90 protein-coding genes, 1 tRNA gene and 1 pseudogene are annotated in these 93,568 nt (G+C 64.1%); 33 read left to right on the top strand and 59 right to left on the bottom strand.

The features are described 5' to 3' along the window. Window positions 1-250: 250 nt before the first annotated feature. The gene (locus NKJ64_RS25370; protein ID WP_352463532.1) at window positions 251-1,483 is read right to left on the bottom strand and encodes an ABC transporter substrate-binding protein; all 1,233 of its coding nucleotides are present in this window, start codon (window positions 1,481-1,483) and stop codon (window positions 251-253) included. A 178-nt stretch (window positions 1,484-1,661) separates the two neighbouring features. On the opposite strand from NKJ64_RS25370, the gene NKJ64_RS25365 reads away from it, so the two are divergent. From NKJ64_RS25365 to NKJ64_RS25355, 3 genes are read left to right on the top strand one after another with little or no spacing between them, the layout of a single operon-like run. After that, window positions 1,662-2,432 (top strand): SDR family NAD(P)-dependent oxidoreductase, encoded by a 771-nt coding sequence (locus tag NKJ64_RS25365; RefSeq protein WP_352463531.1) that lies wholly within the window; start codon window positions 1,662-1,664, stop codon window positions 2,430-2,432. 2 nt (window positions 2,433-2,434) lie between these two features. Continuing rightward, window positions 2,435-3,502 (top strand): ABC transporter ATP-binding protein, encoded by a 1,068-nt coding sequence (locus tag NKJ64_RS25360; RefSeq protein WP_023753217.1) that lies wholly within the window; start codon window positions 2,435-2,437, stop codon window positions 3,500-3,502. Window positions 3,503-3,552: 50 nt separating this feature from the next. Beyond that, window positions 3,553-4,434: a MurR/RpiR family transcriptional regulator gene (locus tag NKJ64_RS25355; RefSeq protein WP_023681445.1), complete on the top strand. Its 882-nt coding sequence runs from the start codon at window positions 3,553-3,555 to the stop codon at window positions 4,432-4,434. A gap of 117 nt (window positions 4,435-4,551) precedes the next feature. Here NKJ64_RS25355 and NKJ64_RS25350 read toward each other — a convergent pair whose 3' ends face one another. Then, complete coding sequence (locus NKJ64_RS25350) at window positions 4,552-4,863, bottom strand: DUF167 family protein (protein ID WP_023830143.1); 312 nt, start codon at window positions 4,861-4,863, stop codon at window positions 4,552-4,554. Window positions 4,864-4,877: 14 nt separating this feature from the next. Continuing rightward, on the bottom strand, window positions 4,878-5,168 hold the full coding sequence (locus tag NKJ64_RS25345; RefSeq protein ID WP_023668602.1) for a YggT family protein: 291 nt from the start codon (window positions 5,166-5,168) through the stop codon (window positions 4,878-4,880). A 148-nt stretch (window positions 5,169-5,316) separates the two neighbouring features. On the opposite strand from NKJ64_RS25345, the gene NKJ64_RS25340 reads away from it, so the two are divergent. Next, window positions 5,317-5,392: transfer RNA gene (locus NKJ64_RS25340), tRNA-Ala, on the top strand. 47 nt (window positions 5,393-5,439) lie between these two features. Here the strand turns inward: NKJ64_RS25340 and NKJ64_RS25335 are convergent. Together NKJ64_RS25335 and NKJ64_RS25330 are read right to left on the bottom strand one after the other, a co-directional pair. Further along, window positions 5,440-7,401, bottom strand: a complete 1,962-nt coding sequence (locus NKJ64_RS25335; protein WP_081726890.1) for an acyltransferase family protein — start codon at window positions 7,399-7,401, stop codon at window positions 5,440-5,442. Window positions 7,402-7,503: 102 nt separating this feature from the next. Beyond that, entirely contained in the window at window positions 7,504-8,112 is a 609-nt protein-coding gene (locus NKJ64_RS25330) for a TetR/AcrR family transcriptional regulator (protein WP_023755959.1), read from the bottom strand. Window positions 8,113-8,219: 107 nt separating this feature from the next. On the opposite strand from NKJ64_RS25330, the gene NKJ64_RS25325 reads away from it, so the two are divergent. The 3 genes from NKJ64_RS25325 (at window position 8,220) to NKJ64_RS25315 (ending at window position 12,805) form a co-directional block, all read left to right on the top strand. Further along, on the top strand, window positions 8,220-8,906 hold the full coding sequence (locus NKJ64_RS25325; RefSeq protein WP_352463530.1) for a PspA/IM30 family protein: 687 nt from the start codon (window positions 8,220-8,222) through the stop codon (window positions 8,904-8,906). A 127-nt stretch (window positions 8,907-9,033) separates the two neighbouring features. Next, window positions 9,034-9,288: a YiaA/YiaB family inner membrane protein gene (locus tag NKJ64_RS25320; RefSeq protein ID WP_352463533.1), complete on the top strand. Its 255-nt coding sequence runs from the start codon at window positions 9,034-9,036 to the stop codon at window positions 9,286-9,288. Window positions 9,289-9,418: 130 nt separating this feature from the next. Continuing rightward, window positions 9,419-12,805, top strand: a complete 3,387-nt coding sequence (locus tag NKJ64_RS25315; protein WP_352463529.1) for an acyl-[ACP]--phospholipid O-acyltransferase — start codon at window positions 9,419-9,421, stop codon at window positions 12,803-12,805. Between the two features lie 48 nt (window positions 12,806-12,853). Here the strand turns inward: NKJ64_RS25315 and NKJ64_RS25310 are convergent, their stop codons facing one another. From NKJ64_RS25310 to exbB, 12 genes are all read right to left on the bottom strand, one after another. Next, a complete protein-coding gene (locus NKJ64_RS25310) occupies window positions 12,854-14,065 on the bottom strand; it encodes a hypothetical protein (RefSeq protein ID WP_023755962.1) in 1,212 nt (403 codons plus the stop codon). Between the two features lie 49 nt (window positions 14,066-14,114). Then, window positions 14,115-15,065, bottom strand: a complete 951-nt coding sequence (locus NKJ64_RS25305; protein ID WP_031202896.1) for a hypothetical protein — start codon at window positions 15,063-15,065, stop codon at window positions 14,115-14,117. A 128-nt stretch (window positions 15,066-15,193) separates the two neighbouring features. Further along, window positions 15,194-16,975 (bottom strand): ABC transporter ATP-binding protein, encoded by a 1,782-nt coding sequence (locus NKJ64_RS25300; protein WP_023698727.1) that lies wholly within the window; start codon window positions 16,973-16,975, stop codon window positions 15,194-15,196. Window positions 16,976-17,162: 187 nt separating this feature from the next. Beyond that, window positions 17,163-18,107: an acetamidase/formamidase family protein gene (locus NKJ64_RS25295; protein ID WP_023747348.1), complete on the bottom strand. Its 945-nt coding sequence runs from the start codon at window positions 18,105-18,107 to the stop codon at window positions 17,163-17,165. Continuing rightward, on the bottom strand, window positions 18,097-19,692 hold the full coding sequence (locus NKJ64_RS25290; protein WP_444849001.1) for an ABC transporter substrate-binding protein: 1,596 nt from the start codon (window positions 19,690-19,692) through the stop codon (window positions 18,097-18,099). The genes NKJ64_RS25295 and NKJ64_RS25290 overlap by 11 nt, the downstream gene beginning before the upstream one ends. Window positions 19,693-19,768: 76 nt before the next feature. After that, complete coding sequence (locus NKJ64_RS25285) at window positions 19,769-20,689, bottom strand: ABC transporter permease (RefSeq protein ID WP_023698726.1); 921 nt, start codon at window positions 20,687-20,689, stop codon at window positions 19,769-19,771. A 13-nt stretch (window positions 20,690-20,702) separates the two neighbouring features. After that, the gene (locus NKJ64_RS25280; protein WP_023755965.1) at window positions 20,703-21,605 is read right to left on the bottom strand and encodes an ABC transporter permease; all 903 of its coding nucleotides are present in this window, start codon (window positions 21,603-21,605) and stop codon (window positions 20,703-20,705) included. Then, window positions 21,583-22,197: an ANTAR domain-containing response regulator gene (locus tag NKJ64_RS25275; RefSeq protein WP_023755966.1), complete on the bottom strand. Its 615-nt coding sequence runs from the start codon at window positions 22,195-22,197 to the stop codon at window positions 21,583-21,585. The genes NKJ64_RS25280 and NKJ64_RS25275 overlap by 23 nt, the downstream gene beginning before the upstream one ends. Next, a complete protein-coding gene (locus tag NKJ64_RS25270; RefSeq protein WP_023700174.1) occupies window positions 22,194-23,288 on the bottom strand; it encodes a transporter substrate-binding protein in 1,095 nt (364 codons plus the stop codon). The genes NKJ64_RS25275 and NKJ64_RS25270 overlap by 4 nt, the downstream gene beginning before the upstream one ends. A 171-nt stretch (window positions 23,289-23,459) precedes the next feature. Continuing rightward, a complete protein-coding gene (locus NKJ64_RS25265; protein ID WP_352463528.1) occupies window positions 23,460-24,416 on the bottom strand; it encodes an energy transducer TonB in 957 nt (318 codons plus the stop codon). Further along, complete coding sequence (exbD, locus tag NKJ64_RS25260; protein WP_023752670.1) at window positions 24,413-24,871, bottom strand: TonB system transport protein ExbD; 459 nt, start codon at window positions 24,869-24,871, stop codon at window positions 24,413-24,415. Before exbD ends, NKJ64_RS25265 begins: the two co-directional genes overlap by 4 nt. A gap of 6 nt (window positions 24,872-24,877) precedes the next feature. Then, window positions 24,878-25,855: a tonB-system energizer ExbB gene (gene exbB, locus NKJ64_RS25255; protein WP_023726081.1), complete on the bottom strand. Its 978-nt coding sequence runs from the start codon at window positions 25,853-25,855 to the stop codon at window positions 24,878-24,880. A 343-nt stretch (window positions 25,856-26,198) separates the two neighbouring features. On the opposite strand from exbB, the gene NKJ64_RS25250 reads away from it, so the two are divergent. After that, window positions 26,199-26,804, top strand: coding sequence for a cysteine hydrolase family protein (locus NKJ64_RS25250; protein ID WP_352463527.1), 606 nt, complete (start codon window positions 26,199-26,201; stop codon window positions 26,802-26,804). A 92-nt stretch (window positions 26,805-26,896) separates the two neighbouring features. Here the strand turns inward: NKJ64_RS25250 and NKJ64_RS25245 are convergent, their stop codons facing one another. Then, window positions 26,897-27,853 carry an LLM class flavin-dependent oxidoreductase gene (locus NKJ64_RS25245; protein WP_023726079.1) on the bottom strand — a complete coding sequence of 319 codons (957 nt, stop codon included), beginning with the start codon at window positions 27,851-27,853 and terminating at the stop codon, window positions 26,897-26,899. Between the two features lie 156 nt (window positions 27,854-28,009). Next, window positions 28,010-28,165, bottom strand: coding sequence for a hypothetical protein (locus NKJ64_RS25240; protein WP_023670454.1), 156 nt, complete (start codon window positions 28,163-28,165; stop codon window positions 28,010-28,012). A gap of 233 nt (window positions 28,166-28,398) precedes the next feature. Between NKJ64_RS25240 and NKJ64_RS25235 the strand changes: the two genes are divergently transcribed. After that, window positions 28,399-29,166: an SDR family NAD(P)-dependent oxidoreductase gene (locus tag NKJ64_RS25235; RefSeq protein WP_023686096.1), complete on the top strand. Its 768-nt coding sequence runs from the start codon at window positions 28,399-28,401 to the stop codon at window positions 29,164-29,166. 210 nt (window positions 29,167-29,376) lie between these two features. Here the strand turns inward: NKJ64_RS25235 and NKJ64_RS25230 are convergent, their stop codons facing one another. From NKJ64_RS25230 to NKJ64_RS25195, 8 genes are all read right to left on the bottom strand, one after another. After that, window positions 29,377-30,321 carry an ABC transporter permease gene (locus NKJ64_RS25230; RefSeq protein ID WP_023826910.1) on the bottom strand — a complete coding sequence of 315 codons (945 nt, stop codon included), beginning with the start codon at window positions 30,319-30,321 and terminating at the stop codon, window positions 29,377-29,379. Next, window positions 30,318-31,373: an ABC transporter permease gene (locus NKJ64_RS25225; protein ID WP_023683937.1), complete on the bottom strand. Its 1,056-nt coding sequence runs from the start codon at window positions 31,371-31,373 to the stop codon at window positions 30,318-30,320. The genes NKJ64_RS25230 and NKJ64_RS25225 overlap by 4 nt, the downstream gene beginning before the upstream one ends. 281 nt (window positions 31,374-31,654) lie before the next feature. Then, complete coding sequence (locus NKJ64_RS25220; RefSeq protein ID WP_023710191.1) at window positions 31,655-33,166, bottom strand: ABC transporter ATP-binding protein; 1,512 nt, start codon at window positions 33,164-33,166, stop codon at window positions 31,655-31,657. Window positions 33,167-33,341: 175 nt separating this feature from the next. After that, window positions 33,342-34,367, bottom strand: a complete 1,026-nt coding sequence (locus NKJ64_RS25215) for a BMP family protein (protein ID WP_023670460.1) — start codon at window positions 34,365-34,367, stop codon at window positions 33,342-33,344. Between the two features lie 126 nt (window positions 34,368-34,493). After that, window positions 34,494-35,441, bottom strand: a complete 948-nt coding sequence (locus NKJ64_RS25210; RefSeq protein ID WP_023698400.1) for an ABC transporter permease — start codon at window positions 35,439-35,441, stop codon at window positions 34,494-34,496. A gap of 2 nt (window positions 35,442-35,443) precedes the next feature. Continuing rightward, window positions 35,444-36,415 (bottom strand): ABC transporter permease, encoded by a 972-nt coding sequence (locus NKJ64_RS25205; RefSeq protein WP_023826908.1) that lies wholly within the window; start codon window positions 36,413-36,415, stop codon window positions 35,444-35,446. Between the two features lies 1 nt (window position 36,416). Continuing rightward, entirely contained in the window at window positions 36,417-37,883 is a 1,467-nt protein-coding gene (locus tag NKJ64_RS25200; protein WP_352463526.1) for a sugar ABC transporter ATP-binding protein, read from the bottom strand. A 48-nt stretch (window positions 37,884-37,931) separates the two neighbouring features. After that, the gene (locus NKJ64_RS25195) at window positions 37,932-38,945 is read right to left on the bottom strand and encodes an ABC transporter substrate-binding protein (RefSeq protein WP_352463525.1); all 1,014 of its coding nucleotides are present in this window, start codon (window positions 38,943-38,945) and stop codon (window positions 37,932-37,934) included. Between the two features lie 204 nt (window positions 38,946-39,149). Between NKJ64_RS25195 and NKJ64_RS25190 the strand changes: the two genes are divergently transcribed. The 9 genes from NKJ64_RS25190 to NKJ64_RS25150 all read left to right on the top strand — a co-directional run bounded on the left by NKJ64_RS25190 (window position 39,150) and on the right by NKJ64_RS25150 (window position 52,821). Further along, window positions 39,150-41,570 carry a glucan 1,4-alpha-glucosidase gene (locus NKJ64_RS25190; RefSeq protein WP_352463524.1) on the top strand — a complete coding sequence of 807 codons (2,421 nt, stop codon included), beginning with the start codon at window positions 39,150-39,152 and terminating at the stop codon, window positions 41,568-41,570. A 41-nt stretch (window positions 41,571-41,611) separates the two neighbouring features. Beyond that, a complete protein-coding gene (gene gnd / locus NKJ64_RS25185; protein ID WP_023737959.1) occupies window positions 41,612-42,625 on the top strand; it encodes a phosphogluconate dehydrogenase (NAD(+)-dependent, decarboxylating) in 1,014 nt (337 codons plus the stop codon). Between the two features lie 23 nt (window positions 42,626-42,648). Continuing rightward, on the top strand, window positions 42,649-44,022 hold the full coding sequence (gene zwf / locus NKJ64_RS25180; protein WP_023710194.1) for a glucose-6-phosphate dehydrogenase: 1,374 nt from the start codon (window positions 42,649-42,651) through the stop codon (window positions 44,020-44,022). A 119-nt stretch (window positions 44,023-44,141) separates the two neighbouring features. Next, window positions 44,142-44,846, top strand: a complete 705-nt coding sequence (locus tag NKJ64_RS25175) for an ROK family protein (protein WP_352463523.1) — start codon at window positions 44,142-44,144, stop codon at window positions 44,844-44,846. A gap of 215 nt (window positions 44,847-45,061) precedes the next feature. Then, window positions 45,062-45,526 carry a Ros/MucR family transcriptional regulator gene (locus NKJ64_RS25170; RefSeq protein WP_023687743.1) on the top strand — a complete coding sequence of 155 codons (465 nt, stop codon included), beginning with the start codon at window positions 45,062-45,064 and terminating at the stop codon, window positions 45,524-45,526. 133 nt (window positions 45,527-45,659) lie between these two features. After that, entirely contained in the window at window positions 45,660-46,760 is a 1,101-nt protein-coding gene (locus NKJ64_RS25165; RefSeq protein ID WP_023755618.1) for an aminotransferase class I/II-fold pyridoxal phosphate-dependent enzyme, read from the top strand. Window positions 46,761-46,918: 158 nt separating this feature from the next. Then, on the top strand, window positions 46,919-48,160 hold the full coding sequence (locus NKJ64_RS25160) for an MFS transporter (RefSeq protein ID WP_023730214.1): 1,242 nt from the start codon (window positions 46,919-46,921) through the stop codon (window positions 48,158-48,160). A 354-nt stretch (window positions 48,161-48,514) separates the two neighbouring features. After that, on the top strand, window positions 48,515-49,621 hold the full coding sequence (locus NKJ64_RS25155) for an efflux RND transporter periplasmic adaptor subunit (protein WP_023687741.1): 1,107 nt from the start codon (window positions 48,515-48,517) through the stop codon (window positions 49,619-49,621). Beyond that, window positions 49,618-52,821: an efflux RND transporter permease subunit gene (locus NKJ64_RS25150; RefSeq protein WP_023752682.1), complete on the top strand. Its 3,204-nt coding sequence runs from the start codon at window positions 49,618-49,620 to the stop codon at window positions 52,819-52,821. The genes NKJ64_RS25155 and NKJ64_RS25150 overlap by 4 nt, the downstream gene beginning before the upstream one ends. A gap of 30 nt (window positions 52,822-52,851) precedes the next feature. Here the strand turns inward: NKJ64_RS25150 and NKJ64_RS25145 are convergent, their stop codons facing one another. The 8 genes from NKJ64_RS25145 to hemC all read right to left on the bottom strand — a co-directional run bounded on the left by NKJ64_RS25145 (window position 52,852) and on the right by hemC (window position 60,135). Then, window positions 52,852-53,487 (bottom strand): LolA family protein, encoded by a 636-nt coding sequence (locus NKJ64_RS25145; protein WP_023687739.1) that lies wholly within the window; start codon window positions 53,485-53,487, stop codon window positions 52,852-52,854. A gap of 56 nt (window positions 53,488-53,543) precedes the next feature. Beyond that, window positions 53,544-53,807 carry a YMGG-like glycine zipper-containing protein gene (locus NKJ64_RS25140; protein ID WP_023670477.1) on the bottom strand — a complete coding sequence of 88 codons (264 nt, stop codon included), beginning with the start codon at window positions 53,805-53,807 and terminating at the stop codon, window positions 53,544-53,546. 188 nt (window positions 53,808-53,995) lie between these two features. After that, window positions 53,996-54,712 carry a glutamine amidotransferase gene (locus tag NKJ64_RS25135; RefSeq protein ID WP_023752685.1) on the bottom strand — a complete coding sequence of 239 codons (717 nt, stop codon included), beginning with the start codon at window positions 54,710-54,712 and terminating at the stop codon, window positions 53,996-53,998. Between the two features lie 14 nt (window positions 54,713-54,726). Next, window positions 54,727-55,206: a tellurite resistance TerB family protein gene (locus NKJ64_RS25130; protein WP_023687738.1), complete on the bottom strand. Its 480-nt coding sequence runs from the start codon at window positions 55,204-55,206 to the stop codon at window positions 54,727-54,729. Window positions 55,207-55,282: 76 nt separating this feature from the next. After that, a complete protein-coding gene (locus NKJ64_RS25125) occupies window positions 55,283-56,884 on the bottom strand; it encodes a heme biosynthesis protein HemY (RefSeq protein ID WP_023726070.1) in 1,602 nt (533 codons plus the stop codon). Between the two features lie 10 nt (window positions 56,885-56,894). Then, complete coding sequence (locus tag NKJ64_RS25120) at window positions 56,895-58,385, bottom strand: COG4223 family protein (RefSeq protein ID WP_023755621.1); 1,491 nt, start codon at window positions 58,383-58,385, stop codon at window positions 56,895-56,897. A gap of 111 nt (window positions 58,386-58,496) precedes the next feature. Further along, complete coding sequence (locus NKJ64_RS25115) at window positions 58,497-59,210, bottom strand: uroporphyrinogen-III synthase (RefSeq protein ID WP_023755622.1); 714 nt, start codon at window positions 59,208-59,210, stop codon at window positions 58,497-58,499. A gap of 1 nt (window position 59,211) precedes the next feature. After that, window positions 59,212-60,135, bottom strand: coding sequence for a hydroxymethylbilane synthase (hemC, locus tag NKJ64_RS25110; RefSeq protein ID WP_023756506.1), 924 nt, complete (start codon window positions 60,133-60,135; stop codon window positions 59,212-59,214). A 120-nt stretch (window positions 60,136-60,255) separates the two neighbouring features. Here hemC and tsaD point away from each other — a divergent pair, with 120 nt between their 5' ends. From tsaD to NKJ64_RS25080, 6 genes are all read left to right on the top strand, one after another. Further along, a complete protein-coding gene (tsaD, locus tag NKJ64_RS25105; RefSeq protein WP_196813717.1) occupies window positions 60,256-61,341 on the top strand; it encodes a tRNA (adenosine(37)-N6)-threonylcarbamoyltransferase complex transferase subunit TsaD in 1,086 nt (361 codons plus the stop codon). After that, a complete protein-coding gene (locus NKJ64_RS25100) occupies window positions 61,338-62,354 on the top strand; it encodes an NAD(P)H-dependent glycerol-3-phosphate dehydrogenase (protein ID WP_023755624.1) in 1,017 nt (338 codons plus the stop codon). The genes tsaD and NKJ64_RS25100 overlap by 4 nt, the downstream gene beginning before the upstream one ends. Window positions 62,355-62,377: 23 nt before the next feature. Continuing rightward, window positions 62,378-62,674 carry a YciI-like protein gene (locus tag NKJ64_RS25095; protein WP_023670486.1) on the top strand — a complete coding sequence of 99 codons (297 nt, stop codon included), beginning with the start codon at window positions 62,378-62,380 and terminating at the stop codon, window positions 62,672-62,674. 88 nt (window positions 62,675-62,762) lie between these two features. Beyond that, complete coding sequence (locus NKJ64_RS25090; protein WP_023683904.1) at window positions 62,763-63,188, top strand: EVE domain-containing protein; 426 nt, start codon at window positions 62,763-62,765, stop codon at window positions 63,186-63,188. Further along, entirely contained in the window at window positions 63,143-63,841 is a 699-nt protein-coding gene (locus NKJ64_RS25085; protein WP_352463522.1) for a class I SAM-dependent methyltransferase, read from the top strand. Before NKJ64_RS25090 ends, NKJ64_RS25085 begins: the two co-directional genes overlap by 46 nt. Window positions 63,842-63,946: 105 nt before the next feature. Next, window positions 63,947-64,366 carry a DUF1761 domain-containing protein gene (locus tag NKJ64_RS25080; RefSeq protein WP_023698384.1) on the top strand — a complete coding sequence of 140 codons (420 nt, stop codon included), beginning with the start codon at window positions 63,947-63,949 and terminating at the stop codon, window positions 64,364-64,366. A gap of 15 nt (window positions 64,367-64,381) precedes the next feature. Here NKJ64_RS25080 and gcvA read toward each other — a convergent pair whose 3' ends face one another. Further along, entirely contained in the window at window positions 64,382-65,302 is a 921-nt protein-coding gene (gene gcvA / locus NKJ64_RS25075; protein WP_023818302.1) for a transcriptional regulator GcvA, read from the bottom strand. A gap of 134 nt (window positions 65,303-65,436) precedes the next feature. On the opposite strand from gcvA, the gene NKJ64_RS25070 reads away from it, so the two are divergent. After that, window positions 65,437-65,676 carry a hypothetical protein gene (locus NKJ64_RS25070; RefSeq protein WP_023818303.1) on the top strand — a complete coding sequence of 80 codons (240 nt, stop codon included), beginning with the start codon at window positions 65,437-65,439 and terminating at the stop codon, window positions 65,674-65,676. Between the two features lie 141 nt (window positions 65,677-65,817). Here the strand turns inward: NKJ64_RS25070 and NKJ64_RS25065 are convergent, their stop codons facing one another. After that, window positions 65,818-66,354, bottom strand: a complete 537-nt coding sequence (locus tag NKJ64_RS25065) for a L,D-transpeptidase family protein (RefSeq protein WP_196813718.1) — start codon at window positions 66,352-66,354, stop codon at window positions 65,818-65,820. A 145-nt stretch (window positions 66,355-66,499) separates the two neighbouring features. Between NKJ64_RS25065 and NKJ64_RS25060 the strand changes: the two genes are divergently transcribed. Together NKJ64_RS25060 and NKJ64_RS25055 are read left to right on the top strand one after the other, a co-directional pair. Beyond that, complete coding sequence (locus tag NKJ64_RS25060) at window positions 66,500-67,183, top strand: response regulator transcription factor (RefSeq protein WP_023818305.1); 684 nt, start codon at window positions 66,500-66,502, stop codon at window positions 67,181-67,183. A gap of 177 nt (window positions 67,184-67,360) precedes the next feature. Next, window positions 67,361-67,816 carry a cyclic nucleotide-binding domain-containing protein gene (locus tag NKJ64_RS25055; RefSeq protein ID WP_023818306.1) on the top strand — a complete coding sequence of 152 codons (456 nt, stop codon included), beginning with the start codon at window positions 67,361-67,363 and terminating at the stop codon, window positions 67,814-67,816. A gap of 164 nt (window positions 67,817-67,980) precedes the next feature. Here NKJ64_RS25055 and xth read toward each other — a convergent pair whose 3' ends face one another. From xth to tesB, 6 genes are all read right to left on the bottom strand, one after another. Continuing rightward, on the bottom strand, window positions 67,981-68,787 hold the full coding sequence (xth, locus tag NKJ64_RS25050; RefSeq protein WP_352463521.1) for an exodeoxyribonuclease III: 807 nt from the start codon (window positions 68,785-68,787) through the stop codon (window positions 67,981-67,983). Between the two features lie 196 nt (window positions 68,788-68,983). Then, window positions 68,984-69,664 (bottom strand): outer-membrane lipoprotein carrier protein LolA, encoded by a 681-nt coding sequence (locus NKJ64_RS25045; RefSeq protein WP_023670496.1) that lies wholly within the window; start codon window positions 69,662-69,664, stop codon window positions 68,984-68,986. A 138-nt stretch (window positions 69,665-69,802) separates the two neighbouring features. Continuing rightward, window positions 69,803-72,472: a DNA translocase FtsK gene (locus tag NKJ64_RS25040; RefSeq protein ID WP_023698379.1), complete on the bottom strand. Its 2,670-nt coding sequence runs from the start codon at window positions 72,470-72,472 to the stop codon at window positions 69,803-69,805. Window positions 72,473-72,819: 347 nt separating this feature from the next. After that, complete coding sequence (locus tag NKJ64_RS25035; protein WP_502902138.1) at window positions 72,820-74,268, bottom strand: ammonium transporter; 1,449 nt, start codon at window positions 74,266-74,268, stop codon at window positions 72,820-72,822. Window positions 74,269-74,281: 13 nt separating this feature from the next. Continuing rightward, the gene (locus NKJ64_RS25030) at window positions 74,282-74,620 is read right to left on the bottom strand and encodes a P-II family nitrogen regulator (protein ID WP_023670499.1); all 339 of its coding nucleotides are present in this window, start codon (window positions 74,618-74,620) and stop codon (window positions 74,282-74,284) included. Between the two features lie 218 nt (window positions 74,621-74,838). Then, the gene (gene tesB, locus NKJ64_RS25025) at window positions 74,839-75,714 is read right to left on the bottom strand and encodes an acyl-CoA thioesterase II (RefSeq protein ID WP_023683895.1); all 876 of its coding nucleotides are present in this window, start codon (window positions 75,712-75,714) and stop codon (window positions 74,839-74,841) included. Between the two features lie 112 nt (window positions 75,715-75,826). Here tesB and NKJ64_RS25020 point away from each other — a divergent pair, with 112 nt between their 5' ends. Beyond that, window positions 75,827-77,083 carry a ubiquinone biosynthesis hydroxylase gene (locus NKJ64_RS25020; RefSeq protein ID WP_023747368.1) on the top strand — a complete coding sequence of 419 codons (1,257 nt, stop codon included), beginning with the start codon at window positions 75,827-75,829 and terminating at the stop codon, window positions 77,081-77,083. Window positions 77,084-77,105: 22 nt separating this feature from the next. Here the strand turns inward: NKJ64_RS25020 and plsY are convergent, their stop codons facing one another. Continuing rightward, the gene (plsY, locus tag NKJ64_RS25015; protein ID WP_023670502.1) at window positions 77,106-77,744 is read right to left on the bottom strand and encodes a glycerol-3-phosphate 1-O-acyltransferase PlsY; all 639 of its coding nucleotides are present in this window, start codon (window positions 77,742-77,744) and stop codon (window positions 77,106-77,108) included. Window positions 77,745-77,760: 16 nt separating this feature from the next. Next, on the bottom strand, window positions 77,761-78,291 hold the full coding sequence (locus NKJ64_RS25010) for a hypothetical protein (protein WP_352463520.1): 531 nt from the start codon (window positions 78,289-78,291) through the stop codon (window positions 77,761-77,763). 197 nt (window positions 78,292-78,488) lie between these two features. On the opposite strand from NKJ64_RS25010, the pseudogene NKJ64_RS25005 reads away from it, so the two are divergent. Then, a pseudogene (locus NKJ64_RS25005) lies at window positions 78,489-79,079 on the top strand (FGGY-family carbohydrate kinase); the annotation flags it as partial. Next, a complete protein-coding gene (locus NKJ64_RS25000; protein WP_023742127.1) occupies window positions 79,076-80,683 on the top strand; it encodes a GMC family oxidoreductase in 1,608 nt (535 codons plus the stop codon). The pseudogene NKJ64_RS25005 and the gene NKJ64_RS25000, both read left to right, overlap by 4 nt. 12 nt (window positions 80,684-80,695) lie before the next feature. Here the strand turns inward: NKJ64_RS25000 and NKJ64_RS24995 are convergent, their stop codons facing one another. Together NKJ64_RS24995 and NKJ64_RS24990 are read right to left on the bottom strand one after the other, a co-directional pair. Then, window positions 80,696-81,052 (bottom strand): YciI family protein, encoded by a 357-nt coding sequence (locus tag NKJ64_RS24995; protein WP_023698373.1) that lies wholly within the window; start codon window positions 81,050-81,052, stop codon window positions 80,696-80,698. Continuing rightward, a complete protein-coding gene (locus NKJ64_RS24990; RefSeq protein WP_352463519.1) occupies window positions 81,049-81,264 on the bottom strand; it encodes a hypothetical protein in 216 nt (71 codons plus the stop codon). The genes NKJ64_RS24995 and NKJ64_RS24990 overlap by 4 nt, the downstream gene beginning before the upstream one ends. 219 nt (window positions 81,265-81,483) lie before the next feature. Between NKJ64_RS24990 and NKJ64_RS24985 the strand changes: the two genes are divergently transcribed. After that, on the top strand, window positions 81,484-81,909 hold the full coding sequence (locus NKJ64_RS24985) for an OsmC family protein (protein ID WP_023745404.1): 426 nt from the start codon (window positions 81,484-81,486) through the stop codon (window positions 81,907-81,909). A gap of 205 nt (window positions 81,910-82,114) precedes the next feature. Here NKJ64_RS24985 and NKJ64_RS24980 read toward each other — a convergent pair whose 3' ends face one another. The 7 genes from NKJ64_RS24980 to NKJ64_RS24950 all read right to left on the bottom strand — a co-directional run bounded on the left by NKJ64_RS24980 (window position 82,115) and on the right by NKJ64_RS24950 (window position 87,737). Then, window positions 82,115-82,747 (bottom strand): YceH family protein, encoded by a 633-nt coding sequence (locus NKJ64_RS24980; protein WP_023708761.1) that lies wholly within the window; start codon window positions 82,745-82,747, stop codon window positions 82,115-82,117. 6 nt (window positions 82,748-82,753) lie between these two features. Further along, window positions 82,754-83,491, bottom strand: a complete 738-nt coding sequence (locus NKJ64_RS24975) for a nucleotidyltransferase domain-containing protein (protein WP_023706720.1) — start codon at window positions 83,489-83,491, stop codon at window positions 82,754-82,756. A gap of 65 nt (window positions 83,492-83,556) precedes the next feature. Beyond that, a complete protein-coding gene (locus tag NKJ64_RS24970) occupies window positions 83,557-84,336 on the bottom strand; it encodes a succinate dehydrogenase iron-sulfur subunit (protein WP_023670510.1) in 780 nt (259 codons plus the stop codon). A 40-nt stretch (window positions 84,337-84,376) separates the two neighbouring features. Further along, entirely contained in the window at window positions 84,377-86,206 is a 1,830-nt protein-coding gene (gene sdhA / locus NKJ64_RS24965) for a succinate dehydrogenase flavoprotein subunit (RefSeq protein WP_023745406.1), read from the bottom strand. A gap of 1 nt (window position 86,207) precedes the next feature. Continuing rightward, the gene (gene sdhD, locus NKJ64_RS24960) at window positions 86,208-86,606 is read right to left on the bottom strand and encodes a succinate dehydrogenase, hydrophobic membrane anchor protein (protein WP_352463518.1); all 399 of its coding nucleotides are present in this window, start codon (window positions 86,604-86,606) and stop codon (window positions 86,208-86,210) included. Then, window positions 86,606-87,025 carry a succinate dehydrogenase, cytochrome b556 subunit gene (gene sdhC, locus NKJ64_RS24955; protein WP_352463517.1) on the bottom strand — a complete coding sequence of 140 codons (420 nt, stop codon included), beginning with the start codon at window positions 87,023-87,025 and terminating at the stop codon, window positions 86,606-86,608. Before sdhC ends, sdhD begins: the two co-directional genes overlap by 1 nt. Before the next feature lie 241 nt (window positions 87,026-87,266). After that, window positions 87,267-87,737, bottom strand: a complete 471-nt coding sequence (locus tag NKJ64_RS24950; RefSeq protein ID WP_352463516.1) for a hypothetical protein — start codon at window positions 87,735-87,737, stop codon at window positions 87,267-87,269. Between the two features lie 253 nt (window positions 87,738-87,990). On the opposite strand from NKJ64_RS24950, the gene NKJ64_RS24945 reads away from it, so the two are divergent. Next, on the top strand, window positions 87,991-88,362 hold the full coding sequence (locus NKJ64_RS24945) for a hypothetical protein (protein ID WP_023834684.1): 372 nt from the start codon (window positions 87,991-87,993) through the stop codon (window positions 88,360-88,362). Between the two features lie 37 nt (window positions 88,363-88,399). On the opposite strand, the gene NKJ64_RS24940 is transcribed toward NKJ64_RS24945, so the two are convergent. Further along, window positions 88,400-89,596, bottom strand: a complete 1,197-nt coding sequence (locus tag NKJ64_RS24940) for a GGDEF domain-containing protein (protein WP_023834685.1) — start codon at window positions 89,594-89,596, stop codon at window positions 88,400-88,402. 163 nt (window positions 89,597-89,759) lie between these two features. Here NKJ64_RS24940 and NKJ64_RS24935 point away from each other — a divergent pair, with 163 nt between their 5' ends. Further along, window positions 89,760-90,071, top strand: coding sequence for a hypothetical protein (locus NKJ64_RS24935; RefSeq protein ID WP_023706723.1), 312 nt, complete (start codon window positions 89,760-89,762; stop codon window positions 90,069-90,071). A gap of 108 nt (window positions 90,072-90,179) precedes the next feature. On the opposite strand, the gene leuC is transcribed toward NKJ64_RS24935, so the two are convergent. The 4 genes from leuC to NKJ64_RS24915 form a co-directional block, all read right to left on the bottom strand. Then, a complete protein-coding gene (gene leuC / locus NKJ64_RS24930; protein WP_023670518.1) occupies window positions 90,180-91,589 on the bottom strand; it encodes a 3-isopropylmalate dehydratase large subunit in 1,410 nt (469 codons plus the stop codon). A 71-nt stretch (window positions 91,590-91,660) separates the two neighbouring features. Beyond that, window positions 91,661-91,870 carry a hypothetical protein gene (locus NKJ64_RS24925; RefSeq protein WP_196813720.1) on the bottom strand — a complete coding sequence of 70 codons (210 nt, stop codon included), beginning with the start codon at window positions 91,868-91,870 and terminating at the stop codon, window positions 91,661-91,663. Next, window positions 91,867-92,502: a class I SAM-dependent DNA methyltransferase gene (locus NKJ64_RS24920; RefSeq protein ID WP_023815323.1), complete on the bottom strand. Its 636-nt coding sequence runs from the start codon at window positions 92,500-92,502 to the stop codon at window positions 91,867-91,869. The genes NKJ64_RS24925 and NKJ64_RS24920 overlap by 4 nt, the downstream gene beginning before the upstream one ends. A 58-nt stretch (window positions 92,503-92,560) precedes the next feature. Beyond that, window positions 92,561-93,376, bottom strand: a complete 816-nt coding sequence (locus NKJ64_RS24915; RefSeq protein ID WP_023698366.1) for an amino acid ABC transporter permease — start codon at window positions 93,374-93,376, stop codon at window positions 92,561-92,563. Between the last annotated feature and the right edge of the window lie 192 nt (window positions 93,377-93,568).

Genomic DNA, 93,568 nt, shown 5'->3' with positions numbered 1-93,568 from the left:
CGGTGGGGGGTGCGTGGCCCGTCTGCCCTCGCCGGGCGGCGGGGCGGTCGACGGAGTGGATGTCGACCCTTGGGGCGCAAGGCGAGGTGATGTTTGCCCCTATTGCCCTTCCTATGTCCATCGCGGCGGTTGCCAGGTGGTTCCCCCACTCCGTCTCGGCTTCGCCGAGCCACCTCTCCCCCCTCCGGAGGGAGAGGAATGTGTGGCGCCCCCCTATCTCGGGGGCGCGCCGGGCGCAGGGAGATACGCCCTATTTCTTGATCACGGCGTTGGCCTTGGCAGCCGCTTCCTTCAAGCCTGCCTCGGGGTCGCCGCCGAGATAGATCTTCTGCATGGCATCCGAGGTGATCTGGGCGACTTCTTCCCAGCCGGGGATGACCGGTGCAAAGCGAGCGTCGGGCAGCAGTGCTGTGAACGCGGCGAGGTCGGCATTGTTGACGTAATAGTCCATCTTGGCCTCTTCCTTGTTCACCGGCAGGAAGCCTTCCCCTTGCGTGAACTTGGCGCGCTGTTCGGTGGTGAACAGGAAGTCGAGCAGCTTCCAGGCCTCATCCTTGTTCTTGGAATTTTTGAACATGATGATGGAATCGGTGACGCCGTACGTGCCGCGCGCGCCGGTCGGTCCGGCGGGGATAGCGGCCACGCCGTATTTCAGGTTCGGCGCCTCGTCCTTGATCTGGTTGGACAGGAAGGGCGCGGTGATCATCATGCCGACCTTGCCCTGCTTGAACAGGTTCTGGACGTCCTCGCGGTTGTTGGAGGTGACGCCGGGTTCCGTCAGGCCTTCGTCGATCATCGACTTGTAGAGCTTGGCGGCTTCGAGCGCGCCCGGCGTGCCGAGGCCCGACGTGCCATCCTTGTTGAGAATCTCGGTGCCTTGCGACCACATCGCATAATAATAATAGACGTCGGTCTCGATCTCCTTGCCCTGCAGGCCGAAGCCGAACGTGCCGGTGCCCAGCGCCTTGATCTTGCGCGCATCCTCCTGCAACTCGGTCCAGGTTGCCGGCGGGTTGGCGATTCCGGCCTTCTCGAACAATTCCTTGTTGTAGTACATGGCGCGCGCCGAGGCCGCGATCGGCAGGCCGTAGGTCTTGCCCTCCATGATCGACGGCGACAGGAAGGTGTCGATGAAGCGGTCCTTGAAGTCTGGCTTGATGTAGCCGTCGAGCGGCTCGGCGACATCCTGCTGGACGAAATCGATCAGCCAGCGGGTGCCGATGATCGACAGGTCGGCATTGGTGCCGGCGGTGATGTCGGTGGTCAGCTTCTGCAGCAGCACGTCCCATGGTACCACTTCGAACTTGACAGTGATGCCTGGGTTGGCTGTCTCGAATTCCTTCTTCACCGCTTCGAAATACGGCCCGGTCTTGGCGCTGTATTCGGCGACGGTTACGCGCACCTCGCCGGCATCTGCCTGCGCGGCCAGGGCGAGCAGGCTCATTCCGGCCATCAGGCCGACAGTCCATTTTGCAAGCTTCATTCGATCTCTCCCATTTGATTGCGCCTGCGCTCTTGCGGCTTCCAGGCGATCAAGGCTTAATGTGACTTTCCTACATTATCCATCATTTGACCTTGTGCAAGCGGATTATCCTGTTGCTTAATTACATTTCTTAAAATAGCGTTTTCCGATTATCGTAGATCCCAGGGAGGCGCGCAGCGTGGTTTCAAAGGCCGAATTCGCAGGCAAGACCGTGCTGGTGACCGGCGCCGGCGGCGGGCTCGGCTCGGCTATTGTGGCGCTGCTGGCCGAACGAGGCGCGCGGGTCGTCGGCTGCGACCAGTCGCAAGATGCGTTGCGCAGCCCACACCTGGCGTCGCGTCACGCCTTCGACCTCCTCGACCGGGCTTCCATCGAGGCGGCGATACCAGCGATCCTTGAGAAAGATGGCGTTCCCGACATGCTGATCAACAATGCCGGCTGGACGCGCGCAGAGACGCTTGCCGCATTGACACCCGATAAGATTGAGCACGAGCTCGACCTCAATCTGACCGGGGTGATGCTGTTCGCCGATCCACTGATCAAGGCGATGGCCGCGCGCGGTTCGGGCAGCGTCGTCTTCATCTCTTCCGTCAACGCCATCGCCCACTTCGGCAACCCGGCCTATGCCGCAGCCAAAGCCGGCATCAATGCCTATGCCAAAGCGATCGCTGTGGAACTCGGCCGCAACGGGCTGCGCGCCAATGTCGTCTGCCCCGGCTCGATCCGCACCGCCGCATGGGACCATCGGCTGGCCAAGAACCCGGATGTTCTCGGCAAGCTCAAGCGGCTCTATCCGCTCGGCCGCATCGTCGACGCCACGGAAGTGGCCGAAGCGGTGGCCTTCCTTGTTTCGGATCGCGCATCGGGGATAACCGGCGCGGTGGTGCCGGTCGACGCCGGACTGACCGCCGGCTTCCTGCCCTTCATCGACGACATATTGGGAGCCTGACCATGACCGATGTCGAGTTCCGCGACCTGTCGAAATCCTTCGGACGCCACAAGATCCTCGAAAACATCAGCCTCGACATCAAGAGCGGCGAGTTCGTCGTGCTGGTCGGCCCTTCCGGCTGCGGCAAGTCGACCTTGCTGCGCATGCTGGCCGGGCTGGAGCCGATCACCGCAGGCGACCTCTTGATCGGCGGCGTGCGCGCCAACGATTTGCCGCCACAGCAGCGTAACATCGCGATGGTCTTCCAGTCCTATGCGCTGTTTCCGCACCTGAAAGCGGCCGACAATATCGGCTTTGGCCCAAAGATCCGCGGCGAAAGCCGCACGGCAATCGACGCCAAGGTGAAAAAGGCCTCTGGCGTCCTCAACCTGTTCTCCTATCTCGACCGCTATCCCCGGGAACTGTCGGGCGGCCAGCGCCAGCGCGTCGCAATGGGCCGCGCCATCGTGCGCGAACCCTCGGTGTTCCTGTTCGACGAGCCGCTCAGCAATCTCGACGCGCAATTGCGCGTGCAGATGCGCACCGAGATCAAGGCGCTGCACCAGCGGCTGAAATCGACCATCGTCTATGTCACCCACGACCAGATCGAGGCCATGACCATGGCCGACCGCATCGTGGTGATGGACCGCGGCAAGATCCAGCAGGTCGGCGCACCGCTGGAGCTCTACGACCGTCCCGCCAACAAATTCGTCGCCTCCTTCATCGGCTCGCCGTCGATGAGTTTTGTCTCCGGCGCCCTGAAGACGACGCCCGAGAAAAGCTGGTTCGAATCGGCCGGCGGAGGGCGACTGGCGCTCGGCAGCAAGACGGTGCCGGCTGGCAGCACGGTCGAGGCCGGCATACGGCCCGAACACTTCGTCATCGGCGAGGCTGTCGACGCGATGGCGATCAAGGTCGATGTCGTCGAGCCGACCGGCTCGGAAACCCATGTCTATGGCGCCATCGGTGCTGACACGGTGCGCGCCGTGTTCCGCGATCGGATACAGGTCAAGCCGGGTGAAATGCTGCCGGTCTCGGTCGCGCCTGCAAACATCCATCTGTTCGACACGGCGACAGGCCTGCCGCTATGAGAGCGCCGGCATGAAAACGAAAACACCACGATGAAGACGACAACCCAGAAATGAAAACGCCGGCCGACATCATCACGCGCCTGCAGCTGATGTCGCAGGACGGCACCAAATCGGACCGCCGCCTGGCCGGCCTCGTGCTGACCGATCTCGACTTCGCCTCCAAGGCGGCAATCTCGGAAATTGCCGCGCGCGTCGGCGTCAGCGAGCCGACGGTCACCCGTTTCTGCCGCAATCTCGGCTGCGAGGGTCTGCGCGATTTCAAATTCTACCTGGCGCAGGCGATTGCCATTGGCGGCCAGTATCTGTCGCCCGAACCGCTGAACCGCGACGCGCGCGAGCAGCGCATTGCGTCGGCCATCACCGAAGCGGCAATCGCCGCCATCCAGCGCGCCAGCGAAAACCTCGACATGAAGACGCTGGTGGGCGTGGCCGCGCGCATCGTCAGTTCGGGCAATGTGCTGTGCATCGGCTCCGGCGGCATTTCCTCGATGATGGCGACCGAGATGCAGAACCGGCTGTTTAGGCTGGGCGTGCCGGTGCTGGCGCAGATCGACGGGCAGTTGCAGCGCATGTATGCCGCGGTCGCTACGTCGGAGACGACGTTGATCGCGTTCTCGGTGTCCGGCTATGCGCGATCGGTCATCGACGCCGTGCAGGTGGCCCAGCAATATGGCGCCACCACCATCGCCGTAACTCCGCCGGAATCAGCGCTCGCCAAGGCCGCCGATACCGTCATCCAGTTCCAGTCGCTGGAGGACGGCAACATCTACAAGCCGACCTCGTCGCGCTATGCGCTGCTGTCGATCGTCGACATGATCGTCACCTCCGTGGCCGAGACGCGCGGACCCAGGGTTCTCGAAAACCTGCGCCGCATCAAGCAGAGCGTGAACACGCTGAAGGTCGACGATCCGAAGCTGCCGCTGGGGGACTGAGAGTGGGGCGGAAGCTGCCAATCTCCCCCCTCGTGGGGGAGATGTCCGGCAGGACAGAGGGGGGCGCTGTTCCGCCGACAGATCAAGGGGCTGCATGCCGCAACGCTGGATCTTCGATCAGCCGCTGAGCGCCCCGATACGCTGCGCCAGCACCGCCGGATCACCCCCGACACGCACCGTCTTCAGCCGCGCCGTGCCGCCTGCAACGACCGACACGACCGATGCCGGAACGCCCAGCGCCTTGGCCACCAGCGGTTCCAGCGCCGCATTGGCCGCGCCATTCTCCGGCACGGCGCGCACGCGCGCCTTCCAATGGCTGCGCCCGTCGGCCGATACCTCGGCGCCTTCGAGCCTGTCCACCGAAGACTTCGGCGTCAGCCGGATAAACAGGTCGATGCCGTCAGCGCGCAAGCGGAATGGCGCGCTCATGCCTATCGTCAGGTTCACAGGACCAGCGGCGCTATCGTGGTGAGAATGAGCTGCCTGAGAAAGAACAGGAGCAGAAGCAGGATGATCGGCGAAATATCGACGCCGCCGAGGTCGGGCATGAACCGACGGATCGGCCGCAGCGCCGGCTCGGTCAGCCGGTAGAGCATGTTGCCGATGCTGCCGACAAACTGATTGCGCGAGTTGACGACGTTGAACGCATAGAGCCAGGAAAAGATCGCCGAGGCGATGATGACCCACCAGTACAGGTCCAGCGCCATGACGATTGTTTGAATGAGGGCGAGCATGCCGGTCTCCGATTGTTGCCGACATGTAGCCATTGCGCGCGAAACCGGCAAGGGCCGGTCGCCTGCAAGCACCGGGCACAAGGGAATTCGGCAAAACCCCGCCTTGACAGGAAACCGCAGCCTTCGATAAATGCGCCATCCGCTGGACGGGGCTGTAGCTCAGCTGGGAGAGCGCGTCGTTCGCAATGACGAGGTCAGGAGTTCGATCCTCCTCAGCTCCACCAGCGGAATTTTCCTGCCTGTCGACACATCTAACTTCCGAGACGTCTCGTCAAAGCCCCGCCTTCGCTGCGAGATAGGGCGCCAGGGCAAGCGAGTAGCTGGCGGTCAGATGATGACTGTCCCGCCAGACGATGATGTTGCCGACAACTGCCGGGCATAGTTGCGGCCCGCAAATGGCATCGAGCATATCGATGGCGCGCACATTTTTCTGTCCTTCCGCGGCCAGCGCCAACACGTTGCTCCGCTCAATATCGCTCAGTTTGGTGACGCATTTCGTTGGGGTCGAACTCAGGCATTCGCCCGGGTCGAATTTCATATAGGGCGTGTTGCGGATGGCAACGATTTGCGAGCCGGCGTCCGTCAGCCCGCCCCAGAGACTTCGCAGCCCCTCGATCATCACGTCTTGCTGAACCGCTCCGTAATTGGACTGGCTGGTGAAGATCAGATCCGGTTTCAGCTTTAGGATCTCGGCCAGCACCTTTTCGTGCCACTGCGCGCATAAGACGTTGGGTTTGCCATCCGCCGTGATGGCCACGCGGGTGAATGGGCAGGCGGATTTTGTAAAGGTAACCAGTTTGAAGTTGCGGTCCTTTGCGATCTTGTCCAGTGCCGGCACCCACTGGGCTGCATGAGAATCTCCCACCAGAACCATTGTTTTCGCACCCGTGGGATCGCCTAGAGAGCATCGTTTGGGCTCCGAGCTTTCCTCCTGGTGGCACTTCCTTGCATACACGACCGGCACGTCCCGCCTCAGCCGGGCCAGCGGCGGCAGAAGGTTCACACCGTCCGGGACCACGGCGCCGGAGACGAGAGCGGCGGGCCCAGGGTAGGAAGGCGTGCCGATCAGCGCGGTGTCGATGCGTTCGGTCTTCAGAAAGAGCAGCAGGCTGCCGGATGCGGCCACGCATGTGAGAACCGCCGCGGTGCCGTATCCCAGCGGCTTCCACCAGGCGCCGCCCCGAGCTTGCCGGTAGCGCTGCTCAACATATCGATAGGACAGATCCGATAGAAGCAGGGTCGCCGCAATCAGGCCGAAACCGCCGGCAAGGGTCAGCGAATGACCCTGCGCCTGGGAGATGGTGATCAGCGGCCAATGCCATAGATAGACCGAGTAGGAGCGATCGCCGATGAAACGAAGTGGCAACGAATCGAGCCCACGAAACCGGCCGACTTCAACCTCGCCAGCCAGGATGACCAGCACTGTGGCCAAGGTCGGCAACAACGCACTGACGCCGGGAAATGGAGTTGCAGCGGAAAACAGCAAGGCGGACGCAACGATGCCCAGGATGCCGGCGATCGCCAGCCACTGTCTAGTGAGTGCCGCCAGTCGAAACTGGTGTTCGGTCAGCACCAGCAGACCACCCAGCGCCAATTCCCACAGGCGGGTATGGCTGACGAAATAGGCCTGGGCCGGATCCGTCGCCGTCAAAACGACAGAGGCAACAAGTGATGCCGCGAAAATGAGCGACAACGCCCCGATCAAGCAGGCCCTCAGCGGAAGGTCACGGCGGCGCGCCAGCCAGATCACGCCGATCATCACCAACGGCCAGGCGATGTAGAACTGCTCTTCGATGGAAAGCGACCAGTAGTGTTGCACCGGGCTCGGCAAGGTGTCGGCCTCGAGATAGCTGACCGCAATCGAGGCCAGCCGCCAGTTCTCGACATAAAGAGCGCTCGCCACGATCTGGTTGCCCATTTCCTCCCAGCGCGCCTTTGAGATGAAAAGCAGCGTGCCCAGCAATGCCACCAGCAGCACCAGGGTTGCTGCCGGCAACAACCGTCGCACCCGTCGCGAGTAGAATTCGATCAGTGAAATCCGGCCGCCGCGCAGCGCCATCTGCGCCAGCAGGCCCGTGATCAGATAGCCAGAGATGACGAAAAAGACGTCGACGCCGACATATCCGCCAGGCAGCACATCCGGCCATATGTGATAGACCACGACAAGCGCGACCGCCAAGCCGCGCAGCCCCTGTATTTCGGGTCGAAACCGACGGTTCTGATCGATTGTCACCGGATATCCCCAACAGTCTCAGCCGGCCTGGATCAACCGGCAGTCCGCGCCACGATCTTCATAAGGGCAGAGTGCCGTGAGGCAAGAGCCGATCGCAGCAGTTCATTCCCTTTCCGTCTCCAGTCCGCTCACCAGCGTGTCGACGAAACCCAGCAGCTCACTTTCGAGGTCGGTGGACGCCAGGCCAATGAAACGGTCTTCGAGCGAGATGGCGACGATCCCATGCACGGCGGAGAACAGCGTGCGCGCGCAGGCCAAAAGCTCCGGCGTTGCCGCCGCCGGGAGCAGCTGGGCCAGCGGCTCAACCAGATGCTGGACCAGCACCGCATGTTCGGCCAGATGCCATTCGGGCACCGCCACGCCTGGCGCCATACGGTGCTCGAACAGCGCCTTCCACGCCATGCGGTTGTCGCGGGCGAAGCCGAGATAGGCCTTGGCCAGCGCCTTCAGCCTTGCCCTAGGCTCGGCGACGCCGGTCGCCTCTTGCTGCAGGGCCGCCCCCAGCCTGGCCAGTGTGATCGAATTGACGTGCAGGATGAGCTCGTCCAGGTCGGCGAAGGCGGTGTAGAGCGCGCCCAGCGCGCAGCCGGCATCGGCCGTGATGTCGCGCGCACGCAGACCGGCGAGCCCCGAGGACTGGATGCGCGCTTGCGCGGCCTCGATCAGCCTGCCTTTGAGGTCCTCGCGTTTGGCGTCCCGTTTTGCGGTCATTAACCTTCTCTTATGCGCAATCATGAACACCGTTCATTTTCTCCTTGAACGCCGTTCACACTGTGCTACTTTGCCTCATGAACAACGTTCATAGAGGAGAAACGGAAATGTTGAAACAGTTTTTTGCTCTCGTTCGCGGCCGAAGCTACGAAGCCGCCGAGGCGGTCGTCGACCGCAACGCGCTGATAATCCTGCGCCAGCAGATCCGCGATTGCGCCGACGGTATCGCGGCCGCCCGCCGGGCGGTTGCAATCGCCATCGCCCAGAACGAACAGGAAGTCGCGCAGTACAAGAAGCTTGTCCTCCGCATCGACGACTTGGAGAATCGCACGATCGCCGCGATCGAGCAGGGACAGAATGAACTGTCCCGCGAAGCCGCCGAAACCATCGCCATGCTGGAAGCCGAACGCGACGCCTCCGCCGAGGCGCAGAAAAGCTTCGGCACCGAGATTGAGCGTCTCAAGCGGATTATCCGCGTCTCCGAAATGCGCCTGCGCGAATTGCAGCGCGGCCAGCGCATCGTTGCCGCGGTCGACTCGACCCAGCGCCTGCGAGAAAGCGCGCCCGGCTCCAGCCTGTCGGCGCTCAGGGACGCCGAGGAGACGCTGCTGCGCCTGCGCACCAGGCAAAAGCAGATCGACGACACCGCGGCCGCCATGGCCGAGATGGAACAGTCGGGCGATCCTGCCGCGGTCTCAGAGAAGCTTGCGGCCGCCGGCTGCGGTGCGCCGCTGAGAAGCAGCGCCGACGCCGTGCTCGAACGGCTCACGAAGACCATGACCAAGCCGGCCTGATCGTACCCGGCCTGATTGTTATCCAGTCTGATTGTATCCAGCCTGATTGTATCCAGCCTGAAACAGACCCACGCCCAACCAACCTAACCTTGAAACGAAAGGACCATATCGATGACCCCGAACACCTATTCCCTGGAAGACCTTCACCATGGCCAGTTTCGCCGTTGCCGCCACAATGATGGCCGGCGGCATCTACTTCATGGAGGCGAGCTTCGCCGCCAAGGGGTTTTATGCCATGGCCGCCATCATGCTCGTGCACACCTCGATCACCATCACCAAGACACTGCGCGACTCGGAAGAGGCAAGCCGCTTCATCAACCGGCTGGAAGACGCCAAGACCGAGAAGTTGCTGATGGAAGTCAGCCGCAGTAACGAAGTGTAACCGGGTTCCCGCTAAACAAGGCTCAACGCGCAAGACCGCTGATCAATCCAGTCAGGATTTTCACCGGTCTTGCCCAATGGAAGTCGCCGCTATGGAAATCGCCCCGATCAATCGTCCCACAGCTCATCTGATGACATCCAGGCGCTTTGCGCCCTTGTTCTGGACGCAGTTCCTGTCCGCCTTCAACGATAATTTCCTCAAGAACACGCTGGTGTTCCTTATTCTGTTCACGCTGGCGGCGGACCAGGCGGCATCACTGGTCACCTTGGCGGGCGCCGTCTTCATGGCTCCCTTCCTGCTCTTGTCGGCGCTCGGCGGCGAGCTCGCCGACCGCTTCGACAAGGCTCTCATAGCCAAACGTCTGAAATTCGCCGAGATCGCCGCGGCGGGTGTCTCCGTCGTCGGCATCGCCCTGTCGTCCATTCCCGTGCTGATGACGGCGCTGTTGATGTTCGGCATCATCTCGGCGCTGTTCGGACCGATCAAATACGGAATCCTGCCCGATCACCTCGAACGCAAGGAACTGCCCAAGGCCAACGCCTGGATCGAGTCAGCCACGTTTGCCGCGATTCTCGGCGGCACCATAGCTGGCGGCGTCGTTTCCGCCGATGGTATCGGCGTCGCGGTGTTCGGACCGATCATGATGGCGCTCGCCGTCGGTTGCTGGCTCGTCAGCCGCTATATCCCGTCCACCGGTTCGGCGGCGCCCGACCTTGTCATCGACAAGAACATCTTCCGCTCGACCTGGCGCCAGGTCGCCGAATTGCGCACCGACACGCGCATCTGGCGCGCCGGCCTGATGACGTCGTGGTTCTGGCTGATCGGCGCCATCGTGCTCTCGCTCCTGCCGGTCCTGATCAAGGATTCGCTCGGCGGCAACGAAATGGCCGTCACCGTCTACCTCGCCGTGTTCGCCGTCTCGATCGCCATCGGTTCGGCCATCGCCGCCTGGATGTCGCAGGGCCGCATCGTGCTGTTGCCGGCACCGGTCGGCACGGCGCTGCTCGCCCTGTTCGGCCTGCATCTCGCCTGGACCATCTCCGGCATGACGCCGTCGCCCCAGGCGGAAACCCTTGGCGCATTCTTCGCCGGCCCAAACACGATCCGCGTCGCCATCGACCTCGCCGGCATGGCCATTTCAGCCGCTTTCCTGGTGGTGCCGACCTTCGCCGCCGTGCAGGCCTGGTCGCCCGAAGCGCGGCGCGCCCGGGTCGTCGCCGCCGTCAGTATCGTCAATGCCGGTTTCATGACTGGCGGCGGCATCATCATGGCCCTGATCCAGACGAAGGTCTCGACCGGCGGCATCCTGTTCGGCCTCGTCGCGGCCAATGCGATTGCCGCCTGGCTGATGCTGAAATATTTGCCGACGAACCCCTTCCGTGACTTCGTCTCCATCCTGTTCCGCGCTTTCCTGCGCCTCGAAGTCGAGGGCATGGAAAACCTCAAGGCGGCCGGCAAGGCGCCGATCCTGGCGCTCAACCATGTCAGCTTCCTCGACGGTCCGCTCGCCTTGACGCTGACCGATGAGGAACCGGTCTTCGCCATCGACTACACCATTGCCCAGGCTTGGTGGATGAAGCCGTTCATGAAACTTGCCCGCGCCTTGCCGCTCAACCCGGCCAAGCCGATGTCGACCCGCACGCTGATCAAGATCGTGCAGGGCGGCGACCCGCTGGTGATCTTCCCGGAGGGACGCATCACCGTGACCGGCGGCCTGATGAAAGTCTATGACGGCGCCGCCATGGTTGCCGACAAGACCGGCTCGATGGTTGTGCCGGTGCGCATCGACGGGCTGGAGAAGACCTACTTCTCGCGGCTGAGCTCGCAGCATGTGCGCCGCCGCCTGTTCCCGAAGGTCAAGGTGACTATTCTGGAACCGGTCAAGCTCGAGGTGCCGCAGGAGCTGAAGGGCCGCAAGCGCCGCGCCGCGGCGGGTTCCGCGCTCTACCAGGTGATGTCGGATCTCGTTTTCCGCACCCAGGACATCGACAAGACCGTACTGGAAAAGATCATCGAGACGGCGAACGAACGCGGCATGAAACAGCTCGCAGTTCAGGATCCGGTCACCGGTTCTCTCAGCTACAGCAAGCTGCTCACGGCTGCCGCCTTGCTTGGTGAGAAGTTCCAGACCCTTTATGCCGACCAGCAGACGCTGGGCATCATGCTGCCCAACGCCAACGGCTCTTGCGCGACGCTGCTCGGCGTCATGTCCGCCGGCAAGGTTCCGGCGATGATGAACTTCACCGCAGGTGCTGCCAATATTCTGTCCGCCTGCAAGGCCGCCGAAGTCCGCACCGTGCTGACGTCCCGCGCGTTCGTCGAACAGGCAAAGCTCGGCGCTGTAGTCGAGGAACTCGGTCGCTCGGTCGACATCGTGTGGCTCGACGATCTCAGAAAGACCATCAGTCTCAAGGATAAGCTGCTCGGCTTGCTGCGCAAGTCGACGCCACGCGCGAAACGCAAGCCCGGCGATGCGGCGGTGATCCTGTTCACCTCGGGTTCGGAAGGCACGCCGAAGGGCGTCGTTCTGACCCACCGCAACATCCTGGCCAACGCCGCCCAGGCGGCGTCGCGTATCGACTTCCATTCGGGCGACAAGGTGTTCAACGTGCTGCCGATCTTCCACTCCTTCGGCATGACCGCGGGCACGGTGCTGCCGTTGATCTCCGGCGTGCCGGTCTATTTCTACCCCTCGCCGCTGCACTACCGCCTCGTGCCGGAACTGATCTACGGCTCGAACGCGACGATCATCTTCGGCACCGACACCTTCCTCTCCGGCTATGCCCGCACCGCGCACCCCTACGACTTCCGCTCGATACGCTATTGTTTTGCCGGCGCAGAGCCGGTCAAGACAGCGACGCGCATGACCTATATGGAGAAGTTCGGCCTACGCATCCTCGAGGGCTACGGCGTCACCGAGACGGCGCCGGTGATCTCCATCAACACGCCGATGTACAATCGCTCCGGAACCGTCGGCAAGATCATGCCCGGCATGGAATACCGCCTCGATCCGGTCCCCGGCGTCGACGAAGGCGGCCGGCTGTTCGTGCGCGGCCCCAATGTCATGGCCGGTTATCTCCGGGCCGAGAAGCCCGGCGTGCTCGAACCGCTGGAGGACGGCTGGCATGATACGGGCGACGTCGTCGCTATCGACGAAGGCGGCTTCATCACCATTCGCGGCCGCGCCAAGCGCTTCGCCAAGATCGGCGGCGAGATGATCTCGCTCGCCGCTGTCGAAGCGCTGGCCGGCGAATTGTGGAAGGGCTCGCTGTCGGCGGTCGCCACGGTGCCCGACGCGCGCAAGGGCGAAAAGCTGATCCTCATCACTGAGGCATCCGGCGCCACACGAGCGGAATTCCTCGCCTACGCCAAGGCCAACGGCGCCATGGACCTGATGGTCCCGGCCGAAGTGCGGGTGGTCTCAAAGGTACCGGTCCTTGGCTCCGGCAAGCTCGACTTCGCCGCCGTGACAAAAATGGTGCGCGACGAAGAGGCCTTGAAGACCAAGGCCGCCTGACCCGGCTACGGCAACGGGCCGACGCAAGAGCCGGCCCGTTCAGTATGATCAACCCTTCGCCTGCCGCTGCGAAATCAGCATCGCCATGCGCTGGACTGCCCGCAGCTCCATTTCCACGCCCGGCGATGAGGCAAGCGTCGGCATGTTGAGCGCCACCACGGTCAGCGGATCGAGCGTCGCCAGCAGTACATGGGTCGCCTCATATTTCTCGAACAGCCATGCCAACTGCTCGCGTATGTTCTCGTCCACGGGTGAATCCGGCTGGACATCGGCGAGCGAGCGCACGGGCTCCTGCTCCAGTGTCCGGGCCAGCACCTTGAGGTCGAAATCACCGAGGTCGGCTGCCGGCAGGATAAGCGCACCGTCGACTAGGATATGGCTCTGCAGGCCGCGCAGGAAGCGCGCCGAATCGGTGAGATCACCCTCGGCCATATGCTTCAGCAACGAGTCGCGGCGCTTCTCGGCGGTGAGGCTGACGCTGTCATTGTAGATGACTGCCAGCAGCGTTGCGGAAAGTACGATAACCACGCCCTGCACACTGCCGCGCCAGCCGAGATCGTCGATGCCGCCCAGCGCCAGCCCGGCAAACACCGAGCTCAGCGCAATGACGGCAAAGGCGCCGATCGTGTCGCGATGGCCGAGGCTTGCCCGTCCAAGGCCGATCGTCAGCCAGCACAGGAACAGGATGGCGATGCCGCCAAGCCGAACCGGCACTTCGAACAGGCCGGGCCGGTAGTCGGTGACCATGAACGGAATGATCAACAGCAGCGACAGCGCCATGCGCTCGACCGTGCGGTTTTCGGCCGCCGACAGGCTGTCGCGATCGCGCGTCATCACCAGCCAGCCGATGGCGAGAAAACCTCCGAACTGGAAGGCAAGTAGTACCGCCATCCGCCATGGCTCGGCAAAGCGTTCCGAGATCGGCGCCAGCAGTAGCAACAGCAGGGCGCCGCCGGCGGCAAAGAACTTTAGCGCAAACGGCGCATGCCGGCGCAACAGCCCCTCGGTCAGCAGCAGTGCGGCCAGCGGCAGCAGGCCCGCCGCCGCGATGGTGACGAAGCGGAAGAGTGCGAGGCCGGTAGTCCAGTCGAGGATTCGGCAGGCGAGCAGCACCGCCAGCACCCGCAAACCGAACAGAAAACGCCGCGACAGCGGATCGCCGGTGTCGCGCCCGCCGACGACCGATATCACGATCAGCAGCCCGAACAGCGCCGCCAGCGAGGTGATGGTGTCGGCCACGAGCGTGCCGTCGAGGTTCATCGGTCAGCGCCCATCAGCTCACACCCAGGCATCATCACGGATGAAGCCATCAGCGTGTCCATGGTCTCAGCACATTCCATTGGCGGCTGCTATCCGCCCAGTGTACCACCGGCAAAACCAGCCGCTGCAGCGTGGCCGCCGCACCTGCTACCGCAAGGGCGGCAAGCGAGCCGCGCGGAACCGCGTCGGCGAGATAGGTGCGCGCCGACTGAAAGCTCATCTGTCCGATCTGCAGCACATCATCGCCGCGCGTGTAGTCGAGCTCTTTGTGGCAGAACTCGTTAAAGGTCTCGACGCGGTGCTTGGCCGCCTCGTCGAAGGTCTTCTTCAGATCGTCCGAGCCGCCCGTATAGGCGTTGGTGATGACGAAGCGCTCTTCGTCGAAACCAGCTTCGGGGCCGACACCGAAGACATGGCGATGGCGCGCCATGATCTGCCGCGCCAGAAGCACATGGGTAAGCGAGCGGCGCGCGCCGGCATGCGGTCCTGGGAACACATTGCTGAACGCCTCCGCGACCATGCCGACGACAGCGGGTACCTGGGTGACATTGGAAATCCAGATCGGCCGCAGTTGATTGCGCAAAAACATCAGGAAGCAGGTCAGGCCGTAGAGGATCCAGCTCAGCCCGCGGCTGCGCTCGTCGGGATCGATCATGACCAGACCGAGGTGCAAGACTTCATAGGGCTTGCCGGCGAGCGATATCTCCATCAGCGCCAGCGAGTTGAAGGCGATCGGCTGCCGGTCGCTGCGCCGGTAGACAATGGTGATGATGGAATGTTCCAGCCGGCTGCGGTCGCCGGAAAACACGCCATAGGTCAGGCTGCCGAACTTCAGTGTCTTGGACGCTACCAGCCGCAGATCGCTGCTCAGCTGCTCCAGTTCGGCAGCCTTCATCCAGCGCCCGGGCCGCTCCACGACGCGCGTCTCGTAGTCGGCGGATACGCGCATGCGCACATCCATGAACCGACCCGGCAGCAGCTGCAGAACCGCCTTGAGCACTATTTTTCCCCTTGGCAAGAACTCCGACCGTATAGTGGCCGCCGTCCACCTAAGACGCGGTAAACCCGAGACGGCAGTTCTTGGTTGTACTCAACAAAGTAAAAGAACAGCTGCCAGCCAGTGCGGGCTCAGCTTTCCGCAGCAACCAGATGGCCGCCGCCGACATCGTTCAGCGCCAGCTTCAGCGGCGCCTCCCCGATCCTGCGGGTGGCGCTCGGGATTTCCTGGTCGAGGCGCGCGAAGCGCGTTCTGCGCTGCGCCGGATCGGGCACCGGCACGGCGTCGATCAGCCGCCTGGTGTAGGGATGGCGCGGGTTGGAAAACACCTGGTCGCGCGTGCCCATCTCGACGATCTGGCCGAGATACATGACGGCAACGCGGTCGGAAATGTTCTCGACCACCGCCATGTCGTGCGAGATGAAGAGATAGGCGACGCCGAATTCGCGCTGCAATTCCTTCAGCAAATCGAGCACACGCGCCTGCACCGAGACGTCGAGCGCGGAGACGCTTTCGTCAGCGATGATCAGTTTTGGTCGTAGCGCCAGCGCTCGGGCGATGCAGACGCGCTGGCGCTGGCCACCGGAGAATTCGTGCGGGTAAAGCTCCATCTGGTCGGCCGACAGGCCGACGCGCTCGAACAGCGCCCCCACCCGTTCGCGGCGCTCGTCCTTGGAGGCGATGCCATGGATCACCAGCGGCTCGGCGACGAGCTCGCCGACGCGCATGCGCGGATCGAGCGAAGCGAAGGGATCCTGGAAAATCATCTGGACGTCACGGCGCACCGCCTTGCGCTCGTCGCGGCCAAGACCGGAGAGATTGCGCCCGCCAATGACGATGTCGCCGCTATACGGCGCCAGTCCGGCCAGCGCCTTGGCGGTCGTCGACTTGCCGCAGCCGGATTCGCCGACCAGAGCAAGCGTTTCGTTGGGCGCGATCGAGAAGCTGACGCCCTCGACGGCGTGGACGCGGCGGGTGACCCGGCCAAAGATGCCGCCACGCAGATCGAAGCGGACATGCAGGTCGTTGACCTCGGCGACATTGGCCGGTTTCAAGACGTCAATCGCATCCCTGGATTTCTGTCGACCGACACCACTGCCGATGCGCGGCACGGCAGCCAGCAGTTCGCGCGTATAGTCGGCCTGCGGGCGGGCAAAAATATCCGATGTCGTGCCTTCTTCGACCATGCGGCCGTCGCGCATGACGATGACCCGGTCGGCCATTTCGGCAACCACGCCCATATCGTGGGTGATCAGGATGACGCTGGTGCCATGCTGGCGCTGCAGGTCGCGCAACAGCTCCAGCACTTCGCCTTGCACGGTGACGTCGAGCGCCGTCGTCGGCTCATCGGCGATCAGCACGTCGGGCTCGAGCGCCAGCGCCATGGCGATCATCACCCGCTGGCGCATGCCGCCGGAGAGTTCGTGCGGAAACTGCTTTAGCCGGCTTTCCGCCTCCGAAATGCGCACCGCCTTCAACGCCTCGATCGCGCGCTGGCGGGCTTGCGCCGACGACAGGCTGGTATGCGCTTCGATGGATTCGGTCAGTTGCCGGCCGATCGACAGCACCGGATTGAGCGAGGTCATCGGCTCCTGGAAGATCATGGCGATGCGGTCGCCGCGAATGCGCCGCATCTGGCGTTCGTCGAGGGTTGCTAGGTCGGTGTCGCCCCGATTCCCATCCCGAAGACGGATCATGCCTGACGATATGCGCGCCGCCGGCTGCGGCAAAAGCTGCATGATCGCCAGCGCGGTCATCGACTTGCCGGAGCCGGATTCGCCGGCAATGCAAAGCGTCTCACCGCGCGCCAGCGTCAGCGACAGGTTGGAGACTACATTGCGCTCGCCGTCCTCGCCGCGCACGCTGACGGAGAGGTTGGCGATGGAGAGGACGGGGGTGTCGGCGAGGGTCATTGTGGGTGGAGCCCTGCGACGGATTGGTTCCGTCGCACCATTCGCACAAACCTTGGCGCTGCCCCCCACCCGGACCTCCGGTCCGACCTCCCCACAAGGGGGAGGTAGGGTGGCAGCGCTTTACCCTCCCCCTTGTGGGGAGGGTCGCTGCGAAGCAGCGGGGTGGGGGTGCGGCGCCGACGTACCGTCATTCAAACACGCAACGCGGAAAATAGAACGACACCACCCAGTTCGGCATGTCGACGATCTCGCTGATGCGCAGGTCCCCGCACACCGAGGCCAGCATATAGGCCTCGACCGGATCGATCTGGTAACGCCCAGCGAGCAGATCGACCATCTGCGCCACCGCCTCCTTCGCGCCCGCCATCAGATCCGGCCCAATCCCCGTCGTCACCTCGTAACCCTTGGCGTCGAGATGGCGCGTCACCGGGCCCGGCGTGGTGAAGCGCGGCGTCTTCAGCCTGGCGTCCTTGACAAGGTCGAGCTTGAGCACGACGTCCATCGGGCTCTCGATCGCCGTGCCGCAGACCTCGCCATCGCCTTGTGCGGCGTGCGTATCGCCGACCGAGAACAGCGCGCCGGCCACCTCAACCGGCAGATAGAGCGTCGTGCCGGCAGCGAGATCGCGGATGTCGAGATTGCCGCCGACCCGCCGTGGCGGCACCACCGAGTGAAGCCCCATCTCAGCCGGCGCATTGCCGATGGTGCCGGCGAACGGCTTCAGTGGCACGCGCGCGTTTTTCCCGAACAGCGCCGGTTCGAGCGCGGCTGCATCGTATTTCCAGATGTTCAGCGCCGGTTCCGTGAAGTCGTCGGCGAGCAGGCCGAAACCGGGAATGTTCGCCGTCCAACCGAAGCCGGACGGTTTGAACATCTCGATCGTCACCTTGAGCGCGTCACCCGGCTCGGCGCCCTCGACGAAGATCGGCCCGGTCACCGGGTTGACCCCGGCGAAGTCGAGCTTGACGATTTCGGCGACCGTGCTGTCGGCGTTCAGCTGGCCGCCGGCGGCATCGAGGCACTGGAACTCGATGGTCGCGCCGGGCGCCACCCGCTCGGCCGGGATAAAGGAATTGTCCCAGCCGAAATGGTGATGGCGCCCATGGATGGTGTAGTCGCAGCTATTGCACATCTTTTACGTACACATTGTCATAGTTGATCGGGATATGGACCGGGTCGACATAGAGGTTGTCGGCGCCGCCCATTCGGGCGGATTTCATGGTGAAGCGCTGTTCGTTGAAGACCGGCGCCCAGGGCGCGTCTTCCATCACCTTGTCGTAGATGGCGCTCCACATCTTGTCGCGTTCGCCGGCCTTTGCCGGGTCGACCACAGAATCCGCCTCGGCCGCCTTGGCGTCGAGGTCCTTATTGCAGTACCACGACCAGTTCCAGCCGCCCGGCACCGCGCCGGCGCAGCCGAGGATCGGGCCGTAGAAATTCGACGGATCGGGGAAGTCGGCGATCCAGGCCATGCCGCCCGACCAGATCATCGGCGCGCCGGCCTTGTCACCGCCGGCGGCGATGACATTGGCCTGCGCCAGCGACTGGATGCTGGCCTTGATGCCGATGGCCGCCAGGTCCTGCTGGATCGCCTGGGCAATGCGCGGGTTGGGATCGGTGTTCATGGCGAACAGCTGCGTGTCGAAACCATCGGGATGACCGGCCTCGGCCAGCAGCGCCTTGGCCTTGGCTACGTCATAGGGATAACCTTTGTATTCCTTGTCGTAGCCCGGCATCGACGGCGGCAGCGGCTGGTTGGCCGGCACGGCGCGGCCGTTGATGATCTGGATGATGCGCGCCTTGTTGAGCGCCATGTTGACGGCCTGACGCACCTTCACATTGTCGAACGGCGCCATGGTAGTGTTCATGGTGACGTAGCCGGTGTGCAGCTGACCGCCTTCGACGACGCGCGCCTTCTGCTCGGGATCGGCCATCACCTCCTGGAATTTTGCCGGCGGAATGCCGTCGCCGGGCACATCGATCTCGCCCTTCTGCAAGCGCAGCAGCGCCACGATCGGTTCCTGGCCGATCTCGAAGGTGATCTTGTCGAGATGCGGCAGGCCCTTGTGCCAGTAATCCGCATTGCGCTCGAAGACGATGCGTTGGCCGAGTGTCCACTCGGCGAGCTTGAAGGCGCCGGTGCCCACCGGATGCTTGCCGAAATCGGCGCCATATTTCTCGACCTCTTCCTTCGGCACGACATGGGCGAAATTGATGGCCATGACATGCAGGAAGGTGGCGTCGGGCCGGGTCAGCTCGAACTTCACCGTGTAGGGATCGACGACGGTGACGCCGGAAAGGCCTTCGGCCTTGCCGGCGGCGACATCGTCATAGCCCTTGATCGAGCCGAAGAAGCCAGCGCCGGGGCTCTGCGTCTTCGGATTGGTGACGCGGTCAAGCGAATATTTCACGTCGTCGGCCGTCATCTCGCGGCCATTGTGGAATTTCACGCCATGGCGCAGCTTGAAGGTGAAGGTCTGGCCGTCGGGCGAAATCTCGTAGCTTTCGGCGAGGTCGGGCTTCAAATTGGTGGTGCCCGGCTCGTAATCCATCAGCCCATCGAACAGGCTCTTGATCATCGACCAGTTCTGCCAGTCATAGCCGATCGCCGGATCGAGGGTCGCAACATCGTCCTTGTAGGTGATGGTGATGGCGCCGCCTTGCTTGGCGTTGGGATCGACCGTGTCTTCGGCGCGGACGCTTGTCATGCCGAGCATGAGGGCCAAGGCGGATGCCGCGACTGTGGATGCGAGAAACTTTTTCATTGTTGTGTTCCCTTTCTCTGTTTCATTTTCATCTGAGCTTGATGCGGGGATCGATGAACGGCGCGATGATGTCGGCGAGCAGATTGCCGAGCACGATGGCGAAGGCCGACACCAGCGTGACGCCCATGATGATCGGAATGTCGACGCGCTGGATCGCCTGCCACGCCAGCTGACCGATGCCGGGCCAGCCGAACACGCTTTCGACGACGACGATGCCGCCCATGAAGATGCCGATGTCGATGCCGATCATGGCGATGACCGGCAGGATGGCATTCGGCAGTGCGTGGCGGAATATGATGGCGCTGCGCGCCAGGCCCTTGGCCCGCGCCGTGCGGACATAATCCTGGCGCAGGACGTCTATCATCGACGAGCGCATCATGCGCGCATACCAGCCGGCGCCGAGTACGCCCATGGTCAACGACGGCAGCACCAGATGGCGCCATGTGCCGTAGCCGCCGATCGGAAACCAGCTTAGCCGCACGGCAAAGACGTAGAGCAGCAACAGGCCAACCACGAATTGCGGCGCCGAGACGCCGACGAAGGAGGCGACCATCAGCGTCTGGTCGGTGGCGGTGCCGCGCTTGACGGCCGCGATCAGGCCCATCGAGAGCCCGATCAGCAATTCGCAAAGGATGGCGCCGACCATCAAAAGCAGGCTGGCCGGCAGCCGCGAGACGATGAGTTCGGTGACCTCCGAGCGCTGGATGTAGGAGCGGCCGAGATCGCCGCTGAGTAGCTTCGTCAGATAGTGCCAGTACTGGACCACGAAAGGCTGGTCGAGGCCGAGTTGCTGGCGGATGTTTTCCACCGTCTGCGGCGTGGCACTGCGGCCGGCGATCTGCCGCACCGGGTCGGCCGGCAAGAGGTAGAGCAGCGCAAAAGTGATCAGCGAGACGCCAAGCAGGATGAGCAGCGACTGGATCAGCCGGCGGCCGAGATAGGCGATCATGACCGGCCCCCCATTATTCCCGGCCCCTTTGCGTCGGATCGAGGATGTCGCGCAACGCGTCGCCGATCAGATTGAAGGCCAGCGCCAACGCGAGGATTGCGGCGCCGGGGAAGAACACCAGCCAGGGCGCGGCCTGGAAATAGGTCTGGTTCTCGAAAATGATGTTGCCCCACGACGCGGTCGGCGGCTGCACGCCGATGCCGAGGAAGGAAAGCGTCGCCTCCAGCAGCACCGTGGTGGAAATGCCGAGCGTGCCCCAGACGATGATGGTGGGCAGGAGATGCGGCAGGATGTGGCGAAACAGGATGCGCGGCGCGCCGGCGCCGATGCTGCGCTCGGCATCGATGAACTCGCGTTCGGCCAGCGACGATGTCTCGGTGTAGATGACACGCGCCGTCTGCACCCAGTTGACCAGCGCGATGACCATGGCGACGATCCACAGGCTGGGCTGAAACACTGCCGCCAGGCAGATGGCGAGCAGCAGCGCCGGGAACGCCATCATCAGATCGGTGAAGCGCATCAGCGCGCTGCCGATCCAGCCGCGGAAATAGCCTGCGGTGACGCCCACCAAAGTGCCGATCAAAAGCGCCACGCCATTGGCGACGATGCCGATGATGAGCGAGGTGCGGGCGCCGTAGAGGATGCGGGTCAAGAGGTCACGTCCGAGCAGGTCGGTGCCGAGCCAGTACTGGGCGCTGGGCGGCAGCGGCGAGCCCTCGATGGTCAGGCCGTCGAACATCTGCTCGTTGGGGTCATAGCCGGTCAGCCGGGGCGCCAGCACAGCGCCGGCAAGGACAATGGCGACGATGACCAGGCCGAGCAGCGCGAGGCGGCGTTTCACCAGCCGGCGCCAGACACCGGCGCGCGGTTTTGCCGGCATGCGCACCGGTAGATCAGGCGCGATGGGACTGGTCATCGCCGCCTTCTTCCCCCGTCGCTTCCTCGCTTGTCATTGCCACGATCCGACGCGCGGCATCCTCGACGCTGATCTGCCAGCTCATCGCCAGCGAACGCAGCTGCGCATAGGCGCGCTCGTCGTCGCTGCCTTTCGACAAGGCCGTCACCGCGCGCACGATGGTCTGGCGCTCGGCGACGCGCTGGCGCAGCGACGCTATCTCGCCGGCTAAATGTTTTCGGGCCTCGAAACTCTGTCTCGCGATCAACAGAGCGCTGTAGACGCCGGCATTGCCGACCGGCTTCAGCAGCTGCGCATCGGCCTTGTGCGACAGCGCCCATTCGATACGCCCCGGCGCCTCGGAACCGATCAGCGCCACCAGCGGCATCGGCGCCTCGCTCGGCTTCCACGGGAATTGCTCGTCGAAACCGAGATCGGCATCGAAGAAGACGAAATCGGCGGCGAGAGCTTCCGGCGGCAATTCCGGCCAGCAGTCGATCGTAGCCAGGCCGATGGCCGACAATTGCCTGGTGATGGCCTGCACCGTCGGATGCGGGCGATGCAGGATGAAAGCCCGCGCGCCGCCGAGATTGGGGATGCGCGTCCGGGTCATGACACCACTCTCAGACGCGGACGGCCGAATGTCTTGGCGGGGTCGTAGCGCGACAGATATGGATCCGGCGCGACCTCATCCTCCTGGCTGACGACCTCGAAGAAGCCATCGGCGATCCGGCCGATGATCACCGGCAGCGTCGCGTGCTGGGAGTGGGCGTCGATGGCGATCGGCCCGAGCCGGGTGGAGAAGCGCCGCTCGGCGAAGGCTTTGGAAAATTCCGCCGGGCCGGCATCAGTGTCGCGCGACAGCACGTCGGCCATCACCTGCACCGAGGCATAGGCGGAGGCCTCGAAGGACGAAGCGAAGGCAGCCGGCCGGGGCGCGAAATAGGGCCCGACCGACAGATGCCCTTTCCCTGTATCGCCGATCGCCGGCAACTCGCCTTCGGTGAGGTTGCAGGAGATGACGGGGCAGTTTTCCGGCCTGAATGCCGCATCCTCATCGCCCAGCTCGCGGTAAGCCGCCAGGAAGGCGTAGGATGAGGTGCCGATCAGATTGTTGAGGATGAAGCTCGGCCTCGTCGCCCGGATTTCCGCGATCAGCCGCGACACGTCGGTCTCGCCGATGCGCAGATAGCGCTCGCCCAGCACTTTGCCGCCGGCATCCGCGATCAGGTCGCGCGCCACGCGGTTCATCTCCCAGCCCCAAATGTAGTTCGAGCCGAGCAGGAAGCCGTTGGCGCCGAAACGCGGCACGACATGCGCCATCAGCGGAACCAGATGCTGGTTGGGGCAGGCGTGCATGTAGACGACATGCTCGTTGGCCTCGAACCCTTCATAGGGACAGGCATACCAGAGCATGCCGCCGGCCTTCTCCAGCACCGGGATGGTTTCCTTGCGGCTCCAGGAGGTGACGCAACCGACGACATGGCGCGCGCTGCTGGTCCTGAAAATATCTTCGCACAAAGTCGCGTAGCGATCGGCATTACTTTGCGGATCGCGCTCGACCGGAACCAGTTCGATGCCATAGCTCCGATCGGCATTGATGTCGGCGATGGCGCGCATGGCGCCCATCCGGCACGCATCGGAGACCAGCTGATAGCTGCCCGAGCGGGAGTACAGGATGCCGATCTCGATACGCCGTTTCAAACCGATCCTCAGAAATGACAATGCCCCGCAGCCAGCGCCGGAGGGCGAGGCATGCGAGGCATATTTGCCGCCCGGCGACCAAGGCCGGTATTTTACGCTAGCGTATTCGGTCCGGCGGGTCAGTCAAGCGGGAAAGTACGTGGTCATGGGATCGGCCTTGTCCGGCTGCTTCTAGTTCCGCAGCGTGAACATCAAAGGCGCCACGACAGCCGTCCCGGCCTTCTCAGGCGGTGGCGCGGGCACCGTCGCACCCTGCAGAATGCCGAGCGCGGCGCGATCGAGATCGGCGTCCCCCGAAGATCGTGTCAGCCGGACGGAGGTCACCTTGCCCGAAGCGCTGACGACGAAGGTCACATTTGCGGTACCCACGGCGCGCCGCGACCTTGCCGCGCTCGGGTAGCGCTTGTGCCGATTGATCCATCCGATCAGCTGGGAGTTCCATTTGCTTGCACTGACTGATGATCCTCTCGATTGCGAAGCCTTCGGCGCCGACGCCTTCGCCGCTGCCTTTTGATCGACACTGGCGGTCACGACCGCTTTCGCCGGCGCGGCCTTTTCCTTCTTCTCTTTCGGTTTCGGCTTGGGTTTTTCGGCAGCCTTCTTCGCCTTCTCGATCGGCTTGGCCTCCACCGGCTTGGTCTCCGCCGGCTTGGTCTGGGGCAGCGGAATGACCACATCCGGCGCTATGGTCGGGACGATGTCGGGCACCACCTCATCCAGCGGCGGCGATTGATCGGACTGCTCGGCCGCTGCCGTCTCGATCGGAGCGGCGAGTTGAGCCGCTTCCCTCTTCTCGGTGACCGGCTCCGGCTTACCGGGCTCAGGCTCTACGACGGGCTTCAGTTCGGCAACCGCCTCCTCGATCTGGTTCGGCGGCTCGGGCGTCACCACGTCGGCCGCTGAGTCCACCCGCACCGCCGGCGCCACCATCATCGGCGACAGCTCGATAGCCACAGCCGGCGGCGGGCCGCCATCGGCCATGTTGGCCAGGCTGAAGCTCTGGACGGCATAGACGATCGCGACATGCGCGCCGACAATGACAATGGCCGCAGCCGCCCACAAGCCAATTTCGCGCACGCCGGCGCGCGGCGGGTCGGCCGCGGGGGCGGCGGCGGCCAGTTGCGTCACGGGGCGGCGCCCGGGTGCGCCGCGGATGCGTCCGCCGGCACCGTCTCCAGCCCCACCAGCGCGATCTTCAGATAACCGGCGCCGCGCAGCAGGTTCATCACCTCCATCAGCTCGCCATAACCGACCGCCTTGTCGGCACGCAGGAAGATGCGGGTCTGCTTGTCGCCCTTGGTTCTGCCGTCGAGCACCGCGGCGAAAGCCTGGCGCGACACGCTGTCATTGCCGATCGCCAGCGTCAGATCGTCCTTCAGCGTCAGGAACAGCGGCGTTTCCGGCCGGGGTGCTGGCGTCGCCGTCGAACCCGGCAGATCGACATTGACGTCGACTGTCGCCAAGGGGGCAGCGACCATGAAGATGATCAGCAGCACCAGGATGACGTCGATGAACGGGGTGACATTGATCTCGTGGTTTTCTTCGAGATCGCCATCGATAGCCTCGCGAATTCTAGCCGCCATGGCCCATCACTCCGCCGCCAGCGCGGGCGCCTGCGGCACCGTGCGGAAATCGAGATCGCGGCTGACCAGCCGTTCGACCCCGGCCGAGGCATCGGCAAGAAGCTGCCGGTAGCCGGCTATCGACCGCGCAAAGACGTTGTAGATGACCACCGCGGGAATGGCCGCGACCAGGCCCATCGCCGTGGCGAGCAGCGCCTCGGCGATGCCGGGCGCGACGACCGCGAGGTTGGTGGTCTGCGCCTGCGAGATGCCGATGAAGGCGTTCATGATGCCCCAGACGGTGCCGAACAAGCCCACGAAGGGCGCCGTCGAGCCGATCGTCGCCAGCACGCCGGTGCCGCGCGACACGCGCCGCGCCGCCGCCGCCTCGATGCGCGACAGGCGCGACGTCACTCTTTCCTTCAGCCCGTCGCCGGTAACATGGCCGAGCGCACCGGCCGAAAGGGCAGTCTCTTCCTCGGCTGCCCGCACCAAAAGCGCACCGGGGCCGCCACTGTTGCCAAGCGAGCGCCCGGCCTGGCGCAGTGTGGCGGCATTGCCGATGGCGCGCGCAGCGCGCCGGGCGCCGAGCTTGCCGAAGAGAATCTCCAGCGATTTGGCCAGCCAGACCGTCCAGGTGACGAGCGAGGCGAAGGCCAACCCGATCATCACCGCCTTGACGATGATGTCGGCGGCCATGAACATGCCCCAGGGCGACAGATCGTGCGGCAGCGTCAGCGATATTGCCGAAGCCTCGGCCTGCGCGGATGCACCGGGCTGGGTTGCCGGCTGTGGCGCGGTCGGCGCCGCCTGCCCGGCAGTTGGCGGAGCCGGCGGGACAGGCGCAGCCGGTGCGGGCTGTTCGACTACAGTTGGCGCCGACTGGGGAGCTGCAGCGGGCACCGTCGTCACCCTGGGCTGCGTGTTTGGCCGCTCTTGCGCAGCAGCGCTGCCGGCCGACAGCATGACCGCGGCCAGCGCCGCCAACAAACCATTTCTGGACACGCTTCGTCCTCGCTTCGTCATTGCAAACCGATCGGCTGGCCGGTGACGGGATGCGGGAACCCCCCGATCTCGACCCCGAAAACTCCAGCCACGGATTCTGGCTTCTCTCAAACACGGGACGGCCGCTGGAAAATAATTCAGGCCGCCGAGTGCCCCTGCTTGACTATAAAACATGAATTTACTAGTCAACAAACAAGATGACTTTTTTGGCCAACGATTATGGGCGCGATGTCTCAACGGCACATCGTCTTGGCGTCGGTTCGCCTGGCGTCGTTGCACTGAGGGATGGACGGCCGCAGGGTTGCTGGGCCACGATGCCGGGCAGCAATTGAGGCAGGCTGCGATGATCAAGGCGACACCGTTCGACTTCCCCTATGACGGCCGGCTGGTGCCGGTAAACACCGCGCTGCTGGTCATAGACCTGCAAGAGGATTTCCTGTCGCCGACCGGCTATTTCGCCAGGAAGGGTTATGACCCCGCGCCGCTGCGCGCCATCCTGCCGACAGTCAACCGACTGATATCAGCGGCACGCGCGGCCGGCCTCACCATCATTTACACCAGGCAGGGATATCGCGGCGACATGGCCGACATGACGCCGTACGAGAGATGGCGCCGCAAGCGGGCGGGTCTCGAAGGCACCGACGTGCTGCTGCGCTCCGGCCCTGGCTTCCAGATCGTCGCCGACATCGACGTCGCGCCGCACGACATCATCGTCGACAAGACCTGCAACAGCGCCTTCACCTATACGGATCTGGAGCTTGTGCTGCGCGCACGCGGCGTCACCCATCTGATCTTTTCCGGCTGCACGACCGATGTCTGCGTGCACACGACGCTGCGCGAGGCCTGCGACCTCAATTTCCAGTGCCTGACCATCGCCGACGCCTGCGCCAGCGGCGACCAATACGCGCATGACGCGGCGCTGCATATGGCTGGCAGTGCTGAGTGGTGATTAGACGCTGGCGGGACAGCACCCCTCTGCCCTGCCGGGCAGAGGGGTGTGTGACGGAACGCTACGAAATAGCTTTCATTCCACCCGCAAATTCACCCTGCGTGAATATCCGACCCGCCCCGCGAGGCAAACGCGCCGGGCTGCGGCACCTCCGCCTCCCGGCGTGCCAGCGAGTTGCGCAAGAGCGCGATCGTCTCGCGGCCGACGCTGGCGATCTCGCGCGGCCGGTCGACACCGACGATCATGAACTCGCTGATGCCCAGCGCCGCATAGGGCAGCAGCGACAGGGCGATCTGCGCCGGTGGTCCGGAAAGTTCGACCGCCTTGTGGCCGACGGTAGAGGCGCCACCCTCCGAGCGGACCCGGACCGGAAGCGCAAAACGCAGCTTGCCGGCGCGGCCATGCTCGGCGGCGGCGCTGCGCGCCCGTTCCATCAGCTGGCGGATCTCGTCGAGCGAACCAGCCGTGAGTTCAAACACGTCGGCATGGCGGCCGGCGACCTTGAGCGCGGTGCCGGACTGGCCACCCATGCGGATGATCACGTCGACGCCATGCGGCCCCTTGCGCGGCACATAGCCACCCTTGATGCTGTAGAATGCACCTTCATGGTCGAAGGGCCGGTCGTTCGACCACAGCCGCTTCAGCAGCACCAGATATTCGTCGATGCGCTGCCAGACCACGGTGTGGCCGACCGGACGCGTCTCGGCATCGTCGTCATCCAGCGGCTCGCTCAGCATCCTCAGCGCCAGCCGGCCGCCGCTCCTGGCGTCGAGCGCCGCCAGTTGCCGCGCCGCAACGGCTGGCGCGATCACGCCGGCCCAGTGCGTCAGCACCACTTCCAGCGACGAGGTGCGGTCCAGCGCCTGGGCGGCGATGTCCATATTGGTCAACAGCCCGGCCGGGTCGTCGACGACGATGTTCTGGAAGCCGGAATCCTCGATCAGCGACAGCTTGGTCGCCGTCTCGACGAAATCATAGAAGAACGGTACGGCCGAACCGGCATCGGCGGCGTGCGTTTTACCGGGAACATGCGTGAACTCGATCGGCATTGCCATCTCCTCCATCACGTTGGATGTATGTCGCCCCCGGTTGAGACGACGACATGCGTAAAAACAAGCATCAGCGCCAAAGCGCGTCCGCGTTCGGTTCATCAACTCCGGTCACTCACTGAAAGCGCTAGGTCGCCACCCTTTCGGCCTGATCGGTCAGGGAATCAAGCCGAGCACGACTGCCCCGGTGAACACGAACGCAAGGGCAAAGACGAGATAGGCGAAAGCGCCGGCATAGGCCGGGCGGAAAGCCTGGCTATTGGCCAGCCTCTGGCTGGTGCGGTCCGTCTCGGCGTTCTGGATATAGGACATATCGACCTCCGTCTTGCGGATTAATCTATAAAATCAGTAGACTTTGTCGAGTGCTATTTTTTGGAGATATGTAGAATGATTTTCTCAGTAGTCCTTGTTATTTGGTTTGGCATTGCTGGGAGACCCCTGTTGGAGACAAGCGAGCGACAAGCTTGGCCGACGTCTGCATAGGCGATAGCATCGCCATTCCGGCGTAAATGCGGATTATTTCGATCGGGAACGGGGAACAGAACATGGGTACAAGACTAGCCGGCAAGATTGCAATCATCTCGGGCGGCGCGACCGGAATGGGCGGAGCGGCCTCGGAATTGTTCGCCGCCGAAGGCGCCAAGGTGGCGATCATTGACCGCAATGGCGAGGCGGCGGCAGCCACTGCGGCGGCGATACGCGCGCGGGGACATATCGCCGAACACTGGGTGGCCGACGTCTCGGACGAGGCGCAGGTCGAGGCCGCAGTGAAGGCGGCGACTGCCAGGCTCGGCCCGGCCACGGTGTTGTTCAACCATGCCGGCACCATCGTGATAAAGCCGTTCCTGGAGACGACAGTGCAGGAATGGGACTGGCTGCATGCGGTCAATGTCCGCTCGATGTTCCTGATGACGCGCGCCGTGTTGCCGGGCATGATCGCTGCCGGTGGCGGTTCGATCGTCTGCACCTCGTCGATCTCGGCTGTGGCGGCCACACCCATGGAGGTGCTCTACGACACCACCAAGGGCGCCTGCCACATGTTCGCGCGCGCCATCGCAGTCGAATTCCGCGACCGCAACATACGCTGCAACGCCGTCTGTCCCGGCTTCATCCGCACGCCGCACGGCCTGCGCGAGGTCGCCGATCTCGGCAAGCTCGGCGTCGACGTGTCGGACGCCGCATTGGCCGCACAGCAGGGCCGCATCGGTGAGCCGGAGGAAGTGGCCAAGGCAGCGCTGTACCTCGCCAGCGATGAGTCCAGCTTCGTCAATGGCACGCATCTGTTTGTCGATAATGGTTTTACGGCGATGTGAGTATCCCAGGCTTGGCGCCCTTCCTCTCCCCCGTCGATCGGGGGAGAGGTGTAGAGCGCAGCGGGCCCGGCTGGGGGGCGACCCTTGGCGCAAGGAAGATTCATGCGCACCCGTTGGCAACAGTGGCGAGGTGGTTCCCCGCTCCGTCGCTGCTTCGCAGCGCCACCTCTTCCCCCGGAGGGAGAGGAAGGGCGCCAAGTCCTACTCGCCTTACCGCTCTTCTCGTCGAAACGGCTTCAGCAGCGCCGACGGCGCAACCGCGTTGCGTGACATCACGGCCATCGCGACGATGGTGAAAATAAAGGGCAGCATCAAGAACGCCTCATAGGGAATATGCCCGAGGCCGCTCGCCTGCATGCGCAATTGTAGCGCATCGACGAAGGCGAACAGCAGCGCCGCGCCCGCAGAGCGCCACGGGTCCCAGCGGCCGAACACGACCAGCGCGATCGCCACCCAGCCACGGCCCGACACGACACCAAAGGTGAAGGCGTTGAACTGTGCCATGGTGAGGAAGGTGCCCGCAAGCCCCATCAGCGCACCGCCGAGGATGACCGCCTGGAAGCGCGTGGCGATGACGCTGACCCCAGCGGAATCAGCGGCGCGCGGGTTCTCGCCGACCATCCGCACCGACAGCCCCCAAGGCGTGCGGTAGAGCACGAAAGCAGCGAGCGGGATGGCAATGATTGCCAAGTAGACCAGCGCAAACTGGTTGAAAACCGCTGACCCCAGAACCGGAATATCCGACAGCAGCGGGATCGGCACCGTCTGAAAACCCTTGATGCTGGGCGGCACCGATTGCTGGCCGAAGGTCAGACGGTAGAGGAAATAGGCAAGGCCGGACGAGAACAAAGTAACGCCGATGCCGCAGACATGCTGGCTGAGGCCGAACGCCACGGTGAACAGCGCATGCAGCGCACTCATCGCCATGCCGGTCAACACCGCGGCCAGCACGCCGAGCCAAAGGCTGCCGCTGAGGCTGGCGGCGGTGAAGCCGGTCATCGCGCAGAGCAGCATGATGCCTTCGATACCGAGATTGAGCACGCCGGCCCGCTCGGAGAACATCTCGCCCAGCGTGGCAAATGCCAGCGGCGTGGCGATGCGGATAATGGCGGCGAGGAAGCCGACCTGAAAGATCTGTTCGAACACCGCGCTCATAAGGCGGCACCGACGCGGCGGATGCGATAGGCCGTGAACAGCAGCGCCACCAGCATGGCGAGCAGCGCCGTGCCCTGGATGACATCGCTGAGGAACGCCGGCACGCCGGTGGCGCGCGACATCGCTTCGGCGCCGGTCATCACGGCGGCCAGGAAGATCGCCGCCGGTACGACGCCGAGCGGATTGAGCCTGGCCAGCATGGCAACGACGATGCCGGAATAGCCATAGCCCGGCGAAATGTCGCTCATCACCTGGAAATGCACGCCGCCGACCTCGCCGACGCCGGCAAGCCCGGCCAGCGCGCCCGACAGCAGCGCCGTCGAGATCAGCACCCGCTCGACATGTATGCCGCCATAGCGGGCGGCTTCCGGGCTTTCGCCGGTGACCCTGATCCGGAAGCCGAGCGTGGTGCGCACGATCAGGAACCAGATCAACGGGGCCGCGATCAACGCGGCGATGACACCCAGATGCAGCCTTGTGCCTTCGAGCAGCACCGGGAAATTCGCCGAATCCTCGATCGGCGGCGAGATCGGATAGCCGCTGAACGAGTCCTTCCACGGCCCCTCGATCAGCGCCATCAGCGCATAGTAGATGACCGAATTGAGCAGCAGCGAACTGACGACGTCGTCCACCTTGAATTTGACCCTGAGCGTCGCGGGCACCAGCGCTACCGCGGCACCGGCAGCAGCGCCCGCCAGCGCCATCGACAAGATCGCCAGCGCGCCCGGCATCGGGATGGCGCCGACGAAGCAGCTGGCCACGGCGCCGGCCAGCAATTGGCCCTCGGCGCCGATGTTCCAGAATTTGGCCCGGAAGGCGACGGCCACAGCCAGCCCGGTGAAGATCATCGGGGCGGCGCGCACCAGCGTTTCGGTGATGGCATAGCTGTCGCCGAACGAGGCCGACAGCATCACGCCATAGGCCTCAAGCACGCCGGCGCCGGCCAGCGCGATGAGGCCGCTGCACAGGACCAGCGCTGCGCCGATGGCCAGCAGCGGCAAAGCGAGATTGAACCAGGCGGGGGTGGAACTGCGGGCTTCGAGGCGGAACATCAGCTATGCCCCTCCGCCGCCCAGACGGTCGCGCCGCCCTTCATCCGCCTGCCGGCACCTTCTCCCCGTATAGACACGGGGAGAAGGGATCTGGGCCCTATGCAACTCCCCTCTTGCAGCTGTGGTGATTGGCGAAACCATGGGTGAGAGCCCCTCTCCCCGTCTCTATACGGGGAGAGGATGCCGGCAGGCAGGTGAGGGGCAGCGCTGACGCTTAAAGTCAGCCAAAAGCGGGCAGTATTATTTGAGGTTTCTGCGAGGAACCGAGTGAGAAAGTCCATCTAGGCTCTGCCCTCCGCCCCGGTCATCAGCAGCCCAAGCCGCGCGATGGTCGCATCGGCGCTGTCCAGCGTGCCGGCGATGCGGCCCTCATACATCACCGCGATGCGGTCGCAGAGCACCAGCAGCTCTTCGAGATCCTCGCCGATGACGATGATCCCACAGCCCTTGGCGCGCATGTCGAGGAATTTTTCGTGGATGAAGCGAGCGGCACCGATGTCGAGGCCGCGCGTCGGCTGCGAGACGATCAGCACCTTCGGGTCGAAAGCCAGTTCGCGCGCCAGCAGCGCCTTCTGCAGATTGCCGCCCGACAGCGCGCCGGCGCGGGTCATCGGCCCGGGGCACCTGATGTCATAGGCCTTGATCTGTTCTTCGGCGAAGGCGCGGATCGCATCTGGCTTGAGCAGGCCCCGGCTGCTGAAAGCCGCAGTACCAATGCGCGGCAACACCATGGAATCGGCGAGCGGCAGATTGGTGACCAGCCCGGTCGTCATACGGTCTTCCGGGATGCGGCCAAGGCCGAGCGCCTGCACCTCGCGCGGCGAGAACCGCGTAACAGGTTTGCCGGCTATCGTCATCGCGCCGGCGTCGGGCGCGCGCGTGCCGGAAATCACCTCGGCCAGCGCCCGCTGGCCATTGCCGGAGACCCCGGCAATGCCGAGGATTTCGCCCGCGCGAACGGCAAGCGATACATCGCGCAGCGGCGTCCCCGAATGCCGTGAGGTGGAAATACCGTCGAGCGTCAGCACCGCCGCGCCTGGGGTCGAAGGTCCTCTTGCCGGCGGCACGATCTCATGGCCGCACATCAGCTGCGCCATTTCTGCCGATGTCGTGTTCGCCGGATCGTCGACACGGCCGGCGACGCGGCCGTGCCGCAATACGGTGCAGCGATGGGTGAGCGCCCGCACCTCGTTCAATTTATGCGAGATGAAGATGATGCCGAGCCCCTGCGCCGCCATCGAGCGCAGCGCCGAAAACAGCCCGTCGACCTCGCCCGGCGCCAACACCGCCGTCGGCTCGTCGAGGATTAACAGCCTGGCGCCGCGAAACAGCGCCTTGACGATTTCGAGCCGCTGCTGCTCGCCGACCGACAGCGCGGAGACAGGCAGGTTGGGGTCCAGCGTCAGCCCATGCTGACGGCTGATGTCGGACAACCGGGCAAGTCCGCCGGCGCGGTCGATGCGGCCGGATTTGCCGGGAATGCCAATCAGAAGGTTTTCCAGGACCGTCAGCCTTGGCGCCAAATGAAAATGCTGGTGCACCATGCCGATGCCGGCGGCCAGCGCATCGGCCGAACTGGTGATCCGCACGGTCTTGCCCTGGATAAGAATTTCGCCGGCATCCGGCGCATAGGCGCCGAACAGCACATTCATCAGCGTCGTCTTGCCGGCGCCGTTTTCGCCCAGCAGGCCGAGGATCTCACCTGGGGCGACGCTTAGATCGACAGCCTCATTCGCCTTGACGGCGCCGAAGCTCTTGGTGATGCCGCGCATTTCGATGAGAGGGGCGGACAAGGATGCTCCTGCGGAGATACCCCTCCCCCTCGAGGGGAGGGTGCCTAGCGAAGCGAGGCGGGTGGGGTCACGTCAACTGCCTCAACCCATGACTTAGCAGGATGGAGCACTTCGCGGAGGACCCCACCCGGCCCTGCGGGCCACCCTCCCCTCAAGGGGGAGGGGGTGCGCCGAGCTAATCCGAAACCGGCGTGTTCTCATCCACATCCACCCGGAAATTGCCTTCCAGGATCTCGGCCTTCTTCTTCTCGACCAGATCCTTCACATCCGCCGGCAGCGTCTTGTCGAATTTATGGTAGGGCGCCAGGAACGACCCGCCCTTGGCCATGCGCGAGAAATCGCCATAGTCCTGCGCGGTGAAGACACCGGCCTTGACCAGCTTGATCGCCTGCTCGACTGTCGGATACATGTCCCAGACCGGCCCGGTTATGACCGTGTCGGGGCCGAGGCTCGACTGGTCGGACATGTTGGAGATGGCGAGGATCTTCTTGTCCACCGCCGCCTCGATGACGCCGAAGCGCTCCGCATAGATGACATCGACGCCGGCATCGATCTGGGCGACCGCCGCTTCCTTGGCCTTGGGCGGATCGAAGAACGAGCCAATGAAGGCGACCTTCTTCTTGATGTTGGGATTGACCTCCTTGGCGCCGGCAAAGAAGGCGTTGACCAGCCGGTTCACTTCCGGAATGCCCATGGCCGCCACCGCGCCGATCGTGCCCGACTTCGACATCTTGCCGGCGATCATGCCGGAGAGGTAGGCCGGCTCGTGGATCCAGTTGTCGAAGACGCCGAAATTGGGCTCGGCCGGCCCGGCGCCCGAGCCGAACAGCCATGCCGTCTTCGGGAACTGCTTTGCCGTGCGGCGCGATTCACGCTCGGCGGCGAAGGCGTCGCCCAGCACCAGCTGATACCCGCCTTGCGCATATTCGCGCATGACGCGGCTGAAATCGGCGGTCTGCACCTTTTCCGACCATTTGTATTCAATGCCGAGTTCCTTCTCGGCCTTCTGAAGGGCGACGTGGATCTGGTTGTCCCACGGCTCCTCGATCGGCGTGGCGAAGATCGCCGCCACCTTCAGCTTCTTGTCCTTGGCGAAGGCTGCACCCGGCAGCATGGCTGCGGCCAGGCCAAGTGCGCCGAGTTCCAGCACGTCGCGCCGCGACAGGCCGGTCGATTGCGATTTGTTTTTCCGGTTTTCCATCTAGTGCCCCTCTGTTTGACAGCCGTGTCGAGCCGGCTGTTCCGAAATCAGACGCGGAACTATGGAACGGGTGCGGACTTTTGTCCACATGGTCAAATTTGGGCGTGTCGCTGGCAGGAGCCGGCGCTAGCGTACCGCCTTCTCGCCACCGGCTACGGTGATGACGCCGACGATGATCAGCCCGGTCAGCAACAGCCGAACGCCGGCGCTGACGCCGAACGTGTTGAGCATGGTCAGAAGCAGCACCAGGAACAGCGCCGCGCCCCAGACACCGGGAACATTGGCCTTGCCGCCGGCGACCGAGGTGCCGCCGATGACGACGACGGCGATCGAGGCCAGCAGGTACTCGTTGCCGATATCGACATTGGCGCCGCGGAAATAGCCGGCGAGCAGCGCCCCGTCCATGCCGCCGAGCGCGCCCGACAGCGTGTAAGTGAGGAAGCGGGTGCGGCCGACATTGACGCCGGCAAGCCACGCGGCGCGGATGTTCTGGCCGATCGCCAGCACCGAGCGGCCATAGATCATGCGCTGCAAGGCGATGGCCGCACCGATGGTGAACAATACGGTAAGGATCGCCAGCACTGGAATGCCCAGGATTTGCCAGTTGGCAAAATCGGCAAAGCCGGGCGGCGGCTTGATCTGCAGGCCACGCCCATAGCTGATGTCGATCGACTGGATGATGAAGCTGGCCGACAGAGTGGCGATGATCGGCGGGATCCTCAGCGCCCAGATCAGGAGATAGTTGACGGCACCGATGGCAGCGCCGCAGGCGAGCGCGGCGAGCAGCCCGACCACGATCATGGAATCGCTGCCGCCCATGACCTTCATGGCGACGGCACTGGCGAGCCCGATATTGGCCGGCAGCGACAGGTCGACATTGCCTGGCCCGAGCGTGATGACGAACATTTGGCCGACGCCGACGATCACGGTGAACACGGCAAGCGAAAGTGCCGCCGTGATCATGCCGCCGCCGCCATAGCCGCCGGTGAAAGCGATGGTCGCCAGCCAGACGAACATCGCGCCGATGAACGACCAGATCCAGGGTTTGGCGACAAGCGATTTAACCAGCGTCATCGCTACCTCTCCCTGCGGCTGATCAGGACGCGGGCTGCCAGCACGATGATCAGGATGGCGCCGTTGGCCGCGACCTGCCAGTCCGGCGGAATGTGCATGAAGGTGAGCAGAGGCGATGCCGCCAGCGCCAGTGTCAGCGCGCCGAGCACGGCGCCGATCGGCGACACCCGGCCGCCGACGAACTCGCCGCCGCCGAGAATGACGCCGGCGATCGCCAGCAGCGTGTAGCCATTGCCGATATTGGCGTCGGCCGAGGTGGTGATGCCGATCAGCGCCATGCCGGACAGAACGCCGAATAGGCCGGTCAGCGCAAACAGCACGATCTTGGTTCGAAGCAGCGACCAGCCAGCGCGCCTGAGCGCCGCCGGATTGCCGCCGGATCCCCGCAGGATGACGCCATAGGAGGTGCGCATCAGCCCAAAATGCACCACCGCTGCGATCGCCAGCGCGGCGATGATAGGGAACGGAATGAAGGGCGGCTTGAAGGCCATCAGCGACAAGAGCCAGTCCGGCGCCTTGCCACCGGGCTTGGGCAGCACCAGAATGGCAAGTCCCTGCCAGACGAAGCTCATGCCCAGCGTCACCACGATCGACGGCAGATTGCGCAGATAGATCAGTGCGCCGAGCAGCGCATAAACGCCTATGGAGCCGAGCAGGATGATCACGCCGAGCAGCGGCGCGTCCTTCAGCCAGGTCGCGGTGACGCAGCCGACAAAGCCGACAAAGGTGCCGATCGACAGATCGAGCTCATTGCCGGCGATGACGAACATCTGGGCGATCGTCGCCAGCGCGATCGGAATAGCGAGGTTCAACATCAGGCTGAAGCCGAAATAGCTGATGGCGCGTGGGTTGAGCCAGGCGATGGCGATAACCACCAGCGCCAGCGACAGCGCCGGCAACAGGCTGCGCAGCAGGCGCGCGCGGGCCGCGCTGCTGCGCGGCGAGGACGTAGGGCCGGGAGCGACTGCCGTCATCTCAGGCCGCGTCGCCGAATGAGGACTGGATGATCTTTTCCTCGGTCAGCTCGTCGCGCGTGAGATTGGCGACGATGCGGCCGTTCTTGAAGACATGGATGTGGTCGCAATTGTCGAGCTCTTCGGTCTCGGTGGTGTACCAGAGGAAGGTCCGGCCCTTGGCCGCCTCCTCGCGCACGAGATCGTAGACCTCGAGCTTGGTGCCGATGTCCACGCCGCGCATCGGATCGTCCATCAGCACGATCTGCGCATCGGAACCCAGTGCGCGGGCAAACAGCGCCTTCTGCTGGTTGCCGCCGGACAGCGAGAAGATGTTGTTGGTCATGTCAGGCGTGCGGATGCCGATCTTCTGCTTCCAAAACTCAGCAAGCTCGGCCTCGCGCTGCGGCGAGATCAGCAACCCTTTGCGCAGCCGCGCCAGCGAGCGGATGCCGATGTTTTCGGCAATAGACCATTGCGGGAAAATGCCGTCCGATTGGCGGTCTCCGGCCACCAGCGCCACCGGGGCGGTCACCTCGATATCAAGCCTTCTACGCGTCGCGGCGGCAAAGATCGCCAGCAACAGGTCGGTCTGGCCATGGCCGGCAAGCCCGGCAAGCCCGATGATCTCGCCGGCGCGAGCGACAAGCTCCTTGCCGTCCTGCTGCCGCTCGGGCCGCGCCCGCACCCTGAGCGGGCCCGCCGCCGGCCTGGCGGCGATCTCCGCCGCGATCTTCTCGCGCGCTTCCGCGCCGCCCATGGTGGCCACCAGCCGGTCGCGGTCGAACGCTTTTGCAACGTCCGTGGCGACCACCTTGCCGTCGCGCATGACCACGATGCGGTCGGCATTCTGCAGCACCTCGCCCAGCACATGCGAGATCAGGATGCAGCTGCCCCCGGTGGCTACGAAACGGCGCACGAAGGCAAGCAGCTGGCCCGCAGTATGCGCGTCCAGCGAAGAGGTCGGCTCGTCGAGAATGACCAAGTCGAGCGGATCGCGCGTCACCGTGAAGGCGCGCGCCACCTCGACCATCTGCCGCCGGCCGATGGAGAGATCGCCGGCAATGTCGTCTGCCGAGATGCCGTGATCCGGAAAGATTTCGTCCAGCTTGGCGGCAATGAGAGCAGCCGCCTTGCGTCGCCAGCCGAAGCCGGTGAGCGCCGGATGGTTGATGCGCGTATTCTCCGCGATACTGAGGTTAGGGCAGAGCGACAGTTCCTGGAACACGCAGCGTATGCCGAGTTTCAGCGCGCGCGCCACCGAGTAGTCGGTTTCGGCATTGCCACGCACCGCGATCTCACCGCCATCGGGCTGCAGCGTACCGGCCACCATATGCATCAGCGTCGATTTGCCGGCTCCGTTGTGGCCGACCAGCCCGACGCATTCGCCTGATACAACATGGAAGTCGACGCCGTTAAGCGCCCGAACGGCGCCGAAATGTTTTTCGGCGCCGCCCAGTCTGATGATGTCCGTATTGGCCTCAGGCATGCTCAACGATATCCGGTCGGTCATGCCGCTGGCAATGAATGCAATGCATCACTTGATATTGGCTTTGATCGCCGCGATTGCGTCTTCCTGGCTGTATTCGTGGGTGGCGACGCCGCCCTCCTTGATTTTCGGCAGCTCGGTCTCGAAATTGTCCTGGGTAAAGGCGAGATACGGCACCAAAAGGTCATGCGGAATGTCGGTGCGGCCGTCGAGCACCTGCTGCGCCACCCAGAAGGCCAGCGACGACACGCCGGGCGCGATCGAGGCCGACCAGGTCTGGTAGCCATCCTTGTCCTTCTGCTCCTTCCACCATTTCAGCTCGTCCTGGCGGTTGCCCATGATGATGGTCGGACGCGGCTTGCCTGCGGCGGCAAAGGCTTGTGCCGCGCCATAACCGTCACCGCCTTGGTCGACGATGCCGACGATGTCGGGCAACGAAGGCAGGATCGTCCCGACCGCCTTCTGCGCCGTCGTCTGGTCCCAGTCGCCGGTCACCGAACCGACGATCTTGAACTCGGGATGGGCGGCGACGCCTTCGAGGATGCCGGCATGGATGGCATCGTCGATCGAGGTGCCGGCAAGGCCGCGGATTTCCAGCAAATTGCCGCCCGTGGGCTGGAATTTGGCCATCTGCTCGACTTCCTGCTTGCCCATGTCCTTGAAGTCGACGACGACGCGGTAGGCGCAAGGTTCGGTGACGGTCCCGTCGAAGGAGACGACGACGATGCCGGCATCGCAGGCCTGCTTGATGGCGCCGTTCAGCGCATCCGGCGATGCGGCATTGATGACGATGGCGTCATAACCCTGTAGGATCAGGTTCTGCACCTGGGCAGCCTGGGTCGGCACTTCCTTGTCGGCGGTGGTGAAGATGTCGGCGGCGCCGACGATCTTATCCTCAACCGCCTTCTTGGTGACGATGCCGTAGCTGTCGAGCATCGCCTGACGCCACGAGTTGCCGGCGTAATTGTTGGAGAAGGCGATCTTCTTGCCGCTGGTGTCGGCAAGCGCCGTGCCCGAGGCGAGCATCGCCGCCAGAGCGCTCAGGACGAGCAGTTTCTTCATGTCATAATCCTCCCATGGATTGTCGGCCCCGCCGACTGTTGCTGATGGTTTTGGCGTTGGCTGCCTGTTTTTTATCTATTGTCAGACAAATGCAGATGAGCTCGCTTGTCAACTGCGATCGGTTACGCTTTGGCGATCAACTTCAGGTGCGATGATTGAAAAGCCTTCGCCTGCTGGTCTAGGGAAGGGCCCAGGAGACCATGCATGGCAGCGACGCCGCCGACCCTTCCCCCCAGTGCACCCAAAAGAATGGGCGCGCCCGGAATTCCGGCGCGCTGGACGTCAAGCGCCAAGAGCGGCGTAGGTGCCGCGCTTTCAACGGCGAGTCGCGTCTGGTTCACGCTCAGCCATGGCATCGTCAATGAAGTCTACTATCCCGGCCTCGACAGCGCCTGCACGCGCGACATGGGACTGCTGGTCACCGGCCTCGGCGGCTGGTTTTCCGAGGAGAAGCGTGACGCCACGCATGCCATCGAGCCGTTCGAGGAAGGCGTGCCCGCCTACCGGCTGGTCAACGCGACGGCGCGTTACCGGATCGAAAAGCGCATCCTGGCGGATCCGGCGCGCCCGGCCCTGCTGCAGGAAATCAGCTTCACGGCACTCGAGGGCGTGGCCACGGACTACCGCGTCTACGCCCTGCTGGCGCCGCATCTGGTCAATGCCGGCATGGGCAACACCGCCTGGATCGGCGAGCACAAGGGCAAGCCGATGCTGTTTGCGTCCGGGCACGGCGCCTGCTTGGCGCTTGCCTCCTCGCTGCCCTGGGGCGACTGCTCGGCCGGCTATGCAGGCTTTTCCGACGGCTGGCAGCAACTCAGCCGCGCCGGCCGGCTCGATCCGACCTGCCAAAGCGCGGAGGACGGCAATGTCGCGCTGACCGGCGAGATCGGCTTTTCTTTAGCCAACAGCGAAGCCTTGCTTGCGCTTGGGTTTGGGGCGACGCCGGATGAAGCGGCCGAAAACGCCGCCGCCAGCCTGAAACGCGGTTTTGAGCCGGCGGCAAAGGCCTATGTCGCGAAATGGCGGAAATGGCAGGCAGGCCTGACGCCGCTCGACCACCATGATGCATCCGGCCTCAACACCTACCGCGTCAGCACAGCGGTGCTGGCGACGCACCTGTCGCTGGCGAGGCCCGGCGCGGCCGTTGCCAGCCTGTCGATCCCGTGGGGAGCGAGCAAGGGCGACGACGACCTTGGCGGCTATCATCTGGTCTGGCCGCGCGACCTTGTGGAAACCGCGGGCGGCTTGCTCGCCGCCGGCGATCCGGCGCAGGCGCTTGAGATCCTCGCCTATCTCCGTTCCATCCAGCAGCCGGACGGCCACTGGCCACAAAATGTGTGGCTCGACGGCTCGCTCTATTGGCCGGGCATCCAGATGGACGAATGCGCCTTCCCACTGCTGCTTGCCGATGCGCTGCACCGCGCCGGCCACCTGCCGCGCGCCAAGCTCGCCGCCTTCATGCCGATGGTCGAGAAAGCAGCGTCCTATGTCGTGCGCAATGGTCCCGTCACCGGGCAGGACCGCTGGGAAGAGGATGCCGGCTACAGCCCATTCACGCTCGCCGTCGAAATATCGGCACTGCTTGGCGCCGCCGATCTGTTCGACGTTGACGGAAAACCGGAGCCGGCTAACTATTTGCGCGAGGTCGCAGATTGCTGGAACGACCAGATCGAGCGCTGGACCTATGTCAGCGGCACACCGGAGTGCCACGAGGCTGGCGTCGACGGGTACTACATCCGCATCGCACCGGCCGACGCTTCAGGCGCCGCATCGCCGAAGGACGGCTTCGTACCGATCAAGAACCGTCCGCCGGGCGATACCGACAAGCCGGCCGAAGCGATTGTCAGCCCGGACGCGCTGGCGCTGGTCCGCTTCGGCCTCAGGGCCGCGGACGATCCGCGCATCGTCGGCACGGTCAAGATCATCGACGCGCAACTGCGCTGCGACCTGCCGCAAGGGCCTCTATGGTACCGCTACACCAGCGACGGGTATGGCGAACACGCCGACGGCGCCCCCTTCGACGGCAACGGCCAGGGCCGACCCTGGCCGTTGCTGGCCGGCGAACGCGCCCACTACGAGCTGGCCGCCGGTAACAAGGACAGGGCGGCAAGCCTGCTCAGGACATTCGAGGCTTCGGCTGGTGTGGGCGGTCTGCTGCCGGAACAGGTCTGGGACGGCGCCGACATACCGGAGCGCGAATTGTGGCTGGGCAAGCCGTCGGGCAGCGCCATGCCGCTGGTCTGGGCGCATTCGGAACACATCAAGCTGTTGCGCTCGCTCCGCGACGGCGCCATCTTCGACATGCCGCCGCAAGGCGTCAAGCGCTATGTCAGGGACAAGACCGGCTCGCCGCTGAGGATATGGCGCTTCAACAACAGGCTGCGCACCATGGAAGCCGGCAAGACGCTGCGGGTTGAACTGCTGCAGCCGGCACTGATCCGCTGGAGCGGCGACCAGTGGCAGACCAGCCATGAAATCAACACGTCCGTGAATGTCTTTGGCGTCCATATGGCGGATCTGCCGGTGACCGATATTCCGCGAGGTAATACGATCGTCTTCACTTTTTTCTGGCCCGACGGCGACCGTTGGGAGAATGTCGACTTCACCGTCGGCATTGAGAACTAACTCGCCAGCAATTTCTTTCCTCAAGCGACTAGGACAACACCATGCAGATCGGAATGATGGGACTGGGCAGGATGGGCGCCAACATGGTGCGCCGCCTGATGCGCGACGGCCATCAATGCGTCGTCTACGACATCAACCCGGCAAGCGTTGCCGCCCTGGTTGCCGATGGCGCCATCGGCGCCGCATCGATGGAGGAGTTCGTCGGCAAGCTTTCCAAGCCGCGCAGCGCCTGGCTGATGCTGCCGGCGGCGATCACCGGCAAGATCGCCGACCAGGTGGCAGCATTGATGGAGCCCGGCGACATCATTATCGACGGCGGCAATTCCTATTATCACGACGCTGTCGACCAGGCGGCCGAGCTTGCGGCCAAGGGCCTGCACTATGTCGATGTCGGCACCAGCGGCGGCGTTTGGGGCTTCGAGCGCGGCTACTGCCTGATGATCGGCGGCCCCGATACGGCGGTCAAACACCTCGATCCGATCTTCGCCACGCTGGCGCCCGGCGCCGATGCCGGCGCCACGCCCGACAAGGCGGGCGGGACCGCACCCTTTGGCTACCTGCATTGCGGACCGAGCGGCGCCGGCCATTTCGTCAAGATGATCCACAACGGCATCGAATATGGCGTCATGGCCGCCTACGCCGAAGGCATGAACATCCTGAAATCGGCCAATGCCGGCAAAAGACAGCGCACTGCCGACGCCGAGACCAGCCCTTTGGAAAACCCGCAATACTATCAGTTCGACATCGACCTGCCGCAGGTGGCCGAGGTCTGGCGCCATGGCAGTGTGATCGGCTCCTGGCTGCTCGACCTCACCGCCGGCGCTCTGAAGAGCGACCCGGCATTGGCCCAGTTCGGCGGCCGCGTCTCCGATTCCGGTGAAGGCCGCTGGACGCTGAAGGCGGCGATCGACACCGGCGTGCCGGCGCCGGTTCTGTCCTCGGCTTTGTTCGACCGCTTCTCCTCGCAGGGCGAATCCGAATTCGCCGACAAGCTGCTGTCGGCCATGCGCTATGCCTTTGGCGGCCATGTCGAAAAGCCGAAGGCCGGCAAGTGAAGGCCGCAGGGGAGACGCGCAAGATGAGCCCGGAACGGTCCGACACGCTGGTGCTCTTCGGAGCAACCGGCGACCTTGCCCACAAGAAGATATTTCCGGCCCTCTACCAGATGGTAGCCAAGGGGACGCTGACCGAGCCGGTGATCGGCGTCGCCTTCGATGCATGGGACATCAACCAATTGCAGGCGCGGGCCCGCGACGGCATCGTCAACGCTGTCGGCAAGATCGACGAAAAGATCTTCGCCAAATTCGCCAGTCTGCTGCGCTATGTCAGCGGCGACTACCGCGACGGCGCGACCTTCGAGAAGCTGAAGACGGCGCTCGGCTCGGCGCAGCGGCCGCTGCACTATATGGCGGTGCCGCCGACCATGTTCGAGACCGTTGTCCAGGGGCTGGAGCAATCCGGTACCGCGCATGGCGCGCGGCTGATGGTGGAAAAGCCGTTCGGCCACGATCTCCAATCGGCGCGCTGGCTGAACCGCGTGCTGCATCTGGTGTTCGAAGAGCAGTCGATCTTCCGCATCGACCACTATCTCGGCAAGGAGGCGATCCAGAACCTGCTCTATTTCCGCTTTGCCAATTCCTTTCTCGAGCCGATCTGGAACCGCAACTTCGTCGAAAGCGTACAGATCACCATGGCCGAGGACTTCGGCGTCGAAGGCCGTGGCAAATTCTATGACGATGTCGGCGCTATCCGCGATGTGATCGAGAACCATCTGCTCAACATCCTTTTGCTGCTCGCCATGGAACCGCCGGTCGGCCGCTCGGCCGACGATCTGATCGACGAGAAGGTGCAGGTGCTGCGCGCCATCCGCACGCTGACCAAGGACGACGTCGTGCGCGGCCAGTTCACCGGCTACCTCGCTGAACCCGGCGTGAAGCCGAACTCGCCGGTCGAAACCTTTGCTGCCGTGCGCTTCATGGTCGACACCTGGCGCTGGCAGGACGTGCCGTTCTTCATCCGCACCGGCAAGAACATGCCGGTGCATGTGACCGAAGTGATCGTGCGGCTGAAGCGGCCGCCGCTCGACGTCTTCGATCCGATCAAGCCCAGCGACGCAAATTACGTGCGCTTCCGCATCGACCCGCAGGTGGCGATCTCGATCGGCGCGCAACGCAAGGCGCCCGGCGACGACATGGTCGGCGAGCAGGTCGAGCTCACCGCGCTCGACGATTCGAAGGGCGACATGCCGCCCTATGAGCGGCTGATCGGCGATGCCATGAACGGCAATGGCCAATTGTTCACCCGCCAGGATGCCAGCGAGCTTGCCTGGCGCATCGTCGGCCCGGTGCTGGGCGACACTACGCCGCCGCATATGTATGAGCCGAAGACCTGGGGGCCTGCCGACGCCATGGCCAGCTTCGGGCCGCCCAACGGCTGGATCAATCCGAGTTGAGCAATTCCAGGAAAAGTGCGAGCGGTCTTTCCGTCCGAAATTGGGTAAAAATAAAGAGTTGGAGCATTCCCCCGTTTCCCTGAAACGCGGGAATGCGCCAAGTGAGCGGAGGAAACGACATGGCCAAGGCAGCCAGGCCCGCGAAGGCCAACGCCGAACCGATCGTGCTGACGATCGATGTCGGCGGCTCGCATGTGAAAATCCTCACCAGCGCCGGCGGCGAGATGCGCCGAGCCGATTCCGGACCGGATCTGACGCCGCAGCAGATGGTCGCCACGGTGAAGACGCTGGCCGAAGGGCTGCCCTATGACGTGATCTCGATGGGCTATCCCGGCCCGGTCAGGCACAACAGGCCTTCGCTCGATCCCGCCAATCTCGGCAAGGGCTGGGACGGCTACGATTTTGCCGCCGCCTTCGGCAAGCCGGTCAAGGTCGTCAACGACGCGCTGCTGCAGGCGATCGGCAGCTACGATGGCGGGCGCATGCTGTTCCTCGGCCTCGGCACCGGCCTGGGCGCGGCGATGATCCTCAACAATGTCGGCCAGCCGATGGAACTGGCGCATCTGCCGTACCGCAAGGGCGGCAGTTTCGAAGATTATGTCGGCGAGCGCGGCCTGGAGAAATACGGCAAGAAAAAATGGCGCAAATACGTTTTCGACGTCGTCGGGCGGCTGCGTGCGGCGCTGCAGCCGGATTATGTCGTGATCGGCGGCGGCAATGTCGACAGACTGGATGAATTGCCCGCCACATCCAGGCGCGGCGACAATACGCGCGCTTTCGAGGGCGGTTTTCGACTATGGCGCGACAAGGCGCTGATCGTCTGATAGTATTAAAATTCAGTATAGTTGTTCAAAATGACGTGTGGCCCGATACGAAGTCATTGCGTTACGCAGATTTGGCGATTAGATCGGTGGCACCGGATGGAATCATCTGGCGCAACCGCACATATGCGGCAAGACAAATGACTAGAGCGGATTTCCGGCTCCGCTGGGACCACTCTGGGAGTTTCCGCCACCCCCCCTAGCGACGGAGAGATAAATTGGCCGACGACAGCAACGACTCTGACAAGGACATCGACCTGCTCGAGCTTACCGCCCATATCGTGTCCGCTTACGTCGAGAAGAACCGCTTGCCCGTTGCCGGCCTGAGCGATCTCATCGCCAGCGTTGCGGCGTCGATCGGAGGGCTCAGCCAGCCGCCGGCCCCAGTGGCGGCGCCGCAGATCCCGGCCGTCAATCCCAAGCGGTCGGTGACGCCGGATTACATCATCTGCCTCGAGGACGGCAAAAAATTCAAATCGCTGAAGCGCCATCTCGGCGTCCATTTCAACCTGACGCCGGAAGCCTATCGTACCAAATGGGGCCTGCCGGCCGACTATCCGATGGTTGCCCCCAACTACGCGGCGTCGCGCTCCGAGCTGGCCAAGTCGATCGGCCTCGGCCGCAAGGCTGCAGTGGCCGCGCCGGCGAAAGCCAAGGGTCGGAAGGCCAAAGTTCCGGCCTGAGTGGGATCAGCGCCTCGGCGCTGAGCCAATCGTTTGGACGACTGGAACAGAAGCCTGCCGGCGAATGAGCCTTGGCAGGCTTCGTGCTTTTGTGGCTTGGATACACCGCAGAGATTGTTTTGGGGGAGCAGCCATGAACTACGCCAGAATGGTGATCGAGAAAGAGGCGCCGGAGGAATACGGCTACGATCGCATTCGGTTCAATCTCTCCGAAAGCTCGATCGCCGATCAGAAACTCTCCGACATTGGCCTGTCGCTGCCGGATCTCACGCTGTTCTACGGCGAGCATCGCGGCGACAAGGAGTTGCGGGCGCTGATCGCGGCGCAGGACAAAGGCATTTCGCTTGACGATGTTCTGGTGACCGCCGGTGCGGCGGGCGCGCTCTTCATCATTTCGACCTCGCTTCTGTCGGAGCGCGACCATCTTGTCGTCGTCCGGCCGAACTACGCCACCAACATCGAGACCCCCAAGGCGATCGGCTGCGCCATCTCCTATGTCGATCTCGATTTCGACGCAGGCTTTGCCATCGATTTCGGCCGCGTCGCCGCCAGCATGCAACCGAACACCAAGCTGATCAGCGTCACCTGCCCGCACAACCCGACCGGCACGATGATGGGCCGGGCCGATCTCGACGCGCTGATTGCGCTGGCCGAAGCGAGCGGCTGCCATCTGCTGGTCGACGAGACCTATCGCGACCTCTCCTATGGACAGCGCCTGCCGGCGGCGGCTTCTCTCAGCCCCAAGGCGATCAGTGTCTCGTCGCTGTCGAAAGCCTTCGGCATTCCCGGCATCCGCATTGGCTGGCTGATCACCAGCGATGCTGAACTGCAGGAGCGCTTCCTCGCCGCCAAGGAGCAGATCGGCATTTGCGGCAGCGTGATCGACGAAGGAATTGCGCGCGGCATGCTGGAGCGCCGCGACGCTTTCTTGGCCGCGCTGCTGCCCGAGATGGCGAAACGCCGCGACATCGTGCAAGCCTGGATCGACCGCGAGCCGCTGGTCGACTGGGTGCGGCCACAAGGCGGCGTCGTCGGATTTCCAAGGCTCAATGTCAGTCCAGACTTCGACCTCGACCGTTTCTACGTCAATCTCTTGGAAAACCACGGCGCCTATGTCGGTCCCGGCCACTGGTTCGATATGCCCAAGCGCTTCTTCCGCGTCGGTTTCGGCTGGCCGAAAGAGGCGGAATTACAGGGCGGCCTCGACGCCATCACCGCCGCGCTGAGGCAGTAACGTCCGCGTGCAATCGGGCGAGCGGCTGGAAAACCGCTTGATCCAGGCCCGATTTTCACGCATACGCGCCCCGAACTTTGATAAGTTTCATTGGCCGGAACAGCGCCCATTTCCGGGAAGTGCCCCGCCGGCCAATGCAAGCAACGGGGCCTGTATCCATGACGTCCCATTCCCATACACCGCCTGACCGGCGTTACGCCGCCTTCCGCCATCGCTCCTTCCTGAGCTATTGGGCGGCGCGTTTCCTGACCACCTTCGCCACCATGATCGTGTCCGTCGCCGTCGGCTGGCAGATCTATGATCTGACGCGCGATCCCTTCGATCTCGGCATTGTCGGCATCGTCCAGTTCCTGCCGTCGCTGCTGCTGGTGCTGGTCACCGGCGTTGTCGCCGACCGTTTCGGCCGCCGCCTGATCATGGCGCTGGCGACGGTAGTCGAGGCAGGTTGTGCGCTTGTCCTGTTGTACTTCACGCTGCGCGGTCTCGTCAGCCCGCTGCCGATCTTCATCGTGCTGGCTATGTTCGGCCTGGCGCGCGCTTTTTATGGGCCGGCCTCGTCGTCGCTGTTCGCCAACCTTGTTCCGCCGGAAGATTTCGGCAATGCGATCGCCTGGAACTCGTCCGCCTGGCAAACGGCGACCATTGTCGGCCCGGTCGCCGGCGGCCTGCTCTATGGCGTCTCGGCCGAAGCCGCTTACGCCGTTGCCTCCGTGCTGATGCTGGTGGCCGGTCTGCTGATCTTCACCATTCCGAAACCGGCCCAGCAGAGCGCCACCGACAAGCCGACGATGGAGACGCTGTTTGCCGGCTTCCGATACATCTGGAGCGAGAAGATCGTCCTGGGCGCCATCTCGCTCGACCTCTTCGCCGTGCTTCTGTCCGGTGCCTCGGCGCTGCTGCCGGTCTATGCCCGCGATATTCTGGAACTCGGCCCGTGGGGACTCGGCCTGCTGCGCTCGGCGCCCGGCATCGGCGCCATCTGTGTCGCGGTCTGGCTTGCCGGGCATCCGCTGCGCGACAATGCCGGCAAGATCATGCTCGGCTTCGTCGCTGGGTTCGGCGCCTTCACCGTGCTGTTCGGCGTCTCGACCATCACCTGGCTGTCGATCCTGGCCCTTGCCGGCCTCGGCGCAACCGACATGTTCAGCGTCTATATCAGGGAGACGCTGATCCAGCTGTGGACACCCGACGAGGTGCGCGGCCGCGTCAACGCCGTCAACCAGGTCTTCGTCGGCGCCTCCAACGAAGTCGGCGAGTTCCGCGCCGGCACCATGGCGGCGCTGATCGGCACCGTGCCGGCGGTGGTGATCGGCGGCGTCGGTGCGATTGCCGTCGCCGGACTGTGGGCGGTGCTGTTTCCGCAACTGCGAAGGGTGCGGCATCTCAACAGCCGCAACTGATCGAGTAAGCCGCTGGATCCGGTCCAAATCAGCGTGCGCCGATGACGGCTGAGATGGGCCGGAAGCGGACGGGCCGGTTCTGGGCGAACTAGCCAGATGGCGGGGCAGCCACAGGGTGGACATTTCAACCCATATGGAAAATGATCATGTTGCCATGCACAATACTGCAGTGCTCTGGTCTCGACGAGAAACCTTAAATATAGAAGAGAACCACCCGACCTCCGGGTCCAGCGAGCGGGGACGCAAATGGACACTTCAGGGAATCGGCAATCGCATCGCGACGCAAGCGGGCGACCCAGCCGATCGGCCGGCTGGCTGGCCCGCGCAGCCGTCCCAGTGGCATTCCTGCTCGGCATGGCTTTCAGCAGCAATGCGTTTGCGCAGGACCAGCAACTGCCGGTGGTGACGGCGGCCAAGCCGGTGGTACGTGAAATCGTCGAAGACGACGAGTTCGTCGGGCGCTTCGAAGCCGTCGACGAGGTCGCCATCCGTTCGCGCGTCAGCGGCTATCTGGACAAGATCAGCTTCCAGGACGGCGCACTGGTCAACAAGGGCGACCTGCTCTTCACCATCGACCAGCGTCCGTACCAGGCGGCCTACGATGCCGCCAAGTCGCAAGTGGACGTCGCCAAGTCCCTGCTCGAATTCTCCAAGATGCAGCTGGATCGCGCCGATGAGCTCGCCAAGACCGGCAATATCTCGGCCGCGACGGTCGACGACCGCCGGCGGGAATACCTTTCGGCGCAGGCGCAGATGCAAGGCGCGACGGCTGCGCTGACGACGGCCAACCTGAACCTGGAGTTCACCGAGATCAAGGCGCCCTTGTCCGGCCGCATCGACCGCCGGCTGGTGTCGGTCGGCAACCTCGTGCAGCCGGATTCCACCTTGCTGACGACTATCGTCACGCGCGATCCGATCGACTTCTATTTCGACGTCGATGAGCGCCTGTATTTCAGCTACGCCCGCGACGCGAAGGAGCGCGGCGGCAGCATGCAGGAAGGCGCCGGCGGGCTCGAGGTGGTGGTTCGCGTCGCCGACCGCGCGGAGGCGGTATTCAAGGGCAAGCTCGATTTTGCCGAGAACCGGATCGACAACGCGACCGGCACCATGCGGGTGCGTGCAAGGTTTGCCAACGCCGACGGCGTTCTCCAGCCAGGCATGTTCGGGCGCATCAACGTGCCGGGGTCGCTGCCGCATAGCGGCGTCCTGGTGCCCGACGAGGCGGTCGGCGCCGATCAGGATCGCCGCATCGTGTACCTGGTGGATGAGGCCGGGATGGTGTCGGCGAAGCCCGTGCGCACCGGCCCGCTTCTCGACGGCTACCGGGTGATCCGCGCGGGCCTGACCGGCGACGAGACGATCATCGTCAACGGGCTGATGCACGCCAGGCCCGGCACCAAGGTGAAAGTCGAGATGGTGACGTTGCCGCCCAAGGTCGAGACCGCCGGGTTGCAGCAATGAGGTTCGCCCATTTCTTCGTCGACCGTCCGATCTTCGCATCGGTCGTTTCGATCGTCCTCCTGATCCTCGGCGGGATTGCTTATACCCAGCTGCCGATCGCGCAATATCCCGAGATCGCGCCGCCGACCATCGTCGTTCGCGCCCAGTACCCGGGCGCCGACGCCGAGACGGTCGCAGCGACGGTGGCAACGCCGATCGAGCAGGAGATCAACGGCGTCGAGGGCATGCTTTACATGTCGTCCTATTCGTCCGGCGACGGGGCGATGGCGCTGACCATCACCTTCAAGCTAGGCACCGATCTCGACCAGGCGCAGGTGCTGGTACAGAACCGCGTGTCGGTCGCCGAGCCGCGCCTGCCCGAAGAAGTCCGCCGCCTCGGCATCACCACCATCAAGAGCTCGCCCGACCTGATGATGGTCGTGCACATGCTGTCGCCCGACAATACCTACGACCAGCTCTACGTCTCGAACTACGCCCGCTCGCGGGTGCGCGACATACTGCTCAGGTTGGACGGCGTCGGCGACCTCATCATCTTCGGCGAACGCGAATATTCGCTGCGCATCTGGCTCGATCCGGAAAAACTGTCCGCCCTGGGGATGACCTCGGGCGATGTGGTGCAGGCGCTGCGCGACCAGAACGTCCAGGTGTCGGGCGGCTCCATCGGCGCGCCGCCGACCAATACCGGCACGGCGTTCCAGTACACGGTCACCACGCAAGGCCGCTTCAACGACGCACGGGACTTCCGATACGTGATCGTCAAATCGGCCGAAGACGGCCGCCTGATCCAGCTGCAGGACGTGGCGCGCATCGAGCTCGGCGCCAAGGATTACGTCACCAACTCCTATCTCAACGGCAAACCGGCGGTGGCGCTCGCCATCTTCCAGCGGCCAGGCACCAATGCGCTCGCCGCAGCCGCGGAGATCCAGGACAAGATGAAGGAGCTTTCCCAGGACTTCCCGAAGGGATTGAGCTACGACATCGTCTACAATCCGACCGAGTTCGTCGCCGAGTCGATCCAGGAGGTCTACAAGACGATCCTCGAGGCGATGGTGCTGGTCATCATCGTCATCATCGTCTTCCTGCAATCGTGGCGCATGGCGATCGTGCCGATCGTGGCCATCCCGGTGTCGCTGATCGGCACGCTGGCGGTGCTTTACGCCGCCGGCTTCTCCCTCAACATGCTGACGCTGTTCGGCCTCGTTCTGGCCATCGGCATCGTCGTCGACGATGCGATCGTCGTGGTCGAGAACGTCGAGCGAAATATCGCCAGGGGGTTGGCGCCCAATCCGGCGTCGCATCTGACCATGGACGAAGTCGGAACGGCGGTCATCGCGATCTCGCTGGTGCTGATAGCGGTGTTCGTGCCGACAGCCTTCATTCCCGGCATTTCCGGGCAGTTCTACCTGCAGTTTGCGATCACCATCGCGGTGTCGACGGCGATCTCGGCATTCAATTCGCTGACGCTCTCGCCGGCCTTGGCCGCGCTGCTGTTCAAGCCGCACCACACTGCTGCGGCGCCGCCGCGCTTTTTCCTGGCGCGGTTCGGACGGGCGCTCGCCGACGGCTTCAATGGCGGCTTCGACAAGGTCGCCCATTGGTATTCGAGCATCGTGCGCGTGCTGGTCGGCTCGCGGATAGCGATGGCCGCCACGCTGGCCGTTTTCGCGGCCCTCATCTACGCCACGGTCTATATGGTTCAGACGGTGCCGCGCGGTTTCATTCCGTCGCTCGACCAGGGGTATGCGATCGTCGTCGTCCAGTTGCCGGACGGCGCCTCGCTATCGCGGACCGATGCCGTCATCCAGCAGGCGTCGCAGATCATCCAGAAAACGCCGGGCGTCGACTACGCGGTCGCCTTCGCCGGCTTCTCCGGTGCCACCTTTACCAATGCCAGCAACGCGGGCGTGATCTTCGCCAGGTTCAAGCCGTTTGACGAGCGACTGGAAGCCGGCCAGTCCGCGACCCAGGTCATCGGCAATTTGTTCGGCAGCCTGCAAAGCATCAAGGAAGCCTTCATTATCGCACTGCCGCCGCCGCCGATCCGCGGCGTCGGCAATGCCGGCGGCTTCAAGCTGCAGATCCAGGAGCGCAACAGCGCCGACATGCGGCAGATCCTGGCGCTTGCCTATGAAATTGCCGGCAAGGCCAACAAGACGGCGGGGCTGACCGGCGTGTTCACCACCTTCTCCGCGTCCAGCCCGCAATTCTTCCTGGCGATCGATCGCGACAAGGCGCGCATCCTGAACGTGCCGATCCCCAACATCTTCGAGACGCTGTCGATCAATCTGGGCACCGCCTACGTCAACGACTTCAACGCTTTCGGGCGCGTCTACCAGGTGCGCGCGCAGGCCGACCAGGCGTTCCGCCTCGATCGCGCCGACATCTTGAAACTGAAGGTGCGCTCGGCGACCGGCGCGCTGGTTCCGCTGGGCACGTTGATCGAGATCCGCGACGTCACCGGCCCGGCGCTGGTCCAGCGCTACAACATGTACGTCTCCGTGCCGCTGCAGGGCAACGCCGCGCCCGGTGTTTCCACCGGCGATGCGCTTGCCAAGATGGAAGCGATCACGGCACAGACGTTGCCGGCCGGTACCTCCTACGAATGGACCGAACTCGCCTATCAGGAGCGCAACACCGGCAATGCCGCTGTCTATATCTTCGGACTGTCGGTGCTGTTCGTGTTCCTGGCGCTGGCGGCGCAATATGAAAGCTGGGTGCTGCCGTTCGCCATCGTGCTGGTGGTGCCGCTCGGCGTGCTCGCGGCGTTGCTCGGCGTGTCGTTCCGAGGGCTGGACAACAACATCCTCGTGCAAATCGGCCTCATCGTGCTGATCGGACTTGCCGCCAAGAACGCGATCCTCATCGTCGAATTCGCGCGGCAGGCGCAGGAACGCGGCCTGTCGGCCGCCGAGGCTGCCGTCGAAGCCTGCCGGCTCAGGCTGCGGCCGATCCTGATGACCGCCTTCTCGTTCATCCTCGGCGTCGTGCCGCTGATGATCGCGACAGGCCCGGGCGCGGAAATGCGCCAGTCGCTCGGCACCGCGGTGTTCTCCGGCATGCTCGGCGTCACCTTCGTCGGCCTGTTCCTGACGCCGGTGTTCTACGTCACGCTAAGGTCGCTGTTTTCACGGCGCAAGCCGCATGCCGAGGCCGAGCCTTCGGCACCGGCAGAGGTGCCGTCGGAGACGGCCGCCGAGTAGTGTTACACGGGCAGTTCGTGGCGCTGCCGACTATTTCGTTTTGGTGTTGAATTCACGGTTTGCGGCATAGTCGATAGTGAAGGTGCCCGCAGGAGCGCGAACGCCCTGCTTCACGTTGGATATGGTGACTGTCGAGGTAAGGCCCCTCTCGTCAGTCAGGGTCCATCTGCGTAGATCGAGCGATTCCCTGTCAAACACCATAGTGATATTCGAATTGCCGAAGGCCGACTTGTCGGCCAGCCTGATGATCACCTGGGCGCCATCGTCCTTGATACTTTTGAGGCGATTGCCGGAAAAGTTGACCTGATTGTCGAGGAGCAGCTTGAGCGGCGTCTTCGAGAGAGCATAAAGCCGCGATGTCTTGAGCTTCTTGTTATAGACCACCAAGGATTTTCCATCTGCAATTACGCTGACCCCTGATTGGCCTGCATAGTTGAACCGGATCTTGCCCGGCCGCTGGAGGAAAAATTTCCCTTTGGTCCTTTCCGCTCTTGGGCCCGACTGGACAAAGTCCCCGGACATGGACTTTACCGATGAGAAGTGATCGGCAATCGTCTTCGCTTCTACAGGTGCGGCCAAGGCCGCGGTCGAAAGTTCGGCGTTTATCGCGACAGCGCTGACAACGGCGAACCAGAAAGCCCGCAGTCTTTTGCTGTTATATGCCATTCAGTTATCCTACCCCGAAAAGACGCGTGATCGAAAGAGATCACGCGTCTTTGAGATCAGTAGCCGTCCGGGCACTGAGCAACGTAAACTCGACCGTTCCGACCGCGATATCTGCACTGGCCGGCTTCGCTGGCGTGCCCGATGACCGCCCCGGCCAGCGCTCCGACCGCCCCGCCAACAACCGCCCCTTTTACCGGGTCGCCGGCCACTGCTGCGCCTACAGCTGCGCCACCCAAACCACCGACGGCAGCGCCTTGTTCGGTGCGGGAGCATGCCGCGAGCGGAATGAGTAGGCTCAAAATGAGCAGCGTCTTCTTCATTGGTTCTCTCCTGGGGCCGTTATTAGCCGAAGCTTAAATGCGCCACGGAGTTTTTCGATCCATCGGAGTGTTTGGGGCGCAATCCAAATCTGCGGGAACGGGCTAAGGTCCCGGATCCATGGTACACGCCTCCCAGAGGTAAGTCGTCTTTGGGCAAGCTCGGCCGTTCAGAGTAGTTGGATTTTGCTCTATCCCTCAGTAGGCTTGCCGAAGATCAGGCTCAAAAATTCGCTCAGCCAGCGCTTGAGGTGCATATCCCAGATCAGCCGGCCGCCGAGATGGTCGCGGCCGGGCTGCGCGCCGGGCAATTCGAAACGGTGCGCGCCGCGCACCACCCAGCGCTGCATCATCAACCGGGTCAGTTCGCCATGGAACTGGATGCCCCAGGCATTGTCGCCATAGCGAAAAGCCTGGTTGGGGTAGGTTTCCGCCGTCGCCAGCAGCGTCGCATCCCTGGGCAGCGAAAAGCCTTCGCGGTGAAACTGGTAGACCATGTCGGGCCAAGGCAGCAGCTTCTTGCCGGCTTCGGTCGGCTTCAGCGGATACCAGCCGATCTCGACCAGCCCCTCGCCATGCCCCTCGACCTTGCCGCCGAGATGATTGGCCAGCATCTGCGCGCCAAGGCAGATGCCGAGGAAGGGCCGGTTCTCCTTTAGCGGAACATTGAGCCAGTTGGTCTCGCGGCGGACGAACTCATCTTCGTCATTGGCGCTCATCGGCCCGCCGAACACCACGGCGCCGGCGTGTCCCTCCAGCGTCTCCGGCAGGCTGTCGCCGAGAGGCGGCCGGCGGATGTCGAGGTCGAAACCTTCCTCGAGCAGCATGTGGCCAACCCGGCCGGGGCTCGAAGTCTCCTGATGCAGCACGATCAGGACTTTTGGTTTCGAGCTCGGTCTGGGCGGCATGGAAAGGCGGAATCCTATTCGTCGCTCGACGTTCCGCTGGCGTCGGGCGCGGCGGCCGCCGCCTTGCGGCGCGCCTCGACGCGATCCTGGCGCTCGACGCCGATCAGTTCGGCAACGCGCCAGACGGTGTTGTCCTCCAGTTCATGCAGTTCGCCGTCGGCATAGACGATTTCCCACATCAGGCCGATGAAAGCCTTGCGCGCCTCGGCGTCGAGATGGCGCTTCAAGACGCTGGTGAAGGCATAGAGGTCGATCGCCTCATTGTCGGCGCGCTCGCCGGCGGCAGCCAGTGCATCGAGCTCGTCGCCGCTGATCGAATAGCTCTGCGCCAGCACCTGCTTGAACCGCTCCCACTCGACATCCTGGCGCACGCCGTCGGCATTCATCACATGATAGAGCAAAGCCGACGCCGCAACGCGCGGATCGTCCGCATTGGCGCGAGCCCCAGCCCCGGAGGGCAGGTCTTTCAGAAAGGCCAGGACGCGTTCGAACATGGTGCTCACTTCACATTATTGGAGCATGATCTTTTCCAAAAACCGGTATCCACTTTTTGGGATCATGCTTCAGGGATCAAAACAGGCGGAAGCGGCGCGGTGACTTCTCCGCTTCGTCATCGGGGTCGACGCCGGGGTCGTCGGGCAGCCGCGCCAGTTCCTCGGCAGGTTCGACGGGTTCGGCGTCGTTTGGTATTGCGGCGAAAGCGGCGGCGGTGACCGGCGTGACCTGGTCATCGCCCACAGCGGGCTTCGGCTCGATCGGCGCCTCGCTGCTCGTCCTGGCGATGGCCGGATGATCGATCACTTCGGCTTCCTTTGCCGGTTTGGCAGGTGCCGCAAGCACCGGCACATCGGCTTCGTCTTCATGGCTGTCGATGAGCTGGCCCAGCCGCTCCATCGGCGCGCGCCAGGCGAAAGCATCGAGCTTGCCGCTGACCGGCGATACCGGCGCCCAGCGTTCGGAGACGACGCCGTCGGCGACCCAGGCCGGATCGCGCGGCGCCCTGACCGCCTTGGACAGCAATTGCCTGATCTTGCCCTGGTCGCCGGTCTCTGCCTCCTCGATATCGGCCAGCAGCAGGTAAGCGCCTTCCCGGCGATCCATGCGGATCGCGGCTTCCGCCTCGCGGCGGGCGGTGGAAAAATCCTGCGCATCGAGCGCGGCGCGCGCCACCGTCATCGACGATTCGGCATTGTTGCGCTTCAGCTCCTGCAGCTTCTTCGCCCGGTTGAGACGATCGACCACCGCATCTCCCGGCCTTGCATGGGTGTAGAGCTCGGCGATCTCGGGATGCGGCTCCGCCTTCCAGGCTGCCTCAAGGATCTTCGAGCCTTTGCGCACATCGTTCTGTTTGAACAGAAGATTGGCGGCTGCAACCGCGGCCGGCGCGAAATCGGGCGCGAGCTTGTTTGCCTCGAGTGCCGCTGCCTTGGCTGCATTGGGGTCGCTGTCGGTCAGCGCCTGCGCCTTGGCGGTCAACAGCACAGCGCGGCGGCGATTGGCGGCGTCGCGTTCGATCTGCCTGGTCGACTTCTGCGCCTCCACCAGCTTCAGCGCGCCGTCCCAGTCGCCGCGCCCGGTCAGATCTTCCAGCGTCGATTCGGCGGCCCAAGCCAGTTGCGGTGCGACGGAAGCGGCGCGGCCGGCATAGTGACGCGCCGCGTTGCGGTCGCCGAGCCGTTCGGCTTCGAGATAGAGCCCGCGCAGGCCAAGCAGCCGCATTTCGGGGTCGTCGAGCATGGCCTCGAATTTTTCGCGCGCGCCCTCATGGTCGCCTTCGAGCAGCGAGGCTTGCGCTTCGAGCAGCTGGATCAGCGGCTCCTGGTCGGAGCGGATCAGTTTGGCGGCTTCCTTGGACTTCTTGCGGGCCAGCGCGCCGTCGCCGGCGCCGGCTGCGATCATGCCGGTCGACAGCGCCTGATAGCCACGGTCGCGGCGGCGCACGCGGAAATAGCGCGAGATCGTGTACGGGCTGTTCCACAGCGACTTGATCAGCCACCAGACGATCATCACCGCTGCGACGACGGCAACGATCGCCACCGCCGCCACCATCAGGCTGACCTGGTATTGGTAACCGTTGAAGGTGACGACCATCTCGCCGGGACGATCGGCCAGCCAGGCAAAGCCGAGGCCGAGCGCGAAGACGGCGGCGAGAAAGATGAGAATGCGGATCATCGTGTCGTCCTCATGCCTTCATCGCACCTGCAATCAGCGCGTCGACCTGCGTCTCGACGTCGATGCGCGCCTTCAGTTTGCCGGCAAAGTCGGCGCCAGCAGCCTTGACCGCATCCGGCAGCGTCGCGTATTCGCTGAGCGCCTTGGCGTAGTCGCCCTGATTGACCGCCACTTCGATGCGCGCCACGGTTTCCGGCGCGCCGGCGCCTTCGACGCCGCCGATCGGCCGGACCTTGACCAGCGATTCGGCGCTCGACAAAAGGTTCTGGAAGAAGCCGGCATTTTCATCGACCGGCGTCGCCGCCGCGACCATCGCATTGGCCGCGGCGTCGGCCTCGCCGGCGATCTCGGTGCGGGTCGGGACGCCCTTTTCAGCGTAGGGGCGCAGCGCTGCAATCTGCGGTGCATCGGGCGAGATCGCCGCGAAGGTCTCCAACTCGGCGGCGAACGGCGCGCCGCGGTCAAGCGCCGCCTTCAAGGCCGAAGCGGCGATGGCCATCGCGATCTTTGGCTGCGAGGCCTGCGCATCGACCTTGCCGGCGAGCTGCGTCACCGACTGCTCCAGCGCGGCGATCTTGCCTTCCTGCGTCTTGGCTGCCTCACCGGCCGATTTCACCAGTGCGTCGAGGCCCGCCAGTCTTTCATTGAGCGGCGCGAGATCGACGGGCGCTGCACCACCGGCCTGGCCAAGGGCGGCGACCGCGGTCTCGATCTGCTTGACCTTGTCGCCAAGCGAGGCAAGCCCGGCATTGTCGCCGGCGCCGCCCCTTTCGACCGCCGATTTCAGCGATGCGACATCGGCCTTGACCTGATCCAGCGCCGAAGACAGCCCGTCGACCTTGGCCGTTGCGGCGCCATTGCCGCTGGCTTCCCTGAGGTCGGCGATTTCGCGCTTCAGCGAAGCGATCTCGCCATTGACGCCGTCGAGCGAGACCGTGCCCGCCCCTGAGCCCGGAGCGCCAAGCACGCCGGCAAACTGCAGCCCCCCGGCGGCAGCCAGCGCGATGACACCGCCGATGATGCCGGCGGCAATGCCGTTCGTGCGCTTCGGTTGCGCGGCCATGGGCTGGTTCCCGGCTGTCCTTGGGGTTTCCTTGGGTGCACCCGTCTTGGGCGAGGCATCCTCGAAACTGTAGTCGGAGGTTCTGGCGCGCGGTGGCGCATCCGAAGCGGTGGGGTAAGGCTGCTCCGCCTGGGTGGACGCCTTCGCATCGGCGCTTTCGGGAGCGGCCTGCGCCGCGGCATCGGAGTGCTCCCACGGCTCGAGATCGGCCTGATCGGCATGAACGGGCTCGTCAGGCGTCTCCGGCTGCGCATTGGCCATGGCAGCGGCATCCTCAGCCGCAACCGACCCTGCCGGGGCCTCGACGTCGTCCGAGTTGGCGACATCCGTCTTGGCGGCATCCGCATCGGCAATGCGCGAGACAGCGCCGGGTTCGAGTTCGATGGTCACCGGCTCGTGGCGGCTTTTCGAATGTCGCATCTTCGGCGTCTTGACCATGCCTGGGCTCCGCAATCCTGCTTCGTCTGGGCGCCCGACGGCGCGTGATGGTTTGAAAAATGGTCTAGCACATCATCATCAGGTGAAAAGGGGCGGCGTGATGACACGGGCTCAGTCGCCGCGGTGCAACAGCTCAAGCAGCGCCTCCTCCTGCGGTTCCCGCGCCATGCGTATTTTTTTGCCGGCGGCATTGTCAAACGCCGCTGCCACGCGCTCGGAGAGCGCAAAAGCCTGCATGTTTTCAAAGAGATCGCGCAGTTCCGCCCGGCTGGCCAAGGCCTGCAACGCTGCCGCCGCCTTGGCTGAATAGAGCAGCACCGCGTCGACCGCCTGATCGGACAGGCGTGTACGGATTTCAGCATCGGAATAATCGAGCGAAATCGTGTCGTAGGTTTCGACGGTGCGGACCTCGACGCCGGCCTTTCGCAGCCGCGCCTCGAATGCCGGAAACCGCACGCGCCCTGTGAGATAGACGACCGCCTTGCCGGAAAGGCCGGCAGCAATCGCCTCGGCCAGCCGCTCGGCGTCGCCCGCCCCTTCGCTGACCGACAAGAACCCTGCCGAACGTGCCGCTTCAGCCGTCCTGCGTCCGACGGCATGGCAAGGCAAGGCGGCGAGCGCACGAATGAGTTCTTTCGGCGCATGCCGCACGGCATTGGCGCTAGTCACAGCGACGGCCACGGCATCGTCGCTCGCAGCATCGGCGCCAACCGGCAGTGTCACCGTTTCGGTCAGCGGCAGAAGGAGCGGCTCAAATCCCAATTCCTGCAGCCGCCGCATGGTTCGCGACGCCCCGGGTTGCGGCCGCGTCACCAGGACACGCATATCAGACCCAGCCGTCGAAGAAGGTTTCGCCCGCTTTGACCCGCACCATCCTGGCCGCGTCCGTGCCGATGTCAGCGGCATCCAGCGCCAAGCCTTCGGCCTTGACCTCATGCGATTGCGTGCCATCGGGCGAAATGATCAGCCCGGCGAAAACCAGCCTGCCGCCCGATATCGTCGCATAGCCGGCGATCGGCGTGCGGCAGGAGCCATCGAGCGCCGCCAAGAAGGCGCGCTCACAGGCCAGCGCCTGGCCTGTCGGCACATCATGGATGGCCACCAGCATCTTTTCGACCTCGCTGTCGCCGATGCGGGTTTCGATGCCGATTGCGCCTTGTCCCGGCGCCGGCGGAAAAGCATCGAGCGGCATCAGATCGGTGACGACATGGCCGAGCCCGAGCCGCTTCAGCCCGGCATAAGCGAGGATCGTGCCTTCGGCGACGCCTTCCTCCAGCTTGCGCAGCCTGGTCTGCACATTGCCGCGGAACATGACCACGTCTAGGTCCGGCCGCATGCGCCGGATCAGCGCCTGGCGCCTGAGCGAAGACGACCCGACCTTGGCGCCTTGCGGCAAATCAACAATGCGCTCCACCGCCTTGCCGATGAAGGCGTCCCGCGCATCCTCGCGCGGCAGGAAGGCGGACAGCTCCAGCCCGTCCGGCAGCACTGTCGGCATATCCTTGGAGGAATGCACGGCGATATCGATCGTGCCGGCCAGCAGCGCCTCTTCGATTTCCTTGGTGAACAGGCCCTTGCCGCCGGCTTCCGACAGCGGCCGGTCCTGGATGCGGTCGCCGCTGGTCGAAATGACGACGACCTCGAAGGCTTCCGCCGGCATGCCGTGCGCTTCCATCAGCCGCGCCTGCGTTTCATGCGCCTGGGCGAGCGCCAGCGGGCTGCCGCGTGTTCCGATTTTCAAAGTTTGCATGGCGCGCGGTCCGTGATAACCCCCGGCTGGCTTTGCGTTGCCGGCGCTCTCCCTAGCGAGGCCCGCCTCTACTAACTAGGAAAGTCCGGCGACACAATCTCTGGAGACAGCGACGAATTGATCCGCGTTCTGGGCATTGAGACGAGTTGCGACGAGACCGCCGCCAGCGTGGTGACGCTGGACGGCGATTCCGTGCCGGTGATTGCGTCCAACATCGTGCTCAGCCAGATCGAGGAGCACGCCGCCTTCGGCGGCGTCGTGCCGGAGATCGCCGCGCGCGCCCATGTCGAGGCGCTGGACGGCATTGTCGAGGCCGCTCTTGCGGATTCGGGCGTAGCCCTGGCCGACATCGACGCCATTGCCGCCACTGCGGGCCCCGGCCTGGTCGGCGGGCTGATCGTCGGCCTGATGACGGCCAAGGCGATTGCAGCGGCCGCCGGCAAGCCGCTGATCGCCATCAACCATCTCGAAGGCCACGCACTGACCGCAAGGCTGACCGACGGGCTCGACTTTCCCTATTTGCTGCTGCTGGTTTCCGGCGGCCACACCCAGATCGTCGCCGTGCGCGGCGTCGGCGACTACCAGCGCTGGGCGACGACCATCGACGACGCGCTCGGCGAAGCTTTCGACAAGACGGCCAAAATGCTCGGCCTGCCCTATCCCGGCGGCCCGAACGTCGAAAAGGCGGCAATGTCGGGCGATGCGACGCGCTTTGCCTTTCCGCGGCCGATGAGGGGCTCGGCGCAGCCCGATTTCTCCTTCTCCGGCCTCAAGACCGCCGTGCGCCAGGCGGCGACCGCCATCCAGCCGCTAAGCGAGCAGGATGTCGCCGACATCTGCGCCTCGTTCCAGGCGGCGGTAGCCGACGCACTTGGCGACCGCGTGGCCCGCGCGCTGGCCCGCTTCCGCGACGAATTTCCGGACAAGGCCGAGCCGGCGCTGGTCGTTGCCGGTGGCGTCGCCGCCAACAGAGCGATCAAGGCGACGCTGCAGAAGCAGTGCGCCGAGGCCGGCTTCGCCTTTGTCGCGCCGCCGCTCAAACTGTGCACCGACAACGCGGCGATGATCGCCTGGGCCGGCATCGAGCGGTTGCGGGCAGGCCTGTCTCAAGAGAACGGCTTCGATTTCGTGCCGCGTTCGCGCTGGCCGCTGGACAGCATTTCGGCCCCGATGGTCGGCTCCGGCCGGCGCGGAGCAAAAGCATGAGCGCCGGCAACACAAGCGGCAGGGACAGAACCGGCTGGCGCGTCGCCGTGCTCGGCGGCGGCGCCTGGGGCACGGCGCTAGCGCTGGCGATGCTGCGCGCCGGTCACGATGTCCGGCTCTACGCCCGCGACGAAGAGACTGTTTCCGCGATCCGCCGCGGCGAGAACCCGCGTTATCTCCCCGGCATCGCCATTGAAACAGGCATTGCGGCGACGAGCGATATCGGCACGGCCCTGACCGATGCCGATTGCGCGCTGGCCGTGGCGCCGGCGCAGGCGCTGCGCGCCATGCTGACGACGGCAAAGCCCCATATGCCGAAAGGCATCCCGCTGGTTCTCTGCGCCAAAGGCATTGAGCGCGACACCGGCGCGCTGCTGTCGGCGATCGTTGATGAGATTCTGCCCGAAACTCCGGTTTCGGCCCTGTCCGGTCCCAGCTTTGCCGCCGACGTCGCCAGGGGTCTGCCGACCGCTGTCGTGGTTGCTGCACGCGACGACGCCTTGGCGGCCGAGCTTGCCGCGCGCTTTTCGGCGCAGAATCTGCGCTGCTATTCCAGCGACGATTTGATCGGCGTCGAGATCGGCGGTGCTTTGAAGAATGTGTTCGCCATTGCCGCTGGCGCCGTCACCGGCGCTGGGCTCGGCGCCAGCGCGCATGCCGCCATGGTGACGCGCGGCTTCGTCGAACTGCGCCGCATCGGCGCATCCTTCGGCGCCAAGCCGGAGACGCTGATGGGGCTTTCCGGCCTCGGCGACCTTTTGCTGACCTGCTCTTCCGCCCAGTCGCGCAATTTCGCCTATGGGCTGGCGGTGGGGCAAGGTAAGCCCTTGTCCGGACTGCCGCTCGCCGAAGGCGTGCCGACGGCGGCGATCGCCGCTCGCATCGCCACCGAGCGCGACATCGACGCGCCGATCATCGCAGCGGTGTCGGCGATACTGGACGGCACGATCACCATTCGGCAGGCTGTGTCCGCGCTGATGACGCGACCCCTGAAAACCGAAACCGACCTCTGATCCCCTACAAACCGGAGTTTAACATGCTGTTTGCGTTGATTTGCAAGGACAAGCCGGGCAGCCTGCAGGTGCGGGTCGATACGCGGCCGGTGCACGTCGCCTTTCTCGAAGGCCTGAACGCCGACAACAAACTGGCCTTTGCCGGCCCGTTCCTCGACGCCGAAGGCAAGCCCAACGGCAGCCTCGTCGTCGTCGAAGCGCCCGATCTCGCCGGTGCGCAGGCGCTGTCGGCTGCCGACCCCTATGCCAAGGCCGGGCTGTTCGAAAGTGTCGAAATCCGCCAGTGGAACTGGACCTTCAACAAGCCGGCGGCTAGTTAGTTCCGGCGGCGCCTAGAGCGATCCCAGGAAAAGTGTGTAACGGTTTTCCGTCCGGAATTGCGCAAAAAATAGTAGTTGGAGCAAAGACATGAACTACTGGCTGTTCAAATCCGAACCTTCGGTCTTCTCCTTCGAGGCGCTGAAGGCCAAGGGCAAGGCCGGCACGCAGTGGGACGGCGTGCGCAACTATGCAGCGCGCAACAACATGAAGGCGATGCAGATCGGCGATCTCGGCTTCTTCTATCACTCCAATGAAGGGCTGAACGTCGTCGGCATTGCCGAAGTCTGCGGGCTTGCCCATCCCGACAGCACCACCGACGATCCGCGCTGGGAATGCGTCGACATCCGCGCCTTCAAGGACGTTCCGAACCCGCCGACGCTGGAGCAGGTCAAGGCAAATCCGAAGCTTGCCGAGATGGCGCTGGTGCGGCTTGGACGGCTTTCCGTACAGCCGGTGACGCCGGCCGAATGGAAGGAAGTCTGCCGCATGGGCGGCCTGACGCCGGCTCCGTGACGGTCCTCACGCCGAACAGCGCGAAAAAGTTCATTCTCGACAACACGGCGCTTATGTCGCCGCCGCATGTGCCGGAGATTGTCCTCAATCTGGCCGACGAAGCGCATGACCTCTGGCAGCGCACGGAGAACGAGCTGATCGAAATCGGCCTGCCGCCGCCGTGTTGGGCCTTTGCCTGGGCCGGCGGTCAGGGCCTTGCCCGCTACGTGCTGGACAATCCGTCGGATGTGCGGGGCAAACGCGTGCTCGACTTCGCCTCCGGCTCCGGCCTTGTCGCCATCGCCGCCGCCAAGGCGGGTGCGGCGCACGTGATCGCCGCCGACATCGACCCGTTCTGCGAAACGGCGATCCGCCTCAACGCAGAGGCCAATGGCGTTGCCATCGACTTTTGCGGCACGGACTGCATCGGCACCGACGCCGGCTGGGACGTGGTACTGGCCGGCGACGTCTTCTACGACAAATCCTTCGCCGACACGCTGATGCCGTGGTTTTCGACACTGAAGGCGCGCGGCGCTGACATCCTCGTCGGCGATCCGGGCCGCTCCTACATGCCGAAGGCGGGACTGGAGCCGCTCGCAGTCTACGAAGTGGCGGTGACGCGGGCGCTGGAGGACGCCCTGGTCAAGCGCACCACGGTGTGGCGCTTCGCTTGACGGCATTGCCGAACAGGCGTTCCATCGCGCATTGATTTGAAGAACACGCATGTCGTTATCCCAGAACCGTCAGGCTTTGGGCTGCATGCTTGAGGGGAGGACTTTATGGATTTTTCAGTGGTGAACTGGCTGGCGGTGGTTGTCGCGGCCGTCGCGGCGTGGCTGTTTGGCGCCGTCTGGTACACGGCCCTCAGCAAGCCTTGGATGAGGGCGGCCAGGATCGATCCGTCAACGTCAAAGAAATCGATATTGCCCTTCATCATCTCCTTCATCGCCGAGCTGATCATGGCGCTGGTCTTAGCCTTGGTCGTCGGCGCGATGACCGGCGGCGAGCCGGTCCTTGTCGCAGGGCTGGTCTTCGGCTTCGTCCTCTGGCTGGGTTTCGTCGCCACGACGCTGACGGCCAACCATCGCTATGAGAATTTCGGCTGGGACCTGACCCTCATCGACGGCGGCCACTGGCTCGGCGTGCTGTTGATCATCGGCGCGGTGATCGGCTGGTTCGGGACGCCGGTCGCCGGCTGAGGCCTGCAGAAGTCGTCAGGTCTGCGTCCTGGCGACTTCGTCGAGGATCCATTCACGGAAAGCGATGATGCGCGGATCGTTGGCAGTGCTCTCGGGATAGACCAGGAAGTAGCCGAACTCCGGCCCCACGCGCAGACCGAGTTCAAAGGGCTGCACCAGCCTTCCCTGGGAAAGGTCGTTTGCCACCATGGCGAACTCGGCGAGCGCCACGGCATTGCCGTCGAGCGCCGCCTGCACGGCATCGGTAGAGGTTCCAAACACGATAGTCCGGCTGTCGTCGAAATCGTTGATGCCGGCCGCGGCCATCCACATGCGCCAGTTCGGCCATGTCACGCCTTGGCGCGACCATTCGATATGGGCAAGCGTGTGGTTGAAGAGGTCGCGCGGTTCGCGCAGCGGCGGGCCGGAGGTCAGCAGGCTCGGGCTGCACACCGGAATGAGGATGTTGTCGAACAGGCGATGGGCGCGAAGCCCCGGATACTTGCCGACCCCGAACCGGATGCCGACGTCGACGTCGTCGAGTTCGAAATCGCGCACTTCGTAGCCGATGTCGAACCTCAGTTCGATACTGGGCTGAAGTTTGCGAAAATCGTCGACGCGCCGCATCAGCCATTTTGACGCGAACTGCGCGTCGAGCGTCACCTTCAGCAATGCCGTGCCGCGCGTCAGCTTGCGCGCCCGCGACACCGCCCGGTTGAGCAGGTCGAGCGCATCGATCGAGGCCTCGAACACCACCGTACCTGCCTCGGTCAACCGGATGGTACGACTGGTTCGCGTGAACAGCACCAGCCCGAGCTGATCCTCGATTTCCTTGATCTGGTGGCTGACCGCCGCCGGCGTCAGCCCGAGCTCGTCGGCAGCGCGGGTGAAATTGAGGTGGCGGGCGGCGGCTTCCAGAGTCCTCAGCGCGCGCGTTCCGGGCAACAGACGGGACATCACCGTATCCTCAAATAAAACTTGACGATCCGAAAAGAACTACCCGTTTCTCTCATGGATTTCAATGCGGCATGATGCATCCATCGAAACACCATCAAGCCGGATTTGATATCTGGCGGAACACGGAGCGCATCATGTCCATCTTCGTTTTGAACTCGCCAGCAGCTCGCTCGAACTGGTTGCATGCCCTAACGGACTGGCTTCGCCAGGCGAAAGTCGCCATCAACCTGCCGCGCCAGGACGTGGAGGATCTGTCGGATCGCCAGTTGCGCGACGTCGGCGCGCAGCGCAAGGACGTGACGCGGGCCGTGGACCGGGAACTCGGCAGGCTTGGATTGCTGGACACTGGGTGGCAGAAGCCGAGAAGGCGTTAGGCAATGGAGAGTAGTGAGTAGTGAGTAGTGAAGGATTGAAACGACGCCGACACCATCCTACTCCCTACTCCCTACTCCCTACTCCCTACTCCCTACTCCCTACTCCCTACTCCCTACTCCCTACTCCCTACTCCCTACTCCCTACCTCACCACCCTCACCACCGTCCGGTCCGACACCAGCGGCAACAGCCGCGCCATTGTCCGCGCCGTCACCGCCACGCAGCCTTGCGTCGGCGTGAAGCCTGGGCGCGCCAGATGGAAGAAGATGGCGCTGCCGCGGCCGCGCCGGCGCGGCGCTATGTTCCAGTCGAGCACCAGGCAGGCGTCATAGAGGCGGTCGTCGCGCCGCATTCGCTCATGGCTGGCGCCATAAGGGATTTTCACCGGCCGGTTGTAGTTGCGGTCGTCCGGCACCTCGCACCAGCCGAGATCGGCGCCGATCGGCGCCATCGCCAGCCGGGTTTTGCGGCCGGCCGCGAAATGATCGCCCCGAAAATATCCTGACAAAATCCGCATCTCGCCAAGCGGCGTCGCACCGTCGCCTTCGCGCTTATTGGCCGAGATGCCGCCGCGTCCGAGCGCACAGGCAAACACCTTGCTGCCGGCCTGCAATATCCCCTGGCTGGGGTAGCCCGGCCTCGCCCGAACCACCAGCACGCGCAGCCCTTTCGGCAAAATTGCGCCGGCTGCATTGCGATCGCGTTTTTTCTTGTATGATCGTGTCACGGAACAAATCACTGTGATCGGACTGTTGCGCCGGTCAGCTTCCGCATAAATGGGGGGCGGTCAACTGAAAATTCTTTTCAAAACAATGGATTGATCCATGACATCACGTACCATTCTGATCGTTGACGACGATGACGACCTGCGCGGAACCCTCGTCGAGCAACTGGCCCTTTACGAAGAATTCGAGGTCTTGCAGGAAGCGACCGCCGCCAAAGGCGTCGCCGCGGCGCGCGGCGGGCTCATCGACCTGCTCATCATGGATGTCGGGCTGCCGGACATGGATGGCCGCGAGGCGGTGAAGATCCTGCGCAAGGGCGGCTACAAGGCGCCGATCATCATGCTGACCGGCCACGATACCGATTCCGACACAATTCTGGGCCTCGAGGCCGGCGCCAACGACTATGTCACAAAGCCGTTCCGCTTCGCCGTGCTGCTCGCCCGCATACGCGCACAACTGCGCCAGCACGAGCAGAGCGAAGACGCCACCTTTTCGGTCGGGCCCTACACGTTCAAGCCCAGCCAGAAGCTTCTGATCGACCAGCGCGGCGGCAAGGTGCGGCTGACCGAGAAGGAAGCCTCGATCATCAAATATCTCTATCGAGCCGACCAGAAGGTGGTGACGCGCGACGTCCTGCTCGAGGAAGTGTGGGGCTACAATTCCGGCGTCACCACGCACACGCTGGAAACTCACGTCTACCGGCTGCGCCAGAAGATCGAGCGCGATCCTTCCAATGCTGAAATTCTTGTGACAGAAAGCGGCGGCTACAAGCTGGTTCCTTAAACTTTTCATTGTTCAATAAGCGGTCGGGGCGGGACTGTTTCGGGGAGGATCCGGCTGGGGGAGCCTGGATCGGCCCGCTGCGCAGATTGAAGTGTTAGAGCGTCCTTTGCGCGTTCAATTGGACACGCGGCGCTCTAAGGGAGGGATTGGACTGACCGTTCGGGGACGCAGCTAGAGATGGCGCTGGATGACGACATCCGCATCCTGTCCGCCGTGAAGCTCTTTGAGGGTTTCACGCAGGAACAGCTGCGCCTGCTCGCCTTCGGCGCCGAAGCCACCCATCTGCAGGCCGCCCGCAAGCTGTACCGCGAGGATGACGAAGCCGACTCGGCCTATATCGTGGTCAGTGGCCGCATCGTGCTCTACCGGGAGCAGGATGGCGACCGCATCCCGATCGGCACCGCCGGCCCCGGCACGATCCTCAGCGAACTGGCGCTGATCGCCGACTCAAGACGGCTGACCAGCGCCTCGGCCGAGACCGATTCGGAAGTGATAAGGTTGAGCCGCAAGATGTTTCGCCGCATCCTGGAGGAATATCCCGAGGTGGCGGTGAAACTGCACCAGCGCATCCTCGATGATTTCCAGGCCATGATCGCCCGCATCGAGAAGCTGGCGCCAAGGTTTGGCGGGTAGGTCCCCGCGACCGCGCTCACGCTTCGGTGTGTCGAGATTCAGGTCAGGCCGAGTCGAAAATGGCTGATACCGAGAACCGGAGCGGAGCGTACTCAAAGTACGCGAGCACCGGAAGCGCAGGTATCGGCCATTTGCAGGCCGGCCTCACCTGAATATCGGCCCGCCTAATCCAGGTCGAACCGCGCAATCACCGGCGCATGGTCCGAGGGCCGCTCCCAGCCACGCGCCTCTCGCAGGATCTCATAGCCGGCAAAGCTCGGCACCAGGTTCGGTGACGACCAGACATGGTCGAGCCGGCGGCCGCGGTTCGAGGCTTCCCAGTCCCGCGCGCGATAGCTCCACCAGGTGTAGAGCTTCTGCTCTGGCGGCACGTCGAGCCGCATCAGGTCGACCCAGTCGCCGGCGATCCGCATCGCGTCGAAATTTTGCGTCTCGACCGGCGTGTGGCTGACGACGTTGAGCAATTGCTTGTGCGACCAGACATCGTGCTCCTGCGGAGCGATGTTGAGGTCGCCGACCAGGATCGAGGCCGACACCTCGTCATGCGCGGCGCGGATGGCGTTCATCTCGGCAACGAAATCGAGCTTGTGGCGGAACTTGCGGTTGATCTCCGGATCGGGCTCGTCGCCGCCGGCCGGCACGTAGAAATTGTGGACCAGGATTGCCTTGCCGCCGGCCTGCACCTTGACCGACAGATGCCGGCTGTCATCGATCTCGCAGAAGCGCCGTTTCTCGACAATCTCGATCGGCCGCCGCGCCACCGTCGCAACGCCGTGATAGCCCTTCTGGCCATGGAATGCGATGTGCTCGTAGCCGGCCTTGCGGAACGCCTTTTCCGGAAACAGCTCGTCGGGAACCTTCGTCTCCTGCAGGCAAAGCACATCGGGCGCCTGCTCCGTCAGCAGCCGCTCGACGATCGGCATGCGCAGGCGCACGGAGTTGATGTTCCAGGTGGCGATGGAGAAGGGCATGCGGCGGTCCGAACAAGGTCGCCGATCTACTGCCAGCCTAGCGCCACAAACACAAGCCAGCCTTTGCGGGCGGCGGCTCTGATTCAGGTCAGGCCGAGTCGAATGGCGGTCTCCGAGAACCGGAGCGGAGCGTACTTAAACCACGTGAGCACCGGAAGCGCAGGAGATCGCCATTGGCAGGCCGGCCTCACCGCATCTAGCGCTGGTTGGTGTTCAGCTCGCGGTTCGCCGCATAGTCGATGGCAAAGGTGTCCGCAGGGAAGCTGACGCCTTCCTTGGTGTTGTAGATCATCACCGTGGTGTCCTTGCCCTGCGCGTCGGTGATGGTCCACTGGCGCAGATCATAGGATTTCGGATCGAACATCATAGTGATCTTCGAATTGCCGAACACCGACTTGTCGGCAAGCTGGATGGTGGTGAGGTCGCTCTCTTCCTTGATCGATTTCACGCGGCCCCCCGAGAGGTCGATCTTGGTGTCGAGCAACAGCTTCAGCGGCGTCTTCGACAACGGATAGAGATCGGACGTTTTCAGACGCTTGTTGAGGATAACCACCGACTTGCCGTCGGAAATCACCCGGAAATTCGACTTGCCGTCATAGTTGAAGCGAATCTTGCCTGGCCGCTCAAGGAAGAACTTGCCGCCGGTCTGCTGGTTGTTGGGGCCGAACTGGACGAACTCGCCGCTCATCGATTTGACCGAGGAGAAATGGTCGGCGATCTTTTGCGCCGTCGGCGGCACCGCCGCCTGCGCCGAGGCCAGGAGCTGGAACCCCGGCACGACGTTGATGGCCGCGGCGCCGGCAAGCATCAGGCCAAGGCCGAGCAACTGGCGACGGTTTGGAGCGAAATCGCTGATCGCGGAAAGATCGTTTTTCATGCCGGTCACTCTCGTGTGGTGTGTGTCTCGTTGCAGTCCGTGGACCCCCAGTTAGACTTAAGTTTGGCGGGCCGGACAGCGCTCAGTCGCTGTAACGCGCCAAAAGGTTCAAGGTTGCCGCCGGGCCGTATCGGCTGATCAGAACTTGTCGTCCTCGGTCGGCACCAGGATTTCGCGTTTGCCGGCATGGTTGGCCGGGCCGACAATGCCTTCCTTCTCCATCTTCTCGATGATCGAGGCGGCGCGGTTGTAGCCGATGCCGAGCCGGCGCTGGATATAGCTGGTCGACGCCTTGCCGTCGCGCAGCACGACCGAGACCGCCTGGTCGTAGGGATCGTCGGAATCCTCGAAATTGCTGTTGCCGCCACCACCAGCGCCGCCCTTGCCCGACGGCTCGTCATCGTCCTCGCCGTCATCCTCGGTGATGGCGTCGAGATATTCGGGCACGCCCTGCAGCTTCAGATGGGCGACGATCTTCTCGACCTCGTCGTCGGCGACGAACGGGCCGTGCACGCGCTGGATGCGGCCGCCGCCGGCCATGTACAGCATGTCGCCCATGCCGAGCAGCTGCTCGGCGCCCTGCTCGCCCAGAATGGTGCGGCTGTCGATCTTCGACGTCACCTGAAAGGAGATACGGGTCGGGAAATTGGCCTTGATGGTGCCGGTGATGACGTCGACCGACGGACGCTGCGTCGCCATGATGACATGGATGCCGGCCGCGCGCGCCATCTGTGCCAGGCGCTGCACCGCGCCTTCGATGTCCTTGCCGGCGACCATCATCAAATCGGCCATCTCGTCGATGATGACGACGATGTAGGGCATCGGCTCGAGATCGAGGTTCTCGGTCTCGTAGATCGCCTCGCCGGTCTGGCGGTCGAAGCCGGTCTGCACGGTGCGCGAGATTTTTTCGCCCTTCTTTTCAGCCAACTGCACGCGCGCGTTGAAGCCGTCGATGTTGCGCACGCCGACCTTGGACATCTTGCGGTAGCGGTCCTCCATCTCGCGCACCGTCCACTTCAACGCCACCACGGCCTTCTTCGGGTCGGTGACCACCGGGGTCAGCAGGTGCGGGATGCCGTCATAGACGGAGAGTTCGAGCATCTTCGGGTCGATCATGATCAGCCGGCAGTCCTGCGGCGTCAGCTTGTAGAGCAGCGACAGGATCATGGTGTTGATGGCGACGGACTTGCCGGAGCCGGTGGTGCCGGCGACCAGCACATGCGGCATCTTGGCGATGTCGACGATCACCGCCTCACCATTGATGGTCTTGCCCAGCGCCAGCGCCAGCTTGGACTTGGTCGTCTCGAAATCGCGGCTGGCCAGGATCTCCCGGAGATAGACGGTCTCGCGCTTGGCATTCGGCAATTCGATGCCGATGGCGTTGCGGCCGGGCACCACGGCGACGCGGCAGGCAATCGCGCTCATCGAGCGGGCGATGTCGTCGGACAGGCCGATGACGCGCGACGATTTGATGCCGGGCGCCGGCTCCAGCTCATAGAGCGTGACGACGGGGCCGGGCCGCACCGCGATGATCTCGCCCTTGACGCCGAAATCCTCCAGAACGCCTTCGAGCAGGCGCGCATTCTGCTCCAGCGCGTCCTTGGACAGGCTGGCGTCGCGCACCACGTTCTTCGGCTCCGACAGGAAATGCAGCGACGGCATTTCGAATGTTTCCGAGCCAATCAGCGAGGTCTGCGCCTCGCGCTGGACGCGCGCGCCCGGAGCGGGACGCGGCGCAGGTGCGGCGACGCGGGTCGCTGCATCGGAGCGGAAGTTCTGCACCTTGGCGTTCGTCGCGGCACGGCGCTGGACCGGCTCGTCGTCGAGTTCGACCTCCTCGTCGCCATTGTCGAAACCGGCATCGAGGACGTCGTCATCGTCCGGATCGACGGAAACGCTGCGGTCATTGACCATGGCGGCGAAGAACTCCGGCTCGACGCGGGCGCGGCCATCCGGGCTCATCCGCGCTTCGGCGAATTCCGCCGATTCGACCCGTTCGGCGGCGCGGCGCCATGCGGTGGAGCGCTGCTCCATCTCCGGCTCGAACTCGTCGCGCTCCTGCTGGCGGCGCACAGCCCGGCGATGCATCCAGGCGCGGAAAGACAGCCACCAGTGGGTAACGGCGCCGAGCGCCAGTATCCCCTCGTCGCCCTCGTCCTCGTCTTCGTCGAAGAGCAGGTCGTCCTCTCGGGGATCGGGCTCCGCGGTGCGCTCCATGACGGCAAAGCCGTTCTTGCGCGCAATCAGCGCCGAGCCATAGGCAAACAGCCACAGCGCCGGCGCAATGAGCACCATGGCAATGATGCTGGCAACGATGCCGGTCGGGTAGCCGCCAATGACCACGCCCGGAATATTGAGCACCATGTCGCCGAACACCCCGCCGAGGCCGGTCGGCAACGGCCACGTCTTGGGCGGCACCACGCAGCCGGCCATCGCCGCCGCGAGCAGCGCGAAGCCGAACCAGGCAAGGCCGCGCTTCGGCAGCCTGTCGACGCCGCGCGCCGAAAACAGGAGAAAGCCCCAGATCACCGCCGGCACCAGGGCGGCGACCGCGGCAAGGCCGAAGAACTGCATGGCGAGGTCGGAGAATACCGCGCCCGCATAACCCATGGCGTTGGTGACGATGTTGTCGGTGGCGTGCGAGAAGCTGGGATCGGCGACGTTCCAGGTCGCCAGCGCCGCGACGCCAAAGGCGACCAGCGCAAACAGGCCGGCGCCGACCAGCCGCCCGACCTGGCGCCGCGCGAATGCCTGGATGCCGTGCCCCGTATCGGTCAGCGCGAGCGGTGCTGAAGCCCCTGAACGCATGCTTCGTTCCCCGTCTGTCATGGACTGGCCGGGCGCATGACGCACTCCGGCAGATTCGGATGTCAGACTATCGGGGGGAAGGTTAAGGCCGCATTAACTATACGGCAGCCGGAGCCACGATCTTGCTCACTCCACTGTAGGCAGTCTCAACAGTCCGGAACCAATCCGGTCGACGTCTCCCCGCTGGCGGCCATCACTAGAACGTGATTGCGCAGGGACCGAGACCTGCCAGCACGGTTGCCAAAAAGAGAGGCCCGGAATGACCCGGGCCTCAAAGCGTGAACTCCTTTCGGGAGCGTCACGACGGGATGGGAGAATGCGGGGCGGCCGAAGCCGCCCCGCGGTGCTTACGAGTGGTAGGCCGCTTCGCCATGCGAAGTCAGGTCGAGGCCTTCGCGCTCGGCGTCGGCTGTCGGACGCAGACCGATGATCAAGTCGACGACCTTGTAGAGGATTGCGCTGCCGATGCCCGACCACAGCAGGGTTACCAGGACGCCTTTGCCCTGTGCCAGGAGCTGCGTGGCCGTGCCGGCATAGCCGGCGGCGAAGTCGGCCGTCGAATAGTCGACGATGCCGGCGCCGCCGAGGGCGGGATTGACCAGAATGCCAGTGCCGAGCGCACCGATGATGCCACCGACGCAGTGGACGCCGAAGACATCGAGGCTGTCATCATAGTCGAACGTGTTCTTCACCACCGAGACGAAGAAGTAGCAGACGAAGGTGGCGACGATGCCAAGCACGATAGCGCCCATCGGGCCGGCAAAACCTGCAGCCGGCGTAATCGCGACGAGGCCGGTGACCGCGCCCGAAACACCGCCGAGCATGGAGGCTTTGCCGCGCAGCAGCGATTCAAGCACGATCCAGGCCACTGCCGCCGCCGCCGTGGCGACGAAGGTGTTGATCATCGCCAGCACCGCATAGGCGTTCGCTTCGAGGTTCGAACCGGCGTTGAAGCCGAACCAGCCGACCCACAGCAATGAAGCGCCGACCATGGTCAGCGTCATCGAGTGCGGCGCCATGATGTCCTTCTTGTAGCCGATGCGCTTGCCGATCATCAGCGCGCCGACGAGACCGGCAATGCCCGCATTGATGTGAACGACCGTGCCGCCGGCGAAGTCGATGGCGCCGAAGCTGAAGATCAGGCCGGACGGGTCGGCATAGGCGCTCGGGCCGCCCCAGAACCAGACCATGTGCGCGATCGGGAAGTAGATTAACGTCACCCATAGGATAACGAAAAGGATCAAGGCGGAGAATTTGACGCGTTCGGCGAATGCGCCGACGATCAGGGCGGGCGTGATGCAGGCGAAGGTCATCTGGAAGACGACGAACACCAGTTCAGGAATGGCGACGCCCTTGCTGAAGGTTTCCGAAAGCGTCGATACGTTGACGCCGGAGAGAAACATCTTCGAAAGGCCGCCGACGAAGGCGTTGCCCGGGGTGAAGGCGAGGCTGTAGCCGTAGAAGACCCAGATGATCATGACCACGCTGGTGATGGTGAAGACCTGCATCAGCACCGACAGCATGTTCTTGGTACGAACCAGGCCGCCGTAGAAAAGCGCAAGGCCGGGAATGGTCATCAACAGCACCAGCACGGTGGAAATCATCATCCACGTGGTGTCGCCCTTGTCGACGGTAAAAGCCGGCGCTGCTGGCGCTGCCGCCGCGACGGCGGGAGCCGCCTCCTGCGCGAAGGCAGCAACCGTGCCCAATGCTCCGAGCGCTAAGGAGCCCAGCAGCGCGGAACGCGCCACTGACTTCAAGGTGGAAGGTATATTCATTGAACTCTCCATTGGAATACGTGTTCGCCGCTCAAAGTGCGTCGGTGTCTGTTTCGCCGGTACGGATGCGCACCGCCTGATCGATGCCGAAGACGAAGATCTTGCCGTCGCCGATCTGGCCGGTCTTGGCCGCCGCCGTGATGGCTTCGACGGCCTTGTCGACCAGGTCTGTGCTAACCGCGACTTCGATCTTGATTTTCGGCAGGAAACTGACCGCGTATTCCGCCCCGCGATAGATTTCCGTGTGTCCCTTCTGACGCCCGTAGCCTTTGACTTCGGTGACGGTCAGGCCCTGGATGCCGACGGCGGTGAGCGCTTCGCGCACCTCGTCGAGCTTGAACGGCTTGATGATTGCCATCACGATTTTCATAAGGTTTCACCCTTTGCTGTTGCGGTCCCCCGCGTTTGCACACCTTCACCGATCCCAAAAAGCCCGGAGAGTGCCCAACAGGATTCAAGCTCCGTGCCAGTTGCCGAAGCAGGGTGTTAACTCATTGTAAACAAACGGATCGCTCGAGTCCCGGCGCCACGGTGCGCACTGCCAACGGACAGTCACTGATTAAAAAGTAGGCAAGCTTTCGAAAATGCCTATTCCGCAGGCGGCCGCTTCAGCCGGATCAGGCCTTCCTGGGCAACCGAGGCGATCAGCGTGCCGTCGCGGGCAAACAGCGAGCCGCGGGTGAAGCCGCGCGACCCCTGCGTCGACGGGCTGTCCTGCGTGTACAGGATCCAGTCATCGAGCGGATGGCTGCGATGGAACCACATGGCATGGTCGAGGCTCGCCGCCTGGATGTCGCGGTCGAAAATGGCGCGGCCGTGCGCAAAGGTCGAGGTGTCGAGCAGCGTCATGTCGGAGAGGTAGGCAAGCACCGCCGCCTGGATGCCGCGGTCGGCCGGCACCGGGCCGGTGGTGCGGATCCAGATGTTCTGCTGCGGCTCCAGCTTTTCGCGGCTGGTGTAATGCTTCAGCATCACCGGCTTCATCTCGATCGGCCGGTCACGCTCCCAGTAGCGCTTGATGCCGTCCGGCACCGCCTCGCCGAACTTGCCCAGCAATTCGCGCTGCGACAACAGGCTGTCGGGCGGCGGCACGTCGCGCGGCATCGGCAGCTGATGCTCAAGGCCAACCTCGTCCTGCTGGAACGAGGCTTCCAGCGAAAAGATCGCCTGGCCGTGCTGGATCGCCACCACGCGCCGCGTGGCGAAGGAGCCGCCATCGCGGATGCGGTCGACCTCGTAGACGATCGGCACCTTGGTGTCGCCGGGCCGCATGAAATAGCCGTGCAGCGAATGCACGTGGCGCTCGGGCTCGACGGTGCGCTGCGCGGCGACCAGCGCCTGGGCGATGGTCTGGCCGCCGAAAACGCGCTGCCAGTCGAGCTTGGGGCTGCGACCACGGTACAGATTGTGTTCCAGCTGCTCGAGGTCGAGAATGCTGAGAAGCTCGTCCATGGCCGCCGTCATGCTTCGTGACCTCGCCGTAAGATGCTATGGCGGTTTCCGACAGGAATGGCGGGCAGTCAAGGCCGGAATGCCCCAGTGGGCGGGGATGGTCGAGACTTCGAAAGGAATTGACATGGCGAACCGCAACCCGGACGCAAAAACCCCGCTCGACGTGCTGGTCGCTGGCGCCGGCTATGTCGGCCTCGCCGCCGCCGTGTCGCTGAAACAGGCGCGGCCGGGCCTCGCCGTGGCGGTCGTCGATGCTGCCCCCGCCGGCGTCTGGCAGAAGGACCGCCGCGCCTCGGCGATCGCCGCCGCCGCCTGCCGCATGCTCGACCAGCTCGGCGTCTGGCAGGAAATCGTCGGGCAATCGCAGGCGATCACCGAGATGATCGTCACCGATTCGCGCACCGCCGATCCGGTGCGTCCGGTGTTTCTCACCTTCGATGGCGAGGTCGCGCCGGGCGAACCGTTCGCCCACATGGTCGCCAACAAGGACCTGAACGGCGCCTTGCGCCGCCGCGCGCAAAAGCTCGGCATCGACATCATCGAAGGTGTCGCGGTCGCATCGTTCGACGGCAATGGCGCCGGCATCACCGTGCATCTGGCCGATGGCGCGGCGATTGAGGCGCGGCTGCTGGTCGCCGCCGACGGCGTCAATTCCAAATTGCGCGACATGGCCGGCATCAAGACGGTGAAATGGGAATATGGCCAGTCCGGCATCGTCTGCACGGTGGCGCATGAGCGCCCGCACAATGGCCGCGCCGAAGAGCATTTTCTGCCGGCCGGCCCGTTTGCGACGCTGCCGCTCAAGCCCACCGACGACGGCACCAACCGCTCGTCGCTGGTCTGGGTCGAACGTTCCGAGGATGCCGAAAAGCTGGTCTCGGGCGACGACCTCGTCTTCGAGCAGGAGCTTGAATTGCGCTTCGGCCTGAAGCTCGGCGAAATCCGCGTCACCGACAAGCCGCGCGCCTGGCCGCTCGGCCTGACCATCGCGCGCGCCTTTGTCGCCCCGCGCGTAGCGCTTGCCGGCGATGCCGCGCACGGCATCCACCCGATCGCCGGCCAGGGCCTCAATCTCGGCTTCAAGGATGTGGCGGCCCTTGCTGAAGTGGTGGTCGAGGCCGATCGCTTGGGACAGGATATCGGCGCGCTCGACGTGCTCGAGCGCTACCAGCAATGGCGCCGCTTCGACACGGTGCAGATGGGCGTCACCACAGATGTGCTGAACCGGCTGTTTTCCAACGACATCGGCCCGCTGCGCCAGGTCCGCGACATAGGCCTCGGCCTTGTCGAACGGATGCCCAGGCTGAAGGAGTTCTTCATCCGCCAGGCGTCGGGGTTGTCCAACGGCAGACCACGGCTGCTCAAGGGTGAGGCGATTTAGGCCGGGAATGAGTGCCGCTTTGTCATAGACGCGGCTCGGCTCCTGACATCAGCCGCGCAATGTTGGCGCGGTGGCGCACGATCACGTAGATGCCGCCGGCGATGACCAGCAACCGGTAGGGCAATGGTTGTTCCATGCCGCCGACGAGGGCGATCGCGGTGAGCGCCGCCAGCATCGAACTCAGGGACACAATTCGGGAAACTGCCAACACTACGGCAAATGCCGTCGCCGCGCCTAGACCCACAGGCCAGGACATCGCCAACAAAACACCCAACCCCGTCGCAGCCGATTTGCCGCCGGTGAAATTCAGCCAGATCGAACGGCTATGCCCAAGCAAAACAGCGAGTCCGGCCAGGCATACAACCCAAGGAGCCCAAACGGGCATATCAGATATTGCCGACGGCGGCGTTGCGGAAGACCAGAAGCAAAACCAACGGGCAAAGATGACCGCTGCCGCCCCTTTCAGCACGTCCACCAGAAGCACCACCAATGCTGGCCATTTCCCGAGTGTGCGCAATACATTTGTCGCACCGGTGGACTTGGAGCCGTGCTCCCGGATATCGATGCCCTTAAGCAGTTTCCCCGCCAGATAGCCGGCAGGCGTAGAGCCGATAAGGTAAGCGGCAGCCGATCCTACCACGCTCGCTATCCAGAATGACATGCGCCCGGGCTGTTTCTCAGTTGACCTCAAACCCCAGCTTCTGCCGCAGTCGCAGCATGCGTTGGTCGGCGACCTTGAAACTCTGCTCGCCGCTCTTGGCAACACGATCCAGCATCTGCAGCAGGTCTTCGCGCTCATGCGGATCGAGGCGCTCGCGCAGGAAGGGCGCCAGCTTGTCGATGACGATCGTCGTGTCGTCGATCTGCGCCGCGGCCCATTTGGCGTAGACGACGGCTTCATCGGTCTTCTTCTGGTTGTCCGCAATCTGCGAGATCACCTCGCGGATGACCGTTTCGCGCTTCGGCATGATCGGGCCGTGCTCCGCTGCCAGTGCGGTGATCAGCGTTGCCGCCGCCACCACCGGATCGTCGATCGCCGTCAGCGGCGACAGCGCCGCCTGCTTGCGCAGCTTCTTGCGCCTTATGTTGCCCTGAACGCGGCCGACGACGTCGGCGACCTCGCGCGCGGCTTCGTTCATGGCCTTCATGCGATACCACCAGAACGCCCCGGCTCCCAGCACGCCGATAATAGCAATCAGGAAAGGCATGTCGAATTCCCCCGAAAATTGCGGCGACGATAGGAGAACTCCGGCGTTGCTTCAACACGCAAGAATTGTATCTGATGAGAAAACAGAGCTGGCCCCCTAATCATCCAGACGCCGAGATCGGACGTCCCGGGTTCAGGTCGCTCGTCACGGGCACTAATGATGCAACCGCTTGGCGATAACGCCGACTTCGCATCGAGCGCGGTGCCCATCATGACGATCCGTTCGGCCACTGCAATGCGGCTGTCGGCGCGGTGAGGCCGGCCTGGGACGATCCGATGTTCCACCCGTTTCTCTACGGGTCGGGGCAAGGGGCGGAATACCGCGCCGGCTTCTACGGCCTTGCCGGCTGGCATAGGGAAGGCCATATGCTGCGCGCGCTGTTCGAGGGCGTGATGTTCGAGCATAGGCGCCACATCAATGTCCTGAAGGACGCCGGTGTCAGCTTCGACAAGGCGGTCCTGTCCGGCGGCGGCTCGCGCAGCGAGCACTGGCCGCAAATCTTCGCCGACGGGCTTGGGGTGCCGATCACCGTGCCTGAGGCGCGCGAGACCGGCGCGCTTGGCGCGGCAATCGGCGCCGGGGTCGCGGCCGGCCTGTTCGCCGACTATGAGGCCGGCGTCGACGCCATGACCCGGTCAAGCGCCGCCTATCGTCCGAACCCGGCCATGCAGGACCATTACAACAGGCGTTATCGCGCCTATTGCGGCCTTGCCGATACGCTGCGATCGTTCTGGGCCGAACAGGCGGCAGAACCGAGTAGAACACCGCCGAGTAAACCACCGCAATGACCCAACGGCTCGATGGCGACTACGACTACATCATCGTCGGCGCAGGCACGGCGGGCTGCGTGCTGGCCAATCGGCTGAGCGAAAACCCGGCGACGCGCGTGCTGCTGCTTGAGGCCGGCGGCAGCGACAATTATCACTGGGTGCATATCCCGGTCGGCTATCTCTATTGCATCGGCAATCCGCGCACCGACTGGATGATGAAGACTGCCCCCGAAGCCGGCCTGAACGGCCGCTCGCTGGTCTATCCCCGCGGCAAGGTGCTGGGCGGCTGCACCTCGGTCAACGGCATGATCTACATGCGGGGACAGGCGGCGGACTACGATGGCTGGCGGCAGATGGGCAATGTCGGCTGGGGCTGGGACGATGTGCTGCCCTACTTCCTCAAATCCGAGGACCATCATGGCGGCAAGACCGAGCTGCATGGCTCCCGCGGCGAATGGAAAGTGGCGCGGCAACGCCTGTCGTGGCCGATCCTGAACACCGTGCAGGAGGCGGCCAAGGAATTCGGCATCATGCCGCGCGAGGATTTTAACGACGGCGACAATGAGGGGTCCGGCTTCTTCGAAGTCAACCAGAGCAAGGGCGTGCGCTGGAACACAGCCAAGGCATTCTTGCGCCCGGCGCTGCGGCGGCCGAACCTCAGGCTGGTCGTCAACGCGCATGTCGAGACGGTGTTGTTCGAGGGCAAGCGTGCTATCGGCGTTTGTTATCGCGTCGGCGGCCAAACCATCGAGGCAAAGGCCAGGAGCGAGGTGCTGCTGACCGCCGGCTCGATCAACACGCCGAAACTGCTGGAGCTTTCCGGGGTCGGCGAGCCGGATCGCCTCGCCGCGCTCGGCATCGATGTGGTTCACGCCAGCCCCGATGTCGGCGAGAACCTTCAGGACCATCTGCAGATCCGCACTGTCTACAAAGTGTCGTCGGCGCTGACGCTCAACACGCTAGCCAACAGCCTGAGCGGCAAGGCGAAGATCGCGCTGCAATATGCCTTTGGCCGCTCGGGACCGATGTCGATGGCGCCGAGCCAGTTCGGCATGTTCTCGAAATCCGATCCGTCGATGGCGACGCCGGACCTGGAGTACCACGTCCAGCCCTTGTCTACCGACCGGCTGGGCGACCCGCTGCACCCGTTCCCGGCAATCACCATGTCGGTCTGCAATCTGCGGCCCGAGAGCGTCGGCTCGGTGCACGCTACGACGCGCGAGCTGGCCGTGCAGCCGGAGATCCGGCTGAACTACCTCTCTACGGCGCGCGACCGCGAGATCGCGCTGCGTTCGGTGCGCCAGGCGCGCAGCATCATGACCGCCAAGGCTCTTGCCGGCTTCCATCCGGAAGAAATCCTGCCTGGTCTCGCCCACCAGTCGGACGAGGACCTGCTGCACCAGATCGGCTCGATCGCCACGACCATCTTCCACCCGGTCGGCACCTGCCGGATGGGCATCGATGACCGCGCCGTCGTCAGCCCGGACCTGCGCGTGACCGGTATCGAGGGGCTGCGGATCATCGACGCGTCGATCATGCCGCGCATCGTCTCCGGCAACACCGCCTCGCCAGTGGTGATGATCGCCGAGAAGGCGGCGGATATGATCCGCCGGCCTGCATGACGTCGCCGCCGCCTATGACCCCGGCACGTCGTAGATCGCCCTGACTTCGACGGTGCCGATTTCAGCCAGCGGAATTTTGCCGGCGATCTCCAGCGCCTTGTCGAGAGTGTCGGCTTCGATCATGACGAAACCAAGCAACTGCTCCTTGGTTTCGGCAAACGGACCGTCAGTGATCAGCCGCTTGCCTTGGCGCCGCCGCACCGTCTTCGACGTCTTCACCGATTGCAGCGCCTGCGCGATGATCAGCTTGCCTTGCTGGTCCAATGACCGGTCATAGGCCATCGAATCGGCGTCGAGCTTGGCCAGACGCTCAGGCGTCATGGCATGGAGGTCCTTTTCCTCGCCGTAGACCAGACAGACATATTTCATTTCCAGCTCCCTTGCTGTGACGACCCATAGGCGATCACGGCGCCGGCGGCATCCTTGCCGGCAGCAGCGTGGTCGAGCACGCAGACCGCAATGCCGATCACGGCGACCGCAGCAAGCAGCCGGCCGAAGCCGGAAGGTCGCGAGCACTCGATCTCGCGTAGACGCGCGCTTTTGTCGGCGTCGTTCCAATGGGCAGAAAACAGATTGTTCATCTTGGATCTCCATCCGCCACGAGAATCCGTGGACGCTCGCAGGACGGCCGGCGCCGATGCAAGTCGACATTTTTGCACGCACATTTTTTCAGAAAAATTTGCAGGGCTCGCCGGCGTCGCATCCGGCCGAAACAGCGCGGTGGTCTTCCCCTGCCGCCGCGCTATAGTTGGAGGGAACGCCGCGTGGCCGGCGCTGTCGCTGTAATCAAGGAGAATTCTATGGACCGTACCGCAAACGCCGTCTGGAAAGGCAATCTGAAGGAGGGCACGGGCACGCTCGACAGCCAGAGCGGCACCTTGAAGGGCACGCCCTATTCGTTCAAGGCTCGCTTCGAGGACGAGAGCGGCAAATCCGGCACCAATCCCGAAGAGTTGATCGCGGCGGCACACGCCGGATGCTACGCCATGCAGCTGTCGCATTTCCTGGCCGAGAACGGCACGCCCGCCACCGAGCTCGACGCCAAGACGGTGGTGACGCTGGTGCCCGGCACCGGCATCACCGGCAGCGCCATCACCCTGATCGGCAAGGTACCGGGCATCGATGCGGCGAAGTTCAAGGAACTGGCCGAGAAGGCCAAGGCGGAGTGCCCGGTTTCGAAGGCGCTGGGGGCCATCGCAGTGTCGCTCGACGCGAAGCTGGGGTGATCCGCCGATTTTGCCCGGGGTAGCGATTCTTCGCGCCCCCCTCTGCCCTGCCGGGCATCTCCCGGGGAAATTGGAAGCTCGGTAGCTGGCACTCTTCTTTCGACGTTCGTAATTGGCGAAGGCCGGCGTGACATCTGATCTCCCCACTTGAGGGGGAGATGGCCGGCAGGCCAGAGGGGGTGCTGTCCCGCCGACGTCTCGGATACTATTGGGCGCCCAGCGCATCAAGCCGGGCGCGAAGGGCTACGACTTCCTGCTCCAGAGCCTCCAATCTCGCTTCCAGGTCGGAAGCAGGCAAGGCCGGCGCGCTCCGCTGCACCGATAACGCCGCGACGTCCACCGGTCCTGCGAGCAGATGCATAAAACGGTCCTCGCGCTGCCCCGGCCCGCGCGGTATTTCCTGGACGAGCGGCGGGCGGCGGCCGATCAGCATGTCGAGTTCGCCACGCAGGTCCTCGACGGACGAAAACCGCGCCATGCGCTCAGCTCGCGCCAGCAACTCATGCGCCGTCTGCGGCCCGCGCAGCAAAAGCAGGCCGATCACCGCGGTCTGCGGCGTGGTCAGCGAGAAGCGCTGCGCCATCTGATGCTCATAGCGCTCGACGCGCGAGCCGAACATCTGACGCACCAGCCCCTTCTGCTCGAGCAGCTTGAGAGTCCGATGCACCTCCGTCTGCTCCAGCGCCATGACAGGCTCGCGCGCCGTCTTCTGGTTGGCGGCTGCAAGTGCTGCATTCAGCGTCAGCGGATAGACATCCGGCGTCAGCTCCCTCTTCTCGATCAGGCAGCCGAGCACACGGGCTTCGACGGGATTGAGAATGGGAAGGTCATCGCTCATTGAAGTTCAGCCTCCCGGCGGTAAAATTCGGTTGCAAGGGCATGTTTGCGCGCTTGGCCGGCTTTGTCCCTGACGGGGCCGACTAGGTTCATTTCGTGGTGACCATAGCGGGCTTCGAGATAGCGCGCGATTGCGGTCGGGATGAGGCCCGAGACCCATCTCCCGCGTCCGGCTTTTGCGCTCGATCAGGCCGCGGATTTCGTCGCTGGCTTGAGCCGGTATCTCGGTCTGATCGAGGCATTCGCCAAGGTTCATCGGGGGCAGGCTGGCAAAGCCGCGCTGTTCCATCCAGTCGAGCGCCACGAGCGGGCGGATCAGATAGAACAGCTTCTTCAGCTTCACCTCGCCGGAGAAACTGCCGATCTTGGCGACATGCGAACGCGCAAGGCCGAGATAGTGGTGCGATACCTTCGCCGGATCGACGATCTCGGCCAGCAAATCGAGAAGGCGCTGGCGAAACCCCGAAACCTCCTCATAGACGATCGGCGACTTCGCCCATTCGACTATGACGGCATTGCCGCCAAGCGCCAGCAGCAACGCCTTGCGCAGATCCCAGCCGCCGGCATCGATCTCGCCTTCGATCGGAAACTCGATCACATCGCGCGCCTGCTGCAGCACGAGGTGATCGGTTACCGGTCTGATATAGACAAAGCGGCAGTCATAATCGCTGTCGGGAGACGGAAACCCCCAGGCGCGGCTGCCGCTTTCGATGGCAAACAGGATTTTTACAGGCTGGCTTCGCACCAGATCGAGGCGGGCGCGCAGCGCCGCGACGGCGTCCGGCGAAAAGTCGGCGGGTAGCGACGGCGTCAGACTCTGCGCTCCACCATCATCTTCTTGATCTCGGCAATCGCCTTGGCCGGGTTGAGCCCCTTCGGGCAGGTCTGGGCGCAGTTCATGATGGTGTGGCAGCGGTAGAGCCGGAACGGGTCTTCGAGATCGTCGAGCCGTTCGCCCGTGGCTTCGTCGCGGCTGTCGATCAGCCAGCGATAGGCCTGCAGCAGCGTCGCCGGGCCGAGATAGCGGTCGCCGTTCCACCAATAGCTCGGGCACGAGGTCGAGCAGCAGGCGCACAGGATGCACTCGTAGAGCCCGTCGAGCTTTTCGCGGTCCTCATGGCTCTGCAGCCATTCCTTGGCTGGCTCTGGCGACACTGTCTTCAGCCATGGCTGGATCGAGGCGTGCTGGGCGTAGAAATTGGTGAGGTCGGGCACCAGGTCCTTGACCACCTGCATATGCGGCAGCGGGTAGACTTTGACGGCGCCGGAAATGTCGTCGCAGCCCTTGGTGCAGGCCAGCGTGTTGGAGCCATCGATGTTCATGGCGCAGGAGCCGCAAATGCCTTCGCGGCAGGAGCGGCGCAACGCCAGCGTCGGGTCGATCTTGTTCTTGATCCAGAGCAGCGCATCGAGCACCATCGGCCCACAATCGTCCATGTCGACGAAATAGGTGTCGATGCGCGGGTTCTCGTCATCGTCGGGCGACCAGCGGTAGATGCGGTATTCCCTGAGGTTGGTGGCGCCCTCCGGCTTCGGCCAGGTCTTGCCCGGCTGCACCTTGGAGTTCTTGGGAAGCGTGAGTTCGACCATTACCTCTGGTCCTTTCGGATGACGGGCTTCGGCACCATGGTCAGTACACCCTGGCCTTCGGCGCGATCTTGGCAAGGCTGATGCCGCCGTCCTTTTCCGCCACCAGCGGCTCGGTGTGCACGGGACGATAGCTGAGGCTCACCTGGCCGTCCTCGCTTAGCCGAGCCAGCGTATGCTTGCGCCAGACAATGTCGTCGCGGGCCGAAAAATCTTCGCGCGCATGCGCGCCGCGGCTCTCCTTGCGCGCCTCGGCGCCGTAGACCGTGGTGATGGCGTTGGCCATCAGATTTTCCAGCTCCAGCGTCTCGACCAGGTCGGAATTCCAGATCATCGAGCGGTCGGAGACTTTCAGGTCCTTGAGCTCGGTCCATATCTGCGAAATGCGCTTGCAGCCGTTTTCGAGCGACTCCTGTGTGCGGAACACGGCGGCGTCTTCCTGCATCGCCTTCTGCATCTTCTCACGCAGAACGGCGGTTGGCGTCGAGCCATTGGCGTGGCGCAGCCGGTCGAAGCGGTCCATGATCTTTTCGACCGAGGCTTCGTTTGGCGAAGGGATCGCCGAATTGCGGTCGATGACCTGGCCGGCGCGGATTGCGGCGGCGCGGCCGAACACCACCAGATCGATCAACGAGTTCGAGCCCAGCCGGTTGGCGCCGTGCACGGAGGCACAGCCGGCCTCGCCGACCGCCATCAGCCCGGGTGACACCCGGTCAGGATTCTCGACCGTCGGGTTAAGCACCTCGCCCCAGTAATTGGTCGGCACGCCGCCCATATTGTAGTGCACCGTCGGCAGCACCGGGATCGGCTCCTTGGTCAGGTCGACGCCGGCGAAAATCCTGGCCGATTCCGAAATGCCCGGCAGCCGCTCATGCAGCACGGCCGGATCGAGATGGTCGAGATGCAGGAAGATATGGTCCTTGTTCTTGCCGACCCCGCGGCCTTCGCGGATCTCCAGCGTCATGCAACGCGAGACGACGTCGCGCGAGGCCAGGTCCTTGGCCGACGGCGCGTAGCGCTCCATGAAGCGCTCGCCCTCGGAATTGACGAGATAGCCGCCCTCGCCGCGCGCGCCTTCGGTGATCAGGCAGCCGGCGCCATAGATGCCGGTCGGATGAAACTGCACGAACTCCATATCCTGCAGCGGGAAGCCGGCCCGTGCCGCCATGCCGCCGCCGTCGCCTGTACAGGTGTGCGCCGACGTCGCCGAGAAATAGGCGCGGCCATAGCCGCCGGTCGCCAGCACCACCATCTTGGCGGAGAAGCGATGGATGGTGCCGTCGTCGAGGTTCCAGGCGACGACGCCGGTGCAGGTGCCGTCCGGCTCCATGATCAGGTCGAGCGCAAAATACTCGATGAAGAACTGCGCATTGTTCTTCAGCGACTGGCCGTAGAGCGTGTGCAGGATGGCGTGACCGGTGCGGTCGGCGGCAGCACAGGTGCGCTGCACCGGCGGGCCGTCGCCATAATTCATCATGTGGCCGCCGAACGGCCGCTGGTAGATCTTGCCCTCTTCGGTGCGCGAGAACGGCACGCCGTAATGCTCGAGCTCGTAGACCGCCGCCGGTGCCTCGCGCACCAGATATTCCATGGCGTCGACGTCGCCCAGCCAGTCCGAACCCTTGACGGTGTCGTACATGTGCCACTGCCAGGAGTCCGGACCCATGTTGGACAGCGACGCGGCAATGCCGCCTTGTGCCGCCACCGTGTGCGAGCGGGTCGGGAACACTTTGGTGATGCAGGCCGTGCGCAGGCCCTGCTCGGCCATGCCGAGCGTGGCGCGCAGGCCGGCGCCGCCGGCGCCGACGACCACCACGTCGAACTTGTGGTCGACAAAGGTATAGCCGGTGGCCGATTTCGCGTCCTTGGCCAAATCAGCCTCCGAATGCCAGTTTGAGCAGGGCGAAGATCGAGGCGACGCCGACCGCTATGGTGAAAAATGTGCTGAGTGCGATCAGCGCCAGCTTCATGCCTTCGGCATGCACGTAATCCTCGATAATGACCTGCATGCCGACACGCATATGGGTGAGACCGGAAACGAGCACCAGCGCCAACACCAGCGCCACGAACGGACTGGCGAGCGCCGCCCGCACCTCGGCAAAGGCGGCGCCATTGAGCGCGATCAGGAACCCTACGAAGAACAGTATCAGCGGGATGTTGGCAATGGCCGTCAGCCGCTGTCGCCAGAAATGCCCGGTGCCTTCGCGGGCCGAGCCCAGACCGCGGACCTTGGCCAGCGGCGTGCGCATATCGTTGTTGTTCGTGCCGCTCATCACAAGGTTCCCCGCGCCATGTAGCCGGCGACCCAGATCAGCAGCGTGAGAAGGATGGAACCGACGAGGGTCGCCCAGGCGATCTTCGATGCCGTGTGTTTCTCCAGCCCGGCGCCGGTGTCCCAGACGAGATGGCGCACGCCGCCCAGCATGTGGTGCATCAGCGCCCAGGTGTAGCCGAACAGGATGAGCCGGCCGAGCCAGGTGCCGAAGGCCCAGTTGATCCAATCGAAAGCGCCTTGCGAACTCGCCGCCGCCATCAGCCACGCGGCGACCAGCAGCGTGCCGAAATACAGCGCCCCGCCAGTGATGCGATGAATGATCGACATCGTCATGGTGATCGGTGGGCGGTAAATCGTCAGGTGCGGCGAGAGCGGCCGTTCACGTCTGGCGGTTCGGGTGGCTGGTGATTTGCTCATGGCTGCCCCAGTTCGATGTCCGGAGCCGCGGTGGAAAGCGGCACTTACCGCCTCGATATATGACTTCAGACAGCCGGTTTCTAATGCTCTTTTTGCACCGCGTCAAAGCCGGAAAATCGTTTTGAAAACGTCATTTAGTCTGACAAAAGGCTGCTGTTTCTCTTCAATCGATTTGGCCACCGTCGAAAGCCGGCGCACCGTTCGCTGCAGTGCGGCATTTCCGTTTGCAATCGACTCCGGGCTATCGTTTGCAGGTCTGTGGTGTCGAGCCCCTCTTCATCACCAGCGCCTCGCGCGCGTCGATCACGATTGCGTCATGCGACGCGGCTTCCTGGTAGCGGCTGGACTGGTTGGCGGGTGATGCGGCAAACTCCTCGGTCGTGCCGTCTGGCCTGACAACGCGCAGCGCCGTGCCGAGGTTCTGGATGGTGATCACACCGCCATTGCCGCATCTGTAAGTCGCCGTGCCGACAGCAGACCGCGGGGCCGTAAGGTCGGTGACAATCTTGGCTGGCGGTGCGGCAGGCGCTGTCGGAGCCGTTGCGGAAGCCGGGGGCGCCACAGGTGGGGCGGACTGCTGAGCCGGCGCGGGCGCGACAGTGGGTGGTACGGTATTCACCGCCGTCGGCGCGCCGTTCTGCGGCACGCAGGCTGCGGCAGTCAGCAAGGGGATCGAAAACAGCGTCACCCGAAACGTCCGGCGTAACGCCATATGCTGTCCTCCTGCGCGGCTAACTAGCCGCGATGTTCCACCAAGATCAAGCTCACCCGACGTCAGCGTAGTTGTGTGCGTCGCGGCCGATGGTGCGGGCAAGCATGGCCGAATGATGACGCCCGGGTTTTCCATCCCGTCGGATATTAACCATGTTTGGCGAGAGATCGCCGCCGGATGCGCCTGCCCTCTTAACAAAGGTTAAGAAAAGGTTAATTTCCGATTCGATCGGGTCCACAGCAGAGAGGACACCATGCTATCGAACTCAGGAAGAGCGCGCCTTGCGGCGCTTGTGCTGGCGACAGCCAGTCTCGGCTTCGCCGCCCCGGCAATGGCCTTGTCGCGCCATCATGACCGCGTCTATGCCGATTCCCTAGGCAATCTCGTCATCGACAGCGCCGCCGGCTACAAGCGCATCATTGTCGGCCAAGGCAGGCTGGCCAAGAAATTGTCCGACTACACCAGCGCCGGGCAGCCGGAAGCGGAACCGGAAGTCCTTTATGAAGACGAGGCGGATCACATCTCTAGGCGTGGCTGCTACCAGCCGCCGGTGTTCGTGAAGGGCCGCTCCTATATGTACGGCCTCTCCGACGGCGAAATGCCCAACCTCAGCCCTTGCCGCTGATGATCCGGCACGGCCGAGAGGCCGTTTAAGCGAGACGCTAACCGACGCTGCCTGTATCCGGGATGAACACCGTTTCCGCCCGCTCATAGGACAATCGCACGCTGTCGCGGCCGTTCTTCTTGGCCTTGTAGAGCGCTTCGTCGGCGCGCCGCATCAGCGGCTCCAGCCCTTCGTCGCCGGTGCGCGCCGCGACGCCGAAGCTCGCGGTCACCCTGGTGCCCGGCGGCAACCCGTCGACACTGCCGGCCGAATAGTGCGTGCGCACGGCTTCGGCAAACAGCCGCGCCGTGGCAAGATCGCTCAGCGACAGAAGCACAGCGAACTCCTCGCCGCCGATGCGGCCGGCAACCGCACGCGTGCCGGCGGCCGCGCGAAGCTTGGCGGCGAAGTCGGCGATCACCTGGTCGCCCGCGGCATGTCCGTATTTGTCGTTGAGCGCCTTGAAGTGATCGAGATCGGCCAGCACCAGCGCGACCGGCACCTTGGTAACAGCGCAATGCTGCAGCACCAGCAAGGCGCGCTCCTCGAAACCCCTGCGGTTGAGCAGGGCAGACAGCGGATCGGTGTGCGTCTCGGTCTTCAGCGCCTTCATCACGTCGAGCGCAGCTGCCGAGAACAGGCAGAGCGCGATCAGCAACGACAGCAGCGCGTGCGTCAAAAGCGCCGTCGTCCAGTAGGACGAGCCATAAAACCCGTCATAGCTGGTGAACGGCCCGTGCGAGATGACGACGAGCAGCGTGCGGCCGATGAAGTTCAGCCCGGACAGCAGCGACAACACGAACAGGATTTTTTCCGTCGGGCCGTTCTTGCGCACGGCGCGCAGCTCGGCAGCGACCAGCAGGCTGAGGCCGCCAAAGCCGAAATTGATCGACAGGATGCGCCAAGTCAAGTCCGGCTGGACGAACAGGAACCAGCAGAATGCCACCATCCCGCCACCCGCCAGAATGCCGATCGCGATATAGGGCACGCGCCTGCCGTAGCGTGAGATGATCGCACCGACGAGGCAACAGGCGGCGAGCGTGAAGCAGAGGTTGGAGACCAGCTTGGTCAGCACCATGCCGCCGGGCAGCGTGAAATACTGCAGCAGGAAGCCGGGCGCGGACACGCAATAGCTCGTGCCGAGCACAGCCAGATAGGGCCGGTGGCGCTGATAGAACCACAGCACGAGGAACGCCGCGCCGAGCGCCAGCGCGATCGTCGGATTGAGCAGCGCTATGAACAGGCCGGTGTCCAAAGGACGGTGACTTCCCCGCTTGACGTCAGGGAAGACCTTAGAGCGCAAGCCCCAACAAGCGGTTAAGCCGGGACGAATATGCAAGTCGCCACTCATGAAGCTGGTGCACGGAACCGGGACCTGAGGCCGGCGTTTCCTGACAGCAATCAAGGAGAAGTTGTTCATGGCCGACACGATCACGCTGACCGATCACGAAGCAATTCGCTCATGGGCCGCAGGGCGCGCCGGATTTCCGGCGATCGTCGATGTATCGCCCGAAACCGGAACGCAGCCGTTGCTGAGGCTCGTCTTCGGCCAGCACGCCTATCAGGACCAGGATCAGCCTGAACGCCCGGTCAACGCAGGCGGCTACGAGCTGGTCGAATGGGACGAGTGGTTCAAGATCTTCGACGAGCGCGAACTGGCGCTGGTGGTCGCGACCGACGAACCCGGCAGCCGGGAGGAATTTCATGAAATCATCCGGCGTGCCGGCTAGGGCATAATACCCCAAGGGTCTTAGAGCGGCGCGCTTTAAACAAAACCCCGAACGGTTTTGCCGTTCGGGGTTTTGCATACGCTCAGATCAGGCTTGAACCAGTCTGCGCTATTTCCAGTCGCGGATGTCGACGAAATGGCCGGCGATCGCCGCCGCCGCCGCCATTGCCGGCGATACCAGATGGGTGCGGCCCTTGAAGCCCTGCCGGCCTTCGAAATTGCGGTTCGAGGTCGAGGCGCAGCGCTCATGCGGCTTCAGCCGGTCGTCGTTCATGGCCAGGCACATCGAGCAGCCCGGCTCGCGCCAGTCGAAACCGGCGGCAATGAAGATCTTGTCGAGACCCTCGGCCTCCGCCTGTTCCTTGACCAGACCGGAGCCCGGCACGATCATCGCATCGACATGCGCACTCACCGTCTTGCCTTCGACCACCTTGGCCACCGCACGCAGATCCTCGATGCGGCCATTGGTGCAGGAGCCGATGAAGACGCGGTCGAGCGTGATGTCGGTGATCTTCGTGCCCGGCGTCAGCCCCATATAGTCGAGCGCGCGGATCTTTGACGTCCGCTTGTTCTCGTCCGTGATCTCTTCCGGATTGGGAACGACGCCCTGCACCGAAACGACGTCCTCGGGCGAGGAACCCCAGGAGACGATCGGCGGCAGCTTGGCCGCGTCGAGCACGATCACCTTGTCGAAATGCGCGCCCTCGTCGGACTGCAGCGTCTTCCAGTATTCGAGCGCGGCGTCCCACGACGCGCCCTTCGGCGCGCGCGGCTTGCCCTTGACATAGGCGAAGGTGGTTTCGTCGGCCGCGATCAGGCCGGCGCGCGCGCCGCCCTCGATCGACATGTTGCAAATCGTCATGCGGCCTTCCATCGACAGCGCGCGGATCGCCTCGCCGGCATATTCGATGACATAGCCGGTGCCGCCGGCGGTGCCGATCTCGCCGATGATGGCCAAGATGATGTCCTTGGCGGTGACGCCTTCCGGTAACTGGCCATCGACACGCACCAGCATGTTCTTGGCCTTGCGCTGGATCAGCGTCTGGGTCGCCAGCACATGCTCGACCTCGGAGGTGCCGATGCCATGTGCCAATGCGCCGAAGGCGCCATGCGTCGAGGTGTGGCTGTCGCCGCAGACAATGGTCATGCCAGGCAGCGTGAAGCCCTGCTCCGGCCCGATGATGTGGACGATGCCCTGGCGGATATCGTTTTCGGAGTAATATTCGACGCCGAAATCCCTAGCGTTCTTGGCCAAGGCCTCGACCTGGATGCGGCTTTCCTCGTTCTTGATGCCGAACTTGCGCTCGGGCGAGGTCGAGACATTGTGATCGACCACGGCCAGCGTCTTTTCCGGATGCCGGACTTTTCTGCCGGTCATGCGCAGACCTTCGAAGGCCTGCGGGCTGGTCACTTCATGGACGAGATGGCGGTCGATGTAGAGCAGACAGGTGCCATCATCCTGGCGGTCGACGACATGGTCGTCGAAAATCTTGTCGTAGAGGGTGCGCGGTGCGCTCATGTGCGTAAATCCGTCGATTTGCAAAAAGGGGAAGGGCAGACGCGCGAAGCCTTCGGCGCGGCGAAAGCGGCTTAGCTAAGTCGGCTGGTGAGCGCGCCGGAAATGCGCGAAGAGAAACGCGACGGCAGGCGTTTTCTGTCCTGCAGCACGAAACCCTTATAGGCCGGATCGCCAAAAAGCTCTTCCATGGCGTGGCTCATACCAATGTTTTGGCTTTTCGGCAATTGCGGCGTGTTTTCGCTTCTCCCCTTGTGAGAGAAGGCGAAGAGGGCGGCGCTCAAAGCACCTCGAACACAAAAGTCTTCACCAGCGCGTCCGGCTCGGCGATCGCATAGCAGCGGAACCATGGGCTTTGCTCGGCCGGCCGCCATTTCCCGGCCCGCTCCAGCCCGTCGAACACGTCCTGGAAGCCGCCGCTTTCGAAAACCTGGTCGCGCACGGTGAAGATGGCGTGGCCGCCTTTCCTGGTGATGCGGACAAGCTCGTGCAGGCCGGACGCCGGCGCATGGCCGATGGTGAACACGCCAGTCGAGAAGAAGGCGCGGAAATGCCCGTCCGGCCAGGGTAGCGGCCCGCCGAGCATGGCCTGCTTCAGATCGCCATAGGCATTGCGGCTGCCGGCGATCTTCAGCATGTCGTCGGAGAGGTCGAGGCCGGCAATGTCGTGATAACCCAGCGCCTTCAATGACGGGCCTGACAGGCCGGTGCCGCAGCCGGCGTCGAGCAGCGGGCCTTCACCCACCTTCACATGGCGCGCCACCCAGGCGGTGATCAGGAACGGCAGCAGATAGCCGAGCGAAGCGGTCTCGCCGTCATAGGTCGCGGCCCAGTCTGCATAGGCCTTGGCCAGCCCTTCCGGCGTGTCGGCCGAATAGACGGTACCCAGCGCCGCATTGGCCTTGTCGATCGTCATCGCCTGCATCCTCCGGAATCCTGTCCTCCGCGATCGTAGCCGTGCCCGCGTCGGACTTCTATTCCTGTTGCGCCCGCCGCAGTCGTTGCTCCAGCCCCCGCAGTGCCAGCGACAGGCTGACAGTGAGGATGAGATAGATATAGGCGACGATCGAATAGGTCTCGAAGAAGCGGAACGAGCCGGCGGCGTAGATCTTGCCCATCTGCGTGATGTCGGCGACGCCGAGCACCGAGACCAGCGAGGAATCCTTGACCATGGCGACGAAGTCATTGCCGAGCGGCGGCAGGATGGTGCGGATCGCCTGTGGGAACACGATCAGCCGGAAGCGCTGCGTGCGCGTCAGCCCGAGCGCCTTGGCAGCCTCGATCTGGCCTTTCTCGACCGACTGGATGCCGGCGCGGAAGACCTCGGAGATGAAGGCGGAATAACCGATGGTCAGCGCCATGATCGCACGCCACAACAGCGACACGTCGCGCACCAAAAGCTCGCCGAGATAGCCGGCGTTTTGCAGCGGCGCGGTCAGCGCATTCCACGCAGCCACGAAGGCCGGCGCGCCGGCGAAGGCGATCCAGAACAACAGCACCAGGATCGGCACGCCGCGGATGATCTCGACATAGAAACGAGCGATCTGCTTGAGCCAACGCGACCCCGACAGCCCCATCAGCGCAATGCCGAGCCCGACCGCGGAAGCCAGCGCGAAGGCGACCACGGTGACAAGAATGGTGATGCCGATGCCTTTGGCGACGGTGGCAAAAACCTGGGCGTAGAGATCGCTGGCGGCAATGGAGAGCGCAGCGACGACGGCGAGCGCGATCGCGGCGGCAAGCCACCAGGGGAAATCGGATTTGAGAGTCGAAGCGGGGGGCGTGGCCATCAGGGCGCTTCACCCTCCCCCTTGTGGGGAGGGTCGGCGAACAAGCTTTGCATCGCAAAGCTGGTGAGCCGGGGGGGGGGGTCGTGACAAAGCGCCGGCGCTGGCGCCCCCCCCCCCCCCCCCCCCCCCCCCCCCCCCCCCCCCCCCCCCCCCCCCCCCCCCCCCCCCCCCCCCCCCCCCCCCCCCCCCCCC

It is taken from the genome of Mesorhizobium sp. M0062 (assembly GCF_040323125.1).
Lineage (GTDB): Bacteria > Pseudomonadota > Alphaproteobacteria > Rhizobiales > Rhizobiaceae > Mesorhizobium.
This window is presented reverse-complemented; position numbering and strand designations above follow the sequence as displayed.

Bases quoted from the DNA above. Each gene is read 5' to 3' on its own strand.
- NKJ64_RS24945 (WP_023834684.1), top strand. From the start codon at position 87,991: ATGCTATCGAACTCAGGAAGAGCGCGCCTTGCGGCGCTTGTGCTGGCG.
- NKJ64_RS25115 (WP_023755622.1), bottom strand. From the start codon at position 59,210: ATGCGTGTCCTGGTGACGCGGCCGCAACCCGGGGCGTCGCGAACCATG.
- NKJ64_RS25120 (WP_023755621.1), bottom strand. From the start codon at position 58,385: ATGGTCAAGACGCCGAAGATGCGACATTCGAAAAGCCGCCACGAGCCG.
- NKJ64_RS25215 (WP_023670460.1), bottom strand. From the start codon at position 34,367: ATGGAAAACCGGAAAAACAAATCGCAATCGACCGGCCTGTCGCGGCGC.
- NKJ64_RS25230 (WP_023826910.1), bottom strand. From the start codon at position 30,321: ATGAGCGCGGTGTTCGAACAGATCTTTCAGGTCGGCTTCCTCGCCGCC.
- plsY (WP_023670502.1), bottom strand. From the start codon at position 77,744: ATGTCATTCTGGATAGCGAGCGTGGTAGGATCGGCTGCCGCTTACCTT.
- NKJ64_RS25160 (WP_023730214.1), top strand. From the start codon at position 46,919: ATGACGTCCCATTCCCATACACCGCCTGACCGGCGTTACGCCGCCTTC.
- xth (WP_352463521.1), bottom strand. From the start codon at position 68,787: ATGCCCTTCTCCATCGCCACCTGGAACATCAACTCCGTGCGCCTGCGC.
- NKJ64_RS25030 (WP_023670499.1), bottom strand. From the start codon at position 74,620: ATGAAAATCGTGATGGCAATCATCAAGCCGTTCAAGCTCGACGAGGTG.
- NKJ64_RS25175 (WP_352463523.1), top strand. From the start codon at position 44,142: ATGGCCAAGGCAGCCAGGCCCGCGAAGGCCAACGCCGAACCGATCGTG.
- NKJ64_RS25070 (WP_023818303.1), top strand. From the start codon at position 65,437: ATGTCCATCTTCGTTTTGAACTCGCCAGCAGCTCGCTCGAACTGGTTG.
- NKJ64_RS25280 (WP_023755965.1), bottom strand. From the start codon at position 21,605: ATGACCAGTCCCATCGCGCCTGATCTACCGGTGCGCATGCCGGCAAAA.
- NKJ64_RS25360 (WP_023753217.1), top strand. From the start codon at position 2,435: ATGACCGATGTCGAGTTCCGCGACCTGTCGAAATCCTTCGGACGCCAC.
- NKJ64_RS25370 (WP_352463532.1), bottom strand. From the start codon at position 1,483: ATGAAGCTTGCAAAATGGACTGTCGGCCTGATGGCCGGAATGAGCCTG.
- NKJ64_RS25020 (WP_023747368.1), top strand. From the start codon at position 75,827: ATGGCGAACCGCAACCCGGACGCAAAAACCCCGCTCGACGTGCTGGTC.
- NKJ64_RS24995 (WP_023698373.1), bottom strand. From the start codon at position 81,052: ATGAAATATGTCTGTCTGGTCTACGGCGAGGAAAAGGACCTCCATGCC.
- NKJ64_RS25235 (WP_023686096.1), top strand. From the start codon at position 28,399: ATGGGTACAAGACTAGCCGGCAAGATTGCAATCATCTCGGGCGGCGCG.
- NKJ64_RS25350 (WP_023830143.1), bottom strand. From the start codon at position 4,863: ATGAGCGCGCCATTCCGCTTGCGCGCTGACGGCATCGACCTGTTTATC.
- NKJ64_RS25060 (WP_023818305.1), top strand. From the start codon at position 66,500: ATGACATCACGTACCATTCTGATCGTTGACGACGATGACGACCTGCGC.
- NKJ64_RS25165 (WP_023755618.1), top strand. From the start codon at position 45,660: ATGAACTACGCCAGAATGGTGATCGAGAAAGAGGCGCCGGAGGAATAC.
- tesB (WP_023683895.1), bottom strand. From the start codon at position 75,714: ATGACGGCGGCCATGGACGAGCTTCTCAGCATTCTCGACCTCGAGCAG.
- gnd (WP_023737959.1), top strand. From the start codon at position 41,612: ATGCAGATCGGAATGATGGGACTGGGCAGGATGGGCGCCAACATGGTG.
- NKJ64_RS25135 (WP_023752685.1), bottom strand. From the start codon at position 54,712: ATGCCGCCCAGACCGAGCTCGAAACCAAAAGTCCTGATCGTGCTGCAT.
- NKJ64_RS25240 (WP_023670454.1), bottom strand. From the start codon at position 28,165: ATGTCCTATATCCAGAACGCCGAGACGGACCGCACCAGCCAGAGGCTG.
- NKJ64_RS25000 (WP_023742127.1), top strand. From the start codon at position 79,076: ATGACCCAACGGCTCGATGGCGACTACGACTACATCATCGTCGGCGCA.
- exbD (WP_023752670.1), bottom strand. From the start codon at position 24,871: ATGGCGGCTAGAATTCGCGAGGCTATCGATGGCGATCTCGAAGAAAAC.
- NKJ64_RS25345 (WP_023668602.1), bottom strand. From the start codon at position 5,168: ATGCTCGCCCTCATTCAAACAATCGTCATGGCGCTGGACCTGTACTGG.
- NKJ64_RS25275 (WP_023755966.1), bottom strand. From the start codon at position 22,197: ATGACCCGGACGCGCATCCCCAATCTCGGCGGCGCGCGGGCTTTCATC.
- NKJ64_RS25095 (WP_023670486.1), top strand. From the start codon at position 62,378: ATGCTGTTTGCGTTGATTTGCAAGGACAAGCCGGGCAGCCTGCAGGTG.
- sdhD (WP_352463518.1), bottom strand. From the start codon at position 86,606: ATGAGCGGCACGAACAACAACGATATGCGCACGCCGCTGGCCAAGGTC.
- gcvA (WP_023818302.1), bottom strand. From the start codon at position 65,302: ATGTCCCGTCTGTTGCCCGGAACGCGCGCGCTGAGGACTCTGGAAGCC.
- NKJ64_RS25205 (WP_023826908.1), bottom strand. From the start codon at position 36,415: ATGACGGCAGTCGCTCCCGGCCCTACGTCCTCGCCGCGCAGCAGCGCG.
- NKJ64_RS25130 (WP_023687738.1), bottom strand. From the start codon at position 55,206: ATGTTCGAACGCGTCCTGGCCTTTCTGAAAGACCTGCCCTCCGGGGCT.
- sdhC (WP_352463517.1), bottom strand. From the start codon at position 87,025: ATGAGCAAATCACCAGCCACCCGAACCGCCAGACGTGAACGGCCGCTC.
- NKJ64_RS25085 (WP_352463522.1), top strand. From the start codon at position 63,143: ATGGAAGGAAGTCTGCCGCATGGGCGGCCTGACGCCGGCTCCGTGACG.
- NKJ64_RS24990 (WP_352463519.1), bottom strand. From the start codon at position 81,264: ATGAACAATCTGTTTTCTGCCCATTGGAACGACGCCGACAAAAGCGCG.
- NKJ64_RS25200 (WP_352463526.1), bottom strand. From the start codon at position 37,883: ATGCCTGAGGCCAATACGGACATCATCAGACTGGGCGGCGCCGAAAAA.
- NKJ64_RS24915 (WP_023698366.1), bottom strand. From the start codon at position 93,376: ATGGCCACGCCCCCCGCTTCGACTCTCAAATCCGATTTCCCCTGGTGG.
- NKJ64_RS25145 (WP_023687739.1), bottom strand. From the start codon at position 53,487: ATGGCATATAACAGCAAAAGACTGCGGGCTTTCTGGTTCGCCGTTGTC.
- NKJ64_RS24935 (WP_023706723.1), top strand. From the start codon at position 89,760: ATGGCCGACACGATCACGCTGACCGATCACGAAGCAATTCGCTCATGG.
- NKJ64_RS25045 (WP_023670496.1), bottom strand. From the start codon at position 69,664: ATGAAAAACGATCTTTCCGCGATCAGCGATTTCGCTCCAAACCGTCGC.
- NKJ64_RS25155 (WP_023687741.1), top strand. From the start codon at position 48,515: ATGGCTTTCAGCAGCAATGCGTTTGCGCAGGACCAGCAACTGCCGGTG.
- NKJ64_RS24985 (WP_023745404.1), top strand. From the start codon at position 81,484: ATGGACCGTACCGCAAACGCCGTCTGGAAAGGCAATCTGAAGGAGGGC.
- leuC (WP_023670518.1), bottom strand. From the start codon at position 91,589: ATGAGCGCACCGCGCACCCTCTACGACAAGATTTTCGACGACCATGTC.
- NKJ64_RS25300 (WP_023698727.1), bottom strand. From the start codon at position 16,975: ATGACCCTCGCCGACACCCCCGTCCTCTCCATCGCCAACCTCTCCGTC.
- NKJ64_RS25355 (WP_023681445.1), top strand. From the start codon at position 3,553: ATGAAAACGCCGGCCGACATCATCACGCGCCTGCAGCTGATGTCGCAG.
- NKJ64_RS25040 (WP_023698379.1), bottom strand. From the start codon at position 72,472: ATGCGTTCAGGGGCTTCAGCACCGCTCGCGCTGACCGATACGGGGCAC.
- NKJ64_RS25190 (WP_352463524.1), top strand. From the start codon at position 39,150: ATGGCAGCGACGCCGCCGACCCTTCCCCCCAGTGCACCCAAAAGAATG.
- NKJ64_RS25310 (WP_023755962.1), bottom strand. From the start codon at position 14,065: ATGAACCTCGACGGCACGCTCGTGGCCGACACCATCACCTCGCTGGCG.
- NKJ64_RS25225 (WP_023683937.1), bottom strand. From the start codon at position 31,373: ATGTTCCGCCTCGAAGCCCGCAGTTCCACCCCCGCCTGGTTCAATCTC.
- NKJ64_RS25010 (WP_352463520.1), bottom strand. From the start codon at position 78,291: ATGCCTTTCCTGATTGCTATTATCGGCGTGCTGGGAGCCGGGGCGTTC.
- NKJ64_RS25290 (WP_444849001.1), bottom strand. From the start codon at position 19,692: ATGCTCGGCATGACAAGCGTCCGCGCCGAAGACACGGTCGATCCCAAC.
- NKJ64_RS25315 (WP_352463529.1), top strand. From the start codon at position 9,419: ATGACATCCAGGCGCTTTGCGCCCTTGTTCTGGACGCAGTTCCTGTCC.
- NKJ64_RS24920 (WP_023815323.1), bottom strand. From the start codon at position 92,502: ATGACGATCGACAAGGCCAATGCGGCGCTGGGTACCGTCTATTCGGCC.
- NKJ64_RS25140 (WP_023670477.1), bottom strand. From the start codon at position 53,807: ATGAAGAAGACGCTGCTCATTTTGAGCCTACTCATTCCGCTCGCGGCA.
- NKJ64_RS25150 (WP_023752682.1), top strand. From the start codon at position 49,618: ATGAGGTTCGCCCATTTCTTCGTCGACCGTCCGATCTTCGCATCGGTC.
- NKJ64_RS25080 (WP_023698384.1), top strand. From the start codon at position 63,947: ATGGATTTTTCAGTGGTGAACTGGCTGGCGGTGGTTGTCGCGGCCGTC.
- zwf (WP_023710194.1), top strand. From the start codon at position 42,649: ATGAGCCCGGAACGGTCCGACACGCTGGTGCTCTTCGGAGCAACCGGC.
- NKJ64_RS25330 (WP_023755959.1), bottom strand. From the start codon at position 8,112: ATGACCGCAAAACGGGACGCCAAACGCGAGGACCTCAAAGGCAGGCTG.
- NKJ64_RS25090 (WP_023683904.1), top strand. From the start codon at position 62,763: ATGAACTACTGGCTGTTCAAATCCGAACCTTCGGTCTTCTCCTTCGAG.
- NKJ64_RS25245 (WP_023726079.1), bottom strand. From the start codon at position 27,853: ATGCCGATCGAGTTCACGCATGTTCCCGGTAAAACGCACGCCGCCGAT.
- NKJ64_RS25195 (WP_352463525.1), bottom strand. From the start codon at position 38,945: ATGAAGAAACTGCTCGTCCTGAGCGCTCTGGCGGCGATGCTCGCCTCG.
- hemC (WP_023756506.1), bottom strand. From the start codon at position 60,135: ATGCAAACTTTGAAAATCGGAACACGCGGCAGCCCGCTGGCGCTCGCC.
- NKJ64_RS25125 (WP_023726070.1), bottom strand. From the start codon at position 56,884: ATGATCCGCATTCTCATCTTTCTCGCCGCCGTCTTCGCGCTCGGCCTC.
- NKJ64_RS25055 (WP_023818306.1), top strand. From the start codon at position 67,361: ATGGCGCTGGATGACGACATCCGCATCCTGTCCGCCGTGAAGCTCTTT.
- NKJ64_RS24970 (WP_023670510.1), bottom strand. From the start codon at position 84,336: ATGGTCGAACTCACGCTTCCCAAGAACTCCAAGGTGCAGCCGGGCAAG.
- NKJ64_RS24950 (WP_352463516.1), bottom strand. From the start codon at position 87,737: ATGGCGTTACGCCGGACGTTTCGGGTGACGCTGTTTTCGATCCCCTTG.
- NKJ64_RS25210 (WP_023698400.1), bottom strand. From the start codon at position 35,441: ATGACGCTGGTTAAATCGCTTGTCGCCAAACCCTGGATCTGGTCGTTC.
- NKJ64_RS25100 (WP_023755624.1), top strand. From the start codon at position 61,338: ATGAGCGCCGGCAACACAAGCGGCAGGGACAGAACCGGCTGGCGCGTC.
- NKJ64_RS25325 (WP_352463530.1), top strand. From the start codon at position 8,220: ATGTTGAAACAGTTTTTTGCTCTCGTTCGCGGCCGAAGCTACGAAGCC.
- NKJ64_RS24980 (WP_023708761.1), bottom strand. From the start codon at position 82,747: ATGAGCGATGACCTTCCCATTCTCAATCCCGTCGAAGCCCGTGTGCTC.
- NKJ64_RS25250 (WP_352463527.1), top strand. From the start codon at position 26,199: ATGATCAAGGCGACACCGTTCGACTTCCCCTATGACGGCCGGCTGGTG.
- NKJ64_RS25285 (WP_023698726.1), bottom strand. From the start codon at position 20,689: ATGATCGCCTATCTCGGCCGCCGGCTGATCCAGTCGCTGCTCATCCTG.
- NKJ64_RS25295 (WP_023747348.1), bottom strand. From the start codon at position 18,107: ATGTGCAATAGCTGCGACTACACCATCCATGGGCGCCATCACCATTTC.